This window comes from Salinisphaera sp. (assembly GCF_002729955.1).
Taxonomy (GTDB): domain Bacteria; phylum Pseudomonadota; class Gammaproteobacteria; order Nevskiales; family Salinisphaeraceae; genus Salinisphaera.
In genome coordinates this window covers 115,344-225,381 of sequence record NZ_PBYA01000027.1, presented here as the reverse complement: position 1 = coordinate 225,381, position 110,038 = coordinate 115,344, and the positions used below count along the sequence as shown (strand labels likewise).

Sequence of the window (110,038 nt, the reverse complement as noted above, 5' to 3'; positions counted from 1 at the left end):
TCTGTTAACATACGCATCTTCTCGGGGTATGGCGCAGCTTGGTAGCGCGTCTGCATGGGGTGCAGAAGGTCGTAGGTTCAAATCCTGCTACCCCGACCAATCTTTCTTTCGGCGGCGCACACGGCGCCGCCAGTGGCGGCGTTATTCGCATATCGGCATAGCCAGTGGCTCGACGCAGCCTACCCGTCTTCCAGAGCGCCCTCGGGTGCGTGACGGCTTTTCCTCTCTTCTCAGCTGATGCCCTCGGTGGTCGGACGTTTCGCGCCGTCGCCCAGCGGCGCCCTGCATATTGGTTCGCTCGTAGCAGCGCTCGGCAGCTTTCTGCAGGCGCGAGCTCAGGGCGGGCGTTGGCTGCTGCGTATGGACGACCTGGATACGCCGCGGGTCGAGCCGGGGGCGGCTGAGCGTATCCTCGACGCACTTGTGTTTTTCGAACTGCGCTGGGACGGCGAGATTCTGTACCAGGATACGCGGCGCGATGCCTACCGACTCGCGATCGAACATCTGAAAAACGCCGGCCAGGCATTCGACTGCGGCTGCACAAGGCGCGAGGCAAGATCGGGCCAGGGTGGTATTGAGGGGCCGATCTACCCGGGCACCTGTCGGGGTGGTCTGCCGCCTGGGCGGCAGGCGCGTTCGGTGCGCTTTCGCGTGGACGGGCAGTGTTTTACGGTCGCCGATTCGGTACAGGGCGGCTACGAACAGCGCCTGGATCGGGATATCGGTGATTTCGTGATTCGCCGCGCCGACGGCATCGTGGCCTATCAGCTTGCGACCGTGCTCGATGACGACTATCAGGGCGTGACCGAGGTGGTACGCGGCGCTGATCTATTGTCGTCTACGCCGCGGCAAATTGCGCTGCAGAAAGCGCTGGGTCTCGATACGCCGCGATATGCGCACCTGCCGGTGATCGTAGACGAAGCCGGCGAAAAGCTGGGCAAGAGTACCGGGGCGATGCCGCTCAGGCCGGAAAAACCCGGCGCGCAGTTGGCTCAATGCCTGCACTGGCTGGGCCAGTGTCCGCCCGATTCGCTTTGGGATGCGAACGCGAGCCACGTGCTTCGCTGGGGCCTCGACAACTGGTCCCTGGATCGGGTGCCGAAGACGCCGGAGGCAGTAGCCTAACGACGGGGCCGCCAGGCCCGGCTCGGGCCTTTATTAGCGTTTACCGCAGAGTCGGCGAGCGCTGCCGGCACCAGCCGCTGAGCGTGCTGCGGCGCGGGTGGAAAGCGGCGTGGCGGTTAGCAGCTGTCGAAATCTGTGTGCGGGCCGTAACTGATCGCTCACCAGCGTTCACGATCCCAGCGTTGAGGGTTGGCCCAGTAGCGTGAGTTCAGCCAATCCGGCGTGGTCTTGTAGTCCCGAATGTCGTACCGATAAACCGAAACCTCGGGCCCCAGACGGCGGCTGTCGGGGCTGCGGCGAAAACCCAGTGCAATGAAGTCGCTGATTGTCCAATGCTCGGCCGCCGGGGCTCGCGTATCGACGCAGACGAGGACCGTGCCGGCCAGTTGGTCGCGCAGGCGGCTTACGAGCTGGCAGCCTTCGCGATGGGCCAGCCCGGCAAGCGCGTTAGGGAGTACGATCGCGAGGTCGAACCGTTGTGCGGTGTCAGCGCTTGGCATGTCCTCGCCGTTCGCGGTCGTGCAGTCCGCGTTATGACGTGAAGCCAGCCCCTCTAGCGCGTCCACGAGCTGCGAAACCGGGCCTACGAGGAGTAGCCGCTCCGGGGCGTGCTCAAGCAGGCATTTTTCGAGATAGGGGCGCAGTGTGTCGGTCGGTGTTTCCATTGCGATACCTCGGTCGGGCACTGGAGAAGGCGGGCGTAGCCCGGCTGGGCTTCGAGGACGTTCGGCATAGACCGCGTCGCTCGACCATTGCACGAACAGCAGACAAAAAAAAGCCCGGCCTCCGAAGAGGCCGGGCCCGACTTCAAACAGTCGGTCTAACTGATTGTTACTGCTCGGTAACGTTCAGTTCGACGCGACGGTTCTGAGCGCGGCCAGCGGCCGTCTCGTTGGTCGCAACCGGGTTGGACTCGCCATGACCCTGCGTGCCGGTGATACGGCTCGAGGTGATGCCGTGCTGGATCAGGTACTGACGCACCGAGTCCACACGACGCTGGGAGAGGCCCTGGTTGTACTGTTCGGTGCCGATGCTGTCGGTGTAGCCATCGATACGGAACTTCACTTCGGAGCTGGCCTGCAGCGCGTCAACCACGTTGTTGAGGCGGTTTTCGGCCTGCATCGTCAGCTTGGCGGAATCGAATTCGAAGGTCACGCCCTTGAGGACGATGGGGGCCTTCTTCTCGATCGGGCAGCCACGTGCGTCAACTTCGGTGCCACGCGGGGTGCCGGGGCACTGGTCATTGGCATCGATGACGCCGTCGCCGTCGCTATCCATCGGCTGGGCCGGAGCGGGGGCCGGAGCCGGCTCGGCAGCAGTCGGGGGCGCACCCAGCGGGATCTGCATACCCAGCGACAGGATATGGTCGTCGTAACGCTGATCTTCGTAACCGGCGCCGTAGATGTCCGCGGAATCCACGGTGGTGTAACGGTAGCGGTACTCAGCACGCACGGCCAGGCCGTAGTCGTTCAGCTGGTACATATAACCCAGGCCGGCATCCAGATAGTCGGTGTCGGCATCGTCGCCTACGCCGATCGGGCCCTGGCCATCGCCTTCGACGTCGACCGCATTGAAGCCGGGATCCGTCTTGCCCCAGGCCGCGCCGAGGATGCCGTAGACCGGCAGCGTGTCGCGGGCGGGGAAGAACAGGGCGTCAAGACCGAAGCCGTACAGATCGGCGTCGGCGCTGTTGCCGCCACCCAGGTTCTGATCCGGGTTGAAATAGAAGCCGAACAGTTCCAGGTTCAGCCAGCTGTTGATCGGCTTACCGATCGCCAGGGTGCCACCGATGCTGTCATCGTTATCGGTGTTGAGCGAACCGAAGTCGCCGCCCGGGCCGCCAACGGTGTCGTTGTCGAAGAAGCCGTAGCTGACCATCGGCGCCACGTAAAAGCGCTTGTCCTGCGGCGCGTCCATCTGCGCCATGGCGCTGCCCGCGAATGCGAGCCCCAGCGCGCCAGCAACACCTGCGGTAAGCGGTTGCTTGAATTTCATAGTTCAAAACTCCCTTGAACGGGTTTAGGTTTGTTGTGCGGTCCCATCCACCGAACTGGCGAACAAGCGTTCCCAAACCGGTGACGTGCAAACGGATTATGGAGGTTATCGCTGGAATTAGCAATTAATTCTCTCGCTTGTGCTGTATGTCTTAAGCTGTAATGATCCGCGCCCGCAACGCACCCCCAATCAATAGGAAAGTCAATGGATACCAACGCTGTGAACACCCGCATGCAGGAACTGCGCGCGCGTCTTGGCGACCTCAGGGGGTATCTTTGACTACGCTGAAAAGAAGGATCGCCTGGACGAAATCGACGCCGAGCTAGCCCAAGGCGATATATGGGCGAACGACCCGGACAAGGCGCAGGCCTTTGGCCAGGAGAAAGCACGGCTGGAAGAGGTCGTGCGGCCGATCGAGAAATCGCTCACGATCCTGGACGACAGTGAAGAGCTCGTGGAGCTGGCGGCCATGGAAGAGGACGCCTCCTCGGTAATCGAGGATGTCGTGGCCGAACTCGATACGGTCGAGGCGCATCTGAAGAGCCTCGAGTTCCAGCGCATGTTCTCCGGCGAAGCCGATGCCAGCAACGCCTTCGTGGACATACAATCCGGCTCGGGCGGTACCGAGGCTCAGGACTGGGCCGAGATGCTGCTGCGCATGTATCTGCGCTGGTGCGAGCGCCGCGGATTTTCCACCGAGGTGACCGAGTTGTCGCCGGGCGAAGTGGCCGGTATCAAGAGTGCCACCGTGGCAGTGACTGGCAGCTATGCCTACGGCTGGCTGCGAACGGAAATTGGTGTGCATCGTCTGGTGCGCAAATCGCCGTTCGATTCCGGCGCGAGACGTCACACGTCGTTTGCCGCCGTATTCGTCGCGCCGGAAATCGATGACGATATTTCGATTGAAATCGACCCTTCGGATCTGCGCGTCGACGTCTACCGGGCCAGTGGTGCCGGTGGACAGCACGTCAACAGAACCGAGTCGGCGGTACGCATCACGCACAACCCGACCGGCATCGTGGTGCAGTGTCAGAACGACCGTTCTCAGCACAAGAACCGTGCGACGGCGATGAAACAGCTGCAGTCCAAGCTGTATGAACGCGAGCTCGCGGCACGGCGCGCCGAGGCCGAGGCGACGGAGGCCGACAAGTCGGATATCGGCTGGGGCAGCCAGATCCGTTCCTACGTGCTCGATCAGTCGCGTATCAAGGATTTGCGCACGGGCGTGGAAGTCGGCAACACCCAGGCCGTGCTCGACGGTGATCTGGACGCGTTCGTCGAAGAAAGCCTCAAGCAGGGCCTCTGAATCAGCAGGCGGTGCGCCTGAAAACCACTCTTAAATATATAGGGACGACAAGACATGACCGATACCGGGGCCAGCGATAGCGATACCCACCGGCTGGTTGCCCAGCGCAAGGAAAAGCTGCAGGCATGGCGCGAACAGGGCGCAGCTTTTCCGAACGATTTTCGCCCCGATGCGCTCGCAGGCGAACTCCAGGAGGCTCATGCCGAAGACGATGCGCAGTCGCTGGACGAGCGCGCCCAGCAGGTCGCGGTCGCCGGCCGGCTGTTGGCGAAACGCGTCATGGGCAAGCTCAGCTTCGCCACCCTGCAGGATCGTAGCGGCCGCATTCAGTTATTCGTACAACGCGATCTGCTCGGCGAGGACGCCTACAAGGCATTCAAGCAGCTCGATATCGGCGATATCGTGGGCGTGAGTGGTGCGCTCTCGCGCACGAACAAGGGCGAGCTTTCGGTTCGGGCAACCGAGCTGCGTCTGCTGACCAAATCGCTGCGTCCGCTGCCAGAGAAATGGCATGGCCTGTCCGATACCGAGGCGCGCTATCGCCAGCGCTATGTCGACCTGATCATGCATCCGGACTCGCGTGCGGTATTCATGGCCCGCAGCGCAATCGTGCGCGGCGTGCGCGATTTCTTCGAGTCCCGCGATTTTCTGGAAGTGGAAACGCCGATGCTGCAGGCCATCCCCGGTGGGGCCGCCGCACGCCCGTTCGTGACCCATTACAACGCGCTTGATCACGATTTCTATCTGCGCGTGGCCCCCGAGCTTTATCTCAAGCGCCTCGTGGTCGGCGGGCTGGAGCAGGTATTCGAGCTCAACCGCAATTTCCGCAACGAGGGGGTGTCGACCCGGCACAACCCCGAGTTCACGATGCTCGAGTTCTACCAGGCGTATGCGGATTATCACGATCTGATGGATCTCATCGAAGCATTGCTGCGGGAACTGTCGGCCCGTGTCGAGGCGCGTCATGCCCAGGCCTGCAACGAGGATGCGATCCGTTTCGACGCGCCGTTCGAGCGCCTGGCGATGCGTGAAGCGGTTCTCAAGTACAACGACAATATCGAAGCACAAGATATTGAAGGTATTGATAAGTTGGCCGAGACGGCTTCGCGTCACGGGGTTCGTGGCGAGGCGGGCTGGGGCTATGGGAAGTGGCTCACCGAGCTGTTCGAGCATACCGTCGAGCACCGGCTGGAAACGCCCACCTTCATCGTCGATTACCCGGCCGAAGTCTCGCCGCTGGCACGTCGTCGCGACGACGACCCGGAGGTGACCGAACGCTTCGAGCTGTTCGTAGCCGGCCGTGAGATCGCCAACGGGTTTTCCGAGCTCAACGACGCCGAGGATCAGGCCGAGCGCTTCGCCGCCCAGGCCGATGCCAAGGCCGCGGGCGACGACGAGGCCATGTATTACGACGCCGACTACGTGAATGCGCTCGAGTACGGCCTGCCGCCGACCGCCGGGGCCGGTATCGGCATCGACCGGCTGGTGATGCTGCTGACCGGACGCAGCGCGATCCGCGACGTGCTTCTGTTCCCGCAGCTGCGCCCGCAGGGCCAGTAGACAGGGCGAGTAGCCAAGGGCCAGGGCCGCCGCGCCGGCGGCCCTGGCGTCTGCGCGCAACGGCCGTCTAGTCGGGCGTCGGGTAGGGGAGTTGGCCCGCTTCCAGCGTCGCCTGGGCCGTGGCGAGTGATGCCTGGGCCGCGCTCGTTTTCAGCACGGCCAGCAGCACGCCGCGGCCCTCGTCAGCGTATGGGGCCGAGTAGAGCACCGTACCGACTCGTTCGCCCGCCGCATCGAGCACGTCACTGCCGGGGGCCGGCATGTCGCCGTGCCAGAACAGGCGGTACATCCGACGGGTCAGCCGGCCGCGATAATGCAGCCGGGCAATGACTTCCTGACCGGGATAGCAGCCCTTGTCGAAATCGATCGCTTCCAGCCAGTGCAGGTTGAGCATCTGGGGAACGAACTGCCCCTGTGTTGCTGGACAAAGGGCCGGCACGCCGGCATCGATTTCTTCTGCCACCCAGCTCGGATCGCTGGTTTCCAGGCAATCCGGCTCAACAGGCTCATCGATACGCGCGATATTCAAGGCTCGTGGCTCGCCGCTGCTGCCGACGGGCAGACCGAGCAGAACCGTGTCGGCCTCTGCGCGTACCTCGCTGGGCTCTGGCAGACCGGGCCCGCGCTGTGCCACGACGCGAAGCGTGTCACGACAGTCCTGGAGCTTGACTGCAGCACGTAGAACGTACATCTGCAGTCGCTTGAGCAGGCCGGCCATGAGCGATTCCGGCACGACCAGCCAGTAGCCGTCGTCTCGCTCGCACACGCGAGCGATCATCTGAGCCCGGCCCTTGGCATCACACCAGGCAGCCAGAAAGTGGCGATCGTGGCCCAGGCGCATCACGTCGTTGGTGAGCTGGGCACGCAGAAAGTCGGCCGCATCGGCCCCGGTGACGGCGATGACGCCGAGCGCGCTCGGCGCCGACGCAGTGGAATCGGTCATAGGTGCATCCAAGTCGTGTATGGCTCGTATTCTAGCCATAGCGTAAAGTCACTGTTATATGCAGCTGGGCCGGTCGGTTCAGCCAATGTTCACATTGCCAGAAACCCGCCACAGGTTTAGAGTATCGCCATGTCAGACGAACGTTTGTCCGCTTCGGACGAGTCCCAGGCAAAGACCCCCGCCAACTCGACCGAGCGTGAAACCGCGCCAGAGCCTACCGATTCCAACCCGCCGGCCAAACCGAATGCGGCTGACCTGCCGCCCGAGTTCGGCGGCCGCAAGGGCCCCGAGCCCGTGCGCTACGGCGATTGGGAAAAAAACGGGCGCTGCATCGATTTCTGACCCTTTTTCAGTTCGTTCCATTGCCACTCGGGGACCCTCATGAGTCAACAGGCTAACCGCCCACTATCGCCGCATATCCAGATCTATCGCTGGCAGATCGCCATGGCGACATCGATCGCCCATCGCGCCTCCGGCATTCTTCTGTCGGTGGGCAGCGTTTTTCTCGCCGTATGGCTGATCGCCGCGGCCAGTGGGCCGGATGCCTTTGCCAGCGTCAATGGTTTCGCCGCCTCGTGGTTCGGCCAGCTCGTGATGTTCGGCTGGTCCTTCGCCTTGTTCTATCACCTGTGCAACGGCATCCGCCATCTGGTTTGGGATGTCGGTGTCGGGCTGGATCTGGAAACCGCACGCCTGACCGGCTATGCGGCTTTTGGCGTGGCGGCGGCGCTGACCCTGTTTGTCTGGATCTGGGCGTTCATCGCCTGATCGACTCGATTTTGTGTTCCGGGAGACTTAAATGAGCAGTATTCGTTCATCGCTCGCGAGCGCGCGCGGGCTGGGCAGTGCCAAGACGGGCGTGTCCCACTGGTGGTTCCAGCGCGTGAGCGCCGTCGCACTCGTGCCGCTGACGCTGTGGTTTGTCGCTTGCCTGGCGTCGCAGCTGGGCGCTGACTATTCCAGCGTTACCGACTGGCTGTCGTCGCCGTTGCAGGCATCCCTGCTGGCGATCTATCTGGCCGCTATCTTCTTTCACTCGCAGCTCGGTCTGCAGACGATCATTGAAGACTACGTACACCACGAAGGCGCGAAGATGGCGCTGCTGATTGGTTTGCAGTTGCTCAATATCCTGCTGGCCGTGGCCGCTATCTTTTCCGTCATCATGATTCTTGTAGGAGCCGCCTGATGAGCGAAAGCTACGACATCATCGACCACCAGCACGACGTCGTGGTGGTAGGTGCCGGTGGTTCCGGCCTGCGCGCAACGCGCGGCCTGGCAGACGCCGGCCTTTCCACCGCCTGTATCACCAAGGTCTTTCCCACGCGTAGCCATACCGTGGCTGCCCAGGGCGGTATCGCATCCGCGCTCGGCAACATGGGTGAAGACGACTGGCGCTGGCATGCCTACGACACCATCAAGGGTGGTGACTGGCTGGGTGACCAGGACGCCATCGAATACCTCACCAAGGAAGCCATTCCGGCGATCATCGAGCTCGAGCACGACGGCGTGCCGTTCTCGCGTACCGAAGACGGCCGTATCTACCAGCGTCCGTTCGGCGGCATGACCACCCATTTCGGCGAAGGCACCGCACAGCGTACCTGTGCCGCAGCCGACCGTACCGGCCATGCGCTGCTGCATACGCTCTATCAGCAGTCGCTCAAGGCCCGTGCCGAATTCTTCATCGAATACTTCGCCATCGATCTGCTGATGACCGAGGACGGTGAATGTCGTGGTGTGCTGGCCTGGGATCTGCAGGGCGGTCAGCTGCATCGCTTCCGTGCCCACCAGGTCATTCTGGCCACCGGTGGCTACGGCCGCGCCTACTTCTCCTGCACCTCCGCGCACACCTGCACGGGCGACGGCATGGGCATGGCCCTGCGTGCCGGTCTGCCGCTGCAGGATCCGGAGTTCGTACAGTTCCACCCGACCGGTATCTACGGCGCGGGCTGTCTGATCACCGAAGGCGCACGCGGTGAGGGTGGTTACCTGACCAACTCCGAAGGCGAGCGCTTCATGGAGCGCTATGCCCCGAACGCCAAGGACTTGGCCTCGCGCGACGTGGTCAGCCGTGCGGAAACGGTCGAGATCAACGAAGGCCGCGGTGTGGGCGAGAACAAGGACCACACGCTGCTGCATCTTGAGCATCTGGGTCCGGAAGTGCTGCACGAGCGCCTGCCGGGCATCACCGAAACCGCGATGATCTTCTCCGGCGTAGATGCCACCAAGGAGCCGATCCCGGTGCTGCCCACGGTGCACTACAACATGGGCGGCGTGCCCACCAATGCCTTTGGCGAAGTGGTCACGCTCAAGGACGGCGATCCGGATTCGGTCGTGCCGGGCCTGATGGCGGTCGGCGAGGCCGGCTGTGTGTCGGTGCATGGTGCCAACCGTCTTGGCTCCAACTCGCTGCTCGATCTGGTCGTGTTCGGCCGTGCGGCCGCACACCGCTGCACCGAAGTCGTGCGCAAGGGCGCGCCGCACCGGGGTGATATCGATGCCTCCGAGAAGAAGGCGCTGGAGCGCTTCGACCGGCTGCGTCATGCCAAGGGCGACACCCCGACCGCCGAACTGCGGGCCAGCCTGCAGAACTCGATGCAGAAATACGCCGCGGTGTTTCGCAACACCGAGAGCCTGGAAACCGGCGCCAAGCAGATCAGCGAGGAAGTCGAAGCCTTCGCCAACGTCGGCGTGACCGATCGTTCCATGACCTGGAACAGCGATCTGGTGGAAACGCTGGAGCTGGAAAACCTGCTCGGCTGTGCGATCACCACGATGCACGCCGCCGCCAACCGCAAGGAAAGCCGCGGTGCGCATGCGCACGAGGAATACACCGAGCGCGACGACGAGAACTGGATGAAGCACACGCTCATCTGGCACCACGGCGGGCCGGATACGCATATCGACTATCGGCCGGTGCACATGAACCCCATGACCGACGATATGGAACACGTGCCGCCGAAGAAGCGCACCTACTAATGCATAACATCGTCGCCGGCCCTTCGGGGTCGGTGGCCTGCCACTGAGTAATGGAGGCCTGTCATGGCTGAATTCCGACTGCCGAAGAACTCGCGCATCTCCAAGGGCAAGAAGTTCGAGGCGCCCAAGGGTGCGAAGAACGTCAAGACGTTCCGTATTTATCGCTGGGAACCCGAATCGGGCGAGAACCCGCGTGTGGACAGCTTCGCCATCGATCTCGACAAGTGCGGGCCGATGGTTCTCGATGCGGTCATCAAGATCAAGAACGAGATCGACCCCACGCTGACGTTCCGTCGCTCCTGTCGTGAAGGCATTTGTGGGTCCTGCGCGTTCAATATCGACGGCAAGAACACGCTTGCCTGTACGACGCGTATCACCGATATCGATGGCGATGTGCGCATCTACCCGCTGCCGCATATGCCGGTAGTGAAGGATCTGGTGCCTGACCTGACCCATTTCTATGCACAGCTCGAATCCATCGAGCCCTGGATCAAGACGGATACGCCGGCGCCGACGCGCGAGCGTCTGCAGACACCGGAAGACCGCGCCAAGCTGGACGGCCTGTACGAGTGCATCCTGTGTGCTTGCTGCTCGACCTCCTGCCCGAGCTACTGGTGGAACCCGGAACGTTATCTCGGCCCGGCCGTTCTGCTGCAGGCCTATCGCTGGATCGTGGATTCCCGCGACGAAGCCACCGGCGACCGCCTGGACGATCTGGAAGATCCGTTCAAGCTGTATCGGTGCCATACGATCATGAACTGCACCAACACCTGCCCGAAGGGCCTGAATCCGGCTAAGGCCATTCAGGAAACCAAGAAGCTGCTGCTTGAGCGCCGCGGCTGATATCGACCCCACCACGGCCCGCCGGTTCCGGCGGGCCTGTGCCTTCGGCCGATTCGGATCGGCCCATCCGAGCCAATCATGAGCGAAAAAGCGCGCATACGCTGGCTATGCCGGCGTGGAATGAAGGAGCTCGACGTGCTCCTCGAACGCTTCGTCAATAACGAATACGACGATCTCGACGAGCGCGAGCAGGCTGGCCTGCGCGAGCTGGTGGAGATGGAAGACCCGGATCTGTATGCGCTCGTCATGGGGCGTATGGAACCGGAAACGTCGGTCCAGGCGGATCTGCTTTCGCGTATCCGCCAGTTCCAGCGGCCCCAGGGCGCAACGCCGTAAGCAATGGCGAACCCGTTCGCCGATACACTGCATCTGAATGTGCGTGTGTCGGCGGCGCATCGTGCTTTTGTTCTAGCACTGCATATCGCGGCCGCTGCCGTCATCGGGGTGCTGTCCGCCGGACGTCCCTGGCTGCTCGGGCTGCTGCCGGTAATCGCCGTGCTCGCCAGGCATGCGCATCGTAACGCCGTTCTCGAACGCGCCGACAGTATCGTGCGCCTGCGTTACCAGTACGACGGCCACTGGCGCTGGCAGAGGCGCGACGGTGTCTGGCAGCGTGGTCATCTCGTCAGCGCGTTTACGGCCGGCGACTGGCTGATGGTGCTACGCCTGCGTGCAGAAGGGGATCGTCTGCGTAGCCGTAGCTGCATACTGTTTCGGGATGCGCTAAGCGCCAGGGCCCACCGCCGGCTGCGCGCTCGGCTGACCATTGCGCCGCCCCGCGGCGGAGCCGAACAGGCGTGATCGGTTTCAGCACCTGCCGGTGGCTATTAGTCGCGGCCTGCCTGGTCGTCGGCATGGGGCAAGCGTCGGCCGGCACCGATGGCGACACGGCCATTCGCTGGAGCGCCTGTCCGGATAGGGCGGCTGTCCCCAGTGCTGCGCAGATCGAATGCGGCTGGCTTGAAACCGGAGCAAGGATCAAAGGCGTGCCGGTCGAGCTACGCTTTGCCGTTCTACGCGCCCACCCCGACCGGCACGACCCGAATCCGATCATTCATGTTCCGGGCGGCCCGGGTGAAAGCGCGGGCCTCGATGCACGCGGGCTCGCCGGTTGGCAACGCTGGCAACAGCGCGTCGGCTGGCGCCACGATATTGTGCTCTTCGACCCGCGCGGTACCGGTGATAGCCGTCCACATATTGGCTGTTCGGCCAGGGCTGGCGTGCCGCTGCGATCTTTGCCTTCGTCGCAGGCGGACAATCCCTTCGCGCATGACGCGGAGGTAATCCAGCGCTGCCTGAACCGGCTGGGTTACGACGGCATGCAGTCGCTCGGCCCGGCCGCGCAAATCGCAGACATGGCCGCGTTGCTCGACGGGCTCGGGGTCAACCGTGCCACGGTGTGGGGCGTTTCCTACGGCACGCGGATCGCGCTGTTGTTTGCCCGGCGTTACCCGAACCGCGTCGATCGCCTCGTGCTCGATTCCGTCGTACCGTTTGAGCGCAACGAACTGGCGGCCTTGCCGCTACAGATCGACGGCGCGATCCAGCGTTTGGAGGACGTCTGTGCCCGTGACGGCGACTGTGCATCGGGTTCGCCCCGACAGGCGATCGCCGCGCTGTTGTCGCGCTACGAGCGCCAGCCGCCCGTCGTCGCACTGCTGCCATACCGCGGGCTGCCAGCGCTGTTCGAAATTACCCCCTATCGGCTGCTGTTGATGGTGTTGTTCGCGGCCTATGACAGCGGTCGGGAGCAGGGTACCGTCGCCCGTATCGAACGCGCGCTGCGCGGTGAAACGGCCGCGCTGGTGCCGTTGGCCGCGCGCGTGGCGGCCCAGGGCAGCAGTGGCTCGCGAAGCGCGGCGACGTTCTGGGCGACCCGTTGTGCGCTCGACGACGGGCGCGCCACCACGGCGCAGGCCTGGCAACAAATCCTGTCGGCCACGCCGCTGATCGCGCCCTATATCGAACAGGCGCCGCAGGGTTCGGTCTGTGCGCACTGGCCGCTGCCTCGCTACCACACCTCCGGCGAACTGCCCCCGCGACCGATGCTGGTGCTTTCGGGCGGAGCAGATGTGCTTACGCCCCCGGCCTGGGGGCGTGCCTTCGCGGCCGTTCATCGCTCGGCGCGCTGGGTATTGGTGGAAGACGCGGGCCATGCGCCGACACTCTCCAACCCCGACGCCGGGCGAGTCGTGGCCGAGTTTCTTAACGAGCAGGGGGCACGGCTCCGCGCGAAGCCTCAGAGCGGCCGGTAGCTCACGCCGGGGCCGATATCGCGCGAATGCTCGGGCGACAGCACCGTATGCATGGCGCGCGGCAGGGTATGCGGAAAATCGCTGATGAAGTGCAGACCACGGCTTTCACGCCGATCCAGTGCGCTGCGGATGATCAACTCGGCGACCTGGGCCAGGTTGCGCAACTCCAGTAGCCCCGGCGTCACGCGGAAACTGCCGTAGTAATCATGAATCTCGCGCCGCAGCAGCTCGATACGATGCAGGGCCCGTTCCAGGCGCTTGGTGGTGCGCACGATGCCGACGTAGTCCCACATGAAGCGACGCAGCTCCTGCCAGTTATGCGCGACCACGACTTCCTCATCGGAATCAGTCACCCGTGATTCATCCCAGGCGGGCAGGGCGACCGGCTCGAAGCGGTCGTCGCGGCTTTCGATATCCGCGGCCGCGGCGCTGGCATAGACAATGCATTCCAGCAGCGAATTGCTGGCCATGCGGTTGGCGCCGTGCAGGCCGGTGAAGGCACATTCGCCGATCGCATAGACGCCCGGAATATCGGTCCGCCCGGCGAGATCGGTAATCACGCCGCCGCAGGTGTAGTGGGCAGCCGGCACCACCGGCAGCGGCTCGGCGCTCATATCCAGCCCGAGTTCAAGGCAGCGCGCGTTGATCGCCGGGAAATGCTTTTCGATGAACGGCTTGCCCGCGTGGGTAATATCCAGCCAGACGTGGGGCTGGCCGGTGCGCTTCATCTCGGCGTCGATGGCGCGGGCCACCACGTCGCGCGGCGCCAGTTCGGCGCGCTCGTCGTGTCGGGGCATGAAGCGGCTGCCGTCGGCCAGACGCAACACCGCGCCTTCACCGCGCAGGGCTTCGCTGATCAGGAACGAGCGGGCCTTCGGGTGATACAGGCAGGTCGGGTGGAACTGCATGAATTCCATGTTTGCCACCCGCGCACCGGCACGCCAGGCCATGGCAATGCCGTCGCCGCTGGCCGCATGCGGATTGCTGCTGTAGAGATACACCAGATTCGCGCCGCCAGTGGCCAGTACCACCTGGTCGGCCGCGAACGTCAACACGGTATCGGCCTGGATATCCAGCACATAGACGCCGCGACAGCGCCCGCCGGGTTCGTCGGCGTCGGCGGTCACGATCAGCTCCACCGCCATATGGTGTTCGAAAACGGTGATCTGTTCGCTGGCGCGGGTCAGTCCCTCCAGCGTGGTTTCCACTGCGCGGCCGGTGGCATCGTCGGCATGGATGATACGGCGATGGCTATGCCCGCCTTCGCGGTTCAGGTGATAGGCATAGCCGGATTCCGCGTCGTTTTCCTCGGCGCGGGTGAAAGGCACGCCGCGCTCGATCAGCCATTCGATGGCGGCCCGCGAATGGGACACGGTATGACGCACCGCGGCCTCGTCGCACAGCCCGGCGCCGGCGGCCAGCGTATCGGCGACGTGCGCATCCACGCTGTCCTCGGCATCGAGCACGGCCGAGATGCCGCCCTGCGCATAGAGCGTACTGCCTTCGGCCAGCGCGCCCTTTGAAATCACGGCGATACGACGTCCGCTCTGGGACAGCCGAAGCGCCAGCGTCAGACCGGCCGCGCCGCTGCCTACGACAACCACATCAAAGCGTTTGCATACCCGGGATTCGGTCGACTGCATGACGAAAGCACGTTGCGTCGCTACACTGAGCGCCTCGACGCGTACGCGTCTCATTCGGTTGTGTAGCGAAAAGATGACGGCTGGCAGCATAGCGCAAAATCGGTGCGAACTTATTTGCGAATCCGCGGTCTACGTGGATAACGGCGTCTTGGTACGCAACAACGAAGAGGTTAAATCGCGCATCGATTGCTCTGGCTTTCCAGATGTCCGGCGCTGCAGATAGATGACTGAAGACGTCAGCGACGAGCAGCTGGTAGCCCGCGCCCAGTCCGGCGACGACCGTGCCTTCGACTTGCTCATCCGCAAGTATCAGCACAAGGTCGTCAAGCTGGTGGCACGCTACGTAAGCCCGGCGGATGCGCCGGACGTGGCGCAGGAGGCCTTCATCAAGGCCTACCGCGCGCTTGGCGGGTTCAAGGGCAATAGCGCTTTCTATACATGGCTCTATCGCATATCCATCAATACGGCGAAAAACTTTCTCGTGGCGCGCTCCCGGCGGCCGGCGAGTCAGGACATCGACGTCGCCGATGCCGAGGCCTTCGGCCATACGGAACGATTTTCGGAGGGCGATACGCCCGAGGCGCTGCTGGAGAGCGAAGAGATACGCGACGCGGTGATTGGCGCGATCCGCGAATTGCCCGAGGATCTGCGTACCGCGATCATGCTCCGCGAGCTGGATGGCATGAGCTACGAAGAGATTGCACAATCAATGGATTGCCCGGTGGGCACGGTACGCTCGCGTATCTTCCGTGCCCGTGCGGCAATCGAGCAGAAACTGGTGTCCCTGTCGGACAAGTGAGGTCAGCATGAACGAGCAGTTTTCCGCATTTCTCGACGGCGAGGCCACCCGCGATGAAGCAGACGCAGTAGTCAGCGCCTTGCTACGCGACGAGCAGCTGCGTGAAAGCTGGGGGCGCCAGCATTGGCTGCGCACCACGTTGCGTGCCCACAACGGCGAAATGGCTGTCCCGCTGGACTGTAACTTTTCCGATCGGGTCATGGCGGCGATCGCACAGGATCGGCCGGAAACCGCGGCAGCACGCCCGGTGGCGGTACCCATGCGGGTCGCCGCTCGACGCCGGTGGCGCAGCATGGCCGGTCTGGCCGCTGTCGCTTCGGCCGCCGGCATCGTGCTGCTGGTCAGCAATCCGCTGCGCCAGGAAGCAACCACGGGCAACAGCCTGGCCAGCGCCTCGGGTAGCGGCGCCCCCGCTGCCACATCGGTAGCCGCGCAGAGCAATGCCGCAGGCATCGGCGGGGCGCAGTCGATGGTCGCCTCCAATGAATTGTCCAGCGATATGCTGCGCCAGGCCGGGCCCAGCCAGGCCGCGGTACAGCGCGGGCCGGCGGACCACTGGTCGGTATCGGATCCGGCGCTTGAAGACGAACTCAATGGTTATCTGGTCGAGCACAACGGTCTGGCGCGCGGTTACGGCATGTCGGGCACCACGCCGGGCTTCGTTCGCGTGGCCACCTACGGGCAGGACACCCCGCAGTGACGAGAGCGCTTCCTGCGTTCCTACTGCTTTTTGTCCTGACGGCGCTTTCGGCGGCCGCACAGGCTGCCGAAGGCGATTCATCCGGCAATACAAGCGCCGACGGGTCACTGAACAAGTTGCTCGCCCGGGCCTCCGAGGCGGTACGCAGCGAAACCTATCGCGGCATCATCGTTTATCTGCGTGAAGGCGAGCTCGATACCCTGCGGGTGATTCACCGCATGCGCGATGGGCTCGAGCAGGAGCGTCTCGTCTCGCTCACCGGTCAACCGCGCGAGGTCATTCGTCGCGGCGGCGTGGTGACATCTATCCTGCCGCAGAACAAGGTCGTGCTGATTTCCCAGCGCAAGCACGACGGCCTGCTGGGCAGCGTTGCGCAGTTCTCGGCCGATCGCATGGGCGAGCATTACCGGCTGACCGACATGGGCCAGCGTCGTCTGGCCGACCGCGTGGGCCGGCTTATCAGCATCGAACCGCTCGACGGCTATCGCTATGGGTATCGCATGCTCATTGACGATACGACGCATCTGCCGCTGAAGCTGGACCTCATCAGCGATAACAACGTACTCGAACAGCTCATGTTCACCCAGATCGATTTTCCGAAATCGATCGAGGACGACGAATTCGAGCCGGGCTACAATATCGACGGCTTTCGCGTGGTCAAGCACCAGGCGGTACAGGTCGAAGACAAGCCGGTGCCCGAAGACGCCTGGAAGCCCACCGACCTGCCGCCCGGTTTTCAGCTTGCCGAGGACGGTGTTCGGCGTGTGACTGAAAGCGGTTTCGTGCGCCAGATGCTGTTCACCGATGGGGTGGCGGCGGTATCGGCGTTCATTGCGCCGGCCGGGCTGCGCAAGCCGCTGGAAGGGGCCACCACCATGGGCGCGGTGAATGCCTACGGTCATGTGGTCGAGGACACCCAGATCACGGTTGTCGGCGAGGTGCCGGCACGCACGGTCAAGCGTATTGCCGAGAATCTGGTACGCGAAACCCAGTCCGCGAGTCGTGACGGTTCCCCCTGACGCGGGCGCCCGGCTAAGCTAACCTTGCAGGCCCGTTGCCGTTGCACCTGACCTTGTGCGGCGCGGACCCGCAAGAGACCGATCAAAGCGAGTCGCCATGAATCCTCAAACCCGCGTCCTGCGCCTGTTTCTACTGCTATTCGTCAGCCTGACCCTGCTGGCAGGCTGCGGCGATGACGAGCCCTCGCCCGCGCCGGTGGCAAGCACCGGCCAGCTGCCGGATTTCACCGGGCTGGTGAAACAGGTCTCGCCGGCGGTGGTGAATATCAGCGCCGCACCGGCCGAAGCCTCGGAAGAGGGCGGTGAAGGCGAAGATGGGCCACTGGAAGGCTGGCTGCGTCGCTTTTTCGAAGACGGTGGGCCGGGCGCGCCGGGCGAACAGTCGCCGCTGCCGCCGGGCGGCTCGCCCCATGCCTCGCTGGGCTCCGGCTTCATCATCTCCGACGACGGCTATATCCTGACCAACCGCCATGTGGTGGCAAACGCCGGTCAGATCGTGGTCAAGCTCAATGACCGCCGCCAGCTCGTGGCCGAGGTCATCGGCCAGGACAGCTACAGCGATCTGGCCGTGCTCAAGGTGGATGCCAGCGATCTGCCGACGGTCAAGGTAGGCGACCCCGACAAGCTGGAGGTGGGCTCCTGGGTGGTGGCGATCGGTTCGCCGTTCGGTTTCGAGACCTCGGTGACAGCCGGCATCGTTTCGGCCAAGCAGCGCAGTCTGGCAAGCGATCAGTATGTGCCGTTCCTTCAGACCGACGTGGCCATCAATCCCGGCAATTCGGGCGGCCCGTTGTTCAATCTGGCCGGCGACGTGGTGGGCATCAACTCCCAGATTTATAGCCAGACCGGCGGCTATCAGGGCGTTTCCTTTGCCATTCCGATCGATATCGCCATGGACGTGGCGAAACAGTTGCGTAACAGCGGCAGTGTGACCCGTGGCTGGCTGGGCGTGCAGATTCAGGACGTCGATCGCGAGCTGGCGGAATCGTTCCGTCTCAAGCGGCCCGAAGGGGCGCTGGTGGCAAGGGTGATGCCCGACAGCCCGGCCCAGGCCGCCGGGTTGCAGGCCGGCGACGTGATTCTCTCGTTCAACGACCAGCCCGTCGATTCGGCCGCGTCGCTGCCGCCGCTCGTGGGCACGGTGGCCCCGGGCGAGAGCGCGAGCGTGACCGTGCTGCGCGACGGCGAACGTGAAACCATTGAGGTCACGATCGAGAAACTGCCCAAGGATCTGTCCGCGGCGACCGCGCCCGAGCCGGCAGAAAAGCCGGCGGCGCAGCCCTATGGTCTGACCCTGGAATCTCTGGATACGGCCGCGCGGCGCGAGCTTGGTCTCGATCAGGGCGGTGTGAGGGTTACGGATGTAGCCGAAGGCGCCGGCGCCGATGCGGGCCTGGAACCCGGCGATGTGGTGCTCGCGGTGGGCTCTCGTCATGTCGAGGACGTCGCGTCGCTGCGCAAGGCGCTCGACGAGGCCGACGGCGCGGTGGCCGTGCTTGTCTTGCGTGACGATCGCCGCCTGTATCTGGCGATGCGCCCGAAAAACAACTGACCCACGCCGCGCCCGGCTGAAACTCGCGCGGTTGAGCGCGTATACTCTTGTTCAATCGCATCGCCTCGGCTGTCCGGCCGGGGCGATTGTTTTATGTCGCCCCCGCGCGCTGCAATGAAGTCCTGATGCAATCACGCATACGCAATTTTTCCATCATCGCCCATATCGACCACGGCAAGTCGACGCTGGCGGATCGTTTCATCCAGGCATGCCGCGGGCTGACCGAACGTGAGATGGCCGAACAGGTGCTCGATTCGATGGATCTCGAACGCGAGCGTGGTATTACCATCAAGGCCCAGGCGGTCACGCTCGATTACGAGGCCGCCGACGGCGAAACCTATACCCTCAATTTCATCGATACGCCGGGGCACGTGGATTTCTCCTACGAAGTCTCGCGTTCGCTGTTTGCCTGCGAGGGGGCGTTGCTGGTGGTGGATGCCTCCCAGGGTGTCGAAGCCCAGAGCGTGGCCAATACCTATACCGCGATCGAGCAGGATCTCGAAGTGCTGCCCGTGCTCAACAAGATCGATCTGCCGGCGGCCGATCCCGATCGCGTGGCCCAGCAGATCGAGGACGTCATCGGTATCGATGCCACCGAGCGGCTGCTGTGTTCGGCCAAGTCCGGCGAAGGCATTACCGACGTCCTGGAAGCCATCATCCGACGGATACCGCCGCCGGAAGGCGACCCCGAGGCGCCGTTGCAGGCGTTGATCGTGGATTCCTGGTTCGACAACTACCTGGGCGTGGTCTCGCTGGTACGCATTCGTAACGGTCGCCTGGCCAAGGGCGATCGCATGAAGGTGATGTCGACCGCGCGCGAGTACCAGGTCGACGATGTCGGCATTTTCACGCCCAAGAAGAAGCCGCTGGACGCATTGGAAGTCGGCGAAGTGGGCTATGTGATTGCCGGCATCAAGGATATCGACGGCGCACCGGTGGGCGATACGCTCACCCATGCCCACAATCCCTGTACCGAACGCGTGCCGGGCTTCAAGCAGGTGCAGCCGCGCGTGTTCGCAGGCGTGTTCACCGTCAACTCGGACGACTACGAAGATTTTCGCGATGCGCTGTCCAAGCTGCGCCTGAACGACTCCTCGCTCAACTACGAGCCGGAAACATCCGCGGCCCTGGGCTTTGGTTTTCGTATCGGCTTTCTGGGCATGCTGCACATGGAGATCGTGCAGGAGCGTCTGGAGCGCGAATACGGGCTGGACCTGATCACCACCGCGCCGACGGTGGTCTACGAAGTGCTCACCACCAGCGGCGATCTGCAGGCCATCAGCAATCCGCAGTCGCTGCCCAGCCTGGGCGAGATCGACGAAATCCGCGAACCGATCATTCATGCGAGCATCCTCATGCCGCAGGAATTCGTGGGGCCGGTGCTGCAGCTGTGCATGGAAAAACGCGGCGTGCAGAAGGACATGAACTACATGGGCAACTCCGTGGCCATGAACTTCGAGTTGCCGCTGTCGGAGGTCGTGCTGGACTTCTTCGACCGGCTGAAGTCGGTGTCGCGTGGCTTTGCCTCCTTCGAATACGATTTCGCCCGCTTTCAGGCTGCGGATCTGGTCCGTCTGGACGTGCTCATCAATGGCGAAGCGGTGGACGCGCTCGCGCATATCGTGCATCGCGACAAGGCCTACGAGCGCGGCAAGGTGCTGGTCGAAAAGCTCAAGAAGATCGTGCCGCGCCAGATGTTCGATGTCGCCATTCAGGCGGCGATCGGCACGCGCATCGTGGCGCGTTCCACGGTCAAGGCCATGCGCAAGAACGTCACCGCCAAGTGCTACGGCGGCGACGTGTCACGCAAGCGCAAGCTGCTCGAAAAACAGAAAGAAGGCAAGAAGCGCATGAAGCAGGTCGGCAGCGTGGAAATTCCGCAGGAAGCCTTCCTTGCCGTGCTGTCGACAGACGATTCGGACTAGCGCTGTATGAACAACGTGCATATGGATTTCGAAGCCTGGCTCGCGCTCGCGACCATCGCGACCGGCATCATCTGGCTGATCGATCGTTTTCTGCTCGCGCCGAAGCGCGCCAAGCACGACGAGCCGAACGGCTTCATCGAATTCGCGCGTTCCTTCTTTCCGGTACTGCTGGCCGTGCTGCTGCTGCGTGCCTTCGTGTTCGAGCCGTTTCGTATTCCTTCCAAGTCGATGGTGCCCACGCTTCTGGTGGGCGACTTCGTGCTGGTGAACAAGTTCAGCTACGGCCTGCGCGCGCCGGTGTTTCATACCAAGCTTCTGGACCTGGGCGAGCCGGAGCGCGGCGATGTGGTGGTGTTTCGCTATCCGCCGGATCCGACCAAGGACTACATCAAGCGCGTGATCGGCATGCCCGGCGATCAGATCACCTATGCGGACGAGCATCTGTTCATCAACGGCGATCCGGTCGATCTGGAGCAGCTGGGCGTCTACGACGGCCCGGATGCCGATGCCCTGTCGACCATGCACCAGTTCATGGAAACGCTACCGGAAGGCATGCAGCACCCCATACTTCAGGTGGATGGCCGACGCGGCCCCGATGTGAGCATGACCGTGCCGCAGAACAAGTATTTCGTCATGGGCGACAATCGCGACAACAGCGCGGATTCGCGCGTCTGGGGCTTCGTGCCGGAAGAAAATCTGGTGGGCAAGGCATTCATGATCTGGATGAGCGTGGACTTCTCCGAATTCGATGTGCGCTTCTCGCGCATCGGTCATATTCTGCATTGACGGGCCGATAACAGATAAAACCCAGCCGAGCAGGACGAGCACGATATGTCTGCCAAAACTTCAATCCCTGTCAGCCCGCAACGCCAGCGCGGCATGACCATGTGGTCGCTGATCTATGTGCTGGCCACGCTCGGCCTGCTGTTGTTGGTGGCCATCAAGAGCGTGCCGGTCTATCTCACCGCCTACGACATTCGCGAAACCATCGAATGGGCGGCCGAACAGCCCAAGCTCAAGGGCGCACCGGCCGCGGCCATCCAGCAGGCGATCCAGCGCCGCTTCGATTCCGGTTACGTCGACAACATCACCGGCCGAGATGTGGCCGTGAGCCGGGTAGCCGGCGGCGGGCGCGAGCTTTCCGTGGCCTACGAGGTACGCCGACCGCTGCTGTTCAATATTTCGATGGTCTATTCATTCGAGGAAAAAGCGCTTCTGACCGGTGACAATGGGGCCGAGTGATACCAACCGCGAGCAGGCCTGTGCCACGCTCGAGCGCCATCTTGACTACGTCTTCGCCGACCGCGCGCTGCTCAAGCGCGCGCTGACGCATCGCAGCGCCGAGGCCGATCACAACGAACGCCTGGAATTTCTGGGCGACGGCGTGCTCAACTTCACCATTGCCGCAGCGCTGTTCGAGCAGTGCCCCGAAGCCCCGGAAGGCGACCTGTCGCGACTGCGCGCATCGCTGGTGCGAGAAACCACGCTGGCCGCGATCGCCCGCGAAATCGAACTGGGCGCGGCCATCGTGCTCGGGCCCGGCGAAATGCGTAACGGCAGCCGGCGGCGTGCCTCGATCCTCGCCGACGGTGTGGAGGCGCTGCTGGGCGCGATCTACTGCGAAGCCGGCTTCGATGCCGTGCGGGCCGTGATCCTGCGCTTGTACAACAAACGGCTCGCGAATCTGCCCACCGCCGCCAGCCTCAAGGACGCCAAGACCCAGCTGCAGGAATGGCTGCAGGCACGTGCCCGCAGCCGGCCGGAATACGAACTGGTGCAGGTCACCGGCGCCGATCACTGCCAGCATTTCGTATCGCGCTGTCGGCTTGCCGACAGCGGCGAAAGCGTCGAAGGCGAGGGCGGCGGTCGCCGCAAGGCCGAACAGGACGCGGCCCGCCGCATGCTCGCAAAACTCGGCGCCGACTCATGAAAGCAAAGGATATTCATCGATGAACGACACTTCCCCCACGCGCAGTGGCATGGTCGCCCTGGTCGGCCGCCCCAACGTCGGCAAATCGACGCTGGTCAATGCGTTGGTCGGCGAGAAGGTCAGTATCGTCACGCCCAAGCCGCAGACCACGCGGCATCGCATCGTCGGCGTGCTTACTCAGCCGGGCCTGCAGATCGCGCTTGTCGATACGCCCGGCCTGCATACCGGCCAGCGCAGCGCGCTCAACCGCGTGCTCAACGAAACCGCCATGTCGAGCCTCGCCGGTATCGACGTGGTGCTGTTCGTGGTCGAGGCCGGCCAATGGCGGGCGGAAGACCAGGCCGCGCTGGAACGGCTGGCCTCGATTCGTACGCCGGTGGGCCTGGTGATCAACAAGGTCGATCGCGTGGCCGACAAGACCGAGTTGCTGCCGTTCATCGAGCAGATGAACGCGCGCCGCGAGTTCGCCTTCGTCGCGCCGGTGTCGGCACAGAAGCACAAGAACCTCGATTCGGTGGTCGCCGAGTGCGCACAGCGCATGCCCGAAGGGCCTTTCCTGTTCCCCGAGGACGAATACACCGATCGCAACCTGCGCTTCATCGCGGCCGAGACGGTGCGCGAAAAACTCACCATGTACATGCAGCAGGAGCTGCCGTACTCGGCCGCGGTGGAAATCGAGCGCTTCGAACAGGGCGGCGAGCAGATCGAAATCCATGCCTGTATCTGGGTATCGCGCGATAACCACAAGGCGATGGTGATCGGCAAGGGCGGGGCGATGCTCAAGAAGATCGGCCGCGCCGCCCGCCTGGACCTGGTGGATCGGCTCCAGCATCGGGTGGATCTGCGCCTGTGGGTGAAGGTGCGCGAAAACTGGATCGACAGCGAAGCCAGCGTACGCGATCTGGGCCACTGACCGGCGCTTTCCGAGGGCGGTTATCCGCAAATGAACGCGAAGATACGCGAATAAGGCAAGGTAAATGCAAGCGTGTCGTCAGCGAGTCTGGCGGGCCGGACGACCCGCAATGGTTACGCGTGGCCTGCCATTGATCTGAATTCGATTTGCGTTTATTCGCGTTCATTCGCGAAGAAGCTGTTTGAGTCTCATCCGAAGCGGCGATTACCGCTGCAAGCCCGTTCCGCGGCACGGTGTGTTTCGGGTTGGAAAGAAGTTGTAGTCCGCCAATGAACGCGAATAAGACAAGGGCGATACGAAGGCCTCATTGGCGAGCCCGCCGCGTAGGAGAGGCGCGACGGTTACCAGCGGCGTTCCACTAATCCGAATTCGATTTGCGCTTATTCGCGTTCATTCGCGGACATGATTTCTTTAGCGTAATCGGCTGATCCGCTCATATATCAGGGAAGTTTTATTTGCGGCTAATGGGCGGTTACTCGCCGATAAAGCAGCGGTATACGACTCGACGGATTGATCTGGCTTATATTGGCGGCGATTCGCCGGCAGCGGTGCGTTCTGTGTTCGATTATGCGTATTGAGTTAACCCCCGCGATCGTGTTGCATCGCCGTGCATGGCGGGAGACGAGCTTCATCGTCGAAGCCTTTTCGCGCGAGCACGGGCGTATCGGCGTGGTGGCCAAGGGGGCACGCCGGCCGAAGTCGCGCTGGCGCGGGCTGCTGGAGCCGTTGGCCGCGCTGGAACTTGCCTGGTCGGGACGTGGCGAGCTCTACACCCTCACCGATATCGAGACGCGGCGGCGGCACAGCCTCGCCGGCAACGCGCTGATGGCCGGATTCTATGCCAGCGAACTGGTCATGCGCCTGACCGCCCGCGACGATCCGCATCCGGCCATTCACGACAGTCTGGCAGCGCTGCTGGTGGCCCTGGATGACCGCGCGCCCGCGGTGGTTGCGCTGCGCTTTTTCGAGCGCGATCTGCTCGACGAGCTGGGTTACGGCGTGCCGCTGGATATCACCAGCGATACCGGCGAACCGGTCGAGGCGACACTCGAATACGTCTACGCGCCGGAACTGGGCCTGCGGCGTCGTGTCGGGCCTGTCGATGACGATGAAGTCGCCATTGCGGGCAGTGCGCTGCAGGGGCTGGTCAGCGGACGCTTTGGCGGGCGCGCCGACGTGCATGCTGCCCGAGTGCTCATGCAGCGCGCGATCGCACCCCATCTTGGGTCACAGCCCTTGAAATCCGTAGAAACGCTCAAAGCAATGCAGGCATTTAAGGCGTCCGGCGGGACATCTGCCGAGCGTGACCATTCGTCTTCCGGAGACCCTCAATGAACGATTCGACCAACGGCCATGCACCGCTGCGCCTGGGCGTGAACGTGGACCACGTGGCCACGCTGCGCCAGGCACGCGGCACCCATTATCCCGACGTGGTCGAGGCGGCGCGCGTGGCCATGGCCGCCGGCGCCGACAGCATCACCGTGCACCTGCGCGAGGACCGGCGCCATATTCAGGACGCCGATGTGGAAACGCTGGCAAAGGCCGGCGATGTGCCGGTCAACCTCGAAATGGCGCTGACGGCTGAAATGCTCGATATCGCCGAACGGCTCAAGCCCCGCGATGCCTGCCTCGTGCCCGAAAAGCGCGAAGAACTCACCACCGAAGGCGGGCTCGACGTGCGTGGCCAGATCGATGCCGTGCGCGATGCGCTGGATCGGCTGCACGGCGCGGGCATTCAGGCGGCGTTGTTCATCGATCCGGACGCCGACCAGATATCGGCAGCGGCCGAAGCCGGGGCCCGCTTTATCGAGCTGCATACCGGCGCCTATGCCGACGCCACCGACCAGGCCGCGCGCGATGAGCAGCTGGCGCGGATCGTCGATGCGGCAGCCCAGGCGCAGGGTTTGGGGATCGAAGTGCACGCGGGGCACGGCCTGACGCGCGACAACGTGGGCGCCATCGCGGCGATAGAAGCGATCGTGGAGCTCAATATCGGCCATGCGCTGATCGCCGACGCTGTATTCATGGGCCTGAGGGAAGCCGTGCGTGAGATGCGTGCGGCCATGGACAGCGGCCGGCGCGCACTGCGCTGAACGGCCGCAGACGCGCGCCGTTTCCATTCTCGCCGGTCATTCCCGTGCCATCGCCGGCGCCGAAAGCCCCTGGCACGGGCTCGCATGAAACAGCAACAAGCCCTAAACTTCGCCAATGAACAGCAATGACCCCCGTTACCCGACGCTCGATCATTTCGTTGGCCAGAGCGCGCTGACCCGGCTGCAACGTCTGCCCGAGAGCTATTCGGCGCATGCGTCCAACACGCTGCTGGCCAAGCTCGAAGGCGATAACCCGGCCGGCTCGGTCAAGGATCGACCCGCCTACAGCATGATCCGGCGAGCCGCCGAACGCGGCGATATCAAGCCGGGCGATACGCTCATCGAAGCCACCTCCGGTAATACCGGCATCGCCCTGGCCATGGTCGCGGCCATGCAGGGCTATCGCATGGTGTTGATCATGCCCGAGAACATGAGCGAAGAACGACGGGCATCCATGCGCGCCTATGGCGCCGAGATCATTTCGGTTTCCGAGGCCGAGGGCATGGAAGGCGCACGCGATCTCGCCGCCGAAATGCAGCGCGAGGGCAAGGGCATGGTGCTCGATCAGTTCGCCAACCCGGACAACCCGCGTGCCCACTACGAAACCACCGGCCCCGAACTGTGGCAGGCCACCAACGGCCAGATCACCCATTTCGTGGCCACCATGGGCACGACGGGCACCATCATGGGCTGCTCGCGCTATCTCAAGGAACAGAACCCGGACATCGAGATCATCGGCGTACAGCCGGCCGGCGAGTCCAAGATTCCGGGTATCCGCCGCTGGCCGGAGGAATACCTGCCGAAAATCTTCGAGCCCGAGCGCGTTGACCGCGTCATCGACGTCGAACAGGCGGACGCGGAAACGGCGATGAAACGCCTTGCCCGCGAAGAGGGCATCTTTGCCGGGCCGTCCTCGGGCGGCAGCGTATTCGCGGCGCTCAATATCGCCCGTGAAGTGGAGAATGCGACCATCGCCATGATCATCTGCGACCGCGGCGATCGCTATCTGTCCACCGGCGTCTACGACAAACCGTGATCGTGGCCAGCGATCGCTCAAAACACGTCCGTCACAGGCCGTTCGCCCGATGAGTCGTCGCCAGCGCCGGCGCAAGCCGGCCGATCGCGGCATCGTCGATATCGTGGACCTGGCCAGCAACGCCCGCGGCGTGGGCCACGTCGATGGCAAAGCGGTGTTCGTCGCGGACACGCTGCCCGGCGAACAGGCGCTCTATCGACCGACCAAGCAGAAGAAGAGCTACGAGGAAGCGTCGCTGGAGACGCTGTTCTCGGCGTCTGCCAAACGGGTCACGCCGCGCTGCGCCCATTTTGGCGTGTGCGGCGGCTGTGCGTTGCAGCATGCCGGCGAGAATGCCCAGCTGGAATTCAAGCAGGGCCAGCTCATGGCCGCGCTCGAACGGGTCGGCAAGGTCGAGCCGGAGACGGTGCTGGCACCGCTGGTGGATACGCGCTGGGGGTATCGCCGCCGGGCACGTCTGGGGGTGAAGTACGTCGAGAAGAAGGGCGGCACGCTGGTCGGCTTTCGCGAACGCGGCGCGCCCTTCATTGCGCTACTCAACCGCTGTAAGGTGCTGGTGGCCCCCGTGGGCAACCGCCTGACCGATCTCGCCGAACTCATCGACGGGCTGTCGATACGCGAGCGCCTGCCGCAGATCGAAGTGGCCGCCGCCGACAACGCCATCGCGTTGGTGTTTCGGGTACTCGACGCGCCGAGCGAGGCGGATCTTGAATGTTTGCGCGAATTCGGCGAACGCTTCGATTTCTCCATCTACCTGCAGCCCGGCAACGAAGACACCATCACGCCGCTGAGCGCCGATGCGCCGGCGCTCTACTACGAGCTGCCGGCCTGGGATGCCCGGCTGTATTTCAAGCCGAACGATTTCGTTCAGATCCATGCGGGTATCAATGCCCGCATAATCGAGCAGGCCCTGGCGTTGCTCGAGGTGGACGAGTCCCACGATGTGCTGGAACTGTTCTCCGGGCTTGGGAATTTTTCGATACCGCTGGCACGCAAGGCCCGGCGCGTGATCACGGTTGAAGGCGAACAGGGCCTGGTCGAACGTGCGCAAGACAATGCACGGGTCAACGGCCTGAACAATATCGAAGCGCATGTGGCCAACCTGTTCGAGCCGCCGGCGGATGCCGACTGGCGCCGCGAGAAAGTCGACCGCGTGCTCATCGATCCGCCGCGCTCGGGTGCTGCGGAGATGCTGGAATCCATTGCCGCGACCGGGGCGGAACGTATTGTTTATTGCTCCTGTCATCCGGCCACGCTCGCCCGTGACGCCGGCGAACTGGTGCATCGGTATGGCTACCGATTGACGCACGCCGGCGTGATGGACATGTTCCCGCATACCGCCCATGTCGAGTCGATGGCGGTCTTCGTCAAGCAGGGTGGTGATGGCGTCTAGTCGGCCGCGCTGCGTCTTTCATCACAGGAACGCCCATGGCCACTGAAATCGAGCACAAGTTTCTTGTTCGCAATGAAAACTGGCGGGAACAGGTCCAGGCGAGTCAGGATTTCGAACAGGGATATCTTTGCGGCGAAGGCCCGGCCTCGGTACGGGTGCGTATCGAAGGCGAGCAGGCCAATATCAATATCAAGGCCGCCACGGTGGGGACTGTGCGCGCCGAATACGAATACGCCATTCCGCTCGACGAGGCGCGGGAAATGCTGGCCACGCTGTGTGTCGCGCCACCGGTGATCAAGACCCGTTACTGGGTACGCCACGGCGCGCATACCTGGGAGGTCGACGTATTCGGCGGCGCCAACGCGCCGCTGGTGGTCGCCGAGATCGAGCTGGATACGGTTGATGAAGCCTTCGAGCGGCCGGACTGGCTGGGCGAGGAAGTCTCCGACGACGCGCGCTACTACAATCATGCGCTCGCCTTCGAGCCGTACTCGACCTGGGGGGCGTGATGGCCAGCGAACAGCATATCGATATCGATCTGCGCGAACAGACGCTCACGCTGCTGGACGCGCAGGATCACGAGATCAAGCAATACGATATGTCGAGTGCGACCAAGGGCGGTGGCGAATTCGAGGGCAGCAACCAGACCCCGCGCGGCAAACACCGTATTCGCGCGAAGATCGGCGCCGGTGAGCCGCCCGGTACGGTATTCAAGAATCGCCGCCCGACCGGCGAGATCTATTCGCTCGAACTGGCCGAATCGGCACCGCGCGAAGACTGGGTGCTATCACGCATCCTCTGGCTGTGCGGCGAGGAAATCGGGCGCAATCGCCTCGGCGGCATGGACAGCATGCGCCGGCTGATTTATATCCATGGCGCAGCGGATACGGTGGTCATGGGCAAGCCGGGTTCGACCGGCTGTATTCGTATGTCCAACAGCGACGTGATCGATCTGTTCGATCGTATCGAGGTCGGAACAAAGGTTGTGATTCATGAATGAAACGGTTCCACGGCCCGGGCCGTTGATGGTCGACGTGGCGGGCACCCGGTTGAGTGCCGAAGATGAACAGATCCTCGCCCATCCGGCGGTGGGCAGCGTCATCATCTTCGCCCGCAACTACGAAGACCCGGCCCAGTTGGCCGAGCTGACCGCCGCCATGCGGCGTGTGCGCCCGAATCTGCTCATCGTGGCCGATCAGGAAGGCGGGCGCGTGCAGCGTTTTCGCGAGCATTTCACCCGTGTGGTACCCATGCGGGCGATCGGCGCGCTGGCCGCACGCGACCAGGCGGCGGGACTGCACGCCGCCCGCGAAATCGGCTGGCTGCTCGCCACGGAGCTGGCGCAGGTGGGCGTGGATATGCCGCTCGCGCCGGTGGTCGATCTCGACTATGGCGCCTCCACGGTCATCGGCGATCGCGCCTTCTCCGGCGACGCGGCCACGGTCGGCGCGCTGGCGCAGGCGCTCGGGGAAGGGCTGCGCGATGCCGGCAGTGCCAGTACCGCCAAGCATTTCCCCGGCCACGGTTATGTAGTCGCCGACTCGCATGCCGAGCTGCCGGTCGACGAACGCGACCGGACCGGTCTGGCTGAAGACATGGCGCCCTACGGCGCGCTCATCAAGCAGGGGCTGGACTCGCTGATGATGGCGCATGTGCGCTATCCGGCGGTGGACGATCTGCCGGCGAGTCTTTCGCCGCGCTGGATCGGCGATATCCTGCGCGACGAGTACGGATTTGACGGCTGTGTGTTCTGCGACGATCTGAGCATGGGGGGCGCCGCGGTCATCGGTGGCTTTGCCGAACGTGCGCGCCGGGCCCAGGACGCCGGCTGCGATTATCTGCCCATCTGTAACGACCGCGCCGCCACCCTCGAACTGCTCGATGCGGTATGCATTGACGACGACGCGGCGGCCGCGCGCCGCCAGGCCCTGCACGCGCGCTGTGCCGGCCCGCTCGATGGCGAGCAGGGCACGCCGCTGGCCGACAACCCGCGCTGGCAGGCCGCGGTCGCGCTCAACGCCGAGTTGGCGGCAGACGCGAACAACGGGCGCTGACCGATGCCGGATTGGGGATGGCTACAGACGCTGATCAGCGAATACCAGCGTCTGCACGAACAATGGGGCGCGGCGCTGGACGTCTGCGCCATTCTGCTGGTTGCCGCGCTGGCGGATCTGCTCACCCGCTGGCTGTCGAGTTGCCTGCGTCGTCGCGTCGAAAAAAGTCCCAATATCTGGGACGACGCGATCTACTACAGCGTCAAGGGCCCGGTTCAGGGGCTGATCTGGGTGATCGGCGTATCGGCGGCGATCAGCGTATCGCGCCCCGAAGAGGCGTCGGGCTGGCTCGAATACGTGCCGGAAGTACGCGGCGTGATCCTGGTGCTTCTATTCACCTGGTTCGTGTTCCGCATGATCCGCTCGGTGGGCTCGAACGCGCTCGCCCGCGCGGCCGGCCGCGAGAATGCGATCGACGTCACCACCGCGGACGCCATCGGCAAGCTGCTGCGTATCGCGGCACTCATCACCGCCGGCCTGCTCATCATGCAGGTGTTCGGCGTGTCGCCCTCGGCGCTGCTGGCCTTTTCGGGCATCGGCGGTATTGCGGTCGGCTTTGCTGCCCGCGACGTGCTGGCCAATATCTTCGGCGGGCTCACCATCTATCTGAACCGGCCGTTTTCGGTCGGTGACTGGATCCGTTCGCCCGATCGCGATATCGAAGGCGTGGTCGAAGCCATCGGCTGGCGGGCGACCACGCTGCGCCGCTTCGACATGCGGCCTCTGTACGTGCCCAACGCCGTGTTTTCCAATGTCTCGCTCGAGAACCCTTCGCGCATGAGCCATCGGCGCATCATGGAAACCGTCGCGGTGCGCTACGACGACGCGGCGGCGATTCCGGATATCGTCACCGCGGTGCGCAAGATGCTGGACGAGGATGAGGCGATCGACAGCGATCAGGTCATTCTCACCTATCTCGATAGCCTCGGCGATTGCGCGCTCAACCTGCTCGTCTACTGCTATACGCATACCACCGACTGGGCCGAGTATCTCGCGGTCAAGCAGAGTGTGCTGCAGCGCGTTCAGGACATCGTGCGCGATCACGGCGCGGCGATTGCCTACCCGACCACGACCATGCACGTGCCGGAAGCCGTACACTTTGCCCGCGCCGAAGACGACGAAGACAGCGGCGAGGAAGAAGAAATCGATTCCGAGAAGGTACAATCCGAGCGCGATCGAGCGATCACGCGTGAAAAGACGCGTGGCCATACCTCCACCCAGGGCCCGGATAGCCCGACCGAAGAAGGCGAAGCATGAGCGGTTTTGATTCCGAACGTTACGACGAGGCCCGCGCTGTACGCGCGAACGCCGACTGTTTGATCGACGCGGCCGAGCTCGACGCCTGCTACGACCGCATGGCCGAGCAGATCACCGCACAGCTGGCCGACAAGGCGCCGATCATGATGTGCGTGATGTTCGGCGGCATGCACCCGACCGCAGAAATCACCAAGCGGCTGGACTTCGCCTTCGAGCTGGATTATCTGCACGCCACGCGTTATCGCGGCGAGACCAGCGGCGGTGAACTGGTGTGGAAGGTCAGCCCCGGCCTACGTCTGGACGGCCGCCATGTCTGCATCATTGACGACATCCTTGATGAAGGGCATACGCTGGAAGCCATCATCAACGCCATCGAAGCCCAGGGCGCGGCCTCGGTGACCACGGCCATGCTGCTACGCAAGAACCACGACCGCTGCACGCCCGGCGTGCATGCCGATATCGTGGGCGCCGAGATCGAGGACCGCTACGTCTTCGGTGCCGGCATGGACTACAAGGGCTATTTCCGCCAGCTACCCGCCGTCTATGCCGTCGAGGGCGACACCCATCCCAAGCACGGCGGCTGAAGCCGTCGATCGCGCCTGGCGAGGTGTGCGCCGGGCGGCCTGCTGGTATCGAACGAGTCGTATATGAGCGAAACCGACACCGCGCCCATCGGCATCATCGGCGGCACCGCGCTGGCTGATCTGGCCGCACTGGAGGCCGCGGAAACACACACCGATATCGACACGCCCTGGGGGGCACCCTCCGGCCCGCTGGTACGCGGCCATCTCGCGGGCCGTTCGGTATGTTTCGTCATGCGCCACGGCCCGGGCCATAAGCTCGCCCCGCACCGCATCAACTATCGCGCCAATATTCAGGCGCTCGCCGATGCCGGCTGCAAGCAGGTGATCGCCATCGCCGCGGTCGGCGGCATCACCGACGCCATGCGGGCCGGGCGCATCGTCATTCCCGATCAGATCATCGACTACAGCTGGGGCAGGGCGCACAGCTTCTACGACGCCCCCGAAGGCGGGCTGCTCGACCATATCGACTTCACCGAGCCCTACGACGCCACACTGTCGAAAGCGCTGGTAAGCGCCGCCACCGAACTCAATCTCGACCCGGCTGCGGGCGGCGTACACGGCGTCACCCAGGGCCCGCGTCTCGAAACCGCGGCCGAAATCGACCGCATGGCCCGCGACGGCTGCGACATCGTCGGCATGACCGGCATGCCCGAAGCCGCGCTCGCCCGCGAAGCCGGCCTCGACTATGCCTGCTGCGCGGTCGTGGTCAATAAGGCCGCCGGTCGCAGCGGTGGCACCGCCATTCATGCCGAAATCGAAGCCACGCTGGCCCAGGGGATGGCGGATATCGAACGGCTGCTGGTTGCGGTCCTGCCCAAGCTGAAGTGACAGTAGATCTGCACCTTGCAGCCTCGTGCGACAGGGTACTGTTGAGACATGGCGGGCATGCATCTGTGCGATCAGCGTAGGCCAAGTGGGCTGATTGCGCCCACGAAAGTGGCATTATAGTATCACTCAATGCGCACGGAACTCGTTACAACGTTAAAGCGGAAGGCCACCGAGTTGCTCGCCGAACTGGCACGTAATCGGGAGCCAATATTGATTACGCAGCACGGACTACCGTCGGCGTATCTCGTGGATGTCGAAAGCTACGAGAAACTCAGATCGCGTATGGCCCTTCTCGAGGGGATTGCGAGAGGCGAGCGTGCCGTCGAAGAGGGCCGCGTGCTTTCCAACGCTCAGGCCGAAGCGCGAATGCAGCGATGGCTGAAATAGTCTGGACCGAGCCTGCGCTATCCGACCTCGATGCCATCGCCGACTACATCGCGCTCGATAATCCGAACGCGGCTCGGGCGCTCGTGCAGCGGGTTTTTCAGCACATGGCACAACTCGAGCAACACCCTGAAAGCGGCTCGATACCCCAGGAACTCGAGGGGTCGCGCTATAGACAGATCGTCGAGCCTCCATGTCGCATCATCTATCGCTATGAAAATGAGCAGGTTTTCATACTACATGTGATGCGTAGCGAGCAGTGTCTGCGTCGTAGCAAATTGCGCCGAATTTGAGTACTCCTCCTGGGTAGGTATTCGATAGTTGGTCCGCAGGTTTGGCGATTTCCACGTTGGGTTCGGCGTTCGATCTATTGCGGCCGCGAATTAATGCTCCTGTTTGTTAAAAGCAGCAGCAGAAATGCTGCGGTCGCGGTCAAGGTGGCCAGCGCAAAGGCAGTCGCGTTGCCGCTGTCCAGTGAAAGCATGACCAGACCGGCGACGGGGCCGGTGAGACCGAAGGCCAGGTCCTGAAACGCGCTGAACAAGGCGATGACCATGCCCTTGCTTCCACCCGGTACGCGGGCGAGTGCTTCGACGCCGAGCGCAGGAAAGCCGAGTGCGACACCGGCGCCGGTGAGTGTTGCGCCGGCGATAGCGACAGCCGATGTCGGGGCGCACCAGATAAGCGCTTGGCCGACTGTGGCGGTCGCAATAGAGGCAAATGCGACGGGGAGGCCGCCTAACCGGTCGGGCAAATGACCGAAGGCGATACGAACCGCAATCACTGCGATGCCAAAACCGGCAAAGCCGAAGCCCGCGTTGTGCCAGCCCAGGGCTTCGAAATACAGGGAATAGAATGCGGCGATGGCGCCGTAGCCCGCCATGAGGAACATCAGTGCGATACCGAACGGCCAGATTCGGCGCAGGACCGGGGCGCTCTGCTCGGCGTCGATACCTGGAATAGTGCTGCCAGCCAAAGGTATGGTGCAAGCCAGTGCGATACAGGGTAATGCGACAGAGAGGGCGCCCAGCGCCAGAAATCCTTGCGTTGGGGTTGCGAACTGCTGGTACACGAATAGACCGGCGGGCGCTCCGGCCGCCAGCGCGGCATACATCGCAATACCGTTCCAGGACATAACCTTGCCCGCATGGGCAGGCCCAACCCTTGCGATGCCCCAAGTAATTGCGCCGGTGAGGATGAGGCTTTCGCCCAGGCCGAGCGTAATCCGTCCAATAAAAAGTACGCAGAGGCCGAGCGGCGAGGCGGTCGAGACTAGATACAGGGCTCCCGCCGCGATACAGACGAGTAGCCCGATGAGCGTCGCAGCACGGGCGCCCTTGGCGTCGGCGAAGCGCCCGGCATAGGGACGCGTGAGCACGGTCGCGATCGACTGTATTCCCACCAACAGGCCCACCATGAGCGCGCTGCTACCGAATGCCGCGCGGGCATAGAGCGGCAGAACCGGCAGCGGAAGGCTGACCGTCATAAAACCCAGAAAGATGACGAGGTTCAGTGGTAGCAGACGCGCGATGATTGAGCGTCTGTGGCTAACATTTTCCTGCGTTTCGCAAGTCGGTCTGGTCATGGGCGCTGGCTTCTCGCATGGTTCTGGTTGACCCGAGCACGCCGTGAGAGGCCGGTAGCAAGAGGATGCGGCCTGCTGATCGCCACGAACGCAACATGACGCCCCGACTGGGGTTGCGGTCGTGGTTTCATCTCAATGCTCCTGGGGGGGTGTTACTCAAAACGCAACTGCTGTGCTGCGGAAACCGTAGACGCTTGCCGGAAATTTTAGAAACGAATTATTCTGGTTTCTGTAATCGGGATAGGCGATAAGCGTGTTCGAAAGCGACCTGTTAAATAACTTTCTGAATATCATCGATCACGGCGGTTTCACGGCGGCTGCGACATCGACGCACTCGACTCAGTCGACCGTGAGCGCGAAGCTGTCGCGCCTGGAGGCTCAGGCAGGCCACCGATTGATGACGCGCAACCGCCGCGGCGTGATCTCTCTCACTCGGCAAGGTCGGGAAATCGAGGCACTCGCGCGCGAAACCCTGCGAATGCACGCACTCACGCGGCGCCGCCTGGAGGCACAACCTTTATCGGGCAGCGTCAAGCTGGGCATGTCGGACGATATCGCAAGCGCCGGCAACTACCCGCGGCTGCTGGCCGAGTTTCGCCGCGAGCAGCCGGGTGTTCAGCTGGAAGTAGTCGTTGGCGCGGGGCCGGAGCTACGGCGTGTTCTTGAGCGCGGCGAGATCGACCACCTCTTGTGCAAGATCGAAGATGAGCCGCCCGCGGGCGCGGTTGAGCTCTGGCGTGAGGCGCTATGCTGGGTGGCAAGCGCCGCCTGGCACGAACGCCCGTCGGACGGGGTGGAACTGGTTACGTTCGCACCCCCGTGTGGTTATCGCAGCCGGGCGATTCGTGCTCTTGAACAGCAAAACCTGCGCTGGCGTAGCGTATACGTCACACCCTCCTTGAACGGCGTACGCGCAGCCGTGGAGGCCGGGCTCGGTATCAGCCTGTTGCCGAGATCGCTGATCACCGATGCGATGACCTGTTTGCCGCCGGGCCAGCTGCCGCCCGCCGGCCGCATGGCCTTCTTCGCGCTGTCGCGTCCGGATATCGCAGACCGCACGAACCAAGTCTTCAAGCAGATGCTCGAAACGCTGCTGCCGCCGGCCGTGGAATAGGCAGGCCCGAGTACGAATGAGGCGCGACGGGTCGCAGGCGCTAGAAGGATTCCCGCCCGCGCAGGTCGTCAAACCGCATCATGACGCGGTTTCGGAACGCCGGTCGCTGGGTCAGGCGCGCATACCAGTCGGCGGTTCGGGCGGGCAGTGCCACATCGAGACCCATGTGCAGGTAGCGATATAAGCTCGTACCCGCCGGGATGTCTGCAAGCGAAAACTGATCACCGCCCAGATAATGCCGATACGCAAGCTGGTCGTCGATAAGCCGGTAGTGTCGTTCGCAACAGCGGCGCGCCCGTTCGATTTGGCCCGGGTCGCGTTTGTGTTCAGGCATACGGTAGAAGCCCCAGAACAGGCGCATGAAGTCAGGCTGTAGCGTGGTATGTGCCCAATCCATCCAGCGGTCGTTCAGCGATCTCGCGGCGGGGTCGCGTGGCCAGAACGTCGGAGCGCCGTAGCAGGCCGCCAGATAGCGCAGGATGGCATGGGATTCCCAGATTGGCGTGCCATCGTCGACCAGGACCGGCACCTTCCCGTGAGGGTTGAGCACGAGAAAGGCCGGATCGTCGAGCCCGCCGTGCGCACCCCCGGCGGGGTGGTGGGCGAATTCCAGGCCGAGTTCGTCGAGGAGCCACAACACTTTTTGCACGTTGAAGGCGGTGGCGCGACCGTGAAGCTCCATGCCTATTTCGTGGCTGAACTACGGAGTCACTCTAGCAGCGTCGCGTGCTCGACCAAACGGGTCGGCGTAGACGGGCAACTTATACTTCGATCGCGATCCCTTGGCTGCCTGGGCTAGCTTTTTTCGACGGCCGCCTCGGCTTTATCCGCCGCGGGCGCGCCGAGTTGTTCCAGCAGAGTCTGGATATGTTCGACTCGGGTTTCGACGTCCGGCATGTCGCGGAAGAACACCAGGCGTGCGTCGCCTTCCAGGCGGTAGCGTTTGGCGTCTGATTGCACGAGTGCGATCAGGCGGGCGGGGTCGATGCGGCTGTTGCGGGCGAAGTTGAGTCGGCCGACGTCGGGGCCGGCTTCAATCTTGGCGATGGCCAGGGGGCTGGCCATGAGCTTGAGCGCGGTGGCGGCGAACAGCGTTTCGGTGGCTTCGGGCAGCAAGCCGAAGCGATCGATCAGTTCGACCTTGAGCGCGCGCAGGGCGGCTTCATCCTTGGCCGAGCTGATCCGTTTGTAGAGCACCAGCCGGATATGCACGTCCGGGATATATTCCTCGGGCAGAAGCGCAGGCGCGCCCAGCTCGACTTCGGTGGCCGACATCAGCTCGTCGGCATCGGCCTCGGGCACTTCGCCGCGCTTGAACGCACCCACGGCGCGGTCGAGCATCTGCCGGTATAAATCGAAACCGATTTCCTGAATCTGGCCCGACTGGCCTTCGCCGAGCAGCTCGCCCGCGCCGCGTATTTCCAGATCGTGGGTGGCCAGTGCGAAGCCGGCGCCCAGATCGCCGAGCGAGGCCAGCGCGTCGAGGCGTTTTTCGGCGTCCGGCGTCATCGATTCGCGCGGCGGGGTGAGCAGATAGGCGTAGGCGCGATGGTGCGACCGGCCCACGCGCCCGCGCAGCTGGTGCAGCTGGGCGAGGCCGAAGGTATCGGCCCGGTCGATGATGATGGTGTTCGCGCTGGGCACGTCGATGCCGGATTCCACAATCGTGGTGCACAGAAGGATATCGAAGCGCCGATGATAGAAATCGAGCATCGCCGCTTCGAGTTCGCGCTCGTGCATCTGGCCGTGGGCCACCCGAATACGGGCTTCCGGCAGGATGGCGGCCAGATCACGTGCGACGCGCTCGATGTCCTTGACCTTGTTGTGCAGGTAGTAGACCTGGCCGCCGCGGCGCATTTCGCGGCGTACGGCTTCCTGAATGAGCGCGGTGTCCTGGCGCGATACGAAGGTCTGAATGGCCAGGCGCGATTCCGGCGGCGTGGCGATAATGGACAGATCGCGCAGGCCGGACAGGCTCATGTTGAGCGTGCGCGGAATCGGCGTGGCGGTCAGCGTGAGCAGATCGACCTGGGCACGCAGGCTCTTGATGCGTTCCTTGTGACGCACGCCGAAGCGGTGTTCTTCGTCGACGATGAGCACGCCGAGCTTCTTGAAGCGAATATCCTTCTGCAGCAGCCGATGGGTGCCGATAACGATATCCAGCTTGCCGCTTTGCATGTCCTCGAGCAGTTCGTCGCGCTGCTTGCCGGTGCGCAGCCGCGACAGGGCCGCGACCTTCACCGGCCAGTCGGCAAAGCGGTCGGCGAAATTCTGGTAGTGCTGCTGGGCGAGCAGGGTGGTCGGCACCAGCACACAGACCTGGTAGCCGGCCGATATGGCGGCAAAGGCTGCACGCAGGGCGACCTCGGTCTTGCCAAAGCCTACGTCGCCACAGACCACGCGGTCCATGGGCGTGGCCTTGGCCAGATCGGCCAGCACTTCGTCGATGGCGCGCTGCTGATCCGGCGTTTCCTCGAAGGCGAAGCCGGCGGCGAAACGGGCGTAGTCGTCGGCGTCGGGCACCATCGCCACGCCTTCGCGAGCGGCGCGTCGGGCCTGGATTTCGAGCAGCTCGGCGGCCACGTCGCGGGCGCGTTTGGCCGCTTTCTTGCGGGCCTTGGCCCAGCGGTCGTTGCCCAGCCGGTGCAAGGGCGCGGTTTCGGCGTCCGCGCCGGTGAAGCGATGCACCAAGTGGAGCGAGGCGACCGGCACATAGAGCAGATCGCCGCCGGCGTATTCGATGGTGACGAACTCGTTTTCCACCCCGCCAGCGGAGAGCTTTTGCAGGCCTTTGTAGCGGCCCACGCCGTTATCTTGATGCACGACCGGCGCGCCGGGGGCCAGGTCGGTGAGCTCGCGAATCGCCGTTTCCGGGTCGCGGGTGACACGGCGGCGTTTCTTGGCCGGCGGGCGACTGCCGGTGAGCTGGCTTTCGGCAATGATGGCGATGCCATCGCCGGCCAGAACGGCGCCGGCTTCCAGCGGCGCGCTGGTCACGGCGATATGCTTGTTGTGGTCGATGAAGTCGGACCAGCCCTCGGCACGGGCCGGGGCCAGGCCCAGCGAGGTGAGCCAGTCGCGCATCGCTTCGCGGCGGCCGGCCGAGTCGCCCGTAATGAGAATCCGGCCCTCGAACTCGTCGAAGAAGCCGCGCAGCGCGCGCCCGGTGGCTGCGATATCGGCGCCGGACAGCGGCGGTACCGGCGCGACGTCGAATACCGCGTCGGCCGAGATCGCCTCGTCGACGATACGGGCGGCGGTAAGCCCGTCCAGCCCGGTTCGCAGACGCTCTGGCGTGACGAAGGCCTCTGCCGGGGCGAGCAGCGGACGCTCCGGGTCGACGCTGCGCTGTTCGTGGCGGGATTCGATCGAGCGCCAGGCAGTGGCCAGGGCCTCGTCGACATCGCCGAGTTCCACGATCGCCGTTTCGGCCGGCAGATAATCGAACAGAGCGGCGGTGTCGTCGAAGAACAGGCTCAGATACGACTCGATACCGCCCGGCGGAATGCCGCGCGAGACATCGCGATAGATCACGCTCGCGCCCGGGTCGCCCTCGAAGCGCTGGCGATAGCGCGAGCGAAACGCCTTGATGGCGTCGTCGTCGAGCGGAAACTCGCGCGCCGGGAGCAACCGGATCGACTCCAGCTTGTCGGTGGAGCGTTGGGAGTCGGCATCGAAGGCGCGGATGGTGTCGATTTCGTCGTCGAACAGATCCAGCCGATAGGGCGTGTTCGAGCCCATCGGATAGAGATCCATCACCGCGCCGCGAATGGCATACTCGCCGTGGGTGCGCACCTCGGAAACGGCCGCATAGCCGGCGGCTTCCAGGCGTTCGCGCAGGGCATGAAAATCGAGCGTATCGCCGAGTTCGAACACCATCGCCCGCGCGTCCACGAAGGTGGTCGGCGGCAAGGGCTGGACGAGCGTATCCGCGGCGATGATGAGAATGCCGCGCCCCATGCCCGGCAGGCTGTGCAGCAGGGCCAGCCGCTCGGAGATGATATCCGCATGCGGCGAAAACACGTCGTAGGGCAGGGTTTCCCAGTCCGGGAAATGGCGCACTGCGAGGTTTTCGTCGGAGAAGAAGCGCAGCTCCTCTTCCAGACGATAGGCACGGTGCTCGTCGGCCACTACGGCCACGGTCAGCCCATCGCGGGCCTGGGCGGCATGCGCCAGCGCGATCGACGTGGCACAGCCGTGCAGACCCTGCCAGGCATCGTGGGCACCGGCGCGCAGCGTCGGCGGCGCCAGGGCGCGGGTGTTTGCGTTGTTTTCGGTTACGACAGCCATGAGAAGCGGCGGATTATTGCATAGTCGAAGCGGGCCGCGGCCATGGCACGGCAAATGTCGAGACGGGCTGGATATCAGTCGCGAAAACGCCGAGTGATGTCTTCGAAGGCATCGATACGCCGGTCGCGCAGGAAGGGCCAGATACGGCGTACCGACTCGGTGCGATGCAGATCCAAGTCGGTAACCAGCAGTTCGCCGTCTTCGCCGGCTTCGGCCAGCGTTTCGCCCTGCGGGCCGAACACGAAGCTGTGTCCCCAGAAACGGATTTCGGTGTTGTTGTCGCCTTCGATGCCGACGCGGTTGGAGGTCACAACCGCCAGGCCGTTGGCGATGGCATGGCCGCGTTGAACGCCTTGCCAGGCATCGAGCTGGCGCTGCTGTTCGGCCGCGTCATCGGTGGCGTCGTCCCAGCCGATCGCCGAGGGATAGATCAACAGTTCGGCACCGGCCAGGGCCATGAGGCGGGCGGCTTCCGGATACCACTGATCCCAGCACACGAGTACGCCGAGCCGGCCGATGGCGGTATCGATCGGCGTGAAGCCGAGATCGCCCGGGGTGAAATAGTATTTTTCGTAGTATTCCGGATCGTCCGGGATATGCATCTTGCGATAGCGCCCGGCGAGCGTTCCGTCGGCATCCAGCACCACGGCGGTGTTGTGATACAGCCCGGCCGCACGGCGTTCGAACAGCGAGGCGACCACCACCACGCCGGCATCACGGGCGGCCGCGGCCAGGCGTTCCGTGGACGGACCGGGGATCGGTTCGGCCAGATCGAACAGCGCCGGGTCCTCGCGCTGGCAGAAGTAGGGCGTGTTGTGCAGCTCGGGCAGCAGCACGAGCTTTGCGCCGGCGGCGCCGGCCTGTTCGATATGCGTGACCGCGGTATCCAGATTGGTGGCCGGGTCGGGCGTGCAGGCGTATTGCGCCACGGCAACGCGCAGCGGGGCGGAATCGTTCATCGAGGCAACTCGGCAGGAATTTGCATGGCCGCACAATGGAGGCCGCCGTGCTGGCGAATCAAGGCACGGCTGTCGACGCGGCGAATATCGCGATCCGGGAACAGCCCGGCGATGATCTCGTGGGCGTCGTCGTCCGCCGGGTCGTCGAAGGCGGGGATGACCACGCAGCCGTTGGCAATGAGAAAGTTGGCATAGCCGGCCGGCAGGCGATGACCGTCTTCCGGATCGTGCACAGGGCTGGGCAGGGGCAGTTCGACCAGTCGATAGGGCCGGCCCCGGGCATCGCGCAGGGCGTCCAGTTCTTTGGCCATGGCGGCAAGCGCGTCATGATGCGCATCCTGTGGGTCGCGACAGCCCTGGTAGGCGATGGTGTCGGCGGCGACGAAACGGGCCAGGGTGTCGATATGGCCGTCGGTATCGTCGCCAATCAGATCGCCCTGGGTGAGCCAGTGGACGGTTTCTACGCCCAGTGCGTCGGCCAGCGCGGCGATCGCGCGCTCGCGGTCGAAATCCGCATTGCGCCGGCCTTGCAGCAGGCAGCGTTCGGTGGTGAGCACCGCGCCCGCGCCGTTGGATTCGATGCTGCCGCCTTCGAGCGTGATCTCGTGGCGCTCGATCGGGCAGTCGCCCAATACGCCGGTGGCATGCAGCGCGGCGGTGAAGGCATCGTCGCGGCTGGCTTCGAACTGGCCGCCCCAGCCGTCGAAACGAAAATCCAGAAAACGCCGTGCGCCGTCGTCGAATACCGTGATCGGGCCGGTATCCCGCGCCCAGATATCATCGTTGGCCACGTCGACCACGCTCAGCGGTGCAAGATCGGCGAGCAGCCGATGCGCAGCGATGCTGGCGCGACATTCGGCGTCGGCGGCGGCCAGAATCACGGGCTGGTAGTCGCAAAGCACGGCGGCGAACTCGGCGATGGCATCGCGGGCGGCGTCGAGGCCGTTTCCCCAGTCGCCGCCGCTGCGCGGCCATACGAGCACGGTGGCTTGCTGTGCCGCCCATTCGGCCGGCAGTACACGTTCTTTCATCAATCTGCCGGTTGCAGTTCGTCGCTGTGGGTGACGGGTTCGAAATGATCGGGCACGACCGCGTGCAGGACATGGTCGTATTCGAAGTACAGCCGGTAGCCCGGGTAGTCCCAGCGCGTGATCGGCGGGTCGCCGACCGGCTGGCTCTTGCTCTGTGGTTCGCCGTACTGCTGGCGCACGCGGGCCTTGGTCATGCCGCGCGGCGGGGTGCTCGGCCGCGGTGTGGCGGCGCCCTGGACGGTATTTTCGCCGGCCGGCATGTCGAGTACCGTACCGCGCGTTTGTGTCTGTGTGGTGCCGGCATCGCGGGCGTTGTCGTCAGCGTAGTCGTTGTCGGACTGCGCAAGTGCTGCGCCGCTGATCAAAACCAGACTCGAAAGCTGAACTAAAACAAGCAGAGACGTTCTCATGCGCATGACTCAAATCCCCGACGATGGTTTTCGGTCGCAGACCCCCTGCGCCGATCGTGACCATTATGCTTTAATGCGCGCCAATGTTTAGACCCCTCGAACTCTACGCCGGCCTGAAGTACACGCGGGCCAAGCGGCGCAACCATTTCATCTCCTTCATTTCGTCCATCTCGATGGGCGGGATCGCGCTTGCCGTGATGCTGCTGATTACCGTGTTGTCGGTGATGAACGGCTTCGAGGCTGAGCTGCGCGACCGTATCCTCGGCATGGCCTCACATGTCGAGATTTCGGGCAGTCGCGGCGGCCTGCAGGACTGGCAGGACGTGGAAAGTCAGGTCGACCAACGCCTGTCGGATGTGACCGGTTCGGCGCCCTATATCAGCGGCGAGGGCATGGTACGCAGCGGTCGCAATATGGCCGGCACCATGATTCGCGGTGTGCTGCCGGAGAAGGAACGCAATGTGTCCGACGTGGCCGACCACATGGTGGCCGGCAACTTCGATTCGCTTGAAAAGGGCAAGTACCGCATCGTCATCGGCGCGGAACTGGCCGCGATTCTGGGCGTGAACGTCGGCGACAAGGTGGATCTGATGATCCCCGAGGCCAATATCACCCCGGCCGGTATCGTGCCGCGTTTTCGTCGCTTTACCGTCGGCGGCGTATTCCAGGTGGGCATGTACGAGTATGACCGCGGCATGGTCATGATCCATATGGGCGATGCCGCCACCCTCTACAACATGCAGGATCGGGTGACCGGCGTACGGCTGCACCTGAACGACATGTTCGATGCGCCCAGCGTGAGCCGTCAGCTCGAGGTGATACTCGACCCCGGCAAGCGCGTGTCCGACTGGACCCGCCAGCACGCCAACTTCTTCCACGCCATTGCCACCGAAAAAACGGTGATGTTCATCATCCTGAGCCTGATTATCGCGGTGGCCGCCTTCAATATCGTCTCCATGCTGGTGATGGTGGTCACCGACAAGCAGGGCGATATCGCCATTCTGCGTACGCTGGGCATGTCGCCCAAGTCGGTGATGGCCATCTTCATGGTGCAGGGTTCGCTGATCGGCGTGATCGGTACCGTGGTGGGCGTGGTGCTGGGCGTGCTGCTGTCGATCAATATCGAACATATCGTGCCCATGCTGGAAAGCCTGCTGAACACCGATCTGCTGTCGGCCGACGTCTACTACATCAGCCAGCTCAAGGCCGAGCTGCATGAGAGCGATGTGGTACAGATCGCGCTGCTGTCGCTGGTGCTGTCGTTCCTGTCGACGCTGTATCCGGCGTGGCGTGCCGCTCGCGTGCAACCGGCCGAGGCCCTGCGTTATGAGTAACACCCCCGAAGCGGGCACTAGCGTGCTCGGCTGCAGCCATCTGTCGAAGACGTTCACGGAAGTGCGCGAGCCGGTCACGGTGCTCGACGACATCAACCTCGAGGTAGCGCCCGGCGCCAAGATTGCGGTCATCGGGGCCTCCGGCTCCGGCAAATCGACTTTGCTGCATCTGTTGGGCGGTCTGGATGTGCCCACTCGCGGTACGATTCATATCGCCGGGCGCGACATGACCACGCTGTCCAACGCCGCACGCGGCAAGCTGCGCAACGAAAAGCTGGGCTTCATCTACCAGTTTCATCATCTGCTGCCGGAATTCACCACGGTCGAGAACGTGGCCATGCCGCTGCTGATTCGGCGCGGGCCGCCGAAAAAAGCGCTGGATGAAGCCCGCGATCTGTTGCGCAAGGTGGGCCTGGGCGATCGCCTCGAACACAAGCCCACCGAGCTTTCCGGCGGCGAGCGTCAGCGCGCGGCCGTGGCGCGTGCGCTGGTCACGCGTCCGGCCTGTATTCTGGCCGATGAACCGACCGGCAATCTCGACCATCGCACCGCGTCGAGCGTGTTCGACATGATGCTCGAGCTGAATGCGTCGATGAATACCAGCCTGGTGATGGTGACCCACGACCGCGAACTCGCCCAACGTATGGATCAGGTCTGGAGCCTGGCCGACGGGCGACTCTCGCCGGCCCAGGCAAGTGCGTTTACCTGACCCGAATACCTCCGAGGCTGATTCAATACGCCCGGCGCGGTTGCGCGGTCCGGGATACACGCTAGGCTGATCCCGTGGCCTTAATCGGTGTCGCTACGCCGGGACAGGATGACGGGGCAGTCGAAGGGGGAAGTCGCACAGGACCCATACCGCGCAGCGGCACGGATCCTGGGTCGGGTGCTGCGGGCCGCGGATCGCGATCCGCGCTGGCTCGCGGTGTCGCTGATCGCGGCTGTCGCGACGATCTACCTGCTGCCGTCGCCTTTACCGCTGTGGCTGTTCGGCGCGCTGCTGCTGCCGTGTTTCCGGCGATGGCCCGGGCGCATACTGCTGTTCGTGGCCCTGGCGGGGGCGGCATGGACGAGCTACGGCATTCAACGCCAGCTGGACTCGCGCTGGCCGGTTTCACGAACGGGCGAGACCGTCGCCATGACCGGCCATGTGGTCGGCGTCGTGGCCCACGACCCTTATCGCGCCCGCTTCGAACTGGCTCGTGATACGCCGCCGTACCGGCTGCGCCTGTCCTGGTACGACCACGGCGACGATCTGTTGCCCGGCGATTGCCTGACCGGCGCCTTCAAGCTCGATACGCCCCACGGCTCTGCCAACCCCGGCACGTTCGACTACGAAGGCTGGCTCTGGCGCGAACGAATCGACGCCAGCGGCTACATACGCCAGGCCGAGCCCTGCGACACGCCGCCCCGCCTGACGGTTGATCGGCTGCGCGCGCTGGCCATGCGTCGTATCGAGCCGTTTCTGCGCGACTCGCCCATGCAGGGGATCGTCGCCGCGCTCACGCTCGGTATTCGCGACGCGATCAGCGACGAACAATGGTCGGTGCTACGCGCGACCGGCACCTCTCATCTGGTTGCGATTTCCGGCCTGCATATCGGTCTGGTCGCCGGGTGGCTTTTTGCACTAGCGCGCTGGCTGGCCTTGCGGTTCGCGCCGCGGTCGCCCGTGCCCTGGCTGGCGGGCGGCGTCGGGCTGGCCGGCGCGCTGTTCTATGCACTGTTGGCCGGCTTCGCATTACCGACCCAGCGTGCGCTGGTGATGGTCGCGGCGGGGCTGTTCGCGCTGGTGGCCATGCGGCATATCGCAGTGTCACGAATACTCGCACTGGCGGCGATCGTGGTTGTGCTCTGGGCTCCGGTGTCGGTGATTACGCCTGGCTTCTGGCTTTCGTTCGGCGCGGTCGCGTGGCTGATCTATCTGGGTCGTGTGGCCACACGGCGTCGCGTGCTCGGCTTCATCGTTCTGCAACTGGGGCTGGTGGCCGGACTGGCGCCGTTGAGCGCCTGGTTCTTCGGCCAGGCTTCGCTTATTGCGCCCCTGGTCAATGCGGTACTCATTCCCGCGGCAGTGGTGTTCGTGCCGATCCTGCTGCTTGCCACCATCGCCGCGCTGCTGCTGCCGGCCGTGGGTGGCCCGGCACTGGCGGCCATTGCGGCCGCGCTGAACTGGGCCTGGCCGGGGTTGGCCACACTTGCCAACTGGCCCTGGGCGAGTATCCACCCGGGCGTACACGGGATGATGGCGCTGGTGCTGGCACTCGTCGGCGTCGCGCTTGTGGCCATGCCGCGCGGTCTGCCCGGGCGCTGGCTGGCCCCGATATTTCTGCTGCCGGCGATCATCGGCCTGCGTCCGCCCGCGCATGAGATCGCCCCGGGCGGCCTGCGGCTGACGGTGCTGGACGTGGGGCAGGGGCTGGCCGTTGTGGTCCGGACCCGGCGCCATACGCTCGTCTACGACGCCGGGCCGGCTTATCGCACGGGGTTCGATGCCGGCGATGCGTTCGTGGTGCCCTATCTGCGCCATGTAGGGCGGACCACCGTCGATGAGCTGATGATCAGCCATAGCGATAACGACCATATGGGCGGCGCCGAGGCGATCACTCAGCAGCTCGACGTACGCCGGCGAAGTGGCGCCGACAGTGACCACCCCTGTCGCGCCGGCCAGCACTGGCAGTGGGACGGCGTGGGTTTCACGATGTTGTACCCGAGTGATCGCGACATGGAGCCCGGCATGCGCAACAACGCGCGCTCCTGCGTGCTGCGTATCGATGCGCCCGGCGGCCGGGTACTGCTGCCCGGCGATATCGAAGAGGCCAGCGAACTGGCGCTCGTGGCGCGTGATGCGCAAGCGCTTGCCGCCACGGTGCTGGTCGTGGCGCATCATGGCAGTGCCAGCTCCAGTTCCGCGCCGTTCGTGTCGGCGGTGGCGCCCGACATCGCGCTCGTCTCGGCGGGCTGGCACAACCGCTGGGGTTTTCCCGACGAGCAGGTGGTTGCACGTTTAAAGGCCGCCGGCGCCGCCGTGGTCAACACTGCCGAGTCGGGCGCGATCGAACTCACGATACGGCCGACGCCGGGGGCGCCCGAAGTCAGCCGCTGGCGGCAAGCGGCGCCGCGGGTATGGCATACGCCCTAGCAGCAGGCCCGCCTGCCAGCGCATGGGTGGCCCGCAACGATCCGGGCGCTTATCATGCCGTCTTGCCTGATATCGAAGGAACAAGGCATGGCAGAAATGCTTGCGGCCGGTGGTTGGCTGATGCTGCCGATCGCGATCTGCTCGGTGCTCGGCCTCGCCATCGTGATCGAGCGGACCTGGGCGCTGCGTACCCAGCGCGTTGCGCCGCCCCAGCTGCTCGACCAGCGCGCCCGGCTGGCGCGCGCGAGCGCGCTGTCGAACGCCGAGCGGCAGTCGCTGGAGGCGAACAGCCCCTTGGGGCATGTGTGGGCCGCGGTGGTCGGGACTCGTGATGAAAGCATCGATATTCGCCGTGAGCGTATCGAAGAGGCCGGCCGCCAGGTCGGCCACGACATGGCGCGCTATCTGAACACCCTGGGCACCATCGCCGCGATCACACCGCTGCTCGGCCTGCTCGGCACGGTCGCGGGCATGATCCAGATCTTTGCGACCATGACCGAAGCCGGCCTGGGCGACGCCCAGGCCTTGGCCGGTGGCATCGGGCAGGCGCTGGTGACCACGGCGGCCGGGCTGTGCGTGGCGATTCCCGCGCTCGTGGCCTATCGCTATTTCAATGGCCTGGTGGAGAAACGCGGGCTGTTGCTGGAGCAATGGGCGGTGCGCCTGATCGAAGACCAGCGCGATACGCCTTCGCCATGAAGTTCGTGCGCCGTACGACCGATCAGGAACCGTCGGTGAACCTCACGCCGTTGATCGACGTGGTCTTTCTGCTGCTGATCTTCTTCATGGTGTCGAGCCGCTTCGTCGACGAAAAGGATCTGCCCCTCGAGCTGCCGGCCGCGGCGAGCGCGCAGGCAATGGCCGCGACCGAAGCCGTGATCGTCGATATCGACGCCGATGGCGTATATCGCATCAACGGTCGGCAGACGCAGGCTGGCGAGCTGATCGCTTCGCTGCGCGCGCTGCATGCACAATATCCGCAACGACCGCTGCGGGTACGTGCAGACGGAGAGTCCAGCCACGCGGCCGTGGTTCGGGCCATGGATGCGGCCTCGCAGGCTGATTTCGAACGGGTCGAAATTGCGACCCGTGGTGACAAACGCTGACAATATCGCCCGGCGCCGATGGCGTCGGGTTTTTCACTTTCACGTAAAGGCCTTCATCTTGGCGCGACAGCAATTCGAAACAAACATGCCGATCGGCGAGATCTACCCGCGTCTTCTACGCTATACGTGGCGGCACAAGAAGTGGCTGGGGATCGCCGCCATCGGCATGGCTGGCTACGCGGGCGCGGATACGGCGTTGATCTACATCCTCAAGCCGCTGCTCGACGGCAGTATCGTCGACCGCGACCCGTGGATGATCCGCTGGATCCCGGCGTTCATGCTCGTACTGTTTTTGTTTCGCGGCGCCTTCGGCTTTTGTTCGAGCTACGGCATGTCCTGGGTGGCCAACCGCGTCATCTACAACGTGCGCAGCGATATCTTCGCGAAATTCCTGCGCCTGCCGTCGAGCTTCTTCGATGCCAACTCGACCGGCAAGACCACCGCGAAGCTGACCTATTACACCGGCCAGATTTCGGGTGCGGCCACCAGCGCGATCACGATCATGATCCAGGACACCCTGCGGATCGTGGGCTTCACGTTTCTGATGTTCTGGATCAACTGGTCCCTGGCCCTGATCACGCTGGTCATCGGCCCGCTCATCGCCATCATCATCAGCCATGTATCGAAGCGCTTCCGGCGCTACAGCATGCAGATCCAGCAATCGATGAGCGATATCACCCACGTCAGTGAAGAGGTGCTTACTGGCCAGCGTGTGGTCAAGGTCTTCGGTGGCGAAGACCGCGAAACCCTGAGTTTCGACCGCATCAACGAGCGCAACCGCCGTATGTCGATGCGCAAGGCCACGACAAGCGCAGCCAGCGTGCCGGTGATCCAGCTCATTGCCGCCTTTGCGGTGGCGTTCGTGGTCTCGGTGGCGGTACGGGATACCGGCGGCGGCATCATGTCGCCCGGCGATCTGGCCGCGTTCTTCGGCGCGATGATGGCCATGATGGGCCCCATCAAGCGGCTGACCAGCGTCAACGCCACCATTCAGGCGGGTATGGCCGCCGCGGGTGCGATTTTCGAGCTCATCGATGAGCCGGGTGAGCCGGACCAAGGCACGCTGACCATCGAGCGCGCGAATGGTCATATCGAAGTGTCCAATCTGTGGTTTCGCTATCCGCGCACCGAAACCGACGTGCTGCGGGATATCAGCTTCGAGGTCAAGCCGGGGCAGACGGTCGCCTTCGTCGGCCGCTCCGGCAGTGGCAAGTCCACGTTGCTGTCGCTGCTGCCGCGCTTCTATGAATACGGCCAGGGCCATATCAAGCTGGACGGCCATGACCTCACCGAATATCGCCTGCGCGACCTGCGCCAGCAGATCAGCCTGGTCGATCAGAACGTGATCCTGTTCAACGATACCGTGGCCGGCAACATCGCCTACGGTGCGCTGGGCAACGCCGACCGCGAGGCCGTAATGGACGCCGCGCGCCGTGCCTATGCGGACGAGTTCATTCAGTCGCTACCCAACGGCTACGACACCCTCGTGGGTCAGAACGGCATCATGCTCTCGGGCGGTCAGCGCCAGCGTATCGCCATCGCGCGTGCACTGCTCAAGGATTCGCCGATCCTCATTCTGGATGAAGCCACGTCGGCGCTGGATACGGAATCCGAAAAGGCCATCCAGAAGGGCCTCGACGTGCTCATGCGGGGTCGTACGACGCTGGTTATCGCCCATCGCCTGTCGACCATTCAGGATGCCGACCTGATCGTGGTCATGCACGATGGCGCGCTGGTGGAAAAGGGCACGCACAGCGAGCTGATGCAGATCGGCGGGCATTATCGCGGGCTGCACGATATCCAGTTCGCACGCCCCGATTGAAACCGTGGGCGTGGCGCGACACACCATGGCGTACCCGACGAGCCGGGATTAGCGCAGGCTGATGCGCGCGGCGCTGGAACGCAGCTGGTATGAACAAGGGCGAGGCTGGCTGGCGCTGCGCCCACTGGCCACGCTGTTCGGCGGCGTGGTGGCGGCACGGCGTCTGTTCTATCGCCGCGGCTGGCTGCACAGCGAAGCCGTTGGCGTACCTGTACTCGTGGTTGGCAATATCACCGTGGGCGGTAGCGGCAAGACACCGCTCACGCTGGCGCTGATCGAAAAGCTGCAGCAACGCGGCCTGCGGGTCGGCGTCGTCTCGCGCGGTTACGGCGGTCAAGCCGACACCTATCCGCTCGACGTCGGGCCCGACAGCGACGTGGCGGCCGTGGGCGATGAACCGTTGATGATGGCACTGCAATCGGGTGCCCGGGTAGTGGTCGACCCGCGCCGCCCGCGTGGCGCCCAGCGGCTCGAACAACAGGGCGTGGAGATCATCATCGCCGACGATGGCCTGCAGCATTACGCACTGCGGCGCGACGCCGAAATTGCCGTGACCGATGCCCGCCGCGGCCTGGGCAACGGCGCCTTGCTGCCGGCCGGGCCGCTGCGCGAACCGCCGTCGCGGCTGGACACGGTGGATCTATCGCTCGTGCATGGCTCCAACGCCGATTTCTGGCTCGTGCCCGGTGCGGCCCTGTCGCTCGACGGGCAGGGCAGACGCCGCGAGCTGTCCCAGTTTGTCGGCACGCCGGTTCATGCCATCGCCGGTATCGGTGATCCGAGGCGTTTTTTCCACATGCTGCGCGGACTCGGGCTGGACGTTATCGAACACCCGATGCCGGACCACCATCGTTATCGGGCACAGGATCTCGATTTCGGAGATGACAGGCCGCTGCTCATGACCGGCAAGGACGCTGTAAAGTGTCGCCGCTTTGCCAATACCGCGCGCTGCTGGCAGGTGCCGGTACGCGTGGCCTTCAGTTCGGATTGCGAAGCCCGTATCGACGCCTTGATTGACCGCCTGCTGGCCGCGCGGCAGGTTCGATGAGCCGCGACTAGATAAACAGGGAGCACCATGGATTTCGTCGTTATTATTCCGGCACGGCTGGCGAGCACGCGCCTGCCGAACAAGGTGCTGCACGCAATCGCCGGCGAGCCGATGCTGGCGCATGTCTGCCGCGCGGCGCGGGCAAGCGCGGCGGCAGAAGTGATCGTGGCCACCGACAGCGAGGCGGTGGCCGACGCTGCGCGGGTGGCGGGCGTGACAGCCTGCATGACCCGTGCGGACCACAGCTGTGGTACCGACCGCATCGCCGAGGTGGCGATCCAGCGCGGTTGGGGCGACGAGACGATCGTGGTCAACGTGCAGGCCGACGAGCCGCTCATGCCCCCCGAGCTGATCGACCAGGTCGCCGCCGCGCTTGAAGCCGATACCGAGGCGGCCATTGCGACCGCCTGTACCCCGATTCGCGACGCCGAAGCCTTTCATAACCCCAATATCGTCAAGGTGGTGGCGACACCTGCGGGGCGTGCGGTGTATTTCAGCCGGGCGCCGATCCCGTTTCATCGCGACAGCGGCAATACCGAGTTTGAAGCTGGCGCATTTCGTCATCTCGGCATCTATGCCTATCGTACGGGTGCGCTGAAACGCTTTTCGGCCGCAGCGCCGGGCGCCCTCGAGCGTATCGAGTCCCTGGAGCAGCTGCGCGCCTATGAATTGAACCTGCCGATCGCGCTGGTACAGGCAAAGGCCGTGCCTGGGCCGGGAGTCGATACGCCTGGAGACATCGCGCTGGTAGAGGCGCTGATGGCGGCCGGGACTTCTTCGGAGAGAGATGATGACTGAAGCGACTGTTCGCGTGATGTTTGTTTGCCTGGGCAATATCTGTCGCTCGCCGACGGCGCATGGCGTATTTCGGCACATGGTGGCCGAGGCCGGGTTAGACGATCGTATCGAGATTGCCTCCTCCGGGACCGGCGACTGGCATATCGGCAAACCACCGGATCAGCGCGCGGCCAGTGCAGCGCTGAAACGTCAGATCGATATCGACGATCTACGTGCCCAGCAGGTCACCGCCGACGATCTGCGCGCTTTCGACTACGTGCTGGCCATGGATGCCGACAACCTCGCATCGCTGCAGACGCTGTATCAGGCCACCGCCGACGCCCGCGCCGAGCCGTCGTTGTTCATGCGCTATAGCACCGCCTACCGGGATCAGAGCGTGCCGGATCCGTATTTCGGCGGCGAGCAAGGGTTCGAACGGGTGCTGGATATGATCGAGGACGCCTCCAGCGGGTTGCTTGCGGACATACGCCAGCGCTGGCCTGATCTGGACTAATCGTGCCCCATCGAGACGGCTGACCGAGTCAGCTGTTTGGGTGCCGGCTTAATAACCCTCTGCAAGGCCGGCGGGGCGAACGGCCCCTGGCTGTGTTCATTCGGGCTCTGGCTGAAGGGTGCCCGTCTTGTGCCCTGCATCGACCGACGCACATAAAAAAAGCCCGACCCCTTAACGGGACCGGGCTTTTACAGCTCGACGTCAGTCGATCAGGACGCCGACGACTTATCGGCCGGCTTGTCCTCGTCCTCGGCCGCGTCCTTCGTCTCCGACGTATCGGCCCGAGTCTCGACCTGATTGAGCGTCTGCGATTCCGACTCGGTCTCGTCACTCTCAGCAACGACCTCGTCGACGCTGGCGCGAGGCTGGGCGGCAGGGATGTCGCCTGACCCGGCCGGGTCTGTCTGTTCGGCCACCTCGGAGGCCTCGGCCGATTCGAACAGGTCTTCGGTCGGCGTTTGGCTCGCCGCGGTGGCCGTATCGTCGATATCGGCCTGACGTTTCGGCTTGCCGGTTTGCGTTTCGACCTGCTTGAGTTTGCTGCCTGCGTTTTCGTTGTCGTCGGTTTTGGCCTCCGCCGAGGTACCCGCTTCGGGTTCGGCGGCCGCATCGGCTTCGCTCTCGCTCGGCGCGGCTTTCTTGGCCGGCTTGCGACTGCGTTTGCGCTTGGGTTTCGGCGCAGGCTTTTCCTCGTCGCCTGCGTCTTGCGCCGATTTTTCAGCCTCGGCCACCGGTTCTGCCGGGTTGCCCGTGGCCTCGTCGGTGCCTTCAGCTTTCGGCTCTGCCGCGACGGCCGGCTCGGGTGAGGCGACCGGCGTTTCGGCCGCCTTGGGCGTGTCGGCCGTGGCCGGCTGTTCTGCCGTGCTGGAGGTGTCGGCGCCCGTGTCGCCCTTGGCGTCGGTCGTCGATGCTTCGTCCGCACGGTCGCTGGCGGCCTGTTCGCGGATCTCCACAGAGCTGAGGCCGGATTCAGCCTGGGCAGGCTTGTGCTGCGACGCTGCCTTGGCATTGTCGCTGGCCGTCACCGCGGACCAGGGCAGATCGTCTTCGGGTGTCGGCGCCTTCAGCGGCTTCGAAGCCTCGGCCTGTTTTTCCGTGCTCGGTTCGGCAGCCGGCGCATGTTCGCGCTCGGCCTCCTTGGCCGTGTCGGGCTCGGGGGGCGCCGCTTGCTTTGTCGGCTGGCCGGCCGTTGTGGCGTCGCCGGTATCCGGCTGGTCGGCGTTCAGCGATGCATCGTCCGCCGGTTCCGGTACGGCGGCCTTGTTGTCGTCTTTGGCCGCCACCGCCTGTGTGTCGTTTGAGTCGGCGTTTGCCGGCGCGGCGGTATCATCGGACTCGGACTGGGCGTCGTCGGGCGTGCCGGACTCGTTCTGGCCGTCGTTGCCCGTCTTGTTGCGATTGCGCCCGCCGCGGCGACCACGACCGCCGCGCCGCCGCCGACGACGGCCGCCGGTGCTCTCGTTATTGGCGTCCCTGTTTGTGTTGTCTTCGGTGTTGGCGCCGTTATCGTCCGCCGCCTCACCGGCGTGTGCCGACTTCGTCGAGTCTTCAGCGCTCGTGTCGTGCGACGCCTGCGAGTCGGACGGCTTGTTGTCGTCTTTCTTGTCGTCGTTGTTCGTCGCCTTGTTCTGGCCCGCCGACGACTTGTCCTTCCGGGATGCGTCGTCCTTCTTCGTGCCGTCGTTGCGAGCGTTCGAGCTTTCCGGCGATGCGTCGGGCTTTTTATCCTTCGGCTTGTTGCTGTCGCTGTCGTTACGCTTGTTGGCGCCGTCTTCGTTCTTGCGCGCGTTGTTGTTCTTGGACGCGGAATTGTCCTTGTCGCCGCTGTCGTTATCGCTGCGATTGTTACGCCGATTGCGGCCACCGCGACGCGAGCGCTTGTTGCCGCCGCCTTGATTGTCCTTGCCGTTGTCGCTGTCTTTATCGTTTTCGCTCTGGCCCTGGTTCTGGCTTTGGCCCTGGCTTTGGCGGCCATCGTTCGAGCGGTTGCCACGACGCGGCTTGGTCTTGCGCGCACCTTCGCTGCTGTCGCTCGTATCGCTACGCGTGTTCGCGGCGTTGCCTGTCTGTGCCTGGCCAGCACTGGCCGAGGCGGTGGCTGCTGCCGTCGTTGCCGGGCTGGCATCGCCGGCGAATATACGCCGCAGGGCATCCCATAGCTGCTGCCAGGGCGTCATCGTGGCGGTTGGCGCGGCCGCGGGGGCCTGGGCCGGCTCGCTCTTGCGTTCGATGACCGGCGCATCGGGCCGGGCCACGCGCTTGACCGCCGGCTCTTCGCGCGCGGTTGCGGCGGCGCCGTGGTTCGGTTCCACCGGCTTTTCGATCTCGACGTGGGTATCGAGGCGGTAGCTGGTGGCGTCGTTGGCGTCTTCCGAAAGCTGATCGCCGCGTACGCGCTTGATTTCGTAGTGCGGGGTTTCCAGCGTGTGGTTCGGTACCAGCGTGACCTGGGTACCGGAGCGTTTTTCCACGCCCGCGATATCGTCGCGTTTTTCGTTGAGCAGGAAGCTGGCCACGGCGATCGGCAGCTGCACGATCACCCGTCCGGTGGACGGCTTCATGGCTTCTTCCTCGAGCAGGCGCAGAATCGACAGCGACAGCGATTCCACGCTGCGGATCGAACCACGGCCCAGGCAGCGCGGGCAGGCCTGCGAGGAGTATTCCGACAGCGACGGCTTGAGGCGCTGGCGCGACATTTCGAGCAGGCCGAAGCGCGAGATGCGCCCGATCTGAACTCGTGCGCGGTCGGCCTTGGCCGCCTGCTTGAGGCGGTTTTCCACCTCGCGCTGGTTCTTGTTGCTCTCCATGTCGATGAAGTCGATCACCACCAGGCCGCCCAGATCGCGGATACGCAGCTGGCGGGCCACTTCCTCGGCGGCTTCGAGGTTGGTGTTGAAGGCCGTTTCCTCGATACCGCCGCCCTTGGTCGCACGAGCGGAGTTGATATCGACCGAGGTCATGGCTTCGGTGTGGTCGATTACGATCGAGCCGCCCGAGGGCAGGGTGACTTCACGCTCGAAGGCGCTTTCGATCTGGGATTCGACCTGGAAACGCGAGAACAGCGGCGTTTCGTCGGTGTATTGCTTGAGCTTGTTAAGCGCATGCGGCATGACCTGCTGCATGAACTCGCGGCCGGTTTCGTAGATATCGGCCTGGTCGATGAGCACTTCGCCGATATCGTCGCGCAGATAATCGCGCAGCGCGCGGATGATGACGTTGGACTCCTGGTAGACCAGGAACGGGGCCTTGCGCGCTTCGGCGGCGTCGTTGATCGCTTTCCAGACCTGGGCCAGATAGTCCAGATCCCATTGCAGCTCCTCGGCGCATCGGCCCACGCCGGCGGTACGCACGATCACGCCCATGCCATTGGGGACCTGGACCTCGTTGAGCGCTTCACGCAGCTCGTTGCGGTCTTCGCCCTCGATCCGACGCGACACGCCGCCGGCACGGGGGTTGTTCGGCATGAGCACCAGATAGCGCCCGGCAAGGCTCACGAAGGTGGTCAGAGCGGCGCCCTTGTTGCCGCGCTCCTCCTTTTCCACCTGAACGATGATCTCCTGACCTTCGGACAGGGCATGCTTGATGCTGTCCTTGCCGTTACCGCCGTTCTGGTTCTTGTTGAAATAGTCCTTGGCGACTTCCTTGAGCGGCAGAAAACCGTGGCGATTGCCGCCGTAATCGATGAAGGCGGCTTCGAGGCTCGGCTCGACCCGCGTCACGCGGCCTTTATAGACGTTGGCCTTGCGCTGTTCGCGGCTGCCGACTTCGATATCTAGATCATGGAGTTTCTGGCCATCGACGATCGCCACGCGCAGCTCTTCGGGCTGCGTGGCGTTGATCAAAATGCGTTTCATTCGAATGGGTCTCGACTGGCGCTCGACTGCCTGAAAGTGTGAGCGGCGCGCGCAAACAGGCGCCGGCCGCCGGCGTAGCCGTGGCGTCGTGGCCGGTAAGGACGGCGACGATCACACGGTGCACAGCAGCAATCAGACAGGAGCACATGAATAAATAAATGACTCTTCGCGGAAGAACACGCTGTATCCGGGGCGCATGCTAGGCTTGCCCGGCATTTTTTCAGCGTGTGACAAATGACTGTCAGTCGGCGATTGCGTGCCCGCGCGGGAAAGGCGTCGGCGGACAGATCAATCAACCCGACCTTGGGAGTGTAATCTGACTACGGCACCCGCTCAAGTTCGCTATGTCCGTGTCGATAGTAACGATGCAGGCATGCGGCTCGACAATTTCCTCTTGCGCACCTTTCGGGACGTTCCCAAATCGAAGGTCTACCGGATCATTCGCAGCGGCGAGGTGCGGGTCAATCGTGGCCGCGCCAAGCCGGGCACGCGTCTGGCCGAAGCCGACGAGATCCGCCTGCCGCCGGTACGCCAGAAAGAAAAGCCCGGTCCGGGGCGACCGCCCGACGGGCTGATCGAAAAGACCCGGCGTGCCCTCATGCATGAGCGCGACGACATGCTGGTGTTCAACAAGCCGGCGGGGCTGGCGGTGCATGCCGGCAGCGGCCTGCGCTTTGGCCTGATCGAGGTGCTGCGCGTGGCCCGGCCGGGCGAGTACGTCGAGCTCGTGCATCGCCTGGACCGCCAGACCAGCGGCTGTCTGCTGGTGGCCCGCTCGCGCGCTGCCCTGGACGCCCTGCGGGCCGGGCTGAATGACGCAGCCGCGACCAAGCGCTATCTGGCGCTGGTCGACGGCCACTGGAAAGAGGGCGCCATCGAAGTCGATGCCCCGTTGTCGCGCGACGTCGAACGCAGCGGCGAGCGCATGGTCACCGTCGACCCCAGTGGCGGCAAGGTGAGCGTGTCGCGCTTCGAGCCGGTCGCCTTTTATGGCGATGCCACCCTGATGTCGGTCGAGATCAAGACCGGGCGCACCCACCAGATCCGCGTGCACGCCGCACACTGTGGGCATCCAGTGGCCGGTGATGACAAGTACGGGTCGAACCGGCGTGCCTCGCTATGGCAAGAGCGCGGGCTGGGGCGCATGTTTCTGCATGCGGCCCATATCGATATGCGCTATCAAAACGAGACGTTACAGCTCGACGCGCCGTTGGCCGCCGATCTGCAGCAGCTACTCGACCGCCTGGACGAACAGGAATGAAACGATACGAACTGCTGGTATTCGACTGGGACGGCACCCTGATGGACTCGGCGGGCGAGATCGTTTCGGCCATGCAGAACGCGATTCAGGATCTGGGTCTGCCCGAACGCTCCCCGGATCGAATGCGTGAGCTGATCGGCCTCGGACTGGACGACGTCCTGGCGCGCCTGTTTCCCGACCTGGACACACAGCGTGTACGCGCACGCGTGCACGCCTACCGCGCGCGCTATGGAATGAAACGCAGTGCCGCGAAGCTGTTCCCACCGGTGCTGGAGGCGCTCGAGACACTCAAGGCACAGGGTTTCGAGATGGCGGTGGCGACGGGTAAAAGTCGGCGCGGGTTGGACTCCGCCATGCGCTCGACCGGCACCGAGGACTATTTCCGTTGGACTCGCTGTGCCGACGAGTGCACGCCCAAACCCGCCCCGGACATGATCGAGAACATTCTCTTGCGTTCGGCCACGCTGCCCGAGCATGCGCTCATGATTGGCGACACCGAATACGATGTCGCCATGGCGCGGGCGGCCGGCGTGGATGCCATAGGCGTGGGCTGCGGGGTTCATGATGCCGCGCGTTTACTGCGCGCGGGAGCGCTCGAAGTGCTCGACAGCGTGGAAACGCTGCCGGACTGGCTCGCCAGCGAGCGGCGTAGCGCCTAGGGAATTTCGACGCCGGCCTGTGCGAGCAGGCGGCACAGGGCGATCAGCGGCAGCCCGACCAGGGTCGACGGATCTTTCGACTCGATCGACTCGACCAGGCTGATGCCCAGACCTTCGGACTTGATGCTGCCCGCGGTCGCGGTCACATCCTCGGCTTCGACATAGCGGGCGATCTGGGCATCATCCAGTTCGCGAAAACGTGTGGCCACGGTTTCCACACAGGATCGCGGTGCCTCGAATACGGGCGCGCATACACACAGGCCGGTATGGAAATATACCGTCTTGCCGGACTGATGGCGTAGCTGGGCCTTTGCCTTCTCGGAGGTGCCGGGCTTGCCGAGAATGTCGCCCTCGACGTCGGCGACCTGATCGGAGCCGATCACGATGGCCTCGGGCCGGTCATCGAATATGCGGCGCGCCTTGCCAATGGCCAGACGCTCAGCCAGGGCCGACGGGGGCTCGTTGTCGCGCGCGCTTTCATCGATGTCCGGCGAAATCGTCTCGAACTCGAGCCCCAGACGCGTCAGAAGCTCGCGCCGCCAGGGCGAGCTGGAGGCGAGAATGATCGGAGCGGGGGAGGTCGGGGCCATGCGGGGTCCTTTGTCAGCGAATCTCTGGCGGCCAAAGGATAAACGATCGGTCATACCATCTGCGGGCGTCGTGCATGGCGCCAGCCAGGAGTGAAACGGCGAAATGCTTTGACTTGGCGGGCTTTCGCCCCTATTATCGCGCGCCATGAACACGCCCCGAGCGCTGGTACCACGTGTCGATTACCGTCGACTTGCGACACAGCAGGGGCGAATCGAAGGCCGTCTCGATCTGGATCGTCTGGATCGGGTCGCGGCAGAGACGATCGACTCATCGGCCGGTGCGAACCCGGTGGTGGTGGTGGATCTCGAGTTTCGGGAGGATGCGCAACGGCGTGTCCATGTCGAGGGTGATATCAGCACCACGCTACGGCTGGAATGCCAGCGTTGTCTGAACGCTTTCGATCATCCGATGAACGTGGACGTGGCCGGTGTGGTGGTCGGCGACGACGACGCTGCCGCCAACGTGCCGCGAGAATACGAACCGGTACTGGCCGACGGTGACATGCTGGATGTGCATGCGCTGGTGGCCGACGAATTGCTCCTGGCGCTGCCAAGCGTGGCCCGTTGCAACCGGCCCGAGTGCACGTCGCAGTATGTTGATCACGACATGCCGCTTCGTGACGAACAAGACGATGAAAGACCCAACAATCCGTTCGCGGTGCTGAGTCAGCTCAAACGCGACGATTGACGATTTTCGACAACGCTGGAAGACATAGAACGCCATGGCCGTCCAAAAGAACCGCAAATCCCGTTCGAAGCGCGACAAGCGTCGCAACACGCACGCCAGCATGAACCCGCCGACGCTGTCGATCGACCAGACGACGGGTGAGACGCATCTGCGTCATCACGTTACGCGCGACGGTTTCTACCGTGGTCGTCGCGTCGTCAATACCGGCGACGACGTTTAGCGACGGATGATTCCCGGGGCGCGTAGCCTCGGGTGTCGAATCATGACGCGTATTGCAGTCGACGCCATGAGCGGCGACCACGGCGCCCCTGTGGCTGTGGAAGCCGCCATCAAGAGTTTGCAGGCCCACCCTGAGCTGGAGATCGTTCTGGTCGGGGATGCCGAAACTCTGCATCGGCAGATCGCGCGCCATAAGAAAGCCAACGTCGGCGAACGCCTCACCGTACGGCATGCCAGCGAAGTGGTGGGCATGTCGGAATCGCCGGCGCGCTCGCTGCGCCAGAAGAAAGATTCTTCCATGCGCGTGGCGATCAACGTCGTCCATAACGGCGACGCCGCGGCCTGCGTGTCGGCAGGCAACACCGGCGCGTTGATGGCAACGGCCCGCTTCGTCCTCAAAACGCTGGCAGGCATCGATCGCCCGGCGATCGTATCCCCGATTCCCTCCCGCCGTGGGCATACGCTCATGCTCGATCTCGGCGCGAACGCCGAATCCACCCCCGAGCAGCTGTTCCAGTTCGCGGTGATGGGGGCCGTACTCGCCGAAGCCGTTCACGGCGTCGACGAGCCGCGGGTGGGGCTGCTCAATATCGGCGCCGAGGAAATCAAGGGCAATATCCAGATCCAGCAGGCCGGCAAGCTGCTGGGGGATAGCGAACTCAACTATATCGGCTTCGTGGAAGGCGACGATATCTATATCGGCGACGTCGATGTGGTGGTTTGCGACGGCTTCGTGGGCAACGTCGCCCTCAAGACCAGCGAAGGCTTGGGCAAGCTCATCGCCCAGTTCTTGCGCGAGGAATTCTCGCGCAACGCCCTGACCCGCAGCGCGGCGTTCTTCGCCATGCCGGTGCTCAAGGCATTTCGTCGCCGTGTGGACCCGCGCCAGTACAACGGCGCGACCTTCATCGGTCTGCAGGGCACGGTCATCAAGTCGCACGGCGATGCCGATGCGATCGCCTTCGCCAGCGCGATCAACGTCGCGCGCATGGAAGTCGAACAGAAAGTACCGCAGCGTATTCGTTCGCTTCTCGCGCACAACCTCGGCGAATAACCCCCGCCCGCCTGCGGGCTGACCTGCGCGGATGCCGTGACTGCACGGCTTCGACGATCGATTGTGTCCGATCGATTGATTTGCTGCCCCCGTATCCTTATATCCTGCGTATAGAAAATGGATCCGATGCCGATTGAGTCTTAACAAGAGACTCGGCGGCAGGCCAAGGTAGGCACGAGATGAGTCAGTCCGACAAACCCAAGCCGACGGTGGAAGACGAAGGCGAGGCCGTTGTCGAAACCAGTCGGCCAAAAACCAAGCAGCCGCCGCTCTACAAGGTGGTCATGCACAACGACGACTTCACACCGATGGAATTCGTCGTGGAAGTGCTGATGACGTTTTTCAACCTCAACCGCGAGCAATCGGTCCAGATCATGCTGACCGTTCATACGCGGGGCAAGGCGGTGGCTGGTACGTTTACGGCTCAGATAGCCGAAACCAAGGTGGCCATGGTCAACGACCATGCACGCGCCCATCAGCACCCGCTGTTGTGTACTATGGAAAAAGCCTGATTTTCGCAATCGTCGAGGACAGAATCAGGCCTCAATCGAACATAAGGTTCGGGGACGCAAAATGCTGAGCCAGGAACTTCAAACCGCTCTCGATGCCGCCTTCATGGTGGCCCGACGCCAGCACCACGAAATGCTGACCGTCGAACATCTGCTGATGTCGCTGCTGGATAACCCGGCCGTGGCCGAGGTGCTGGAAGCGGTCAGCGCGGATATTCCAAGTCTGGAACGCGAACTCAAGAGCTATATCGATACGCATGTGCCGGTGGTGCCGGCCGGCGAGGATCATGAAGTCCAGCCCACGCTGGGCTTTCAGCGCGTTTTGCAGCGCGCGGTCTACCATGTCCAGTCGTCGGGCAAGAAGGAGGTGACCGCGGTTAACGTGCTCATCGCGATCTTCTCCGAACAGGAATCCCATGCGGTCTATCTGCTCGGCGAGCAGGGCGTGAGTCGCCTGGACGTGGTCAACTACGTATCGCACGGCGTCTCCAAGTCGGACAGCGCGGGCGAACAGCCCGGCCCGACCTCGGAGAAAGGCGCCGAGGAAGGCGGCGAAGCCGGCAAGTCGCCGCTCGAGCAGTACGCGACCAATCTCAATCGCAAGGCCGCCGAAGGCGACGTGGATCCGTTGATCGGTCGCGACCACGAGATCGAGCGCGTGGTGCAGACGCTGTGCCGCCGGCGCAAGAACAACCCGCTGCTTGTGGGCGAAGCCGGCGTCGGCAAGACCGCGATTGCGGAAGGTCTGGCGCGCATGATCGTCGACGGCGAAGTCCCCGACGTACTGAGCAAGAGCGTGATCTATGCGCTCGACCTGGGCGCGTTGATTGCCGGGACCAAATACCGCGGCGACTTCGAGAAGCGTCTCAAGGGTGTGCTGGCCGAGCTGGAAAAACAGGACGGCGCGGTGCTGTTCATCGACGAGATTCATACCATCATCGGCGCCGGTGCGGCTTCGGGTGGCGTGATGGACGCCTCGAACCTGCTCAAGCCGAAGCTTGCCTCCGGCGAGCTGCGCTGCATGGGTGCGACCACCTATCAGGAATTCCGGGGTGTGTTCGAAAAGGATCGCGCGCTGGCACGCCGCTTCCAGAAGATCGACGTGCCCGAGCCGAGCGTGGCCGATACCGTGCAGATTCTGCGCGGCCTCAAGAATCGCTTCGAGGAGCACCATCAGGTGCGCTATACCCAGCCGGCACTGGAAGCGGCTGCCGAGCTTTCGGCACGCCATATCAACGACCGCCACCTGCCGGACAAGGCCATCGACGTGATCGACGAGGCCGGCGCACGCCTGCGTCTGCGGCCCTCCGGCAAGAAGCGCAAGACCGTCCAGGTTCGTGATATCGAGGACATGGTCTCGCGTATCGCCCGGATTCCGTCCAAGACGGTCTCCCGCGACGATCGCGACGTGCTCAAGACGCTCGAACGCGATCTCAAGCTGGTGATCTTCGGCCAGGACGAAGCGGTCACCTCGCTTGCCAGTGCGATCAAGATGTCGCGCTCGGGGCTGGATAACCGCGACAAGCCGATCGGCTCCTTCCTGTTCGCCGGCCCGACCGGCGTGGGCAAGACCGAAGTCACCCGCCAGCTGGCGCTGCATCTGGGCGTGGAGCTGGTGCGCTTCGATATGTCCGAATACATGGAACGGCATACGGTGTCGCGCCTGATCGGTGCGCCGCCGGGCTATGTCGGCTACGACCAGGGCGGACTGCTCACCGAAGCGGTGAACAAGCAGCCGCATTCAGTGGTCCTGCTCGACGAGATCGAGAAAGCCCATCCGGATATCTTCAACCTGCTGTTGCAGGTGATGGACCACGGCAAACTCACCGACAACAACGGTCGCGAAGCGGACTTCCGCAACGTGATCCTGGTGATGACGACCAACGCGGGTGCCGAAGCCATGGCCAGCCGGGGTATTGGGTTCAATCCCAGCGACAGCAGCTCGGACGGCATGGAAGCCATTCGTCGCGGCTTTACGCCGGAGTTCCGCAATCGCCTGGACTCGATCATTCAGTTCCAGCCGTTGCAGGGCGAAGTCATCGAGCGGGTGGTGGACAAGTTCATCCTCCAGCTCGAAGCCCAGCTGGAAGCGCGCGGCGTCGGCCTGACGGTCGAAGCCGAGGCACGAAGCTGGCTGGCCGAGCGTGGCTACGATGTGAAGATGGGCGCACGGCCGATGGCCCGTGTGATCCAGGACCACATCAAGAAGCCGCTGGCCGAAGAGCTGTTGTTCGGCCGGCTGGCCAACGGCGGCCAGGTGGTCGTGCGTGTGGACGACGACGCGATCGAGCTCGATATCACCGCCCGGGAAACGGCCGAGGCCTGATTCGAGCGACGACACTTTAGAAAGTGCATTCAAGGCCCGGTTTTACCGGGCCTTTTTTTGGGGTGAGATAGCATGGGTCGCGCCCGGAATGCGTGTCTGTCCGCAAATGAACGCTAAGAGCACTTAATAAAAAATGTCCAATCGGACGGCCTGTTTTCTGAGTTCGTGTCGAGTGGTGCTCGACACGCCATGCAGGCGTTTGTCCTTGAGGATGTACGCTCGTTAGCTACTGACACGGCCAACGGACAACATTAAAAGATGTTTTATATAAAAATGAATTTATAATCAGATATTTATATATAATTGTTAAAGTTGGTGCGAGCTGTTCCCATTCTGGTTAATCTATGAAATCAGCGTAATCTGTGGATAGATTATTCTGCTGCTGTTTCGCGATGAGTCGGATAAGGTTCTGCTGTTCAATGGAAATCGCGGGACCAAGTGGTCAGTTTCCCGAGTCGAGCACTGTCGTCGACGATATGCCGGGCCACGCAGTGGGTGACCGGCCCATGGCGCTGCATGATGCCGTTGACCCGGAGCAGCCGGGCGCTGGTAACGGCCACGCGATAGCGGGCGAGCAGGTCGCGGTGAATGACCACGTTCACGCAGCCGGTTTCGTCTTCGAGGGTGACGAAGGTCGTGCCCTTGGCGCTGCCCGGGCGCTGGCGGATCGTGACCAGGCCGGCGACGTGGGCGGCACGACGATCGGCCAGGGCATCGAAATCGCGGGCACAGAGCACGCCCTGGCGGGCCAGCTGCGGGCGCAGCAGTGCCAGCGGATGCCGGCGCAGGGTCAGGGCGGTACTGGCATAGTCGGCCACGATATCGCTGCCTTCCTTCGGCGCCGGTAAATCCACGTCGGGTTCGGGCGCGTCGAGCCCGGCAAACAGATCGGCATGCACATGGGCGGCCGCGATCTGCCACTGCGCCTGATGGCGGTGCCCGGCCAGCCCGCGCAGGGCATCGGCCCGGGCCAGGGCATCGCGGGAGCGCTGGCCCAGCCGGGCCCGATTGACCAGGTCTGCCACCTGGGTGAACGCAGCGGTGCTGCGAGCCGCGACGATACGCTCGCCGGCGTCCCGGGAAAGCCCTTTGACCAGGCGCAGGCCCAGACGCAGGGCCACAGCCGCTTCTTCGTCGTTGCCGTGTTCGAGCGTGCACTCCCAGTCGGAATGACAGACATCGATGGGGTAGACCTGCACCCCGTGTCGCTTGAGATCGGCCACGATCTGGGCCGGCGCATAGAAACCCATGGGCTGGCTGTTGATCAGGGCGGCCGCGAAGGCGGCCGGATAGTGGCATTTGATATACGAGGAGACATAGACGAGCAGGGCAAAACTCACGGCATGGGATTCCGGAAAGCCGTAGCTGCCGAACCCCTTGATTTGTTCGAAGATCCGATCGGCGAAGTCCTCGGCATAGCCGTTGGCGCGCATGCCGCTTTTCAAGCGTTCGCGCCAGGGCTCGAGGCCGCCTTTCTTCTTCCAGGCAGCCATTGAACGACGCAGGCCGTCGGCCTCGCCGGCACTGAAGCTTGCAGCGACCATGGCGATCTTCATTACCTGTTCCTGAAAGATCGGCACGCCGTGGGTGCGTTCGAGCACGCCGCGCAGGGCTTCGCTGGGGTATTCGATCTCTTCGCGCTTCTTTTCGCGGTTGAGCAGGTAGGGATGGACCATGCCGCCCTGGATCGGGCCAGGGCGTACGATCGCCACCTCGACCACCAGATCGAAAAACCGCTGGGGGCGCAGCCGCGGCAGCATGGTCATCTGGGCACGCGACTCGATCTGGAATACGCCGACCGTATCGGCGGCCGAAATCATGTCGTAGGTGGCCTTGTCCTTGCCGGGAATGGTGGCCATGGTCAGCCGGCGACCGTGATGACGCTCGATAAGCGCGAAACAGCGGCGCAGGCAGCTGAGCATGCCGAGTGCGAGCACGTCGATCTTCATCAGGCCGACCGCTTCCAGATCGTCCTTGTCCCACTGAATGATGGTGCGATCGGGCATGGCCGCCTTTTCCACGGGCACCAGCTGCTCCAGCGGCACTTCGGAAAGCACGAAACCGCCAACATGCTGGGACAGATGGCGGGGAAACCCGATGAGCGTATCCACCAGCATGAGAATACGATCGAGATCGTCGGTGTCGATATCGATACCGCGTTCATCGAGCTGGGCGGCCAGGCTGCCGTCATCACTGCGCCGCGACAGCGCGCCGGCCAGGGTGTCGATCTGATCGACGCTCAGCCCCATGGCGCGGCCGACGTCGCGCATCGCGCTGCGCGGTCGATAATGGATGACGGTGGCAGCGAGCGCGGCGCGCTGGCGGCCGTACCGGCGATAGATGTACTGGATGATTTCTTCGCGGCGTTCGTGCTCGAAGTCGACGTCGATATCCGGCGGTTCGTTGCGATCGCGCGAGATGAAACGCTCGAAGAGCATGTCGTGGCGAAGCGGATCCACTTCGGTGATGCCCAGGCAGAAACACACCACCGAATTGGCGGCCGAGCCGCGGCCCTGACAGAGAATGCCGCGTCGATTCGCTTCTTCGACAATATCGTGAACGGTCAGAAAATAATGCGGATAGTTCTTTTCCTCGATCAGCGCGAGTTCGTGCTCGATCTGGCGACGTATCGTGGCATTCGTGCCCTCGGGCCAGCGCCGCTGGCAGCCGCGCTCCACCAGGGTGCGTAGATGCTCGAGCGCGGTCTGGCCCTGCGGCACCACTTCGGAAGGATAGTCGTAGCGGATTTCGCGCAGGGAAAACCTGCAATCGGCGGCGATACGCAGGGTCGCGGCCAGCGTCTCGTCGGGATAGAGGGCGGCCAGCGTCGAGCGCGGCCGCAGATAGCGTTCGCCGTTGGCGAACAAGGCCCGCCCGGCGTTGTGCACCGTCGTGCCCAGACGCAGGGCGGTAAATACATCCTGTAAGGCACGCCGCGAGCGTCGGTGCATATGGACATCGCCCACCGCGACCAGCGGCAGGCCGTATCGGGCCCGCAGTTCATCGAGCCGGCGTCGGTGCGCCATATCGGCGGCGCGTCGATGCAGCGCCAGTGCGATATGACTCTGGCGCGGGTAGGTGGTGGCCAGCCAGGCCAGCAGATGATGCAGCGCGGGGCCGGGCGGACAGTCGTAATCAGGCAGGACCAGAATACGGCAGTCGGCCAGGGTATCGGCCTGCAGATCGGCCAGGCCGATACGGTAGTCGCCCTTGGCCACGCGTTGCCGGGCATCGGTGATCAGCCGGCACAGGCGGGTATAGCCGTTGCGGTTGCGTACCAGCAGGACGACGGTCACGCCCTCGTCGAGGGTGAAACGACTGCCCAGGATCAGATCGATAGCGCAGGCTTCGGCGGTCTGCAGGGCCCGTACCGCGCCGGCCAGGCTGCATTCGTCGGTCAGCGCGATCGCTCGATAGCCGAGTTCGGCCGCGCGGGCGACCAACTCTTCCGGCGTGGAGGCGCCGCGCTGGAAGGAAAAACCGCTCACACAGCACAGCTCGGCATAGCCGAGCGCGCTCATCCGAACAGGCCGTGCATGTAGTAGACCGGCGTATCGCTGCTGTGGGCATGGGCCAGATCGCGATAGACCCAGAGCAGGCGCCCCTGGCCGTCGCGGGCGCGAAAATAATCGCGCCGGATGCTGTGCTCCCACCAGCCGGTTTCGATACGTTCCGGGCCGGCGATCAGGGTCAGCTCGGCCGGCGCGCGTTCGGGCACGTCGAGCAGCCACATCGGGCGTGGGGCCGACACAGGGGTATGGCTCGTGGCCGGCCGGTCATGGCGGGCGCTGGCCTGTTCCGGGCGGTGGTCGTCCACGTCATGCAGCCAGCCCACCGCCTCGTGGCCCAGCCGGGCGCGCAGGCGATCGAGCACGGCCGGCCATTGTTCGATACCGGCATGGTCGGGGTCGCGCCACAGGCTGTCCTGATCCTGTTCGAAACGACGCAGGCGATCGCTGGCCAGCGCGATTTCAAGGACCGGTGCCGCCAGCGTGACCCGGGCCAGCCGTTCGTTGGCGACGCGCTCCAGATGGTCCGCATCACGCGAGGGTGCGGCCAGGCGCAGCAGCAGGCGAGTGGGCGGCAGCTCGTCGTGAATGAGCTTGAGCTGCAGCGTCTGGATGGTGGCATCCGCGCCCTGCAGAAACGCGGCCAGCTCGGCGAACACGCGCCGCAGCACGAATACCAGGCCCTGGGTCGTTTCCACCGCGCCGGTGAGTTCGTGACGGGTGCCATAGCGTTGCGGCAGGGTATAGAAATCCAGTCCGTGTGGCCGGCGCCCGCGCAGACGCTCCAGTTCGTCCAGCGTGTGCTTGCCATAGCGACGTACCAGGGTGCCCGGCGGCAGGGCCAGCAGTTCACCGGCAAGACGCAGCCCGCTGGCCTTGAGCGATAGCGTGGTCTGGGCGTCCAGATCCAGACAGGTCAGAGGCAGACCGGCCAGGCCCTTTGCGCGATGTTTGGGCGAGGGCGCGCGTGCAAAGGCCAGGGCGGCATGCGGGCTGTCGCCCACGCCCAGGGTATAGCGATAGCCCATGCGGTCGAGGTCGGCACGTACGCGTTCGAGCAGGCGCTGGCGACCGCCGAACAGACGCAGGCTGGCCCCGATTTCGAATACCACGCGTGCGCATTCGATACGATCGCTGGCCCGTGCGATATGGACCTGGCTGCTGTAATGCCAGGCCCAGCCGCCCAGGCGTTCGAGCGCGGCGACTTCGCCGGCAATATGGCGTGTGAGCACCGCAGCCTCGGGAACGCGCATGCGTGCATCGGCCAGCAGCATGCCGCGGCGTACGCCCTGTTCGAGCGCCCAGGCGTCGGCCGCCACGACATGACGCCGGCCGCGCTGTTCGGCCACCACCAGCGTCGGGTTGGTACCCGGCGGCCGGTCGCTGGCGTCGGCGCGGCTATCGAGCGCCCAGTGGGGAAGACGAAGAGCGAGCCACATGGGGAACACGATCGGGTTGAGGAATATCGTTGCTGGCGCCTGCGCGCAGTGCTGCCAGCTCGGCACGGGGTGTCTCGAATTGCCAGACGCATTCGACACCGGGCTGTAGCCCGGCAATACGTGCGCCGGCGGGGCCTCGGCATTTGAGTATCTCGATACGCTGGCCGCCGTCCCCGGCGGTGATCGCCAGACGCAGGGCCGCCGGCGAGCGCTCTGCGGCCGCCCGGATATGACGATAGACAAACACCGGGCAGGCCGCCTTCTCGGCGGCCAGCTGCAGGCGACGCAGGGCGGTTGTATCGAGGTGATCGGCCCAGACGACGAAGCCGGCAAACGCATTCGCCCGGGCCATCTGCTCTACACACCAGACTTTTTCGCTGTCGTCGCGACAGGCCACGAGCGGCACCCGAGCACAATCGATACCGGCCTGGGTGAGCGCCGGGGCCTGCAGGGTCGGCGGCGGAGCAATGAAGGCGAGCTGGCGCTTGGGCTGTTCGCGCATGCGCCGAGCCAGGCCATGCAACAGCAGGCTCAGCTCACCCAGCCCTGCGTTCTTGCACAGCAGTTCGGTGACGGCGCCGATCGGATAGCCGCCGCCGGGCAGCTGGCGATCCAGCGTCGGTGAGCCCGTGGCCATGGCCGGCAGTTCGGCCTGCCGTGAGGCCCGATGCACGCCAAAGCGTTGCCAGTAGGCTTCATGGGCGGCCAGTCGCTGGCCGTGCGGATCTACGTTGTCGATAGGCTGCTTGTTCATAACTGTATTTATATACAGTTAATACAGCAGTGGCTACCCCCGGAAACGATTCAGCGGCGCCAACGCCCGTCAGCCCGGCGCTTCGCTAGCTGATGTGCGGGTGGCGTATGGCCGGGCTGACGATGGGGCGCGCTTGTCCTGCTGCCATGGGTCCGTGTTTTCAGCCCGAAAGCGGGCCTGTGGCGCAGGTCTGTGCGATCGATTCGATAGCGTCGCTTTCGGGCCGGCTCAGCGGCCGGCGCTGTCGCGCGCCAGGCGGGCGGCGATATGGCCCCGGGCGTCGATCAGCGCCAGACTGTCGCCGTCGATTTCGGCGTGCTGGGTGCGTTCGAGCGCGTGCGTGAAGGCTTCTTCGATATCCATGCCCTGATTGCAGTAGCGGCGGGTGCTGGCCAAAGAATCAAAGCGCAGGGTGTCGTCGCTGCCGCTATAGCGGCCGTTGACCCGGTTGCAGCCGGTGAAACCTTCGAGGCGCTGATCGGCATGCAGCAACAGATAGGGCGTGCGCCGCATGGACTGGGTATCCACGGGCTGGCCGTCGAGCTGGGTCAGCTGCCATTTGGTATCGGCCAGCTGCATGAATGTCGGCGTACCCGCACAGCCGAAGAGCGCGACGGCAATGAGCAGGGCCAGAAAGGAAAAACGGATAGCGCGCATAAGACCTCGTGCAGCAGTGTGGTATCCCGATGGTGCCTAGCCTACATCGCATGACGACGGCATGGCGTAGAATCGCGCGGCATTCTCGCATTCGCGGATTCTTTAGTTGAGCGATTTATCCTCCACCAGCGCCAGCAGCGGCACGCTGCGGCGCCAGCTGTTCGCCCAGACCTGGCCGATGGCGATCGGCGTGATGTCGCTGCTGGGCTTTCAGCTGGTCGACTCGGCGTTTGTCGCGCGTCTGGGCACCGTCCCTCTGGCCGCACAGTCGTTTACGTTTCCGATCACCTTTCTGATGATCGGTGTGCAGGTCGGGCTGGGCATTGCCATCGCCGCGCTCATCTCGCGGGCGCTGGGCGCGGGCGAGCTTGAGCGTGCCCGACGTCTGGGCAGCCTGGTGTTGTTCGGCGGGGCGATGGTGATCGGCTGCCTTGCGATCGCGCTGTGGGTCTTTCATGTACCGCTGTTTCGCCAGCTCGGGGCCCAGGACAACGCACTCGAACTCATTGGCGAGTACTGGCCGGTCCAGCTGCTGGCGAACTGGTTCGCGGCCCTGCTGTACTTCGGCTATACGCTGTTTCGCGCGCATAACAACACCCGTCTGCCGGGCCTGCTGATGGTAACCACCAGCGGCCTGAACCTGATATTCGATCCTATCCTCATCTTCGGTATCGGCGGCTGGGACGGGCTGGGGCTGCCCGGGGCGGCCTGGGCCACCACCGCTGCGTTCACGATCGGTCTGTTGCTGCTGGGCTGGCGCCTGGCCCAACGCGACTGGCTGAGTCTGACGGGCCTGGCAGGGGAGATGCGTCGCTCGACCGGTCCGTTCGCGGTAATTGCAGGCCCGGCCATGCTTAGCCAGCTGATGCCGGCCCTGTCGGCGATGGCGGCCACGGCATTGATCGCCTCGCTGGGCGAACAGGCGGTGGCGGCCTGGGGCCTGGCAAGCCGGCTGGAAACCGTGTCGCTGATGCTGGTGCTGGGGCTGACCATGTCGCTGCCGCCCTGGCTGGGGCATTGCTACGGCGCCGGCAACTGGCCGCGTATCCGTGCGCTGATGTCGATTGCCTTTCAGACCGTGCTGGTCTGGCAGCTGGTTCTGGGTACGGTCATGGCGCTGGCCGCGCCCTGGGTGGCCGGCGCATTGTCCAGCGATGCGGGGGTACGCGAGGCGCTGACCTGGCTGATTCGTGCCATGTTGCCGAGCTATGCGCTGCTCGGGCTGTGCATGCTCGTGGTTTCGGCCTCCAACGCCCTGGGCTGGCCGCTGCGCGCGATGATGATCTCCTTCGCACGGCTGTTCGTCTGCTATCTGCCCTGTATCGCCCTGGCCGTGTGGCTGGGCGCAAAGATGCCTTATGTCGGCCTGGGCGCGGCGCTGGGCAACGTACTGGCCGGCAGCATGGCCTGGCTTGTCTTCCGCCGCAGCATGGCAGACATGCCCGAACAGGCCCGCCCCGCCGCGGTCGCCGCCTCGTCATAGAAGGCGGCAATGGCCGTTAGGCGTCTGTAACCAAGACGCGTGAACAGGGTGGAAAAGCTTCAGATCGAGCGGATTTGCGGCGATTTTGAAAAATGTTGCACTGCAACGATTGAAAACAGATCAACCGGGGCAATCTTCTTCCTCAACCAATTTTTTCGTTTTTTCATTCATCTTTGAGGAAGACCCATGTCCACAACCCGCCGCAATCAACGCCGCAACGCCTTCGTTGCCGGCATTCTGACGCTGGCCGGCTTTTCTGTGCCGGCGGTCGCCGCCGAGCAGCCGAGCCGCTACCAGGACAACGTCACGCCGATGTCGGCATCGCAGAACGCGATGCTGCGCCATGGCGAAGTCACCGATGACGCCACGGCTGCGCCTTCGCATCAGAGCGTGCCGGCCAGCCGCAGCCAGATCGAAGTGCTCGATCTCAACGGCGTCCATCACGCGCATATGCGTGTGGCCAGCCACTAGGCAAGCTCCGCACAACCTGTCGCGGTCGTTGCGCGTGAGCAACCCCGGAGCCCGGCCCAGGCCGGGCTTTTTTATGCGTATCGTTTTCGTTGTTACGAAGCCCGGGCCGCTTGAAGCGGCCGATGGATTGCGCGACATTGAATAGCCCCGAGCGGTGGGGGCGAACCGGCTCGCCGAGCGGCGATACGGCATCACGATAAACCGCGCTATCCATAAGGAGGAGAGATGTCGAACCCAACTCATATGCTGGCTCGTGCCGGCCTGGGTGCTGTGCTGATGGGCTGTGCCTTCGCTTTGCCGGCATGGGCCGCAGACCAGGGCAGGGCGAACGATACGACCATGCCCGCAACCGAACACCAGGCCGAAAGCATGCGCAGCGTGCCGGATGAGGCGGCCGGTACACGCACCGGCGAACAGGTGCCCCAGGCCGGTGAAATGCCGGCGACCAAGGCACAGAAGGAAGAACTCAAGGAAGACGACCATATGTCGCATGACGGGGCCGGCACGCACAGCACGCCGGATACGAACGACGGCAGCACACAAAGCGATACGTCCGAAGGCTCGACCGATTGAGCAGCCCGTTATAATCGATGCTGGATGCCCGACCTCGGTCGGGCATTTTCGTATGTGACACTATCCGCAGGGCTCGAGGCCGCATGGTTTCACGGCGTTCGGCCTGGGCGCATGTGCCAGCTCGATATATCGTCCCGCGGGCCGCCGGCGCTTTCACGACCAACTCGCCTACCCGAAAAGGCTATGAGCGCAAGCGCCAAACGTCCATCCAGCACCCACGAGCGACCCAGCGTATTGCCGCGACGGCATGGCACGCGGCTGCGACACTACTGGCGCAGCCACGGCTGGGCCTGTCACGACAATATCGATATCGATCTGCTGCGTTGGGGGCTGATCGAAGAGGCTGAAGACAACGCGCTGGCCAGCTGTTTTCGGCTGACCGACACCGGGCGCGCGGCGCTGGGCGATACGGTGGTACACAACCGCGGTACGCGCAGCCGCCATGCGCAGGTGGTCGACGGCGTGGCCCGTCATCTGGCGGGGTTGGGGCGGCTGGTATTCACCGAGCTGTCGGTGCATACCGTCGATTCGACCACCGACAAGGCACGCTGGGCGCCATGCAAGCCGGATGTGTTCTCGCTTACCCGCAGCCTGCGCCCGGATCATCTGGCGCCGCAGGTGCATGAAATCAAGGTGCGCCGCAGCGATCTGCTGGGCGAGCTGCGTTCGGCCAAGATTGAACGCTATCGCGAACTTGCCGCCGAGGTTTATTTCGTAATCGTCGAAGGCATTGCCACGGTCGAGGAAATCCCGGCCGAATACGGCGTTATCCTCTGGCGCGCCGAGCACGGCTATACCATCGCAAGGGCCGCCCAGCGCCACGACTATCAGCTGGAAACCCGTCACTGGATGGCCATGGCCCGGGCGCGGCCCTTTAGCGCGGACGAGGATTCGATCCAGCTGTCGTTCTGATCAAAAAAACGCATGACCAGTAATATCGATGAGGCGGGTGGAATCACGACGAGCGGCGCACCATGAACAGGGCGCGTGCATGGGTCGATCGACTTCTGGATTCACCTTACGGCCTGCTCTGGCTGGGGCTGTTGTCGGCCGCCGAGACCACGGTGATGCCGGTGCCCATCGAACTGATCATGGTGCCCTACATGCTCGCTCGCCCGCGTCGGCTGTGGTGGGTGGCCGCGGTGGCGCTGGCCGGCAATATCGCGGGCGCGCTGATCGGCTATGCGGTCGGTTTTTTCCTGTTCGATACGCTGGGCCAGACCCTGCTTTCATGGCTCGATGCACAGCAGGCCTATGAACAGTTCGAGCAGACGTTCTCCGACAACGGTTTTCTGGCGATCCTGACCATTGGCATCACGCCGGTGCCGTTTCAGGTCGCCCTGCTGGCGGCCGGCATCGCCGGCTATTCGCTGCCGCTGTTCGTGGCTGCCGTGGGCCTGTCGCGCGGCCTGCGCTATTTCGGGCTGGGCCTTCTCGTGTGGTTGCTGGGCGAGCGCGCCCTGCGGCTGTGGCAACGCCATGCCCTGGCCACCGGTACGGCCGTGCTCGTGGTGATCGTAGCGATCCTCGTAGCCATGCATCTGCTGGGCGGTAAGTGAAGCCTGGCACTGGCATAGCCGGAAATAGTGCGTGCGCAATATGTCGGGCCGATGGAATGACCGCGTGCCAGGCGCATGTCGTCTGCGCGGCGTTTGTCGTACAGTGCGCACCATAGCTGTATTGCGTTCACGGAGTCCCTGTTCATGCTGGCGCTTCCCGTCATTCCCTACAAACGTCTGCCCGGTCTTTTAATGCTCGTCGCACTGCTGGTCTCCTTGACCGGCTGCGGCGTGAACAACATTCCGACCTACGATGAACAGGTCAAGGCGGCCTGGGCACAGGTGGAAAACCAGTACCAGCGGCGCGCGGATCTCGTACCCAATCTCGTGGAAACGGTGAAGGGGTTCGCCCAGCAGGAGCGCGAAACGCTGACCGCCGTCATCGAGGCCCGTTCGAAGGCCACATCGATCCAGGTCGACGAGGACATCCTCAACAATCCGCAGAAGCTGCAGCAGTTCCAGCAGGCCCAGGGTGAACTCAGCAGTGCCTTGAGCCGGCTGATGGCGGTGTCCGAGCGTTATCCCGATCTGAAATCCAACCAGAACTTCCTGGCCCTGCAGTCGCAGCTGGAGGGCACGGAGAACCGTATCGCCGTGGCCAGGCGCGATTTCATCCAGGCGGTGCAGCGCTACAACACCGAGCTGCGTACCTTCCCGGGCCGGATCTGGCATTCGCTGCTGTATAGCGACATGCAGCCGCATGCCAATTTCGAGGCCACGGCCGAAAACGCGGACCAGGCGCCCCAGGTCCAGTTCTGATGCGACGCCTGCCTGCCGTCGATACGCGCGCCCGGCTGCTGCTCGCACTTGGCCTGTGGCTATGGGTGGCGGTGGCCTGGGCGGCGCCGTCGTTTCCCGAGCTTACCGGGCGGGTGGTCGACAACGCCGACATGATCGATGCCGCCGCCGAGCAGCAGCTCACCGACATGCTGGCCGCGCACGAACAGGCCAGCGGCGAGCAGGTCGTGGTCGTGACCCTGCCGGATCTCGGCGGGGAGACGATCGAAGAGTACGGCTATCAACTCGGCCGCCACTGGGGTATTGGTCAGGCCGGCGAGGACAACGGCGCGCTGCTGCTGGTCGCAAAAGACGAACGCAAGGTTCGTATCGAAGTGGGCTATGGCCTGGAAGGCCGGCTCACCGATGCCCAGTCGTCGGTGATCATCAACGACATCATCACGCCGGCCTTTCGACAGGGCCAGTTCAGCCAGGGGATCGTCGGCGGTAGCAAGGCCATCATCCAGGTGCTCGGCGGCGATCCGCTGGCCGAACCCGAGCGCCGGTCGCGGGGTGAAGCCGGCGAGCCGTCGGTGCTGCACAGCATCGGCTTCTTCGTATTACTGGTGATCATCATCGCGCTGTTCGGCAGCGGCGGTGGCGGTGGGCGCGGCGGCAAGCGTCGGCGCGGCATGGGCATGCCGATCCTCATGGGCGGCGGTTTTGGCGGCTCCAGCAGCGGCGGTTTCGGCGGCGGTGGTTTTTCCGGAGGCGGCGGCGGCTTCGGCGGCGGCGGCGCCTCTGGCGGGTGGTAGCGATCAATGACCTTACTCAGTAACGACGAACGCAAACAGGTGGCCGACGCCATTACGGCGGTCGAGCGCAATACCGACGCTGAGCTGGTGACCGTGCTCGCCGAGCGCGCTGACGACTATGCCTATATTCCGCTGCTCTGGGCGGGGTTGGCGGCGCTGATTCTGCCCGGGGCGCTGCTGTTCTTCACCGTGGCGCTCGATGCCCGCCTGCTGTTGCTGCTGCAATGGGGCGTATTCGTTGCGCTGGCATTGCTGTTTCGCCTGCCGAGCGTGACCACGCGCCTGATTCCACGCCCGGTCCGGCACTGGCGGGCAGCGAATCTCGCCCGGCGTCAGTTTCTCGAACAGAACCTGCACCATACGGCGGACGCCACCGGCATGCTGATCTTCGTCTCGGAGGCCGAGCGCTATGTCGAGATCATCGTCGATCGCGGCATCTCCGAACAGGTGCCGGACGAACAATGGCAGGCGATTGTCGAAGCCTTCACGGCGCGTGTTCGTATTGGCGAGACGCTGATCGGGTTCACCGAATGCATTGCCGCCTGCGGCGAAAAACTGGCCCTGGCCGTGCCCGCCACCCACGAGCGCAACGAGTTGCCCAACCATCTCATCGTGCTCGAGTGACGCGTTACACCACGCATGCGAGCCGTTTGCGGAGCGAGTTGGTAGACTAGAGCGCTTTTCTGCGAGCGGGCAGGGGGCGAAATGAATAACGACAAGCCGTGCGTCGGCGTGATCATGGGCAGTACGTCGGATTGGGACACCATGAAGGCGGCCCACGAGTTGCTCGATGAGTTCGGCGTGGCCCATGAATGCAAGGTGGTATCGGCGCATCGCACGCCGGACATCATGCGCGACTATGCGCATACCGCCGAACAGCGGGGCCTGGAAGTCATCATCGCGGGTGCGGGCGGCGCGGCCCATCTGCCCGGCATGGTCGCGGCCCAGACGCTTTTGCCCGTGCTCGGCGTACCGGTGAAAAGCCGCGCGCTCAACGGCCTGGATTCGCTGTTGTCGATCGTGCAGATGCCTGGCGGGGTGCCGACCGCGACCTTTGCCATCGGCACGTCCGGTGCGCGCAACGCCGCATTGTTTGCCGTGGCCATGCTCGCCAACAGCCGCCCGGAGCTGCGCAGCGCGCTGGCCCAATTTCGCCAGAAACAGGCCCACAAGGTCGAAAACGACGAGTTGCCGCTATGAGCCGACCGATTCTTCCGGGGGCGACCCTGGGTGTGCTGGGCAGTGGCCAGCTCGGGCGCATGTTCGCACTGGCCGCGCGCCGCATGGGCTATCGCGTGCATACCTTTTCGCCCGGCGACGATAGCCCCATGGGCCAGGTTGCCGATCGCGAAGCGGTGGGCGACTACGGCGACCTCGATGCGGTAGCGGAGTTCGCCAGCCGGGTCGATGTGGTCACCTTCGAATTCGAGAACGTGCCCTTCGAGGCCGCACGCACGGCCAGCGAGCACGTGCCGGTGCGCCCGCGCGGCGAGGTGCTGCATACCGCCCAGCATCGCCAGCGCGAGAAGGATTTTCTGCACGACGCCGGCTTTCCCACCGCGCCGTTCGAACACGTGCCCGATCGTGCCACGCTGGATGCGGCGCTTGAGCGCCTGGGTACACCCGCGGTGCTCAAGACGGCCGGCTTTGGCTACGACGGTAAGGGCCAGGCGGTGATCCATACCCCGGACGAGGCCGATGCCGCCTGGGAGAGCATCGGTGCCGGCGAGGCCGTGCTGGAAGGGTTCGTCGATTTCGAGCGCGAGATTTCAGTGGTCGCCGCACGCGGCTGCGACGGCGATTTCGCCCACTACGGGGTCACCGAAAACCGCCATCGCGATCATATTCTCGATGTCTCGATTCCGGACCCGGATATCGATCCCAAGATCACCGCCAACGCCATCGAGATCGCTCATGGCGTGCTCGATGCCCTGGACGTGGTGGGCGTACTCTGCGTGGAATTCTTCTTGAAGCACGACGGCGAGCTGGTGGTCAACGAACTCGCGCCGCGGCCACACAACTCCGGTCATTTCAGTTTCGATGCCTGTGTGACCAGCCAGTTCGAACAGCAGCTACGCGCGGTGTGTGCGCTGCCGCTGGGCGATACGCGACGTCTGCGCCCCTCGGCGATGGTCAATCTGCTGGGCGATCTTTGGGAGCACGGCATGCCGGACTGGCGCGCCGCGCTTGCCGACCCCGCGCTCAAGTTGCATCTCTACGGCAAGTCCGAGGCACGGCCAGGCCGCAAGATGGGGCATATGACCGCCTTCGGCGACGACGGCGAAGACGCTGCCCGCCGCGTGATCGCTGCCCGCAACGCGCTGTTGGCCTCGCGCTCGGGCTAGCGCCGAGCTAACGCTAAGGGCAAGACGAAAAGCCGACTCGCCCGGGATGCCTCAGCCGACCGACGACTAACGGTATTTGTCGTTGAGCGCCCATAGCCGGGCAACGGTTTCCAGATCGGGAATACCGTCATAGCGGTCCGGGCGAAAATGCATCTGGAACGATACCACCACCGAATGGGTGCGCTGATCGAGCACGCCGGTGGGGTCGATATCGTAGCCATAGCGCGCCAGCGCCGACTGGATCGCCCCCATGTCGGGCATGGCATAGCGAAACCGTTCGCGATAGGCGTTGACCGTGGCCGCATCGGGCCAGGCGCCGATTCCCTGGCGATAGAGCTGTTCCCAGGGAAAGGCCGGGCCGGGGTCGATCTTGCGCCCCGGTGAAATATCGGCATGGGCGACGACGTTTTCCGGCGCAATGTCGTAGCGGGCGATGATATCGCGGGCCAGCCGGCTTACGGCATCGATCTGATCACCATCGAACCCGCGCCACACCTTGCCGCTGGGGGTATCCACCGGGCCGGGATTGACGATCTCGATACCGATCGAGCTGTCGTTGAGATGGCTGCGTCCGCCCCAGGCGCTGGTGCCGGCATGCCAGGCACGCGCCGTTTCGTCGACCAGCTGATAGATCACCGGGTCGCCGCCGCGGCGGGGCGGGTGGTCGCCGACCACATAATGCGAACTCACCGAGGGGCCGGTCAGCACCTGAAGCGCCCGCGCCTCGTCGCCGCCGGTATAGTGCATGACCAGAAAGCGTACGCGCTGGTTGTAGGCCTGTGCCGGCTGCGCCTGGTCGGCCCAGTAGCCGTTACGCTGCTTGAGCGTGGCCGGGGTACAGCCGGCAATCGCCACCGCCAGGCCGGCCAACAGCAGCAGCCGGCCCGAGGCGCGTCCGGGCCGGCAGGAATCGAGTACGGGGGCTATCATTCGTCTTCTTCGCCCTCGGCAAAGCGATCCTTGATATAGGTCACCTCGGTCTTGCCGTGCGGGCGCGGGCGGCCGTCGTCGCCCATGCTTACGAACACGATTTCGTCGATACGCAGGATGCTGCGGCGGGTGATCTTGTTGCGTACCTCGCAGCGCATGGTCAGCGAAGTGGTACCAAAACGCGTGGCCGCGATGCCCAGTTCGATGATGTCGCCCTGGCGGGCACTGGACACGAAATTGATTTCGGACATGTACTTGGTGACGATATGGTGATGATCGAGCTGAATGATCGCGTAGATCGCGGCTTCTTCATCGATCCAGCGCAGCAGGCTGCCGCCGAACAGGGTGCCGTTGGGGTTGAGGTCTTCGGGCTTGATCCACTTGCGCGTATGGAAATTCATGTCTTGCCGGCCGGTGCGTTGATAAGCGCAGGCTAACCGATGCGTAGGTCCGCGGCTATCCATGGTTCGCGTCATTACCGTCGATTCGAGGAGCAACATTGACCGCAAACGCTTACACCGAGGCCGTGCTGGCCGACGTGCAAACACGCGATCGCCATCGGCTCACCCGGGGCTGGCGGCAGGCGCGCGACGCCGAGGCCAGGGCGCGTATGGCCGAGCGGATCGAAAAGAGCGCGGCCGTGACCCATACGCGGGCCCAGGAACGTGGCGAGGTGGCGCTGGCCGAGGGGTTGCCGGTCACCGCCCGCGCCGACGAGATCCGCGCCGCGCTCGAGCGACACCAGGTGGTGGTGGTCTGCGGTGAAACCGGCTCCGGCAAGACCACCCAGCTGCCCAAGATCCTCATGCAGGCCGGTTTCGGCGCGCGCGGGCTGATCGGCCATACCCAGCCCCGGCGACTGGCTGCACGCAGCGTGGGCCAGCGGATTGCCGAAGAGCTGACTACGCCGTTCGGCGAGCTGGTGGGCTTTCAGACGCGCTTCGAGAAGAAGCTTTCGGAATCGACCCAGATCAAGCTGATGACCGACGGCATCCTGCTGGCCGAAACCGCACGCGATCGCTTTCTCAATGCCTATGAAGCCATCGTCATCGACGAGGCCCACGAGCGCACGCTCAACGTCGATTTTCTGCTCGGCTATCTCAAACAGCTGCTGCCCAAGCGTCCGGACCTTAAAGTGGTGGTCACCTCGGCCACGATCGACCCGGACCGGTTCGCCCGGTTTTTCGATGACGCGCCGGTCATCAACGTCGAAGGGCGTGGCTACCCGGTGACGGTGCGCTATCGCCCGCCCGAGGAAAACGACGACGATCTGCCGCAGGCGGTGGAGGCCGGCATACGCGAGCTCTGGCGGCCGGGCGAGGGCACGGGTGCGGGCGATATCCTGGTGTTTTTGCCCGGCGAGCGCGATATCCGCGACTGCGAACGCCATCTGTCCAAGGCGCTGGCCGGCGACAAGTTCACGGCCGAGATCGTGCCGCTGTATGCGCGGCTCACGCGCAGCGCCCAGAACCGAATCTTTTCGGCCAGCAACGGCCGACGCGTGGTGTTGTCCACCAATGTGGCGGAAACCTCGCTCACCGTGCCCGGTATTCGCTACGTGATCGACAGCGGGCTGGCCCGTATCAGCCGTTATTCCACCTCGGCCAAGGTCCAACGCCTGCCGATCGAGCCGGTCTCCCAGGCCAGCTGCAACCAGCGTGCCGGGCGTTGTGGTCGTGTCGCGCCGGGTATCTGTATCCGCCTTTTCGACGAAGACGACTACGAAAACCGGCCAGCCTTCACAGACCCGGAAATCCGGCGTACCAATCTGGCCAGCGTGCTGCTCACCATGGCCGATCTCAAGCTGGGCGAGATCGAGAACTTTCCGTTTATCGATCCGCCCGAGCGGCGCTATATCAACGATGGCCGCAACCTGCTCACCCAGCTGCAGGCCATGGACAACAAGCGCATCACCGCCCTCGGGCGCCAGCTCGCGCGCCTGCCGCTGGACCCGCGGATCGGGCGCATGCTCATCGCCGGCCAGGCCATGGGCGTGGCCACTGCGATGCGCGTGCTGGCGGCCGGACTGACCATTCAGGACCCGCGCGAACGACCGCCGGCCATGCGCGAGGCCGCCGACCAGGCCCAGCGTGAGTTTGCCGACGTGCGCTCGGATTTCGTGAGTCTGTTGAAGCTCTGGGACGCCTTTGCCCAGGCGCGGCGCGAACACAGCGGCAACCAGCTGCGCAAATGGTGTCGCGAGCGTTTCATCAACTTCATGCGCATGCGCGAATGGGAAGACCTGGCCCGCCAGCTGCGGCGTATCGGTGCGGATCTGGGGATCAGCAACGATCCCGCCCAGGGGCGCCTCGCCGAGGTGGATTTCGTCGGGCTGCATCAGGCGCTGTTGCCGGGGCTGCTCGATCACGTCGGCCAGCTCGAAGAGAAGGGCGAATACCAGGGCACCCGCGGGCGCAAGTTCCGCATATTCCCCGGCTCCGGGCTGGCCAAGAAGAACCCCAAATGGATGGTCGCCGGCGAGCTCATCGAAACCAGTCGCCTGTTCGCGCATACCGTGGCGGGCGTCGATCCGAAATGGATCGAAAAAGCCGCCGACCATCTGGTGACGCGGGAACACTACGAGCCGCACTGGGAAAAACGCCGTGGCCAGGTGGCCGCCCGCGAGCGGGTGAAGCTGTTCGGACTCACGCTGGCCGACGGCCGCAAGGTGGACTTCGGCCGCATGGACCCGGTGGTGGCCCGCGAGATTTTCATCCGCGATGGCCTGGTGGCCTTCGCGGTAGCCGATTCGCGCGGCCGGGTGCCGGAGTTTCTGCAATACAACCAGCTCATCGTCGAGGATATCGCGGCCCAGGAAGCCCGTTTTCGCCGGCGCGATCTGCTCGTAGACGAAACCACCCAGGCGCGCTTCTACGACGAACGCCTGCCCGCCGACGTGCGCGACCAGAAGACGCTGCAGAAATGGCTCAAGCAGCACGATGACAGCGTCCTGCGCTTCGACGAAGACCAGCTGCTGCGCCATGCCGGCGTCGACCTGCCGGCGGATGCCTATCCCGAAAGCATGCGCCTGGGCGATCTGCCGGTTGCCCTCGACTATGCCTTCGAACCGGGTACGGACAAGGACGGCGTGACCGCGCGCGTGCCGCTGGCCGCGCTCAAGCAGATGCCGTCCGAGCGGGCAGAATGGCTGGTGCCGGGCCTGCTGGAAGAGAAATATCGCGAATATCTCAAGGCCTTGCCCAAACGCCTGCGCCGTGCGGTCGTGCCGGTGCCGGATTTCGCCCGGGCCGCCGCCGAGCGCGCCGAATTCGGCAAGGGCGACCCGCTGGATGCGCTGCGTGAGGCTATTCATGCCATGACCGGCCTGCAGATACCGGCCGATGCCTGGGACGACTTCACCCCGAGCCCGCATCTCAAGCTGCGCTTTGAAGTCGTCGACGACGACGGCGAGGTCGTGGCCACCGGCCGCGATCTAGAAAAACTCAGCCGTGATCTGGGCGACCGGGCCCGCGCCGCGGTGGCCCAGGCCAGCGACGACGCGCTGCGCGAAACCGGTCTCACCGCCTGGCCGGAACAGGACCTGGCCGAGAGCGTCGAGCTCAGGCACGCCGGGGTGCGGGTGCAGGCCACGCCCACGCTGGTGGATCGCGGTGATTCGGTGGACCTGGAACTGCTCGACGACCCCCAGGCCGCGGCCGTTCAGCATCGCCAGGGTGTGATCCGGCTCGCGCGCCTGGCGGTGGCCAAGCAGTGCCGGCTGATCAAGCGCGATCTGCCCCAGTTCAAGAGCTTCGCGGTGATGCGCTTCGCCGATGCGCCGGCGAGTGCGCTGGCCGATCGCGAACGCCAGCGCGTGCTTGCCCTCGACAGCGAACCGCTGCTGCTGGCCGACCTGGTCAATGCGCTCATCGATGCACGTATCGATACGCCGGTTCGCGAGGCGGCGGCCTTCGAGGCCTGTGTTACGACGCTGCGCGCGCATCTGATGGCCGATGCGGTCTCGCTCTGGGACGAGCTCAAGCCGGCGCTGTCGCGCCTTGCGGCCGTGAACAAACGGCTGTCGAAGAACATCGGCCTCGACTGGATGGCCGCGATCGACGATATCCGCGACCAGCTGGCTCATCTGGTCTATGCCGGCTTTGCCGGCGAGCACGGCTATTCGCGTGATCTGGCGCGTAATCTCGATCGTTACCTGGCCGCCATCGAGCAACGCCTGGACAAGCTCGCCCGCGACGGCGCGGGCGCCGACAAGCAGCGCATGCGCGAGATTCTGCCGTACTGGCAGGCCTACAAGCAGCGCGCGGAACGCGCCCGCGCCAAGGGGCAGGATGTCCAGCCGCTGCGCGATTTTCGCTGGATGGTGGAGGAGTATCGGGTCCAGGTCTTTGCCCAGCCGCTGGGCACGGCTATCAAGGTGTCGGCCAAGAGGCTGGACGCCGCGCTGGCCGAATTACGCTGAACCCGCGACTCACCACCAGGCGGCGCGGCCGAGCAGCTGATAGGCGAACAGTTTCATCGCTTCGCTGCGACGCCGTTTTGCTGTCAGCGGCACGGGCGCGGCGGCGGAGCAGATCTCGGGCTGCTGACACTGGGCACGCGCGGTGAGATAGGCTCGGTAGCTGTGATGCTGATCGGTAACGATCACCAGCCGCCTGGCCTCGCGCACGGCTGGCAGTTCACAGCTGTTGGCCAGATTCTCATAGGTCGAGCGCGCCGCGCGTTCCACGATCACGTCGCTTTCTGCCACGCCCAGGCGTAGCGCCTCACGGGCGAGCCGTACCGCCGAGTCGCCGCCGTGGCCCGCGCCCGAGAACACGATCCGGTCGACCTGTTCAGCCTGGTAGAGCCCGACCGCGCGCTTGGTACGGCGATAGTCCGGCCCGCCGCTGAGCACGATGGCGGTCGTATCCACGCGCTTTGCCATGGCGCAGGGGCTGGGTACCGTGCCGATCCAGACATAGTCCAGCGTTGCACGGACGCCGAGCGCGACGACGATAGCTGCGACGAGCGCCAGGCCGAGTTGTCCAGCACGGGGGAGGGCGATGGCCGGCTCTCCTGTTCAAATAGCGTCACGTTTGCCGCTTGAACGGCGTTGTACGTGTGCGTATGCCACGGGGGTCGTATTGTCTAGTAAAGTATCGACAAACACATACTTCGGGTCACTCGTTATGTCTTCACGTCTTGTCCTGCCGTTGCGCGCTGTCCTGCTGTTCGTTGCCGTGCTTTGTGTCTCCACCGCCGCTTCGGCCCAGGACGGCGGCAAGGTCGAGAGCTTCCAGGACTGGGAGGTGCGCTGTCCGGAGCAGGGTGACGGGGCCTGCGAGATGACCCAGCTGGTGAACAGCCCGGCTAACGGCAAGCCGATCCTGCGCGTCGTGATGGGCTACCCGCCGGAAGTCGATACCGCGGCGATGGTGTTCATCCTGCCGCTGGGCACCCGTCTCGCGCCGGGCGTGCAGTTTCAGGTCGATGGCGACCAGGCCCGGCGTTTCCCGTTCCAGATCTGTCTGGAGCAGGGCTGTCGTGCCGATTTTCCGGTGGACGACGCGCTGCGCAACAAGCTGCGTAGTGGCAGCCGGGCGACGGTGAGCCTGATCGGCCCGCGCGGCGATCGTATCGACCTGAAAGTGTCGTTACAGGGTTTCACCAATGCCGACAACCGTATCCGCAAGTAAGGCGCGACCGCTGTCGGCTATATAAGCAGCCCCGGTGCGGCGCAGAGCCTTGCCGGGGGCGCTGAGATGGGTTTGAGCGAGAATAATCAAAAAAGGTAACGATATGGCCAAGGCACCCGAACCCAGTCCCGAGCTGCGTACGGAATATTCCTACGAGGATTTCGGTCGCGATTTCTTCGAGCACGCGGTGACCGTGGAGCGGGTCGAAAAGGCCATGGCCAACCTCACCGGGAACGCCGTGGACTTCGGTCCGCGTGAGGCCGGGCCGGCGGGTCTGGCCACGATTCAGGCCGAAGGCAGTATTCGCGAGCCGTCGGTCACGCGCCGCGAGGGCGAGCTGATCGAGTTCGCCTTGATGATTCCCATCGATCTCGATCTGACCGTACGGCTGGCGGCCCACGACCATCGCTTCGACATCCAGGTACGTGCCCACCTGAAGCTGACCGCGCGGGCAAAGCAGCCTCTGCATATCTTCATCGACATCCCGTCGCCGACCGAAAACGATATCGATGTCGAGGTGAATGCCCAGGGCCTGCGGGCCTCCGTACTCGACGTCGTGGCCGATATCGAAGGTGAGCTCAAGCATCAAGTCGCCAAATACGTCGCCAAGCAGATCGAGACGCCCGATATCCGCCGCATGCGCGATATCGATGTACGCAAACGCCTGGAAAACAACGCGCCCGAACAGCCCGCCGAGGATGGCTAGCACGGGCTCGCGCGCCGATATCGGGATTATTGCTCCGGGTCACGTGCCGACTGGTCGATACGCGCGACGAGTTTGGTCAGATCGTCGATAAGCAGGTCGAGCTCTTCGGCAAAGGCCTGCTGGCGTGCCTGAATGGCCGGCAGTGCGTCGGCGACCGGGTTGTCGCGCCGAAGTCGGGCCGCGACGGAATTGAGCGCGCGCTGAATGCCCTGGGGATTACGATAACCCTCCAGTACGTTGCCCAGCCCGCGCAGGCGCAACCGGCTGAACGGCGCGTTGGAAGGCCATTCGGCCATCACCCGGCGCTGTGCGTGGCGGGCAAATGATGCGAGCGAATCCGTGTGAAAGTCGGCCCAGTGCCGGGCTAGGGCGTGGTCGAGCCCGATATCCACGAGAATACCGGCGTAGCGCCGGTGCGGCGCCTCGAACAGATTGCGCAGGCGCCGATGCCCGTCATGAGCGTCGCTATGGCCGTCGATCGCGCGGTGCAGGCGAATGCCGTGACGTACCGGCGGCTGGAAACGATCGTCCAGACGTCCCTTGATCTCGTCGCCGAGAATCTGGCCGGCGAACGAGGTCTCGCTGCGTTCGGCAAGCAGCAGGTGGGCAAGCAGGTTCATGACGAATATCCATCTCGCATGCGCACAGCATAAGGCCCCCCGGCTTCACGCGTTCAAGAGTGTCCTTCTACCGGGGCGTTCTATGCCAAAGTAGCGGCCCAAGACCGAAACCAGAACAGGATGTTCGCCATGACCCAGGCAGACTCAGCCGTGGACCCCGACGGCTTGCTGGAATACTCGGTGGTCTATACCGACCGTGCCCTCAACCACATGTCGGCGCGCTTCAAGCACGTGCTGACCGAGGTTTCGGCGGTGCTCAAGGAAGTCTATAACGCGCCGTCGGCCGTGATCGTGCCGGGTAGCGGCACATTCGGCATGGAAGCAGTGGCCCGTCAGTTTGCCCAGGACGCGCATTGTCTGATCATCCGCAACGGCTGGTTCAGTTACCGCTGGACGCAGATCATGGATATGGGCGCCATTCCGGCCTCGACGAGCGTGCTGTGCGCGCGGCCCCAGGGCGATGGGCCTCAGTCGCCCTTCGAGCCGGCGCCCATTGCCCAGGTGGTGGAACGGATCGAGACGGAACGCCCGGCCATGGTCTTCGCGCCGCATGTCGAGACCTCTGCCGGCCTGCTGCTGCCCGACGATTACCTGCGGGCGGTGGCCGAGGCGGTGCATGCCGTCGGCGGCCTGTTCGTGCTCGACTGTATTGCCTCGGGCACCCACTGGGTGGACATGCAGGCCTGCGGTATCGATGTACTCATCAGCGCGCCGCAGAAAGGCTGGAGCGCCTCGCCGTGCTGCGCGATGGTGATGCTCAGCGAACGCGCGCGCCTGCGTATCGAGGCCACGACCAGCAGCAGCTATGCCTGCGATCTGCGCAAATGGCTGCAGATCACGGAGACCTACGAAGCGGGCGGTCAGGCCTATCACGCGACCATGCCCACCGACGGGCTGACCCGCCTGCTGGCGATGATGGAGGAAACCCGTGAGCTGGGTTTCGAGCGTGCCCGCGAACGCCAGTTCGCGCTCGGTCGCGCGGTACGCGACGCGCTCGAAGCCCGAGGCTTCAGCAGTGTGGCCGCCCCCGGCTATCAGGCCTCGGGTGTGGTGGTGAGCTATACCCAGGATCCGGAGATTCAGTCCGGCAAGCGCTTCGTCGAAGCCGGCGTGCAGATCGCCGCCGGCGTACCGCTGATGTGCGGCGAGGGCGACGATTTCCAGTCGTTTCGCGTGGGCCTGTTCGGCCTGGACAAGCTCTACGACGTCGACGGCTGTGCCGCGCGCTTTACCGATGCACTCGACAAGGTGCGCTGACATGCCACCGCGGCTCGATCGGGAAACCGCGGCATCAAGGGCGCCACGGCCGACGGGCGTGAAGCCATTAAAGCAAAGAGACGGACGCGTGCCGGCGTTTGCTTTTCAATGGCGTTGAGACCAGCGGACGCAGACTGACGTAGTCAGCTGTTTTGGTGCCGGATTGATATCGACGAACTGAAGGGTGCCAAGCTTCAAACGTTCCAGAGCTTGCTCAGCGGTAATCATGGGTTCACGCCGTTCTTTACCAGTCGATCGCACGCTAGGGGGCGCCCGCGTGACGCCTTGGGTGAGGCGGAGACACGCACTCTACAAGCGCGCGCTGACAACGAGACGGCAGAATAGGCGGGTGTGGAAAGGCGCCGATAACGGCAGGGGCGCGGACGCAGGTTCAGGAAAACGCGAGTATTTTCTCGGACTGGCCTGAACGTTCGTTCATACTGGGGCGTGGGTTGCGACTACTTTCGGGCGTGCAGACCCGGCCTGTCCTTGCGCAGAATCATCGACACGGCCCGGTTTTCAATTTATAACGAGCAAGACGTAGCGGCCGAGAGTGTCGCCGAAAGCGCAGCACGAACGAGGGCTACAACGCTTTCGTGGCGCGCTGGACGCACGGGCGGCGGTTGAGTCCACCACAGGCATGAGAAACGGGGTCGAAATGGGGGTGGTTTTCGCTGTCGGTGCGTGTAGGCGCACATCGCTGCCGCAGCCCGTCCAATGAAAAACCTTTTCCCGAAACACGATCGGTCGACCGACGTTCGCCCCTACCAGCAGACGGTGTTCACCGCTTTGCTGTGGTTTACCTGTTCGGCCGTGCTCGGCTATGCCGCGCTGCATTTCTATCTCGGGGCGCGCTGGCTGGTCATAGCCGAACTGTGTCTGGTCGCCTACGCGGCACTGCTGCTCTACGTGGTCCATGAAACAGGGCGTGCGCCGGTCACCAATCTGGTGTTCATCGTGCCGTTCTTCGTGGTCATGATGCTCGTGCTATGTGCGGAGGTAACCGGTGTTACCGTCTTTGTATGGGTCTTTCTCGTGCCCTTGTTATCTCATCTGCTGCTGGGTCGGTGGCAGGGGTTGTGTGTCGCGCTTGTGTTCATCGGCTGCGCAGGCGCGATCTTCGTATACAAGCACGGAATCTGGGATGGCTGGCTCGGTTATTTGAGCATCGCGAACGTCGTACTCTGCACGGCGTCCATTCTCGGGTTTTCGTTTATCTATGAAGTCAGCCGCGCGAAAACGGAGCGCGAACTGCGCGCGCTCGCGCTGGCCGACCCACTGACGGGCCTGGCCAACCGGTCGCGTTTTCGCGAGGTTTTTGCTCGCGAACGCCAGCGCTATCTGCGCCAGGAAATACCGCTCGCGATGCTGGTCGTCGATCTCGACCACTTCAAGCGCGTCAACGACGATTACGGGCACGATGCCGGCGATATGGCCCTGTGCTTCGTAGCAGAGCTTCTGGCTTCGCGGATTCGCCAAACCGACGTCGCCGGGCGTCTGGGCGGAGAGGAATTCGGCATCCTGTTGTCGGACGTGGATCTGGAACACGCTCGCCGGATTGCCGCCGATCTGCGCGATCTTGTTCGTGATCGGCCGTTTCGCTATCGGGGGCAGGATATTCCGATGTCGGTGAGTATCGGTATTGCCGAACTGGGGCGCGACGGCATGGATTTCAGAACGCTTTTCTCCAAGGCCGACCGCCGTCTCTACCAGGCCAAGGCCGAAGGGCGCAATCGCGTCGTCGGCTAGGGTCGACACCTTCGATTGCTCAAGCCGAGTCGAGCGCTTCGTAGCAGCCGGGCTCAAAGCGTGGCGTACAGATGGCATAGAACAGCAGCGGTTCGTCGCCCGTGTTGGTGATGCGTTGCGCCGTATCCGGCGGGATCGCCACCACGTCGCCCGCCGCGACCTTTTCTCTGAGATTCGCGCCGACTTCCACCAACCCTTCACCCTCGACGACGAGATACCGTTCGGCCGTGCCGTGCAGCCGATGCCAGGCAGTAGTCACGCCGGGTTCGACACGGGCACGGGCAATGGAAACCGCCGGATCCTGTGCGCTGTTGGCAACCTCGAGTATGGCGCAGCGTTCCGGCGTGTCGAACTCGACGCTGTCGCTCGCGCGGTAGACCTTGGGCGTTGTTGGCATGACGATTGCTCGTGGTATCTTGAATAAACTGTTATCGATCTTGAACACCGCTGCCGGCGATGTCATATCGAGCTGTATACGACCATCAGTTCTACAACCTCAACGCGATAGTGGGAGAGATCGGTGCGCGAGCGCCGGCGCCGAAGGAGCAACCGCCCCGGAAACTCTCAGGCACCACGGACCGTTATCGCGGCCATATCCGAAGAGTCGCGCGGCCGCGGGGTCGCGTGCACCGAAGGAGCAAGCACACGGTGGCTCGGCCGTGGGTGAATCTCTCAGGTTCAGTGACGGAAGGGGCGGCACCTGCACGATTGCAGGGCATCCAAGCACGACAATCGGATAAGGGCATATGAACCACATAGCAATCATCGGCGGTGGTATCACCGGGGTCACCACGGCCTACGCGCTCGTGCGTCGCGGTTATAGCGTGACGCTGTTCGACCGCAACCGCTATGCCGCGATGGAAACCTCGTTTGCCAACGGCGGCCAGCTGTCGGCCTCCAACGCGGAGGTCTGGAACCATTGGCCGATGGTGTTCAAGGGCATGAAATGGATGTTTCGCAGCGATGCGCCGCTGCTGGTGAATCCGAAACCGTCCTGGCACAAGCTGTCCTGGTTTTTGGAATTCATTGCTGCGATTCCTCGCTACGGCCAGAACACCAGCGAGACCGCGCGTATGGCGATCGAGGCGCGGGAGTTCCTTTTCTCCTGGGCCGAGCGCGAGAACATCGACTTCGACGTCAAGCGCAAGGGCATTCTGCATATCTATCGCAATCGGGCCGGCTATCGTCATGCCGAGAAAGTCTCGAAGCTGCTGGCCGAGGGCGGGCTTGAGCGGCGCCCGGTCACGCCGGAAGAAATGCGTACGATCGAGCCGGCGCTGGCCGGCGAGTATTACGGCGGCTTCTTCACCGAAAGCGACTCCAGCGGCGATATTCACAAGTTCACCCAGGGCCTGGCGAAGGCCGCGCATGCCCAGGGCGTGCAGTTTCGCTACAACCACAGCGTGGAAAGCGTCGAGACCGATGGCCGCCGCGTGACGATCGCAGCCTGCGATAACGATACCCCCGAAGACCGCGTCACGCTCGACTTCGACGGGGTGGTGGTCTGTGCCGGCACCGGCAGCCGTGAAATCGCCTCGCAGCTGGGCGACCGGGTCAACGTCTATCCGGTGAAGGGCTACTCGATCACGGTGGATCTGGAAGACGAGGCCTCCAGACAGGCCGCGCCCGAGGTCAGCCTGCTGGATGACGAAACCAAGCTCGTCTGCGCGCGCCTGGGCGACGACCGTCTGCGGGTGGCCGGTACCGCCGAGTTCAACGGCTTCAACCGCGATATTCGCGCCGACCGCATCGTGCCGCTGGTCGACTGGGTGAAACAATGCTTTCCCGATGTCAAAACCCGTCAGGTGGTGCCCTGGGCCGGTCTGCGCCCGATGATGCCCGACATGATGCCGCGCGTGGGCGGCGGAAAGGCGCCGAACGTGTTCTACAACACCGGTCACGGCCATCTGGGCTGGACGCTGTCGGCGCTTACCGCGGACTCGATCGCCGCGATCATCGACGATGCCGCGTCGGAAAAACGGGGACCGGCGGCCGTGAATAACGGGTAGAATGAGCGCCCGCGCCATTCCGGCGCAGTGTTTTTTCGGGCGCAGCTGAGCGCCCGTGCCTGCCAGGCTGTGCATGTCCACCCCTAAAGAAAACGAATCCGCCCAGGTCGCTTTCAGCGATCTGGCGCTCTCCGATGCCGTCATGGCCGCGCTCGCGGACGTCGGCTATGAAACACCGTCGCCGATCCAGGCCGCGACCATTCCGCCCCTGCTTGCCGGCAAGGACGTGCTGGGCCAGGCCCAGACCGGCACCGGCAAGACCGCGGCTTTCGCGCTGCCCATTCTTTCCGGCCTGACCGAGCGGGCCGGAAAGGCGCCCCAGGCGCTGGTGCTTACCCCCACCCGCGAACTCACCATTCAGGTCGCCGAAGCCTTTCAGCGCTATGCGGCCCATATACCGGGCTTTCATGTGCTGCCGATCTACGGCGGGCAGGGCTACGGCCCGCAGTTGGCGGCGCTCAAGCGTGGTGTGCACGTCGTGGTGGGTACGCCCGGCCGGGTGATGGATCATCTCAAGCGCGGCACGCTCAAGCTCGACGCGCTTGACTGGATGGTGCTCGACGAAGCCGATGAAATGCTGCGCATGGGCTTCATCGAAGACGTGGAATGGATCTTCGAGCAGAGCCCGGCCCAGCGCCAGGTCGCGCTGTTTTCGGCCACCATGCCCAGCGCGATCCGTCGTATTGCCAAGACCCACCTGCGCGAGCCGCAGGAAATCACCATTCAGACGAAGACCACGACGGCGGTCAATATTCGCCAGCGCTACTGGATCGTCGGTGGCGGCACGAGCAAGCTGGATGCGCTCACACGGTTGCTCGAAGCCGAACCCTTCGATGCGATGATCGTGTTCGCACGCACCAAGAAATCCACCGACGAGCTCGCCGAGCGGCTGTCGGCCCGCGGTTATGCCTGCGCGGCGCTCAACGGCGACATCGCCCAGAACCAGCGCGAGCGCACGGTCGCCAAACTCAAGAACGGGCAGCTCGATATCATCGTGGCCACCGACGTGGCGGCCCGCGGGCTCGACGTGGAACGCATCAGCCACGTGATCAATTTCGATATCCCGCACGATACCGAGGCCTATGTGCACCGTATCGGGCGTACCGGCCGCGCCGGACGCGAGGGCGATGCCATTCTGTTCGTGACGATGCGCGAAAAGCATCTGTTCAAGGCCATCGAACGTGCCACCCGCCAGGCTATCGAGCCGATGGACCTGCCCAGCATTGCCGAGGTCAACGAGCAGCGCGTGGCCCGTTTCAAGCAGCGTATTTCGGTCACGCTGGCCGAAGGCAAGCTCAAGCCGTTTCGCGAACTGCTCGATGAATATCGTGCCGAACACAACGTCGAGCCCGAAGAACTGGCCGCGGCGCTGGCCTATCTGGCCCAGGGCGACGAGCCGCTGATGCTGTCGCCGGGTAAGGCCGATCGTGCTGCAGGCCGGCGCGACATGGGCTCCCAGACGCCCAAGAGCGCGAACAAGGGGGCTGCACGCCAACAATCGTTCGGCGCGGGTGATCTGGAAACGTTTCGTATCGAGGTCGGCCGCAGCCACGGCGTCGAGCCGCGCAATATCGTCGGCGCGATCGCCAACGAGGCGGGCGTGGACAGCGCGCATATCGGCCGTATCGACATTCGCGACGACTTCAGCCTCGTCGACCTGCCCAAGGGCATGCCCGAAGACATCTTCGCCCATCTCAAGACGGTATGGGTGGGCGGGCGTCAGCTCGCGATCAGTCGTGAGCAGGGCGCACCGCCGGCGCCGCCCGCCGGGCGCCGCAAACCCAAGCCCAAACCGGGACCGAAAAAACCGGGCAAGGCCAAGGCCAAATCGGGTAAGGCCAAACCGGGCAAGCGCCGGACCAAGCCGAAAAGCGATTGATTCGCGGCGCTTGAAACGATCGACACAGCCCGCACGATGGTTCGCAGTCGCCGCTAACCGAGGGCCGTGATCCATGACGTCGAATACACCCACGCATATCGATATCGGCGGCATCGCGCTGCCCCGTGAGGAGCTGGCCCAGGTGCTGCCCGATATCGAACGCTTCGAGCAGCATCTGCCGGATGCGCTCGCGGTGGATCGCGACATGAAAGCCAGCGGCGGTGCCGTTCCTGATTATGTGCGCCAATGGCCGCAGGCGCGCATCGACGCCGTTGTACGCACGCTCAAGGAAGTCGGCAGCCTGCGCGAGCAGGCCAGCGAACAGATGCAAAGCGCCGGTACCGGTCGTAGCCGCGACTGACGACAGACGCTCGTTGTCCCGCGGTCACCGCACGATTACGGTGCGTTGATTGAAGGCGATGTTCGCTTAAGCAAGCTTTGCATAACTTCTCGCGGATTGCGGTCCAGTCCTCACCGACGACGTGGCAAGACGTCCAAGCGCAGTGCTCTGTCGCCAGGCCAAGCTTGGCAACGCGGCCGCGGCGTCTGTAAGGCCAAAGCGTTGAGCGGCCGGGGCTTTGCGCGCGCTTGATCGGCGTGAGTGTTCGCTACCCTGCAACGTGTTATTGGCTTGGTCACGCCACGCTTACTTGCCGGCCATTGCGCGCAAGTACTCGGCGCCACCGTGGCAGTTTGTGCACAGCCTGTCTTAAAGCTGGAACGCATCTTGCTGTGCACGGGTCATGGCCTGTGTCAAATTCATATCGCGAGTCCGAGCCCGGTACGGGCTGATACATGCTGAGCGCCGTCGGCAGCCGCATGGCGTCGCTTACGCGACGACGGAGGTGCGCGCGAGATGAGTGGCAGCTATCGCTATTCGCTGGGCGAGCGAACCTATCGCTTCGACAGTCTGGCCGAGCTCATGGCCAAGGCAACACCGGCGCGATCAGGCGATCGTCTGGCGGGTGTCATCGCGGAATCGGCCGAACAGCGGGTCGTCGCGCAGATGGCGCTGGCCGATCTGCCGTTGGCGACGTTCCTCGAAGACCTGCTGGTGCCCTACGAAGAGGACGAAATCACACGCTTGATCGTTGATCGCCACGATCGTCAGGCGTTCGAAACGATTTCGAGCTTTACGGTCGGCGATTTTCGCAACTGGCTGCTCAGCGACGAGGCCACGCCCGAGGTGCTCGACGCCTTAAGACCGGGGATTACGCCGGAAATGGCGGCGGCCGTGAGCAAGATCATGCGCAACCAGGACTTGATTCTGGTGGCGCGCAAGTGCCGGGTGCGCAGTGCGTTTCGCGACACCATTGGCCTGGCGGGGCATTTGTCGACGCGTCTGCAGCCGAATCATCCAACCGACGATCTGACCGGGATCGCAGCCAGTATTTTCGATGGGCTGCTCTATGGCAACGGCGATGCCGTGATTGGTATCAACCCGGCCACGGATAACGTCGCCCAGTCGGTCAAGCTGTTGCACATGCTCGATGCGGTAATCCGCAAATACGAAATCCCCACCCAGTCGTGCGTGCTCACCCATGTCACGAACACGCTGGAAGCGATCGAGCAGGGCGCGCCGGTCGATCTGGTATTTCAGTCGATCGGTGGCACCGAAGCCACCAATCGCAGCTTTGGTTTCGGCTTGGCCGAACTGGCCGAGGCGCGCGATGCGGCGCTGTCGCTCAATCGCGGCACCGTGGGCGATAACGTCATGTATTTCGAAACCGGACAGGGCAGTTCGCTGTCGGCGGATGCCCACCACGGTCTGGACCAGCAGACCTGCGAGGCGCGCGCCTATGCCGTGGCGCGCGAGTTCAAGCCATTACTGGTCAATACCGTGGTCGGTTTCATCGGTCCGGAATACTTGTTCGACGGCAAGGAAATCATCCGCGCGGGCCTGGAAGATCATTTCTGCGGCAAGTTGCTGGGCGTGCCGATGGGCTGCGACGTGTGCTACACCAACCATGCCGAAGCCGATCAGAACGATATGGACAACCTGCTTACGCTGCTGGGCGTGGCCGGCTGCAATTTCGTGATGGGTATTCCCGGCTCCGACGACATCATGCTCAATTACCAGACTACCTCGTTTCACGATGCGCTTTACGTGCGCCGCGCGCTGGGGCTCAAATCCGCGCCAGAGTTCGAGGCCTGGCTCAAACACATGGAAATCGTGCGCGACGGCGATTCGCACCGCCTGTCCGAGCGCTTGCCGCAGGCATTCGCGCGCTCCCTCGATCAGCTGCCGGAGACCGGCTCATGAGCGATCGCAAGCCGCGGACACCGGCCGACACGGCCGGCGACGATATCGGCGTGGTCGACAACCCCTGGCAGGGGTTACGTGCGTTCACTGATGCGCGTATCGGGCTGGGGCGCGCCGGCATCAGCCTGCCCACCCAGCGCATGCTCGAATTCCAGCTTGCCCATGCGCAGGCCAGGGACGCTGTCCATTGGCCGCTGAATGTGGACGCACTTAGCGAGCAGCTCACCGATACGCTCGGCATAGACGCGCCGCTTCGGCTACACAGCCAGGCCGGCGATCGCACTGAGTATCTGCAACGACCGGATCTGGGCCGGCGGCTCGATGAGCACTCGCGAAAAAGCCTCCAAGAGACGGTCGACGCCGAGGATTCACCCTTCGACCTCGCGCTGGTGATCGTCGATGGCCTGTCCGCGCGTGCGATCGAGGCCCATGCGGTGACTTTCCTCGCCGCACTCAGCCGTGAGCTGGATGCCGACGATAACGATTGGCGGCGTGCGCCGCTGACCGTGGTCGAGCAGGGCCGGGTGGCCATCGGCGATGAAGTGGGCGAAGCATTCAACGCCCGCGCGGTGCTCGTTCTGATAGGCGAGCGTCCGGGCCTGAGTTCGCCCGACAGTCTGGGTCTGTATCTGACCTGGGCGCCCAAGCGGGGTGTCTCCGACGGCCAGCGCAACTGTATTTCCAATGTGCGTCCCGAAGGGCTGAAAATCGAGGTGGCCGCGTCGCGCGCGCGCTATCTGCTCAATGAAGCACGGCGGCTCGAGCTTTCCGGGGTGAAGCTCAAGGACCGTAGCGAAGACGACGTCATCGACCACGACAAGAACGAGACGGGCAATTTCCTGACTTACTGATTTTTCTCATTCCAGGGGTGGCGTGATGGCGGGTTCGACAGTCAACGAAGATTATCTGGCCAAGCGCCAGCTCAAACGCGGTACGGCCGGCTGGCTGTTGTTGGCCGGGTTGGGTGTTTCCTACGTCATTTCCGGCGATTTCGCTGGCTGGAACTTCGGAATTGCCGAGGCCGGCTGGGGCGGATTCGCAATCGCCGCAGTGCTGATGGCAATCATGTATTTCACGCTGGTGCTCGCCCTTGCTGAGATGTCGGCAGCGATTCCCGCCGCCGGAGGCGGCTATAGCTTCGCGCGTCAGGCGATGGGGCCCGCCGGCGGTTATCTCACCGGTCTGGCGGTACTGATCGAATACGCGCTGGCGCCGGCGGCGATCGTGATATTCATCGGAGCGGCGGTCGAAGAATTGCTCGGCTTCAACGGCCCGATCGTCTATGCCGTGTTTTATGCGCTGTTCATTGGCATTCATCTCGCCGGGGTGGGCGAAGCCCTGAAGGTGATGATGGTAATCAGCGACTTGGCGGTGTTTGCGATCCTGGCCACCGCGGTCGCATTGATCGGTGATTTCGACGTCGCCAACCTGTTCGATATCGAGCCCACGGACGCGCTGGGCGCATCCACATTCCTTCCGCTGGGGTTCTACGGTATCTGGGCCGCATTGCCCTTCGGGATGTGGTTGTTTCTCGCTGTCGAAGGCGTGCCCCTGGCGGCCGAGGAAGCCAAGAACCCGGCCCGCGACGTGCCCAAGGGCATTATCGGTGCAATGATCTTTCTGCTGGGTACGGCAGTCCTGGTGGTGGTTCTGCTCGCGGGTGCGGCCGGCGCGAAGGCGATTGGCGATAGTGGCGTGCCACTGGTGACAGCGCTCAAGGATACCGACAGCCAGACGTTGGCCACCGTGGTGAACGTGCTTGGCCTGGCCGGGCTCATCGCCTCGTTCTTTTCGATTATCTACGGCTATAGCCGGCTCGTCTTTGCGCTCTCGCGCGCGGGCTATCTGCCCAAGTTCATGTCGCTGACCAGCCGTCGCAAGGCGCCAACCTGGGCGCTCGTGGTGCCGGGCGTGCTCGGGTTCATCGTCTCCTTGAGCGGCGCCGGTGATCTGATCCTGGGCATGGCGGTGGTGGGCGCGACCCTGTCGTACGCCCTCATGGCGCTGAGCCATATTCTATTGCGGGTCAAGCAGCCCGCGCTGGCGCGACCTTACCGTACCCCGGGCGGCATGGTGACCTCGGGCATTGCATTGGTGCTGTCGCTCATTGCGCTCACCGGTGTCTATGCCTTCGATCCGCGCGCCTTCGGCTACACGATCGTACTGTTCGTGCTCGGCGCGGCGTACTTCTTCGTATTCAGCCGGCATCATCTGGTCGCACAGACGGCGGAAGAGGAGTTCGCATTACTGGCCCAGGCCGAGTCCGATCTGGATGAATACGAGTCGGGCGGCTGAGTAATACGCCTCGTTCTAGTAGCGTTTGCGCTCGCGCGCGAGCAGGCGATCGAGCTGCTTGGCGAAGGCGTGACGGTCGTTCGGGTTCAACGGCGGCGGTCCACCGGTATCGACGCCGGCCCCGCGCAGGCCTTCCATGAAGTCGCGTACGCTCAGGCGTGCACGAATATTGTCGCGGGTATACAGCTCGCCGCGCGGGTTGAGGGCATAGGCCTGCTTGTCGATCACCTCGGCGGCCAGGGGAATGTCCGCAGTGATCACGAGATCGCCCGGGGCGACACGTTTGACGATTTCGTTGTCGGCGACATCGAAACCGGCGCCAACCTGTATAAAGGAAATATGCGGCGAGCGCGGTACGTGCATGGGCTGGTTTGCCACGAGCACGAGCGCCACGCTGGTACGCCGACTGGCGCGAAACAGGATGTCCTTGATTACCGTGGGGCAGGCGTCGGCATCGACCCAGATGGTCATCGACATAGGCAATCGTTCGCTTGGGTAGGAGGGGCGCGTTGCCGAGTAAAACTTACAGCCCGCCCCAAACGACAAATCGGACAGCCTCCACGCCAACCGAAGTCTCGGTCTCGACGTAGTGGCTATCCGATATGACGGTTTCGGCCCGAATGGGCCGATCCGGCGCTGTTCGGATCAGTTCATTTTCGAGCCCGACAAGCCGCTGGCAGGTCGGGTGAACGCGAGCCGATCCGTACAGGATGCCGTATGCTTAGACCGCGACGACCTTGTTGGCGCACGGTCCTTTCTTGCCTTCACCGATTTCGAATTCGACCGCCTGGCCGTCTTCGAGGGTGGCAAAACCGCCGCCGTTCTGGATCTCGGAGTGGTGTACGAAAAGGTCCTTGCTGCCATCTTCAGGGGCGATGAAGCCGTAGCCCTTCTCGGAACTGAACCACTTAACGGTGCCTTTGGCCATAATTTTCTCTTACTTAATCGGAACTGATTGTATGCAGCCATGCTGCAGGTGCAGTGTAACGGTTCACGCTCGAAAAGATACGTCCAGGCGCAAATATTTTTATACGCCGCTGTCGCTATCGCGTTGAAATATCGATAAACGCTAAAATCCATTCGCTTTGGAACGCCATAAGTTCGTCTTTTTGAAAAGATCGTAGGCGATACTCAAATAACTTTGCCGACCGGCGCTAGTCGTGCCCTCGTAGCGACACACCATCCGCGGCATCGGTGAATCAACGCGATACCATGACTGTTTGCGCCGTGTATGCGGCGCACTCGATTCAAGTAAGTCGGCAGGCAGCCGATAGACCGGCCAGGGCAAGGCCCCGCAACCCAGGAACTTTGATTCATGACGAACAGGCCCCGCTATGCGGAAATCAATAGTCCCCAGGCGGTGGCGGACGCATTCATTGAGCTGACCTGGAATACGCATGAGGTGACGATCCGCTTCGACGGAGCGATGATCCAGTATCCGGTGAGCGTGGTATCCGTGGATCGCGCGCTCGGGCGCTGCGCCGTGGATATGACCAGCACGGGCGATATCGAGGAACTGCTCAAGGCGCGAGAGAGTTTCATCCTGCATGCGCGCCAACACTCTGCAGCATTGCAGAGCAGCCCGATGCACTGTGTCGGCGTATCACAAAGCGGCGCCCGTCTGAGTGTGTCGGCCTCGCTGCCGGACAGCGTGGCCCTGCTCAAGCGTCGCGGTCAGTTCCGGGCGGCTCTGAGCAACGGCATGTCGGTGACGGTGCTGTTGTCGAATGGCAAAAGCCGGGAATGGCATACCACGCTGCGCGATCTGTCGGCCGGGGGCTGTCTGGTGAGTCTGCCTTTGGACGCGCCGGAAGGTATCGAGGTCGGCGTTGATGGTTATCGTATTCAGGCCCTGTTTCCCAACGGCGAGACGTTCGAGGTGCGAGGCAAGATCAGCCATCGGTACGTGAATGAGGACGAAGGCCTGTGCTATCTCGGTATCGCCTTCGATATCCGCGCGGACAAGACGGCCCGAGAGGTCTGGCGGTATGTACGCGAGGTCGAGCGCGAAGTGGCACGCCTGAGCTCCCTGCGTTCCGAAATGCGTCCGCTCGCGCCGTCGCCGCTGTTCAACGGTCCGCGGAAGAACGTCAAATAGCCTACCGCGGCGCGTGGGCCGGCCTGGCTGTTTGCCCCGGCTAACATTGCGCCCCAGAGCGATGGTACGCGCCAGGCTGGGCCGAACCCGCTCACCGCGGGCGGGTGTGTGCCTTCTGTCGTGCCGACGCGGTTGCAAGCGCCATAAAAAAAGCCCCGCCGAAGCGGGGCTTTTTTACGACCGCGAAAGCGTCGGCTGTCGGCAGTGCTTATGCCGCCTTGGCGAGCTGACGCAGCACATAGTGCAGGATGCCGCCGTTCTGGTAGTAGTCCCATTCCTTGGGCGTATCGATACGCACCTTGGCGGTGAACTCGCTGGTGTCGCCGCTTTCCTTCGTCGCCTTGACGGTGACTTCGGTCGCGTCCGACTTCAGCCCTTCGATATCGAAGGTTTCGGTGCCGTCGAGGCCCAGGGATTCGGCGTTTTCGCCTTCCTTGAACTGCAGCGGCAATACGCCCATGCCGACCAGGTTCGAACGATGGATACGCTCGAAGGACTGGGCGATCACGGTCTTCACGCCGAGCAGCAGGGTGCCCTTCGCAGCCCAGTCGCGCGACGAGCCGGTGCCGTATTCCTTGCCGGCCAGCACCACCAGCGGGGTGTTGTCTTCTGCGTACTTCATGGCGGCGTCGTAGATGAACATCTCGTCGCCGGAGGGCTGATGACGGGTCCAGCCGCCTTCGGTGCCCGGGGCCAGCAGGTTGCGCAGGCGAACATTGGCGAAGGTGCCGCGCATCATCACTTCGTGGTTGCCGCGACGCGAGCCGTAGCTGTTGAAGTCCGACGGCGAGACGCCTTTTTCCTGCAGGTACTGGCCAGCGGGCGAGTCCTTGGTGATGGCACCGGCCGGCGAGATATGGTCGGTGGTGATCGAATCACCCAGCAGGGCCAGACAACGCGCACCCTGGATGGTCGGGATATCGTCGACATCGACCGACATGCCTTCGAAGTAGGGCGGGTTCTGCACGTAGGTGCTGGTTTCGTCCCAATCGAAGATTTCGCCTTCCGGCACGTCCAGGCCCTTCCAGCGGGAATCGCCAGCGAACACGTCGCCGTAGCTGTCCTTGAACATCTCGGAGTTCAGCGAACTGCCGATGGTGTCGTAGATTTCCTTCTGCGACGGCCAGATATCACGCAGATACACGTCGTTGCCGTCGGCGTCCTGGCCGAGCGGATCGTTGTTCATGTCGATATCGATGGTGCCGGACAGCGCATAGGCCACCACCAGCGGCGGGCTGGCGAGGAAGTTCATGCGCACGTCGCCGTGCACGCGGCCTTCGAAGTTACGGTTGCCGGACAGCACCGAGGCCACGTTCAGGCTGTGCTCGCGCACGGCATTGCCGATCGGCTCGGGCAGCGGCCCGGAGTTACCGATACAGGTGGTGCAGCCGTAGCCGACCAGCTGGAAGCCGAGGCTGTCGAGATCGTCGTCCAGGCCGGCTTTTTCCAGATACTCGGTCACGACCTTGGAACCCGGGGCCAGCGAGGTCTTGACCCAGGGCTTGACCTGCAGACCCTTCTCAATGGCGTTTCGGGCCAGCAGGCCGGCACCGATCATCACCGCCGGGTTCGACGTGTTGGTGCAGGAGGTGATGGCGGCGATTACCACCGAGCCGTCGTGCAGATCGAAGTCCTGGTCCTTGTAGTTGACCGGCGCATGAATCGCGCCTTCGACGCTGTCGGAAGCCAGGCCGGCTTCACTTTGCTGCTTGGCCTCGGCCATGCTCTTGTCTTCGGGATCGGACTTCTCGGCGCGCGACTTGATGAAGGGCTCGACTTCGCGGCGATAGGTCTTCTGCATGTCGGCCAGCAGCACGCGGTCCTGCGGGCGTTTCGGGCCGGCCAGCGAGGGCTGCACCGTGGACATGTCGAGCTCGAGCACGTCGGTGTAGTCGGCGTCGGGCTCGCCTTCTTCACGCCACAGGCCTTGGGCCTTGGCATAGGCTTCGACCAGTTCCAGCTGTTCGGCGGGACGGCCGGTGAGTTCCATGTAACGAATGGTTTCGCCGTCGACCGGGAAGATACCGCAGGTCGCGCCGTATTCGGGCGCCATGTTGGCAATGGTGGCACGGTCGGCCAGCGGCAGATCGGCCAGGCCGTCGCCGAAGAATTCCACGAACTTGCCGACCACGCCCTTGGCGCGCAGCATTTCTGTGACCGTGAGCACCAGGTCGGTGGCGGTGCAGCCTTCGGCGAGCTTGCCGGTGAGCTTGAAGCCCACGACCTGGGGAATGAGCATGGTGATGGGCTGGCCGAGCATGGCCGCTTCGGCTTCGATACCGCCCACGCCCCAGCCGAGCACGCCCACGCCGTTGATCATGGTGGTGTGGGAGTCGGTGCCGACCAGCGTGTCGGGGTAGGCGAGGTTGCTGTCTTCGTTACCGAAGACCACGCGCGCCAGGTATTCCAGGTTGACCTGATGGACGATGCCGGTATCCGGCGGCACGACCTTGAAGTTGTCGAACGCGCCCTGACCCCAGCGCAGGAACGCATAGCGCTCCTTGTTGCGGTTGAATTCGAGCTTGGCGTTCAGATCGAAGGCCTTGTCGGTGCCGTATTCGTCGACCATGACCGAGTGGTCGATCACGAGTTCGGCCGGCGATAGCGGGTTGATCTTGTCGGGGCTGCCGCCGAGGTTGGCCATGGCATCGCGCATGGCGGCCAGGTCGACCACTGCCGGCACGCCGGTGAAGTCCTGCAGGACCACGCGTGCCGGGGTGAAGGCGATTTCGGTATCCGGCTCGGCCTTGGCGTCCCAGTTGGCGAGTGCCTTGATATCGTCGGCATCGACGTTGGAGCCGTCCTCGTGGCGGAGCAGATTCTCGAGCAGGATCTTCTGCGCGTAGGGCAGCTTGGCCACGCCCGGGAACTGTTCCTGGAGCTTGGGCAGACTGAAATAGTCGAAGCTGCGATCACCTGCAGTGAACTGCGCGCGTGTATTGAAACTGTCCGTCATAGGTTTGGTTCTCCAAAGACACTCGGTGGTTCTTCGGTCCGGTTGGGATCCGGACACTTAAAAGCGTCGCGTAGTATAGCTTTTTCGCGGCCCCGGCTGCAGGCAAAAGCGCCCGCGAGGCCGTAGCGCCGTCCATACGCGGCGATTGGAAGACGCATTTGCTAGCGCACGGGCGCCCGCGGGCCGATGTTTTCCAGCGATTTCAGCAGCGCCTTGCGCCGGAAGAACAGAGAAATGAAGCCGCCGCCGCACTGGCGCCACATGATCGCGCAGCGCACCGCAGCCATCAGCTGGGTGCGGGCACGGGCCTGGATCGCTTCGTTCTGAAGATAGCTCGGATGCCCGTGCAGCATGATGCGCGGTTTGGCCGGGCTGATGCTGTCGCGGTAGGCATCGTCGAGAATGACGGGTACTTCGGCCGGCTCGGCCAGACGTGCGCGATCGATCGCGCCGCGCAGGCGCTTGAGCGCGGCGTCGTCCTTGATCAACGCGCCGGACAGGCGCAGCAATTGACCGATATAGCGCGCGATGAGCGCCGATTTCTGGTCCGGTTTCTCGCCGGCGAGCTGGCGTTTGAGATAGGCGATACCGTCGCCCACGCTGGGCAGATCGCCATAGACGTCGATGACGCTGTTGGGATCGGTGCAAAAGATTGCATGCTTGGCGATCTCCAGACGCTGGGGCGTGTCGCGCCCGTCGGCGGCGAGTTCGTGCGCATACAGTGCGAACTGGGCAACGCCGGCCAGGGACAGGGCCTGGTCGCGAAGGCTGTGCGTGGATTGGTCGCTCATGCGCTGACAGGAATCTCGAGTTCGGAGTGGCCGGCTGACACGATCTCGGCGCTGCCGAGGCAATGGTCACCCGCATAGAAAACCGCATACTGGCCGGGTGCGATCGCCCGCGGCGGCCGATCGAACTGCACGTGAAGGCCGCCGTTCGGCCCCGCTTCGATACGGCAGTCGATCGCCCGTTGACGATAGCGTACCTGAGCCGCACAACGACGCGGCAACTGCGGCGTATCGATCAGCCAGTGCGGCGGGGCGGTCGTAAGCGCCGTTTGTGCCAGTTCGGGATGGTCGTGATCCTGGGTCACCCAGAGCGTGTCCGTATTCAGATCCTTTGCAGCGACATACCAGGGCGCCTGGGAGGCACCTTGAACACCGCCGAGGCCAAGCCCGCGCCGCTGGCCGATGGTGTAGTAGATGAGCCCGCCGTGCTCGCCGACGGTCTGGCCATCGAGCGGCCCGCCGGATACGCGCACCGGCCCGGCTCGCCCGGACAGGTACTGACGCAGAAAGCCCTCGAAATCCCGCTCGCCGATAAAACACACGCCGGTGCTGTCGGGTTTGTCGTGGATGGGCAGGCCCGCCTTGCGGGCGATGGCGCGCACGTCGGTCTTGTAGGTATCGCCCAGCGGGAACAGCGTGCGTTCAAGCGCGGCCATGGGTACGGCGGCCAGAAAATACGACTGATCCTTGCCCGGGTCCGCGCCGCGCAGCAGTCGGGTGCCGTCAACGTCGTGGACCAGTCGCGCGTAGTGGCCGGTCGCGATCGCGTCCGCGCCCAGGCGTTCGGCGTGATGCAGGAAGGCATCGAACTTGATCTCGCGGTTGCAGAGCACGTCCGGATTGGGCGTGCGTCCGGCCGCGTAGCTGTCGAGAAAGTAGCGGAATACCCGGGCCTTGTACTCTCGCGAAAAGTCGGCGCGGTGCAGCGGAATATCCAGCACCTCGCATACCGCCGCCGCGTCGTCGTAGTCGTCGGCGGCCTGGCAGCGTCCGGCTTCGTCCTCGCTCCAGTTGAACATGAACAGGCCTTCGACCTGGTAGCCGGCCTCGACCAGGCGCAGCGCGGTCACGGATGAATCCACCCCGCCGGACAGACCGACGATCACCCGCGTGTCCTGCGGGGCGCGCTGCCAGAATGCTTCGGCCATGTCAGCGGCCCCTGATATGACGCACGCGTTCGAGCGCGATCGGCTCGAAGGCGTTGAAGTCGGCGATCGCCTGAAGCACCAGCGGGCTGCGCAGATCATTGCGTGCCTGCAGCTGCTCGGCGCTCAGCCAATGGGCTGCGATGATGCCGTCGTCCAGTGCCTGGCCGGCGACGTGGCCCTCGACTTCACCACAGAAGGCAAAGCGCAGGGTGGTGCGACCATCTTCGTGTGGCCAGTGATACATGCCCACCAGGCCGGTGGGCGTGAAACGCCAGGCGCTTTCCTCGAAGGTTTCCCGAATCACGGCTTGCTGCAGCGTTTCGCCAGGCTCTACATGGCCGGCGGGCTGGTTGATTACGCGGCGGCCATGGGCGAATTCCTCGACCACGAGATAGCGGTGATCGACACATACCACCGCGGCCACGGTGAGTTCGGCGTGGACCAAAACAGCCTCCGCGTACTTGACGCTGTGCAAACGGTGGATTCTAGCAAACGGGCTTTTCACGTGGCCAAGCGGTTTTGGGGTGGGTATGATGCCGCCATCGTTTGATCACGACCTTTTCTATGTCGCGTTTGGGGATGATTTTTCCCGGGCAAGGGGCCCAGTCGGTCGGAATGCTGTCAGCGCTGGCCGAGCGCTATCCCGTCGTTGCCGAAACCTATGCCGAAGCCGGCGAGGCGCTCGGTTATGACATGGCCGATCTCATACAGAACGGCCCGGCCGAAAAACTCGATCAGACCGAGTTCACCCAGCCCGCCCTCGTGACCGCCGGCGTGGCGGTCTGGCGAGTCTGGCAACAGCGCAACGGCCGTATGCCGGAATTTCTCGCCGGGCACAGCCTGGGCGAATACACCGCGCTGGTGGCGGCCGAGGCACTCGACTTCGGCGACGCGCTGCGTTTGACGCAGATGCGCGGCAAGGCAATGCAGAATGCGGTGGCGCCGGACGAGGGCGCGATGGCCGCGGTCATTGGCCTGGACGACGACGCCGTTCGCGAGGCCTGTGCGGCCGCCGAACAGGCCCATGCCGAAGACGCACTGGTGGTATCACCCGCCAACTTCAATGCGCCGCTCCAGGTGGTCATTGCCGGACACGCCGAGGCGGTCACCACCGCCGGGCGCCTGGCCAAGGAGAAGGGCGCGAAGCTGGTCAAGCCGCTTGCCGTGAGTGTGCCCTCGCATTGCGCGCTCATGCAGCCGGCGGCCGAACGGCTGCAGTCTCATCTGCTCGAGATTCCGCTGCGCCAGCCCAAACTGACGGTGCTGCACAACGTCGACGCGCAGCCGCGCGAGGACGTGGACGGCATCCGCAAGGCACTGGTTCGCCAGCTTGCGCAGTCGGTGCTCTGGGCCGACACGATCCGCGCCATGCGCGCGGCCAACTGTCAGTTGTTTCTGGAATGCGGGCCGGGCAAGGTGCTCACCGGCCTGAACAAGCGTATCGATAAAAGCGCGACCTCGCTGGCACTGTCGGATGCCGACAGCCTGCGTGAAGCGCTGAATACAACCGAAGAAGAATAGTCAGCGCGATAAAGGCGCGAGTGGGAGAGTCATGACCAACGCCAATCTCGATGGCCGGATCGCTCTGGTAACCGGGGCATCCCGCGGTATCGGCGCGGCTATTGCCGATCGCCTGGCTGCCGACGGTGCCGTCGTCGTGGGAACCGCCACGACCGATGACGGTGCCCAGCGTATCGAAGCCCGTCTGGGCGCCGCGGCGACGCCGGGCGCTGGACGCCGGCTCGATGTGACCGACGACGCCGACGTGACGGCGCTGCTCAAGGAAGTCACCCAGACATTCGGCGCGCCCACGATCGTGGTGAACAACGCGGCGATCACGCGCGATACGTTGCTGATGCGCATGAAGGAATCCGACTGGCAGGGCGTGATCGACGCCGATCTTTCGGGCGTATTCCGGGTCACCAAGGCCGCCCTGCGGGGCATGATGAAGGCGCGCAGTGGGCGTATCGTCAACGTCGCATCGGTCGTCGGCCTGATGGGCAACGCCGGGCAGACGAACTACAGCGCCGCCAAGGCCGGTCTGCTGGGTTTCACCCGCTCGCTTGCGCGCGAGGTCGGTTCGCGTCAGATTACGGTCAACGCCATCGCACCCGGCTTCATCGAAACGGACATGACCCGCGAACTCGACGACAAAACGCGTGAAGCGATGCTCACACAGATCCCGCTGCAGCGGCTGGGTCATGTGGATGACATCGCCGCGAGCGTCGCATTTCTGGTGTCCGACTCTGCAGCTTATATCACCGGCGAGACGCTCAGCGTCAACGGCGGTTTATACATGGGGGCTTGAGCAAGCACCGAGCGGTCTTGCGAAAATCTGGCGAGGCCCACCCTTTTTCCCTAGAATGGCGCGCGGTTCGCGAGGGCGAATGCACCGCGTGCTAGACGCGTAAACCATAGTCAATCAGGAGAGAATCCGATGAGTAGCGTGGAAGAACGAGTACAGAAGATCATTGCCGAACAGCTTTCGGTCAGCGAAGACCAGGTCACGTCGGAAGCGTCGTTCGTCGACGATCTGGGCGCAGACTCGTTGGATACGGTCGAGTTGGTCATGGCCCTCGAGGAAGAGTTCGAAATCGATATTCCGGACGAAGAAGCCGAGAAGATCGTCAACGTCAAGGATGCGGTCGACTACATCAAGTCGCACGCCGAAGGCTGAACGCATTCCACGTGCGCGACCGCGGGGCAGCACCCGGTCGGTCGTAGCGAATGAACCCGCCGCTTCACGCGGCGTCATGAGTAACTAGGGGGCTGCGTTGAGACAGCGTCGCGTAGTAGTCACCGGTCTGGGAATGATTTCCCCGGTCGGCCTGGATGTCGCCTCGAGCTGGGCCGCGATACTCGACGGTCGTAGCGGTATCTCGACCATCGACAGCTTCGATGTGTCGGACTATCCGACGCGTTTCGGCGGCCCGATCCGCGATTTCGATGTTGCCGAGTACATGTCGAAGAAAGAGGCCAAGCGCTACGATCCGTTCGTGCACTATGGCGTCGCAGCTTCGGTACAGGCATTCAACGACAGCGGGCTAGAGCTCAACGACGAATACAACGATCGCGTGGGCGTTGCCGTGGGTTCGGGTATCGGCGGCATCGGCACCATTCTCAAGACCTGTGTCGGCTTTCATGAAGCCGATTACAGCGCCAAGAAGGTGTCGCCGTTCTTCATTCCCAGCAGTATTGCGAACATGGCCGCCGGCCAGGTTTCGATTCAGCTGAACCTGCACGGGCCGAATATCGCGGCCGTGTCCGCCTGTACCACGGGCGTTCACAATATCGGCTTGGCCGCGCGCCTGATCGCCGCTGGTGATGCCGACGCGATGCTCGCGGGTGGCTGCGAGATGGCCGTCAACCCGATCGGGCTGGCGGGCTTCTGTGCGGCTCGGGCGTTGTCCAGCCGCAACGACGATCCGCAGGCGGCCAGCCGCCCCTGGGATACCGATCGAGACGGTTTCGTGCTGTCCGATGGTGCCGGCGTGCTCATGCTCGAAGAGTACGAACAGGCCAAGAAGCGCGGCGCGAATATCTATGGCGAGGTCGCGGGCTTTGGCATGAGCGGCGATGCCTACCACATTACGCAGCCCAGTGGCCGGGGCGCGCGTCAATGCATGGCCAACGCCCTCCACGACGCCGAGCTCAACCCGGACGAACTCCAGTACATTAACGCGCATGGTACTTCGACCACCGTGGGCGATGTCGCAGAGAGCCAGTCGATCGAGGCCGTGCTCGGCGATTCGGCAAAGAACGTGGCGGTGAGCTCCACCAAGTCCATGACCGGCCATATGCTCGGTGCGGCGGGCTCGGCGGAGGCCATCTTCACGCTGTTGGCGATTCGCGACCAGGTCGCGCCGCCGACCATCAATCTGGACAACCCCGCCGAGGGCTGCAACCTCGATTACGTGCCGCATGAGGCCCGTTCGATGCGCATCGACGCCGCGCTGTCGAATTCCTTCGGCTTTGGCGGCACCAATGGTTCGCTGATCTTCAAGCGCGTCGACTGAGACGCGCGTTCGCCCGCGGCTGTGCGCGAGTCAACCTCCGACGATCTGCATATCGTCGAAATACCCACGGGTAGAACACCGGATCTCGCTCGGGTGGCCGCGCTGGCACCCGAGCGCTACCCGTTTCTGCTGGAAAGCAGCGCGGGCGCGGCCGCGCAAAGCCGCTTCGATCTGCTGCTGGGGTTTCCGGGCGAAACGCTCACGGTCACTGCCGACGATTCGCAGACCGATTTTTTCGCGGCCCTGGATCAGGCGGCGGCGCAGCAGCAACGCAGCCGCATACCGGGGCTGCCGTTCGTGGGCGGCTGGTTTATCTATCTCGGCTATGAAATGGCCGGCCGGGTCGAGCCGAGCCTATCGCTTGCGAGCAGGCGCCACGACACATTACCCGATGCGCTCGCAGTACGCTGTCCGGCGGCGTTCGTGCACGACCGGCTAGAGCAAAAGCTATATCTCGTGGCCGAATCGACGCATGCCGATGCGCTGCGAATCATGCGCGCGGATCTCGAGCAGGGCATGCAATCAACGCTTTCGGCCCAGTCGCTGCCGGCATGGTGGCAGGAACAGCCGCCCTCGATCTACATGGACAACGTCGAGCGTGCCCGCGAACTGATCCATGCCGGCGACGTCTTCCAGGCGAACCTGTCGCGTGTCTGGCACGGACGCATGCAGCACGATGTCGCGCCGGCGCGGGTCTATGCGGCCCTGCGGGCGGCGAACCCGGCGCCGTTTTCCGGGCTTGTGCAGTGGGGAGAGGCCGCGCTGGTGTGTTCGTCGCCCGAGCGGCTGGTATCCATCGATCTGGGTATTGCCCAGACCCGGCCGATCGCGGGCACCCGCATGCGTAGCGCCGGCACCGACGCCGGCATGACCGCAGAACTTATTGGCCATCCAAAAGAGCGGGCCGAACACGTCATGCTCATCGATCTTGAGCGCAACGACCTGGGCCGCGTCTGTCGCCCCGGGACGGTCGCGGTCGACGAGCTGATGTGTATCGAATCCTATGCGCACGTGCACCATATCGTGTCGAATATTCGCGGCACGCTGGCGCCGGGGGTGGGCCCTGGCGCTACGCTGAAGGCGGTATTCCCTGGCGGCACGATCACCGGCTGCCCGAAGGTGCGGTGCATGGAGATCATCGCCGAGCTGGAGAATGAACCGCGCGGCGCCTACACCGGCAGTATCGGCTACCTGAGCCGCTGCGGCCGCCTGGATACCAATATCGTGATCCGCTCGCTCACCCAGCAGGGGCACGACCTCACATTGCGTACCGGCGCCGGTATCGTGGCCGATTCGATCGCCGACGAGGAGCTCGAAGAAACCCGTATCAAGGCGCGTGGCGTGCTGCGCAGCTTCGTCGACGCCGATGGCCATGCCTATGGATGAGCGGATTCGCGTCGACGGCCAGGCCAGCTCTGCGGTCCCGGTGGGCGATCGCGGCCTGGCCTATGGCGACGGCGTGTTCCGTACGGTCAGAATCGACTCCGGTCGCGCGCTGGGGTGGTGGGCACACTGGCAGCGCCTGCAGCACGATTGCGCGGCGCTGGGCCTCGGCACACCCGTCGAAGACGAGATTCTGGCCGATATGCAGGCTTTGTTCGGCGATGCGGAGGACGGCGTCTGCAAGATCATGGTCACCCGTGGCAGCGGCGGACGCGGCTATATGCCGCCGCAGCCGGCACAGGTGCGACGTATCGTGAGCGGGCATGAACTGCCCGCGCATGCGCGCGGCGAGCCGGCGCCGCTGGCGCTCGAGCGATCCTCGATCGAGCTGGCCATCCAGCCGCGTCTGGCGGGTATCAAGCATCTCAACCGGCTTGAGCAGGTGCTGGCACGTGAGGAATGTAGGGCGCGCGGCCAGGCCGATGCCTGGATGGCCGACGCCAACGGCTTCGTCATCGCCACCACCATGCGCAATCTTTTCTTTTCGAACGCCGACGGCGATTGGTACACCCCGCGGCTGA

At 64.0% G+C, this 110,038-nt stretch carries 104 protein-coding genes, 1 tRNA gene and 1 riboswitch (1 of these 106 running past the window's edge); of the genes, 78 read left to right on the top strand and 27 right to left on the bottom strand.

All coding sequences use genetic code 11. From position 1 onward, the window contains the following. Positions 1-22: 22 nt before the first annotated feature. Together CMN27_RS07580 and gluQRS are read left to right on the top strand one after the other, a co-directional pair. Positions 23-99, top strand: a tRNA-Pro gene (locus CMN27_RS07580). A 138-nt stretch (positions 100-237) separates the two neighbouring features. After that, positions 238-1,125 carry a tRNA glutamyl-Q(34) synthetase GluQRS gene (gene gluQRS / locus CMN27_RS07575; RefSeq protein WP_293625276.1) on the top strand — a complete coding sequence of 296 codons (888 nt, stop codon included), beginning with the start codon at positions 238-240 and terminating at the stop codon, positions 1,123-1,125. 158 nt (positions 1,126-1,283) lie between these two features. Here gluQRS and CMN27_RS07570 read toward each other — a convergent pair whose 3' ends face one another. Then, on the bottom strand, positions 1,284-1,790 hold the full coding sequence (locus CMN27_RS07570) for a DUF6231 family protein (protein ID WP_293625274.1): 507 nt from the start codon (positions 1,788-1,790) through the stop codon (positions 1,284-1,286). A 166-nt stretch (positions 1,791-1,956) separates the two neighbouring features. Continuing rightward, positions 1,957-3,120, bottom strand: coding sequence for an OmpA family protein (locus tag CMN27_RS07565; protein ID WP_293625272.1), 1,164 nt, complete (start codon positions 3,118-3,120; stop codon positions 1,957-1,959). Positions 3,121-3,324: 204 nt separating this feature from the next. On the opposite strand from CMN27_RS07565, the gene prfB reads away from it, so the two are divergent. After that, positions 3,325-4,426, top strand: a protein-coding gene (gene prfB / locus CMN27_RS07560) for a peptide chain release factor 2 (RefSeq protein WP_293625270.1) whose coding sequence is annotated in 2 segments (ribosomal slippage) — positions 3,325-3,396 and positions 3,398-4,426 — 1,101 coding nt in all. Because the reading frame shifts where the segments join, the coding sequence is not laid out codon by codon here. Positions 4,427-4,480: 54 nt separating this feature from the next. Beyond that, positions 4,481-5,986 (top strand): lysine--tRNA ligase, encoded by a 1,506-nt coding sequence (gene lysS, locus CMN27_RS07555; protein WP_293625268.1) that lies wholly within the window; start codon positions 4,481-4,483, stop codon positions 5,984-5,986. Positions 5,987-6,053: 67 nt separating this feature from the next. Here lysS and CMN27_RS07550 read toward each other — a convergent pair whose 3' ends face one another. Then, on the bottom strand, positions 6,054-6,929 hold the full coding sequence (locus tag CMN27_RS07550; protein WP_293625266.1) for a hypothetical protein: 876 nt from the start codon (positions 6,927-6,929) through the stop codon (positions 6,054-6,056). A 129-nt stretch (positions 6,930-7,058) separates the two neighbouring features. Between CMN27_RS07550 and CMN27_RS07545 the strand changes: the two genes are divergently transcribed. The 8 genes from CMN27_RS07545 (at position 7,059) to CMN27_RS07510 (ending at position 13,003) form a co-directional block, all read left to right on the top strand. Then, positions 7,059-7,271 carry a DUF1674 domain-containing protein gene (locus CMN27_RS07545; protein ID WP_293625264.1) on the top strand — a complete coding sequence of 71 codons (213 nt, stop codon included), beginning with the start codon at positions 7,059-7,061 and terminating at the stop codon, positions 7,269-7,271. A gap of 39 nt (positions 7,272-7,310) precedes the next feature. After that, positions 7,311-7,697 carry a succinate dehydrogenase, cytochrome b556 subunit gene (gene sdhC / locus CMN27_RS07540; protein ID WP_293625263.1) on the top strand — a complete coding sequence of 129 codons (387 nt, stop codon included), beginning with the start codon at positions 7,311-7,313 and terminating at the stop codon, positions 7,695-7,697. A gap of 31 nt (positions 7,698-7,728) precedes the next feature. Further along, positions 7,729-8,115, top strand: a complete 387-nt coding sequence (sdhD, locus tag CMN27_RS07535; RefSeq protein ID WP_293625262.1) for a succinate dehydrogenase, hydrophobic membrane anchor protein — start codon at positions 7,729-7,731, stop codon at positions 8,113-8,115. After that, positions 8,115-9,905, top strand: coding sequence for a succinate dehydrogenase flavoprotein subunit (sdhA, locus tag CMN27_RS07530; protein ID WP_293625260.1), 1,791 nt, complete (start codon positions 8,115-8,117; stop codon positions 9,903-9,905). The genes sdhD and sdhA overlap by 1 nt, the downstream gene beginning before the upstream one ends. Before the next feature lie 63 nt (positions 9,906-9,968). Continuing rightward, on the top strand, positions 9,969-10,748 hold the full coding sequence (locus CMN27_RS07525; RefSeq protein WP_293625258.1) for a succinate dehydrogenase iron-sulfur subunit: 780 nt from the start codon (positions 9,969-9,971) through the stop codon (positions 10,746-10,748). Positions 10,749-10,826: 78 nt separating this feature from the next. Continuing rightward, entirely contained in the window at positions 10,827-11,084 is a 258-nt protein-coding gene (locus CMN27_RS07520; RefSeq protein WP_293625256.1) for a succinate dehydrogenase assembly factor 2, read from the top strand. Positions 11,085-11,087: 3 nt separating this feature from the next. Further along, positions 11,088-11,549: a protein YgfX gene (locus CMN27_RS07515; protein WP_293625254.1), complete on the top strand. Its 462-nt coding sequence runs from the start codon at positions 11,088-11,090 to the stop codon at positions 11,547-11,549. A gap of 185 nt (positions 11,550-11,734) precedes the next feature. Then, entirely contained in the window at positions 11,735-13,003 is a 1,269-nt protein-coding gene (locus CMN27_RS07510; RefSeq protein ID WP_293625252.1) for an alpha/beta fold hydrolase, read from the top strand. Here CMN27_RS07510 and nadB read toward each other — a convergent pair. Next, positions 12,988-14,646: an L-aspartate oxidase gene (gene nadB / locus CMN27_RS07505; RefSeq protein WP_293625250.1), complete on the bottom strand. Its 1,659-nt coding sequence runs from the start codon at positions 14,644-14,646 to the stop codon at positions 12,988-12,990. The two genes, CMN27_RS07510 and nadB, sit on opposite strands and share 16 nt — an antisense overlap. A gap of 223 nt (positions 14,647-14,869) precedes the next feature. Here nadB and rpoE point away from each other — a divergent pair, with 223 nt between their 5' ends. From rpoE to CMN27_RS07400, 21 genes are all read left to right on the top strand, one after another. After that, positions 14,870-15,445, top strand: coding sequence for an RNA polymerase sigma factor RpoE (rpoE, locus tag CMN27_RS07500; RefSeq protein WP_293625248.1), 576 nt, complete (start codon positions 14,870-14,872; stop codon positions 15,443-15,445). 7 nt (positions 15,446-15,452) lie between these two features. Further along, positions 15,453-16,145, top strand: a complete 693-nt coding sequence (locus tag CMN27_RS07495) for a sigma-E factor negative regulatory protein (protein WP_293625246.1) — start codon at positions 15,453-15,455, stop codon at positions 16,143-16,145. Then, positions 16,142-17,164 (top strand): MucB/RseB C-terminal domain-containing protein, encoded by a 1,023-nt coding sequence (locus CMN27_RS07490; protein ID WP_293625245.1) that lies wholly within the window; start codon positions 16,142-16,144, stop codon positions 17,162-17,164. The genes CMN27_RS07495 and CMN27_RS07490 overlap by 4 nt, the downstream gene beginning before the upstream one ends. Before the next feature lie 97 nt (positions 17,165-17,261). Further along, complete coding sequence (locus CMN27_RS07485) at positions 17,262-18,716, top strand: DegQ family serine endoprotease (RefSeq protein WP_293625243.1); 1,455 nt, start codon at positions 17,262-17,264, stop codon at positions 18,714-18,716. Between the two features lie 125 nt (positions 18,717-18,841). Then, the gene (gene lepA, locus CMN27_RS07480) at positions 18,842-20,641 is read left to right on the top strand and encodes a translation elongation factor 4 (protein WP_293625241.1); all 1,800 of its coding nucleotides are present in this window, start codon (positions 18,842-18,844) and stop codon (positions 20,639-20,641) included. Positions 20,642-20,647: 6 nt separating this feature from the next. Then, positions 20,648-21,427 carry a signal peptidase I gene (lepB, locus tag CMN27_RS07475; protein WP_366515417.1) on the top strand — a complete coding sequence of 260 codons (780 nt, stop codon included), beginning with the start codon at positions 20,648-20,650 and terminating at the stop codon, positions 21,425-21,427. 45 nt (positions 21,428-21,472) lie between these two features. Then, positions 21,473-21,883 (top strand): DUF4845 domain-containing protein, encoded by a 411-nt coding sequence (locus CMN27_RS07470; RefSeq protein WP_293625239.1) that lies wholly within the window; start codon positions 21,473-21,475, stop codon positions 21,881-21,883. Beyond that, positions 21,870-22,571 carry a ribonuclease III gene (gene rnc, locus CMN27_RS07465; RefSeq protein ID WP_293625237.1) on the top strand — a complete coding sequence of 234 codons (702 nt, stop codon included), beginning with the start codon at positions 21,870-21,872 and terminating at the stop codon, positions 22,569-22,571. The genes CMN27_RS07470 and rnc overlap by 14 nt, the downstream gene beginning before the upstream one ends. A 19-nt stretch (positions 22,572-22,590) precedes the next feature. Then, the gene (gene era / locus CMN27_RS07460) at positions 22,591-23,484 is read left to right on the top strand and encodes a GTPase Era (RefSeq protein WP_293625235.1); all 894 of its coding nucleotides are present in this window, start codon (positions 22,591-22,593) and stop codon (positions 23,482-23,484) included. Positions 23,485-24,051: 567 nt separating this feature from the next. After that, positions 24,052-24,819 (top strand): DNA repair protein RecO, encoded by a 768-nt coding sequence (gene recO / locus CMN27_RS07455; RefSeq protein WP_293625233.1) that lies wholly within the window; start codon positions 24,052-24,054, stop codon positions 24,817-24,819. Then, entirely contained in the window at positions 24,816-25,577 is a 762-nt protein-coding gene (gene pdxJ / locus CMN27_RS07450) for a pyridoxine 5'-phosphate synthase (RefSeq protein WP_293625231.1), read from the top strand. Before recO ends, pdxJ begins: the two co-directional genes overlap by 4 nt. A gap of 115 nt (positions 25,578-25,692) precedes the next feature. Further along, complete coding sequence (gene cysM / locus CMN27_RS07445; protein WP_293625229.1) at positions 25,693-26,613, top strand: cysteine synthase CysM; 921 nt, start codon at positions 25,693-25,695, stop codon at positions 26,611-26,613. A 49-nt stretch (positions 26,614-26,662) separates the two neighbouring features. Further along, complete coding sequence (rlmD, locus tag CMN27_RS07440; RefSeq protein WP_293625227.1) at positions 26,663-28,006, top strand: 23S rRNA (uracil(1939)-C(5))-methyltransferase RlmD; 1,344 nt, start codon at positions 26,663-26,665, stop codon at positions 28,004-28,006. Positions 28,007-28,041: 35 nt separating this feature from the next. Further along, complete coding sequence (locus tag CMN27_RS07435; RefSeq protein ID WP_293625225.1) at positions 28,042-28,515, top strand: CYTH domain-containing protein; 474 nt, start codon at positions 28,042-28,044, stop codon at positions 28,513-28,515. After that, positions 28,515-29,006, top strand: coding sequence for a L,D-transpeptidase (locus CMN27_RS07430; RefSeq protein ID WP_293625224.1), 492 nt, complete (start codon positions 28,515-28,517; stop codon positions 29,004-29,006). The genes CMN27_RS07435 and CMN27_RS07430 overlap by 1 nt, the downstream gene beginning before the upstream one ends. Further along, positions 28,999-30,060: a beta-N-acetylhexosaminidase gene (nagZ, locus tag CMN27_RS07425; RefSeq protein ID WP_293625222.1), complete on the top strand. Its 1,062-nt coding sequence runs from the start codon at positions 28,999-29,001 to the stop codon at positions 30,058-30,060. Before CMN27_RS07430 ends, nagZ begins: the two co-directional genes overlap by 8 nt. A 3-nt stretch (positions 30,061-30,063) precedes the next feature. Then, complete coding sequence (locus CMN27_RS07420) at positions 30,064-31,317, top strand: mechanosensitive ion channel family protein (RefSeq protein ID WP_293625220.1); 1,254 nt, start codon at positions 30,064-30,066, stop codon at positions 31,315-31,317. After that, positions 31,314-31,901 carry a hypoxanthine-guanine phosphoribosyltransferase gene (locus CMN27_RS07415; RefSeq protein ID WP_293625218.1) on the top strand — a complete coding sequence of 196 codons (588 nt, stop codon included), beginning with the start codon at positions 31,314-31,316 and terminating at the stop codon, positions 31,899-31,901. Before CMN27_RS07420 ends, CMN27_RS07415 begins: the two co-directional genes overlap by 4 nt. Positions 31,902-31,964: 63 nt before the next feature. After that, the gene (locus CMN27_RS07410; protein WP_293625216.1) at positions 31,965-32,729 is read left to right on the top strand and encodes an S-methyl-5'-thioinosine phosphorylase; all 765 of its coding nucleotides are present in this window, start codon (positions 31,965-31,967) and stop codon (positions 32,727-32,729) included. A gap of 129 nt (positions 32,730-32,858) precedes the next feature. After that, positions 32,859-33,116, top strand: coding sequence for a type II toxin-antitoxin system prevent-host-death family antitoxin (locus CMN27_RS07405; RefSeq protein ID WP_293625214.1), 258 nt, complete (start codon positions 32,859-32,861; stop codon positions 33,114-33,116). Further along, complete coding sequence (locus CMN27_RS07400; RefSeq protein WP_293625212.1) at positions 33,104-33,406, top strand: type II toxin-antitoxin system RelE/ParE family toxin; 303 nt, start codon at positions 33,104-33,106, stop codon at positions 33,404-33,406. The genes CMN27_RS07405 and CMN27_RS07400 overlap by 13 nt, the downstream gene beginning before the upstream one ends. A gap of 74 nt (positions 33,407-33,480) precedes the next feature. Here the strand turns inward: CMN27_RS07400 and CMN27_RS07395 are convergent, their stop codons facing one another. Then, positions 33,481-34,698, bottom strand: a complete 1,218-nt coding sequence (locus CMN27_RS07395; RefSeq protein WP_293625210.1) for an arabinose transporter — start codon at positions 34,696-34,698, stop codon at positions 33,481-33,483. 253 nt (positions 34,699-34,951) lie between these two features. Here CMN27_RS07395 and CMN27_RS07390 point away from each other — a divergent pair, with 253 nt between their 5' ends. Then, positions 34,952-35,812 carry a LysR substrate-binding domain-containing protein gene (locus tag CMN27_RS07390; RefSeq protein ID WP_293625208.1) on the top strand — a complete coding sequence of 287 codons (861 nt, stop codon included), beginning with the start codon at positions 34,952-34,954 and terminating at the stop codon, positions 35,810-35,812. A gap of 40 nt (positions 35,813-35,852) precedes the next feature. On the opposite strand, the gene CMN27_RS07385 is transcribed toward CMN27_RS07390, so the two are convergent. The 5 genes from CMN27_RS07385 to CMN27_RS07365 form a co-directional block, all read right to left on the bottom strand. Beyond that, complete coding sequence (locus CMN27_RS07385; RefSeq protein WP_293625206.1) at positions 35,853-36,494, bottom strand: glutathione S-transferase family protein; 642 nt, start codon at positions 36,492-36,494, stop codon at positions 35,853-35,855. A 113-nt stretch (positions 36,495-36,607) separates the two neighbouring features. Beyond that, the gene (gene mfd, locus CMN27_RS07380) at positions 36,608-40,102 is read right to left on the bottom strand and encodes a transcription-repair coupling factor (protein ID WP_293625204.1); all 3,495 of its coding nucleotides are present in this window, start codon (positions 40,100-40,102) and stop codon (positions 36,608-36,610) included. Between the two features lie 74 nt (positions 40,103-40,176). Beyond that, on the bottom strand, positions 40,177-41,061 hold the full coding sequence (locus CMN27_RS07375; protein ID WP_293625202.1) for a carbon-nitrogen hydrolase: 885 nt from the start codon (positions 41,059-41,061) through the stop codon (positions 40,177-40,179). Next, the gene (locus tag CMN27_RS07370) at positions 41,058-42,092 is read right to left on the bottom strand and encodes an agmatine/peptidylarginine deiminase (protein WP_293625200.1); all 1,035 of its coding nucleotides are present in this window, start codon (positions 42,090-42,092) and stop codon (positions 41,058-41,060) included. Before CMN27_RS07370 ends, CMN27_RS07375 begins: the two co-directional genes overlap by 4 nt. Then, the gene (locus CMN27_RS07365) at positions 42,092-42,502 is read right to left on the bottom strand and encodes a hypothetical protein (protein ID WP_293625198.1); all 411 of its coding nucleotides are present in this window, start codon (positions 42,500-42,502) and stop codon (positions 42,092-42,094) included. The genes CMN27_RS07370 and CMN27_RS07365 overlap by 1 nt, the downstream gene beginning before the upstream one ends. 83 nt (positions 42,503-42,585) lie before the next feature. On the opposite strand from CMN27_RS07365, the gene CMN27_RS07360 reads away from it, so the two are divergent. The 9 genes from CMN27_RS07360 to CMN27_RS07320 all read left to right on the top strand — a co-directional run bounded on the left by CMN27_RS07360 (position 42,586) and on the right by CMN27_RS07320 (position 52,242). After that, positions 42,586-43,836 (top strand): lipoprotein-releasing ABC transporter permease subunit, encoded by a 1,251-nt coding sequence (locus tag CMN27_RS07360; protein WP_293625196.1) that lies wholly within the window; start codon positions 42,586-42,588, stop codon positions 43,834-43,836. After that, entirely contained in the window at positions 43,829-44,545 is a 717-nt protein-coding gene (gene lolD, locus CMN27_RS07355; RefSeq protein ID WP_293625194.1) for a lipoprotein-releasing ABC transporter ATP-binding protein LolD, read from the top strand. Before CMN27_RS07360 ends, lolD begins: the two co-directional genes overlap by 8 nt. Positions 44,546-44,653: 108 nt before the next feature. Then, a complete protein-coding gene (locus CMN27_RS07350) occupies positions 44,654-46,975 on the top strand; it encodes a DNA internalization-related competence protein ComEC/Rec2 (RefSeq protein WP_293625192.1) in 2,322 nt (773 codons plus the stop codon). 87 nt (positions 46,976-47,062) lie between these two features. Beyond that, entirely contained in the window at positions 47,063-47,674 is a 612-nt protein-coding gene (locus CMN27_RS07345) for a MotA/TolQ/ExbB proton channel family protein (RefSeq protein WP_293625190.1), read from the top strand. Next, on the top strand, positions 47,671-48,081 hold the full coding sequence (locus CMN27_RS07340) for a biopolymer transporter ExbD (protein ID WP_293625188.1): 411 nt from the start codon (positions 47,671-47,673) through the stop codon (positions 48,079-48,081). The genes CMN27_RS07345 and CMN27_RS07340 overlap by 4 nt, the downstream gene beginning before the upstream one ends. 85 nt (positions 48,082-48,166) lie before the next feature. Then, entirely contained in the window at positions 48,167-49,903 is a 1,737-nt protein-coding gene (gene msbA, locus CMN27_RS07335; protein ID WP_293625187.1) for a lipid A export permease/ATP-binding protein MsbA, read from the top strand. A gap of 61 nt (positions 49,904-49,964) precedes the next feature. Then, positions 49,965-50,951, top strand: a complete 987-nt coding sequence (lpxK, locus tag CMN27_RS07330; protein ID WP_293625186.1) for a tetraacyldisaccharide 4'-kinase — start codon at positions 49,965-49,967, stop codon at positions 50,949-50,951. 27 nt (positions 50,952-50,978) lie between these two features. After that, the gene (gene kdsB, locus CMN27_RS07325) at positions 50,979-51,749 is read left to right on the top strand and encodes a 3-deoxy-manno-octulosonate cytidylyltransferase (RefSeq protein WP_293625185.1); all 771 of its coding nucleotides are present in this window, start codon (positions 50,979-50,981) and stop codon (positions 51,747-51,749) included. Further along, positions 51,742-52,242 (top strand): low molecular weight protein-tyrosine-phosphatase, encoded by a 501-nt coding sequence (locus CMN27_RS07320; RefSeq protein WP_293625184.1) that lies wholly within the window; start codon positions 51,742-51,744, stop codon positions 52,240-52,242. Before kdsB ends, CMN27_RS07320 begins: the two co-directional genes overlap by 8 nt. A gap of 209 nt (positions 52,243-52,451) precedes the next feature. On the opposite strand, the gene CMN27_RS07315 is transcribed toward CMN27_RS07320, so the two are convergent. After that, the gene (locus CMN27_RS07315; RefSeq protein ID WP_293625182.1) at positions 52,452-56,096 is read right to left on the bottom strand and encodes an Rne/Rng family ribonuclease; all 3,645 of its coding nucleotides are present in this window, start codon (positions 56,094-56,096) and stop codon (positions 52,452-52,454) included. Positions 56,097-56,469: 373 nt separating this feature from the next. Between CMN27_RS07315 and CMN27_RS07310 the strand changes: the two genes are divergently transcribed. Beyond that, the gene (locus CMN27_RS07310) at positions 56,470-57,357 is read left to right on the top strand and encodes an RluA family pseudouridine synthase (RefSeq protein ID WP_293625180.1); all 888 of its coding nucleotides are present in this window, start codon (positions 56,470-56,472) and stop codon (positions 57,355-57,357) included. After that, a complete protein-coding gene (locus CMN27_RS07305) occupies positions 57,354-58,016 on the top strand; it encodes an HAD-IA family hydrolase (protein ID WP_293625178.1) in 663 nt (220 codons plus the stop codon). Before CMN27_RS07310 ends, CMN27_RS07305 begins: the two co-directional genes overlap by 4 nt. Here CMN27_RS07305 and CMN27_RS07300 read toward each other — a convergent pair. Next, positions 58,013-58,606 (bottom strand): Maf family protein, encoded by a 594-nt coding sequence (locus tag CMN27_RS07300; RefSeq protein ID WP_293625176.1) that lies wholly within the window; start codon positions 58,604-58,606, stop codon positions 58,013-58,015. The genes CMN27_RS07305 and CMN27_RS07300 overlap by 4 nt on opposite strands. Before the next feature lie 145 nt (positions 58,607-58,751). Between CMN27_RS07300 and CMN27_RS07295 the strand changes: the two genes are divergently transcribed. From CMN27_RS07295 to clpA, 5 genes are all read left to right on the top strand, one after another. After that, a complete protein-coding gene (locus CMN27_RS07295; protein ID WP_293625174.1) occupies positions 58,752-59,294 on the top strand; it encodes a YceD family protein in 543 nt (180 codons plus the stop codon). Positions 59,295-59,328: 34 nt separating this feature from the next. Next, positions 59,329-59,514, top strand: a complete 186-nt coding sequence (gene rpmF, locus CMN27_RS07290) for a 50S ribosomal protein L32 (protein ID WP_293625172.1) — start codon at positions 59,329-59,331, stop codon at positions 59,512-59,514. A 42-nt stretch (positions 59,515-59,556) separates the two neighbouring features. Beyond that, positions 59,557-60,567, top strand: coding sequence for a phosphate acyltransferase PlsX (gene plsX, locus CMN27_RS07285; RefSeq protein ID WP_293625170.1), 1,011 nt, complete (start codon positions 59,557-59,559; stop codon positions 60,565-60,567). 179 nt (positions 60,568-60,746) lie between these two features. Next, positions 60,747-61,079 carry an ATP-dependent Clp protease adapter ClpS gene (gene clpS / locus CMN27_RS07280; RefSeq protein ID WP_006913917.1) on the top strand — a complete coding sequence of 111 codons (333 nt, stop codon included), beginning with the start codon at positions 60,747-60,749 and terminating at the stop codon, positions 61,077-61,079. Positions 61,080-61,140: 61 nt separating this feature from the next. Continuing rightward, positions 61,141-63,402, top strand: a complete 2,262-nt coding sequence (clpA, locus tag CMN27_RS07275) for an ATP-dependent Clp protease ATP-binding subunit ClpA (RefSeq protein ID WP_293625166.1) — start codon at positions 61,141-61,143, stop codon at positions 63,400-63,402. A gap of 416 nt (positions 63,403-63,818) precedes the next feature. Here clpA and CMN27_RS07270 read toward each other — a convergent pair whose 3' ends face one another. From CMN27_RS07270 to CMN27_RS07255, 4 genes are all read right to left on the bottom strand, one after another. After that, positions 63,819-66,923, bottom strand: a complete 3,105-nt coding sequence (locus CMN27_RS07270) for an error-prone DNA polymerase (RefSeq protein WP_293625164.1) — start codon at positions 66,921-66,923, stop codon at positions 63,819-63,821. Next, positions 66,920-68,350: a DNA polymerase Y family protein gene (locus CMN27_RS07265; protein ID WP_293625162.1), complete on the bottom strand. Its 1,431-nt coding sequence runs from the start codon at positions 68,348-68,350 to the stop codon at positions 66,920-66,922. Before CMN27_RS07265 ends, CMN27_RS07270 begins: the two co-directional genes overlap by 4 nt. Beyond that, on the bottom strand, positions 68,310-69,104 hold the full coding sequence (gene imuA, locus CMN27_RS07260; RefSeq protein WP_293625160.1) for a translesion DNA synthesis-associated protein ImuA: 795 nt from the start codon (positions 69,102-69,104) through the stop codon (positions 68,310-68,312). Before imuA ends, CMN27_RS07265 begins: the two co-directional genes overlap by 41 nt. Before the next feature lie 228 nt (positions 69,105-69,332). Then, a complete protein-coding gene (locus CMN27_RS07255) occupies positions 69,333-69,761 on the bottom strand; it encodes an META domain-containing protein (protein WP_293625158.1) in 429 nt (142 codons plus the stop codon). 106 nt (positions 69,762-69,867) lie between these two features. Here CMN27_RS07255 and CMN27_RS07250 point away from each other — a divergent pair, with 106 nt between their 5' ends. From CMN27_RS07250 to CMN27_RS07205, 10 genes are all read left to right on the top strand, one after another. Then, a complete protein-coding gene (locus CMN27_RS07250) occupies positions 69,868-71,244 on the top strand; it encodes an MATE family efflux transporter (protein ID WP_293625156.1) in 1,377 nt (458 codons plus the stop codon). 186 nt (positions 71,245-71,430) lie between these two features. Then, entirely contained in the window at positions 71,431-71,715 is a 285-nt protein-coding gene (locus tag CMN27_RS07245) for a hypothetical protein (RefSeq protein WP_293625154.1), read from the top strand. Positions 71,716-71,940: 225 nt separating this feature from the next. Beyond that, positions 71,941-72,288, top strand: a complete 348-nt coding sequence (locus CMN27_RS07240; RefSeq protein ID WP_293625152.1) for a hypothetical protein — start codon at positions 71,941-71,943, stop codon at positions 72,286-72,288. 183 nt (positions 72,289-72,471) lie between these two features. Beyond that, the gene (locus tag CMN27_RS07235) at positions 72,472-73,200 is read left to right on the top strand and encodes a hypothetical protein (protein ID WP_293625150.1); all 729 of its coding nucleotides are present in this window, start codon (positions 72,472-72,474) and stop codon (positions 73,198-73,200) included. A 62-nt stretch (positions 73,201-73,262) separates the two neighbouring features. After that, a complete protein-coding gene (locus CMN27_RS07230; protein ID WP_293625148.1) occupies positions 73,263-73,847 on the top strand; it encodes a VTT domain-containing protein in 585 nt (194 codons plus the stop codon). Between the two features lie 192 nt (positions 73,848-74,039). Beyond that, positions 74,040-74,606 carry a LemA family protein gene (locus CMN27_RS07225; RefSeq protein WP_348765345.1) on the top strand — a complete coding sequence of 189 codons (567 nt, stop codon included), beginning with the start codon at positions 74,040-74,042 and terminating at the stop codon, positions 74,604-74,606. After that, positions 74,606-75,379: a TPM domain-containing protein gene (locus tag CMN27_RS07220; protein ID WP_293625144.1), complete on the top strand. Its 774-nt coding sequence runs from the start codon at positions 74,606-74,608 to the stop codon at positions 75,377-75,379. Before CMN27_RS07225 ends, CMN27_RS07220 begins: the two co-directional genes overlap by 1 nt. A gap of 6 nt (positions 75,380-75,385) precedes the next feature. Continuing rightward, a complete protein-coding gene (locus CMN27_RS07215) occupies positions 75,386-76,003 on the top strand; it encodes a TPM domain-containing protein (RefSeq protein WP_293625143.1) in 618 nt (205 codons plus the stop codon). An 81-nt stretch (positions 76,004-76,084) separates the two neighbouring features. Continuing rightward, entirely contained in the window at positions 76,085-76,579 is a 495-nt protein-coding gene (gene purE / locus CMN27_RS07210) for a 5-(carboxyamino)imidazole ribonucleotide mutase (RefSeq protein WP_293625142.1), read from the top strand. Continuing rightward, the gene (locus CMN27_RS07205) at positions 76,576-77,724 is read left to right on the top strand and encodes a 5-(carboxyamino)imidazole ribonucleotide synthase (RefSeq protein WP_293625141.1); all 1,149 of its coding nucleotides are present in this window, start codon (positions 76,576-76,578) and stop codon (positions 77,722-77,724) included. Before purE ends, CMN27_RS07205 begins: the two co-directional genes overlap by 4 nt. A gap of 66 nt (positions 77,725-77,790) precedes the next feature. On the opposite strand, the gene CMN27_RS07200 is transcribed toward CMN27_RS07205, so the two are convergent. After that, the gene (locus tag CMN27_RS07200) at positions 77,791-78,654 is read right to left on the bottom strand and encodes an N-acetylmuramoyl-L-alanine amidase (protein ID WP_293625140.1); all 864 of its coding nucleotides are present in this window, start codon (positions 78,652-78,654) and stop codon (positions 77,791-77,793) included. Then, entirely contained in the window at positions 78,651-79,055 is a 405-nt protein-coding gene (locus CMN27_RS07195) for a hotdog domain-containing protein (RefSeq protein ID WP_293625138.1), read from the bottom strand. The genes CMN27_RS07200 and CMN27_RS07195 overlap by 4 nt, the downstream gene beginning before the upstream one ends. 98 nt (positions 79,056-79,153) lie before the next feature. On the opposite strand from CMN27_RS07195, the gene hrpA reads away from it, so the two are divergent. Next, the gene (gene hrpA / locus CMN27_RS07190) at positions 79,154-83,074 is read left to right on the top strand and encodes an ATP-dependent RNA helicase HrpA (protein WP_293625136.1); all 3,921 of its coding nucleotides are present in this window, start codon (positions 79,154-79,156) and stop codon (positions 83,072-83,074) included. A gap of 9 nt (positions 83,075-83,083) precedes the next feature. Here the strand turns inward: hrpA and CMN27_RS07185 are convergent, their stop codons facing one another. After that, a complete protein-coding gene (locus CMN27_RS07185) occupies positions 83,084-83,539 on the bottom strand; it encodes a YdcF family protein (protein WP_293625133.1) in 456 nt (151 codons plus the stop codon). A gap of 244 nt (positions 83,540-83,783) precedes the next feature. Between CMN27_RS07185 and CMN27_RS07180 the strand changes: the two genes are divergently transcribed. After that, positions 83,784-84,290: an invasion associated locus B family protein gene (locus CMN27_RS07180; protein WP_293625131.1), complete on the top strand. Its 507-nt coding sequence runs from the start codon at positions 83,784-83,786 to the stop codon at positions 84,288-84,290. 103 nt (positions 84,291-84,393) lie between these two features. After that, positions 84,394-84,996 (top strand): hypothetical protein, encoded by a 603-nt coding sequence (locus CMN27_RS07175; RefSeq protein ID WP_293625129.1) that lies wholly within the window; start codon positions 84,394-84,396, stop codon positions 84,994-84,996. Between the two features lie 26 nt (positions 84,997-85,022). Here the strand turns inward: CMN27_RS07175 and CMN27_RS07170 are convergent, their stop codons facing one another. Further along, positions 85,023-85,616 (bottom strand): ACP phosphodiesterase, encoded by a 594-nt coding sequence (locus CMN27_RS07170; protein WP_293625127.1) that lies wholly within the window; start codon positions 85,614-85,616, stop codon positions 85,023-85,025. A 129-nt stretch (positions 85,617-85,745) separates the two neighbouring features. On the opposite strand from CMN27_RS07170, the gene CMN27_RS07165 reads away from it, so the two are divergent. Together CMN27_RS07165 and CMN27_RS07160 are read left to right on the top strand one after the other, a co-directional pair. Next, positions 85,746-86,873, top strand: coding sequence for an aminotransferase class V-fold PLP-dependent enzyme (locus CMN27_RS07165; RefSeq protein WP_293625125.1), 1,128 nt, complete (start codon positions 85,746-85,748; stop codon positions 86,871-86,873). A gap of 717 nt (positions 86,874-87,590) precedes the next feature. Continuing rightward, the gene (locus CMN27_RS07160; RefSeq protein ID WP_293625123.1) at positions 87,591-88,622 is read left to right on the top strand and encodes a GGDEF domain-containing protein; all 1,032 of its coding nucleotides are present in this window, start codon (positions 87,591-87,593) and stop codon (positions 88,620-88,622) included. A gap of 19 nt (positions 88,623-88,641) precedes the next feature. Here the strand turns inward: CMN27_RS07160 and CMN27_RS07155 are convergent, their stop codons facing one another. Next, positions 88,642-89,019 carry a cupin domain-containing protein gene (locus tag CMN27_RS07155; protein WP_293625121.1) on the bottom strand — a complete coding sequence of 126 codons (378 nt, stop codon included), beginning with the start codon at positions 89,017-89,019 and terminating at the stop codon, positions 88,642-88,644. Between the two features lie 101 nt (positions 89,020-89,120). Then, positions 89,121-89,213: riboswitch (glycine riboswitch) on the top strand. 155 nt (positions 89,214-89,368) lie between these two features. Here CMN27_RS07155 and CMN27_RS07150 point away from each other — a divergent pair. From CMN27_RS07150 to eat, 6 genes are all read left to right on the top strand, one after another. Next, the gene (locus CMN27_RS07150) at positions 89,369-90,631 is read left to right on the top strand and encodes a D-amino acid dehydrogenase (protein ID WP_293625119.1); all 1,263 of its coding nucleotides are present in this window, start codon (positions 89,369-89,371) and stop codon (positions 90,629-90,631) included. 73 nt (positions 90,632-90,704) lie between these two features. Then, on the top strand, positions 90,705-92,510 hold the full coding sequence (locus tag CMN27_RS07145) for a DEAD/DEAH box helicase (RefSeq protein WP_293625118.1): 1,806 nt from the start codon (positions 90,705-90,707) through the stop codon (positions 92,508-92,510). 73 nt (positions 92,511-92,583) lie between these two features. Next, positions 92,584-92,871 (top strand): hypothetical protein, encoded by a 288-nt coding sequence (locus CMN27_RS07140; RefSeq protein WP_293625116.1) that lies wholly within the window; start codon positions 92,584-92,586, stop codon positions 92,869-92,871. A 495-nt stretch (positions 92,872-93,366) separates the two neighbouring features. Continuing rightward, on the top strand, positions 93,367-94,773 hold the full coding sequence (locus tag CMN27_RS07135) for an ethanolamine ammonia-lyase subunit EutB (RefSeq protein ID WP_293625114.1): 1,407 nt from the start codon (positions 93,367-93,369) through the stop codon (positions 94,771-94,773). Further along, complete coding sequence (gene eutC / locus CMN27_RS07130) at positions 94,770-95,624, top strand: ethanolamine ammonia-lyase subunit EutC (RefSeq protein ID WP_293625112.1); 855 nt, start codon at positions 94,770-94,772, stop codon at positions 95,622-95,624. Before CMN27_RS07135 ends, eutC begins: the two co-directional genes overlap by 4 nt. A 25-nt stretch (positions 95,625-95,649) precedes the next feature. Then, entirely contained in the window at positions 95,650-97,068 is a 1,419-nt protein-coding gene (eat, locus tag CMN27_RS07125) for an ethanolamine permease (RefSeq protein WP_293625110.1), read from the top strand. 15 nt (positions 97,069-97,083) lie between these two features. Here the strand turns inward: eat and CMN27_RS07120 are convergent, their stop codons facing one another. Together CMN27_RS07120 and CMN27_RS07115 are read right to left on the bottom strand one after the other, a co-directional pair. Further along, positions 97,084-97,539 (bottom strand): YaiI/YqxD family protein, encoded by a 456-nt coding sequence (locus CMN27_RS07120; RefSeq protein WP_366515420.1) that lies wholly within the window; start codon positions 97,537-97,539, stop codon positions 97,084-97,086. A gap of 250 nt (positions 97,540-97,789) precedes the next feature. Then, positions 97,790-97,996 (bottom strand): cold shock domain-containing protein, encoded by a 207-nt coding sequence (locus CMN27_RS07115; RefSeq protein ID WP_293625106.1) that lies wholly within the window; start codon positions 97,994-97,996, stop codon positions 97,790-97,792. Between the two features lie 387 nt (positions 97,997-98,383). Here CMN27_RS07115 and CMN27_RS07110 point away from each other — a divergent pair, with 387 nt between their 5' ends. Then, the gene (locus CMN27_RS07110) at positions 98,384-99,166 is read left to right on the top strand and encodes a PilZ domain-containing protein (protein WP_293625104.1); all 783 of its coding nucleotides are present in this window, start codon (positions 98,384-98,386) and stop codon (positions 99,164-99,166) included. 208 nt (positions 99,167-99,374) lie between these two features. Here CMN27_RS07110 and acnA read toward each other — a convergent pair whose 3' ends face one another. From acnA to CMN27_RS07090, 4 genes are all read right to left on the bottom strand, one after another. Continuing rightward, positions 99,375-102,122 carry an aconitate hydratase AcnA gene (gene acnA, locus CMN27_RS07105; RefSeq protein WP_293625102.1) on the bottom strand — a complete coding sequence of 916 codons (2,748 nt, stop codon included), beginning with the start codon at positions 102,120-102,122 and terminating at the stop codon, positions 99,375-99,377. 161 nt (positions 102,123-102,283) lie between these two features. Beyond that, positions 102,284-102,913, bottom strand: coding sequence for a DUF489 family protein (locus CMN27_RS07100; protein WP_293625100.1), 630 nt, complete (start codon positions 102,911-102,913; stop codon positions 102,284-102,286). Next, entirely contained in the window at positions 102,910-104,058 is a 1,149-nt protein-coding gene (gene mnmA / locus CMN27_RS07095; RefSeq protein ID WP_293625098.1) for a tRNA 2-thiouridine(34) synthase MnmA, read from the bottom strand. The genes CMN27_RS07100 and mnmA overlap by 4 nt, the downstream gene beginning before the upstream one ends. 1 nt (position 104,059) lies before the next feature. Next, positions 104,060-104,503 (bottom strand): NUDIX hydrolase, encoded by a 444-nt coding sequence (locus CMN27_RS07090; protein ID WP_293625096.1) that lies wholly within the window; start codon positions 104,501-104,503, stop codon positions 104,060-104,062. Between the two features lie 119 nt (positions 104,504-104,622). Between CMN27_RS07090 and fabD the strand changes: the two genes are divergently transcribed. The 6 genes from fabD to pabC form a co-directional block, all read left to right on the top strand. Continuing rightward, positions 104,623-105,579 carry an ACP S-malonyltransferase gene (fabD, locus tag CMN27_RS07085; RefSeq protein WP_293625094.1) on the top strand — a complete coding sequence of 319 codons (957 nt, stop codon included), beginning with the start codon at positions 104,623-104,625 and terminating at the stop codon, positions 105,577-105,579. 31 nt (positions 105,580-105,610) lie between these two features. Continuing rightward, positions 105,611-106,366: a 3-oxoacyl-ACP reductase FabG gene (gene fabG, locus CMN27_RS07080; RefSeq protein ID WP_293625092.1), complete on the top strand. Its 756-nt coding sequence runs from the start codon at positions 105,611-105,613 to the stop codon at positions 106,364-106,366. Positions 106,367-106,495: 129 nt separating this feature from the next. Then, positions 106,496-106,735, top strand: a complete 240-nt coding sequence (acpP, locus tag CMN27_RS07075; protein ID WP_006912784.1) for an acyl carrier protein — start codon at positions 106,496-106,498, stop codon at positions 106,733-106,735. 97 nt (positions 106,736-106,832) lie between these two features. Further along, a complete protein-coding gene (fabF, locus tag CMN27_RS07070; protein WP_293625090.1) occupies positions 106,833-108,074 on the top strand; it encodes a beta-ketoacyl-ACP synthase II in 1,242 nt (413 codons plus the stop codon). Positions 108,075-108,095: 21 nt separating this feature from the next. After that, positions 108,096-109,460 carry an aminodeoxychorismate synthase component I gene (locus CMN27_RS07065; protein WP_293625088.1) on the top strand — a complete coding sequence of 455 codons (1,365 nt, stop codon included), beginning with the start codon at positions 108,096-108,098 and terminating at the stop codon, positions 109,458-109,460. After that, positions 109,453-110,038: the 5' portion of an aminodeoxychorismate lyase gene (pabC, locus tag CMN27_RS07060; protein WP_293625086.1), read on the top strand. It continues 287 nt past the right edge of the window; only the first 586 of its 873 coding nucleotides appear in the window; its start codon is at positions 109,453-109,455; the stop codon falls past the right edge of the window. The genes CMN27_RS07065 and pabC overlap by 8 nt, the downstream gene beginning before the upstream one ends.

Excerpts from the sequence above, each read along its gene's own strand:
- CMN27_RS07245 (WP_293625154.1), top strand. The coding sequence starts at position 71,431 with ATGTCCACAACCCGCCGCAATCAACGCCGCAACGCCTTCGTTGCCGGC.
- imuA (WP_293625160.1), bottom strand. The coding sequence starts at position 69,104 with ATGAACAAGCAGCCTATCGACAACGTAGATCCGCACGGCCAGCGACTG.
- CMN27_RS07470 (WP_293625239.1), top strand. The coding sequence starts at position 21,473 with ATGTCTGCCAAAACTTCAATCCCTGTCAGCCCGCAACGCCAGCGCGGC.
- rpoE (WP_293625248.1), top strand. The coding sequence starts at position 14,870 with ATGACTGAAGACGTCAGCGACGAGCAGCTGGTAGCCCGCGCCCAGTCC.
- acpP (WP_006912784.1), top strand. The coding sequence starts at position 106,496 with ATGAGTAGCGTGGAAGAACGAGTACAGAAGATCATTGCCGAACAGCTT.
- CMN27_RS07550 (WP_293625266.1), bottom strand. The coding sequence starts at position 6,929 with ATGACCGATTCCACTGCGTCGGCGCCGAGCGCGCTCGGCGTCATCGCC.
- CMN27_RS07305 (WP_293625178.1), top strand. The coding sequence starts at position 57,354 with ATGAAACGATACGAACTGCTGGTATTCGACTGGGACGGCACCCTGATG.
- CMN27_RS07160 (WP_293625123.1), top strand. The coding sequence starts at position 87,591 with ATGAAAAACCTTTTCCCGAAACACGATCGGTCGACCGACGTTCGCCCC.
- CMN27_RS07100 (WP_293625100.1), bottom strand. The coding sequence starts at position 102,913 with ATGAGCGACCAATCCACGCACAGCCTTCGCGACCAGGCCCTGTCCCTG.
- eat (WP_293625110.1), top strand. The coding sequence starts at position 95,650 with ATGGCGGGTTCGACAGTCAACGAAGATTATCTGGCCAAGCGCCAGCTC.
- purE (WP_293625142.1), top strand. The coding sequence starts at position 76,085 with ATGAATAACGACAAGCCGTGCGTCGGCGTGATCATGGGCAGTACGTCG.
- CMN27_RS07255 (WP_293625158.1), bottom strand. The coding sequence starts at position 69,761 with ATGCGCGCTATCCGTTTTTCCTTTCTGGCCCTGCTCATTGCCGTCGCG.
- CMN27_RS07370 (WP_293625200.1), bottom strand. The coding sequence starts at position 42,092 with ATGAAAGAACGTGTACTGCCGGCCGAATGGGCGGCACAGCAAGCCACC.
- CMN27_RS07135 (WP_293625114.1), top strand. The coding sequence starts at position 93,367 with ATGAGTGGCAGCTATCGCTATTCGCTGGGCGAGCGAACCTATCGCTTC.
- CMN27_RS07320 (WP_293625184.1), top strand. The coding sequence starts at position 51,742 with ATGACTGAAGCGACTGTTCGCGTGATGTTTGTTTGCCTGGGCAATATC.
- CMN27_RS07340 (WP_293625188.1), top strand. The coding sequence starts at position 47,671 with ATGAAGTTCGTGCGCCGTACGACCGATCAGGAACCGTCGGTGAACCTC.
- CMN27_RS07220 (WP_293625144.1), top strand. The coding sequence starts at position 74,606 with ATGCGACGCCTGCCTGCCGTCGATACGCGCGCCCGGCTGCTGCTCGCA.
- sdhD (WP_293625262.1), top strand. The coding sequence starts at position 7,729 with ATGAGCAGTATTCGTTCATCGCTCGCGAGCGCGCGCGGGCTGGGCAGT.
- lysS (WP_293625268.1), top strand. The coding sequence starts at position 4,481 with ATGACCGATACCGGGGCCAGCGATAGCGATACCCACCGGCTGGTTGCC.
- clpS (WP_006913917.1), top strand. The coding sequence starts at position 60,747 with ATGAGTCAGTCCGACAAACCCAAGCCGACGGTGGAAGACGAAGGCGAG.
- cysM (WP_293625229.1), top strand. The coding sequence starts at position 25,693 with ATGAACAGCAATGACCCCCGTTACCCGACGCTCGATCATTTCGTTGGC.
- CMN27_RS07495 (WP_293625246.1), top strand. The coding sequence starts at position 15,453 with ATGAACGAGCAGTTTTCCGCATTTCTCGACGGCGAGGCCACCCGCGAT.
- CMN27_RS07315 (WP_293625182.1), bottom strand. The coding sequence starts at position 56,096 with ATGAAACGCATTTTGATCAACGCCACGCAGCCCGAAGAGCTGCGCGTG.
- acnA (WP_293625102.1), bottom strand. The coding sequence starts at position 102,122 with ATGACGGACAGTTTCAATACACGCGCGCAGTTCACTGCAGGTGATCGC.
- gluQRS (WP_293625276.1), top strand. The coding sequence starts at position 238 with ATGCCCTCGGTGGTCGGACGTTTCGCGCCGTCGCCCAGCGGCGCCCTG.
- CMN27_RS07170 (WP_293625127.1), bottom strand. The coding sequence starts at position 85,616 with ATGAACCTGCTTGCCCACCTGCTGCTTGCCGAACGCAGCGAGACCTCG.
- CMN27_RS07525 (WP_293625258.1), top strand. The coding sequence starts at position 9,969 with ATGGCTGAATTCCGACTGCCGAAGAACTCGCGCATCTCCAAGGGCAAG.
- recO (WP_293625233.1), top strand. The coding sequence starts at position 24,052 with ATGCGTATTGAGTTAACCCCCGCGATCGTGTTGCATCGCCGTGCATGG.
- mfd (WP_293625204.1), bottom strand. The coding sequence starts at position 40,102 with ATGGCTGTCGTAACCGAAAACAACGCAAACACCCGCGCCCTGGCGCCG.
- CMN27_RS07225 (WP_348765345.1), top strand. The coding sequence starts at position 74,040 with ATGCTCGTCGCACTGCTGGTCTCCTTGACCGGCTGCGGCGTGAACAAC.
- fabG (WP_293625092.1), top strand. The coding sequence starts at position 105,611 with ATGACCAACGCCAATCTCGATGGCCGGATCGCTCTGGTAACCGGGGCA.
- CMN27_RS07405 (WP_293625214.1), top strand. The coding sequence starts at position 32,859 with ATGCGCACGGAACTCGTTACAACGTTAAAGCGGAAGGCCACCGAGTTG.
- CMN27_RS07515 (WP_293625254.1), top strand. The coding sequence starts at position 11,088 with ATGGCGAACCCGTTCGCCGATACACTGCATCTGAATGTGCGTGTGTCG.
- kdsB (WP_293625185.1), top strand. The coding sequence starts at position 50,979 with ATGGATTTCGTCGTTATTATTCCGGCACGGCTGGCGAGCACGCGCCTG.
- CMN27_RS07570 (WP_293625274.1), bottom strand. The coding sequence starts at position 1,790 with ATGGAAACACCGACCGACACACTGCGCCCCTATCTCGAAAAATGCCTG.
- clpA (WP_293625166.1), top strand. The coding sequence starts at position 61,141 with ATGCTGAGCCAGGAACTTCAAACCGCTCTCGATGCCGCCTTCATGGTG.
- CMN27_RS07120 (WP_366515420.1), bottom strand. The coding sequence starts at position 97,539 with ATGACCATCTGGGTCGATGCCGACGCCTGCCCCACGGTAATCAAGGAC.
- CMN27_RS07235 (WP_293625150.1), top strand. The coding sequence starts at position 72,472 with ATGAGCGCAAGCGCCAAACGTCCATCCAGCACCCACGAGCGACCCAGC.
- CMN27_RS07180 (WP_293625131.1), top strand. The coding sequence starts at position 83,784 with ATGTCTTCACGTCTTGTCCTGCCGTTGCGCGCTGTCCTGCTGTTCGTT.
- CMN27_RS07165 (WP_293625125.1), top strand. The coding sequence starts at position 85,746 with ATGACCCAGGCAGACTCAGCCGTGGACCCCGACGGCTTGCTGGAATAC.
- CMN27_RS07360 (WP_293625196.1), top strand. The coding sequence starts at position 42,586 with ATGTTTAGACCCCTCGAACTCTACGCCGGCCTGAAGTACACGCGGGCC.
- CMN27_RS07200 (WP_293625140.1), bottom strand. The coding sequence starts at position 78,654 with ATGATAGCCCCCGTACTCGATTCCTGCCGGCCCGGACGCGCCTCGGGC.
- rlmD (WP_293625227.1), top strand. The coding sequence starts at position 26,663 with ATGAGTCGTCGCCAGCGCCGGCGCAAGCCGGCCGATCGCGGCATCGTC.
- sdhA (WP_293625260.1), top strand. The coding sequence starts at position 8,115 with ATGAGCGAAAGCTACGACATCATCGACCACCAGCACGACGTCGTGGTG.
- CMN27_RS07520 (WP_293625256.1), top strand. The coding sequence starts at position 10,827 with ATGAGCGAAAAAGCGCGCATACGCTGGCTATGCCGGCGTGGAATGAAG.
- CMN27_RS07115 (WP_293625106.1), bottom strand. The coding sequence starts at position 97,996 with ATGGCCAAAGGCACCGTTAAGTGGTTCAGTTCCGAGAAGGGCTACGGC.
- CMN27_RS07145 (WP_293625118.1), top strand. The coding sequence starts at position 90,705 with ATGTCCACCCCTAAAGAAAACGAATCCGCCCAGGTCGCTTTCAGCGAT.
- CMN27_RS07415 (WP_293625218.1), top strand. The coding sequence starts at position 31,314 with ATGAGCGGTTTTGATTCCGAACGTTACGACGAGGCCCGCGCTGTACGC.
- CMN27_RS07400 (WP_293625212.1), top strand. The coding sequence starts at position 33,104 with ATGGCTGAAATAGTCTGGACCGAGCCTGCGCTATCCGACCTCGATGCC.
- eutC (WP_293625112.1), top strand. The coding sequence starts at position 94,770 with ATGAGCGATCGCAAGCCGCGGACACCGGCCGACACGGCCGGCGACGAT.
- msbA (WP_293625187.1), top strand. The coding sequence starts at position 48,167 with ATGCCGATCGGCGAGATCTACCCGCGTCTTCTACGCTATACGTGGCGG.
- CMN27_RS07265 (WP_293625162.1), bottom strand. The coding sequence starts at position 68,350 with ATGTGGCTCGCTCTTCGTCTTCCCCACTGGGCGCTCGATAGCCGCGCC.
- CMN27_RS07205 (WP_293625141.1), top strand. The coding sequence starts at position 76,576 with ATGAGCCGACCGATTCTTCCGGGGGCGACCCTGGGTGTGCTGGGCAGT.
- CMN27_RS07420 (WP_293625220.1), top strand. The coding sequence starts at position 30,064 with ATGCCGGATTGGGGATGGCTACAGACGCTGATCAGCGAATACCAGCGT.
- CMN27_RS07565 (WP_293625272.1), bottom strand. The coding sequence starts at position 3,120 with ATGAAATTCAAGCAACCGCTTACCGCAGGTGTTGCTGGCGCGCTGGGG.
- CMN27_RS07385 (WP_293625206.1), bottom strand. The coding sequence starts at position 36,494 with ATGGAGCTTCACGGTCGCGCCACCGCCTTCAACGTGCAAAAAGTGTTG.
- CMN27_RS07485 (WP_293625243.1), top strand. The coding sequence starts at position 17,262 with ATGAATCCTCAAACCCGCGTCCTGCGCCTGTTTCTACTGCTATTCGTC.
- CMN27_RS07310 (WP_293625180.1), top strand. The coding sequence starts at position 56,470 with ATGCGGCTCGACAATTTCCTCTTGCGCACCTTTCGGGACGTTCCCAAA.
- rpmF (WP_293625172.1), top strand. The coding sequence starts at position 59,329 with ATGGCCGTCCAAAAGAACCGCAAATCCCGTTCGAAGCGCGACAAGCGT.
- lepB (WP_366515417.1), top strand. The coding sequence starts at position 20,648 with ATGAACAACGTGCATATGGATTTCGAAGCCTGGCTCGCGCTCGCGACC.
- mnmA (WP_293625098.1), bottom strand. The coding sequence starts at position 104,058 with ATGGCCGAAGCATTCTGGCAGCGCGCCCCGCAGGACACGCGGGTGATC.
- sdhC (WP_293625263.1), top strand. The coding sequence starts at position 7,311 with ATGAGTCAACAGGCTAACCGCCCACTATCGCCGCATATCCAGATCTAT.
- CMN27_RS07175 (WP_293625129.1), top strand. The coding sequence starts at position 84,394 with ATGGCCAAGGCACCCGAACCCAGTCCCGAGCTGCGTACGGAATATTCC.
- CMN27_RS07215 (WP_293625143.1), top strand. The coding sequence starts at position 75,386 with ATGACCTTACTCAGTAACGACGAACGCAAACAGGTGGCCGACGCCATT.
- lepA (WP_293625241.1), top strand. The coding sequence starts at position 18,842 with ATGCAATCACGCATACGCAATTTTTCCATCATCGCCCATATCGACCAC.
- lpxK (WP_293625186.1), top strand. The coding sequence starts at position 49,965 with ATGCGCGCGGCGCTGGAACGCAGCTGGTATGAACAAGGGCGAGGCTGG.
- era (WP_293625235.1), top strand. The coding sequence starts at position 22,591 with ATGAACGACACTTCCCCCACGCGCAGTGGCATGGTCGCCCTGGTCGGC.
- CMN27_RS07345 (WP_293625190.1), top strand. The coding sequence starts at position 47,063 with ATGGCAGAAATGCTTGCGGCCGGTGGTTGGCTGATGCTGCCGATCGCG.
- CMN27_RS07295 (WP_293625174.1), top strand. The coding sequence starts at position 58,752 with ATGAACACGCCCCGAGCGCTGGTACCACGTGTCGATTACCGTCGACTT.
- CMN27_RS07195 (WP_293625138.1), bottom strand. The coding sequence starts at position 79,055 with ATGAATTTCCATACGCGCAAGTGGATCAAGCCCGAAGACCTCAACCCC.
- rnc (WP_293625237.1), top strand. The coding sequence starts at position 21,870 with ATGGGGCCGAGTGATACCAACCGCGAGCAGGCCTGTGCCACGCTCGAG.
- CMN27_RS07410 (WP_293625216.1), top strand. The coding sequence starts at position 31,965 with ATGAGCGAAACCGACACCGCGCCCATCGGCATCATCGGCGGCACCGCG.
- CMN27_RS07150 (WP_293625119.1), top strand. The coding sequence starts at position 89,369 with ATGAACCACATAGCAATCATCGGCGGTGGTATCACCGGGGTCACCACG.
- CMN27_RS07435 (WP_293625225.1), top strand. The coding sequence starts at position 28,042 with ATGGCCACTGAAATCGAGCACAAGTTTCTTGTTCGCAATGAAAACTGG.
- CMN27_RS07365 (WP_293625198.1), bottom strand. The coding sequence starts at position 42,502 with ATGAGAACGTCTCTGCTTGTTTTAGTTCAGCTTTCGAGTCTGGTTTTG.
- nadB (WP_293625250.1), bottom strand. The coding sequence starts at position 14,646 with ATGCAGTCGACCGAATCCCGGGTATGCAAACGCTTTGATGTGGTTGTC.
- fabD (WP_293625094.1), top strand. The coding sequence starts at position 104,623 with ATGTCGCGTTTGGGGATGATTTTTCCCGGGCAAGGGGCCCAGTCGGTC.
- nagZ (WP_293625222.1), top strand. The coding sequence starts at position 28,999 with ATGAATGAAACGGTTCCACGGCCCGGGCCGTTGATGGTCGACGTGGCG.
- pdxJ (WP_293625231.1), top strand. The coding sequence starts at position 24,816 with ATGAACGATTCGACCAACGGCCATGCACCGCTGCGCCTGGGCGTGAAC.
- lolD (WP_293625194.1), top strand. The coding sequence starts at position 43,829 with ATGAGTAACACCCCCGAAGCGGGCACTAGCGTGCTCGGCTGCAGCCAT.
- CMN27_RS07430 (WP_293625224.1), top strand. The coding sequence starts at position 28,515 with ATGGCCAGCGAACAGCATATCGATATCGATCTGCGCGAACAGACGCTC.
- CMN27_RS07300 (WP_293625176.1), bottom strand. The coding sequence starts at position 58,606 with ATGGCCCCGACCTCCCCCGCTCCGATCATTCTCGCCTCCAGCTCGCCC.
- CMN27_RS07230 (WP_293625148.1), top strand. The coding sequence starts at position 73,263 with ATGAACAGGGCGCGTGCATGGGTCGATCGACTTCTGGATTCACCTTAC.
- plsX (WP_293625170.1), top strand. The coding sequence starts at position 59,557 with ATGACGCGTATTGCAGTCGACGCCATGAGCGGCGACCACGGCGCCCCT.
- CMN27_RS07350 (WP_293625192.1), top strand. The coding sequence starts at position 44,654 with ATGACGGGGCAGTCGAAGGGGGAAGTCGCACAGGACCCATACCGCGCA.
- CMN27_RS07240 (WP_293625152.1), top strand. The coding sequence starts at position 71,941 with ATGTCGAACCCAACTCATATGCTGGCTCGTGCCGGCCTGGGTGCTGTG.
- CMN27_RS07270 (WP_293625164.1), bottom strand. The coding sequence starts at position 66,923 with ATGAGCGCGCTCGGCTATGCCGAGCTGTGCTGTGTGAGCGGTTTTTCC.
- CMN27_RS07110 (WP_293625104.1), top strand. The coding sequence starts at position 98,384 with ATGACGAACAGGCCCCGCTATGCGGAAATCAATAGTCCCCAGGCGGTG.
- CMN27_RS07375 (WP_293625202.1), bottom strand. The coding sequence starts at position 41,061 with ATGAACGATTCCGCCCCGCTGCGCGTTGCCGTGGCGCAATACGCCTGC.
- CMN27_RS07185 (WP_293625133.1), bottom strand. The coding sequence starts at position 83,539 with ATGGCAAAGCGCGTGGATACGACCGCCATCGTGCTCAGCGGCGGGCCG.
- CMN27_RS07140 (WP_293625116.1), top strand. The coding sequence starts at position 92,584 with ATGACGTCGAATACACCCACGCATATCGATATCGGCGGCATCGCGCTG.
- CMN27_RS07545 (WP_293625264.1), top strand. The coding sequence starts at position 7,059 with ATGTCAGACGAACGTTTGTCCGCTTCGGACGAGTCCCAGGCAAAGACC.
- CMN27_RS07155 (WP_293625121.1), bottom strand. The coding sequence starts at position 89,019 with ATGCCAACAACGCCCAAGGTCTACCGCGCGAGCGACAGCGTCGAGTTC.
- CMN27_RS07395 (WP_293625210.1), bottom strand. The coding sequence starts at position 34,698 with ATGACCAGACCGACTTGCGAAACGCAGGAAAATGTTAGCCACAGACGC.